This is a genomic window from Burkholderia orbicola (assembly GCF_900100915.1).
Classification (GTDB): Bacteria; Pseudomonadota; Gammaproteobacteria; order Burkholderiales; family Burkholderiaceae; genus Burkholderia; species Burkholderia orbicola.
This window is the reverse complement of the sequence record NZ_FNKW01000002.1, coordinates 229,695-343,638: the sequence shown is the minus strand read 5'-3', so window position 1 is coordinate 343,638 and position 113,944 is coordinate 229,695. Positions and strand designations below refer to the sequence as shown.

Sequence of the window (113,944 nt, the reverse complement as noted above, 5' to 3'; positions counted from 1 at the left end):
TATAAGATGGCAGATTCCGTTCATCGAACGATACCGCCATGACCGCCTCTTCCTCTCCCCGCAATCCCATTCACTGCGAAATCGATCTCGACGCGCAAGGCAAGCACGCGGGCTACCTGCGCCTGCCGCACTCCGTGCACCGCTCCGCCTACGGCTGGCTGCCGATCCCGATCGTGTCGATCCGCCACGGCGACGGCCCGGTGGCGCTCGTGATGGCCGGCAACCACGGCGACGAGTACGAAGGCCAGATCATCGTGTCGCAACTGATGCGCGAGATCGAACCCGACATGGTCAGCGGGCAATTGATCCTGTTGCCGATGGCGAATTTCCCGGCGGCGGATGCGGGCCAGCGCGTGTCGCCGCTCGACGAAGGCAACCTGAACCGCAGCTTTCCCGGCGACCCGACCGGCACGCCGACGCAAATGATCGCCCACTACATCGAGCATGTGCTGCTGTCGCGCGCGCAGTACCTGGTCGACCTGCATTCGGGCGGCAGCTCGCTGCTGTACCAGGGCGGCAACATGCTCGCGATCGATCCGCTCGACGCCGAAGAAGCCGCGAAGCTCAACGGGCTGCTGGTCGCGTTCGGCTTGCACAACGCGCTGCTGCACGCACCGAATCCCGTGCATTCGGCGTCGGCCGCGCGCCGGCAAGGCGCGATCTCGATCGTCACCGAGCTCGGCGGCGCCGGCATGGCCGATCCGTCGCTGATCCGGCTCGGCCGCCAAGGGCTGCTGCATTACCTCGGCTACATCGGGCTGCTGCACGGCGCGCTCGTGCCCGACGCGCCGCCGACCGTGCCGCGTTTCATGCGCGTCGACGGCGATCGCCATTTCGTCTATGCGTACGAGCGTGGGCTGTATGAACCGCTCGTCGAACTCGGCGATCAGGTGAAGGCCGGGCAGCCGGCCGCGTGGGTGCATTTCCCCGATACGCCGTTGCGCGAACCGGTGCTGCACCGGTTCAACGGCGATGGCGAGGTGGTGTGCAAGCGGGTGCCCGCGCAGGTGCGGCGCGGGGATTGTCTGTTTCAGCTGGCGGAGTTGTCGACGCCGCCGCGTGTCATCGAGTGAGGCACCCGGCTGACGCGTTCACGACCATCGTACGCCGCCAGTGCGGACACGCTGACCGTCAGTCGGACGACACCGGCGACTCATTCCCCTGCGCAACGCCGCATTGATGGCAATGCGGGAAGAAGAAGAAATTCCGGCCACCGCATTCGCAAACATTGAAAAGCCTCAACCCGCAATGGACGCAAAACGTGGAGTCGTTGCCGCCGAGACTCCATTGCTTGTCGCATGACGGGCAGCGCTTTTTCTCGAGCGACCGGACGGCTTTTTCATATCCGATCGTGCGCGCGCGTTCGCCCTGATCCTGCTGCAATTCGAGCCGTTTGCGTTCGGCATAGCGCTGAAATGCCTTCATCATGTAAAGACCGGCGAATACCGTGAGCACGATGCCGACCAGGACGCGGACGTAGCCGCCGAAATTCGGCAGGTACGGCACCAGTTCAATGAAAAACGCGCTCAGTGCAAACAGGCCGAAACCGTACACGAACGGCCAGTAGCGCGCCTTGCGGTAGCGGATGAACAGCCAGGTCGCGACCAGCAGAATCGGCAACGTCAGCGCAAGCCGCAGCCCGAACACCTGCATCTCGTAGTGCCGGGTCGCCGCGTCGAAGCGCCGTTCGGCTGCTGCATCCGCTTCGGCGATTTGCGTGTCGACTTGCGTCTGCCGCGATGCCAGCGCCCGTTGCTGATCGCCGATCGCATCGATCTGATGCTGCCAGTTGACGACCACGGCCTGGAGCGTATCCAGCTTGCGCGTTCTCGCCACGATGTCCGGGTCCCGCGCACCGTCTCCCGTCACCGCGCGGGTGGCCAGCCAGTTGCGGAAACTTTCCTTCTCGGCCGCGTACTCCTTCGCGGCGCGGCCGCGCGCCACTTCCATCGTGTCGGCCTTCTCGGCAAGCGCATCGCGCTGCGCCTGCAGCTGACGCCGCGCCGCATCCAGCCGCGCTTTTAACGGAGCGTCGGCGAATTGCTCGATGACCGGCGGGCCACCGCTCGGGGCGAACGCCATGTCGCGAATCACGAGACTGCCGAGCATGTTCAGAAAGACGGCGAAGATGATCGCGATCACCCATGAAGCGAGTCGCAGGAGCCGCGCCGGGCTGGTCAGGCCGTCGCCGGAAGTCATCATTGTTTTTGCCCCGTTGTCGGAATGGGTTCCATTGTCATCAATCTTGAGGCAACCGTCGATTGTCTCGTTCTCGATGGCGAACAGTCACCTCGACATTCGCCGGGGAACGTGTGGGTTTAGCGCTATGAGTTTCGCGTTTATGGCGCAATCAAAATCCCCGTCACGGCGGCCGTGTCGTCGACTTTCATGCAGGTGCGCCAGTCACGGTTTGCGCGTGATGCCTGCGATAGCGGCATCGCGGGCCGCTTCGAGCGTGATGCACGCTTTTTCGCGGCGGCGTCGTGCGAGACGTTCAACGCCCGCGCCGCGTTCGGACTCTCCCGCCAGCAGCGCATGAATGGCGGGCAACGTCCAGATCGCGCCGCGCGTGCCCCAGGCGCCGTCCGGGATTTCGGTCGGGAAGACCCACACACGCGGCGCGACGTCGTCGAACGGCCGGTTCTCCGCGCGTGCCACCGCCTCCGTGACCTGCCTGACGAGCCAGCAGCGCGATTCGTCCGTGTATTGCCCTTCGGGTACGGACGGAATGATCCGGTAGCGGATCGTGTCCGTGCGTTCCCCGCCGATGTAAATCGCGGCAGGTCGATGAAGATGCAGCACGGTGACGCGCTGTGCGATCGGACTGGCGGGGTCATAGCCTTCCGCCTCGATGAGAATGTCGGTCAGTTCCTTGACGAGGCGTGCCTCGGCCTCGGGCGTCAACGCGTTTTCGGGCCACAGTGCATCGATCATCGGCATGGTGCTACTCCTGTTTTCGGTTCGTCGGATGTGCCCATAATCGAGGTTTACCGGTGCGGCCATAAGTGGCAGGATCGCCATTATTCAGGGAATTTCAGACACGCAAATGGCGATCGTCCGCATCTGGGTCTATGACGGCATCCTCGCGTCCGGCGTCGCGGGCCCGGTTGACGTTTTCAGCGCAGCCAATCAGTTCCATATGCGCGGGCCCACACTGGCCGGCACCCCACCGGCCCCGCTGCTCGCATGGCGGGTGGAATCGCTCGACGGTCGCCCCGTCACTGCTGCGTCGGGCCAGACCATTCAGGTCGACGGAAAGATCGATCCGCGCAAGCGGGCGGACGCCGTTCTGCTGACCGCCCCATTCTTCTCGAACATCGACGAGTTCATCGGGCGGCGCGAGCAGTTGAACGCGTTGTCTTCCGCGTTGAGGCGCCAACGCAAGGCCGGCGCCGTGCTGGCAGCCTATTGCACCGCCAATTACCTGCTCGCCGAGGCCGGCCTGCTGGATGGCCGCGCCGCGACCACGCACTGGGCGAAAGCCGCGGACTTCGCACGCCGCTATCCGCGCGTCGAAGTTCGCGCGCAGGAGCTGATGATCGCGCAAGACGGCATCATCTCGGGCGGTTCCGTGACGTCGTATCTGAATCTCGCGGTGCAGCTCGTTGAAACACTCGCCGGCGAGGCGCTCGCGACGATGACCGCGAAGGCGCTGTTGATCGACATGAATCGGACTTCGCAGGCTTCCTTTGCCACGCTCGTCGAGGAACATGGACATACCGACACGCTCGTCGCCCGTGCCCAGCGGCAGATGGAGGCAACGTTGCAGCAGGGATTCCGGTTGAGCGAGCTGGCCGCATCGCTTGCCGTGAGCGAACGCACGCTCAATCGCCGCTTCAAGGAAGCCGTCGGGCTCGCGCCGCTCACGTATCTGCAGAATCTGCGTGTCGAAGTCGCGAAACGCTTGCTGGAAACCCGGCCCATTGGGTTGGAGGCGCTGAGTCAACGTGTCGGTTATGGCGATATCAGCACGTTCCGGCAATTGTTCAAGCGCAAAACCGGACTGTCCCCAAGTGAATATCAAGTGCGGTTTGCGCGTGCGGCGGCAAAGAGTCGGGACGACGAACCACGCAGCCAGGGCTGAGACCTTGCGACGTCACGCGAGCGCCCCGCTGGCGAAAGCGCCCATGTGATCGAGCGGTATCGTTCAAGGATGCGGCGCACGTTTTCAGCCTCCGCGCAGCGGATTGCGGTGCGGGGACGACGCCCGAACGTCCCGATGACTGCCCCGGTGAACGACGCTTCATGGCCGGGAGCCGCCCCGTCAGCTAGAATGACGCGCTTTGCCCGTACGCCTATGTGGTTCAAGAATCTCCAGCTTCACCGTCTTCCCGCACCCTGGGCCGTCACCCCCGACCAGATGGAAAAATGGCTGGCGCCTCACGCGTTCCAGCCGGGCAGCAGCGTCGAGATGCAGCGCGCCGGCTGGGCGTCGCCGCGTGACGACGGCGCACTCGTGTATTCGAACAACCGGCAGATGCTGCTGCTGTTTCGTGCCGAAAAGAAGCTGCTCCCGGCATCGGTCGTCAATCAGGTCACCAAGGCACGCGCGCTCGAAGTCGAGGAACAGCAGGGCTTCAAGGTCGGCCGGAAACAACTGCGCGAACTCAAGGAGCAGGTGACCGACGAACTGCTGCCGCGCGCGTTCAGCATTCGCCGCGATACCCGCGTATGGATCGACACGGCGAATGGCTGGCTCGTCATCGACGCGGCGGCACAGGCGCTTGCCGACGACGTCCGCAGCCTGCTCGTCAAATCGATCGACCCGTTGCCGCTCGCCGGCGTTCATGTCGCGCGCTCGCCGGTCGCCGCGATGACGGACTGGCTGCTGTCCGGCGAGGCGCCGGGCGGCTTCACCGTCGATCAGGACGCCGAGTTGCGCTCGAGCGGCGAAGGCGGCGCCACGGTGCGATACGTCGGCCACGCACTGGAAGCGAACGACATGCGCCGGCACATCGAAGCCGGCAAGCAATGCATGCGCCTCGCGATGACGTGGAATGACCGGATCTCGTTCGTGCTGACGCCGTCGCTGACGATCAAGCGTGTCACGCCGCTCGACGTGATCAAGGAAGCGGCGGACCCCACCGCGCAGAACGATGATGAACGCTTCGACTCGGATTTCACGCTGATGACGGGTGAACTGGCACGGATGCTGACCAGTCTCGTCGATATCCTGGGTGGCGATCAGCAGGACGCGATTCAGCAGGCGGCAGCAGCCTGAACGCTGTCGTCGTCGGTCATCGCCCCGCGCTGACGCGACGAATCGAGGAGAACCCGTCGCCACCATGGCGGCGGGCCCTCGCGAGCGTGAAGAGTCAGCCCGAATCGGCATCACCGGTCGGCAATCGAAACGACAACACCCCGCCGATCGTCCAGGCCGTACATCCATCAAACGGGCACGGCTCCCACCACGCCCGTTCGCCGCACCCCCCTCCCCCTGCAAGCCTTCTTCCACCTTCCGCGAAATCCTTATCGAAATTGCTTCGTTCGCCTTTGCCGGCCGCGCCGCTAACGTGTTCAAAACGGCGGCGGCGCGCCGGATGCATCGCACGAAGCACGACAGCCGCCGCCATCACGACAACTGCGTCGCGATAACGGAACAGACCGGACGGGCCGCGTGCCCGCACCCCGCCAGGAACGTCCGCATCGCGCGCCATTCGCGATGCCCATGGCCACGAACGACCGCATCATCGACACGACGCCGCTCGACGTCCGCGCGCAGCCGCTGATCGACGCGCTGATCGACGAGTATTCGACCCGTTACAACGCGTACCGCCCCGACAGCCGTGCGTCGGCCCGCGACGAACTCGCGCGCTATCCGGCCGAACTGTTCGCGCCGCCCGAAGGCGCGTTCGTGCTGCTGCTGCGCGACGGCGAGACGATCGGCGGCGGCGCGTTCAAGCGCTACGACGCCCAGACCGCCGAACTGAAACGCATCTGGACGCGCACCGACCTGCGCCGCCAGGGCCTCGCGCGACTCATCGTCGAAGCGCTCGAACTGCGTGCCGTGCAACAGGGCTACCGCCGCCTCTACCTGACCACCGGCTTTCGCCAGCCCGAAGCGTGGGCGCTGTACGACCGCACCGGCTATACGCGGCTGTTCGATTCGTCGATCGACCCGGAAGCGTATTTCCACTTGCGTTTCGGCAAGGATCTCGTCGATCCGTCGCGCACGTCGACGCTGGCCGACCTATGGGCGCCCGTGCCCGAACCGGTGCTGCCGCGCTGAGCGCGCGACATCCCGCCTTTCATCTCGCCCTTCCCGCTTTCCACGATTCCACGCTGCCACGACAGGACGTTTTCATGCATCGAGCCGTACCGCTTTCTTTCCGTGCCGTGCGCACGCTGGCCACCGCACTGATCGGCCTGAGCGCCATCGCGGCCGCGATGGCCGCGACCGCCGCGACGTTCGACCTGAGCCCCGAGCAGCGCGGCCGCCCGCGTGGCGCGGCCGATGCGGCGGTCGAGCGCGCGGTGCCCGCGTCGTTCAAGTTCGCCGAGCCCGGCACGCTGACGATCGGCATCGCACCGAGCCTGCCGCCGATCAGCTCGTATGCGACCGACGCGCGCACGGTGATCGGCTTCGATGCCGACGTCGGCCAGCTCGTGTCCGACAGCCTCGGCCGCAAGCTGAAGATCGTCGCGCTCGCGTGGGCCGACTGGCCGCTAGCGCTCGAATCGGGGAAAGTCGACGCGGTGATCTCGAACGTGACCGTTACCGAAGAGCGCAAGCAGAAGTTCGATTTCTCGACCTACCGCAAGGACCAGGTCGGCTTCTACGTGCGCAACGACAGCAAGATCCAGGCGATCCGCGAGCCGAAGGACGTCGCGGGGCTGCGCATCGTGACCGACGCCGGCACCAACCAGGAAAAGATCCTGCTCGCGTGGGACCGCGAGAATGTCGCGCACGGGCTGAAACCCGTGCAGATCCAGTACTACGACGACCAGGCGATGCGCATCGTCGCCGTGCAGTCGGGCCGGGCGGACGCGGTGTTCAGCGTGAATTCGGTGCTCGCGTATCAAAGCGCGCAGCAAGGCAAGACGCGGCTCGTCGGCGCAATCAGCGGCGGCTGGCCGCGCACGGCCGACATCGCGATCGCCACGCGCCGCGGCAGCGGCCTCGCCGAGCCGCTGACCGTCGCGCTGAACGGGCTGATCAAGAGCGGCCGCTACCAGCAGGTGCTCGACCGCTGGAACCTCGCGTCCGAAGCGATCGACCAGTCGCGCACGAATCCGCCCGGGCTGCCGAAGAGCTGAGCGCCGCGCGCCCGCAACCGTCCATCCACGCTCACGCAGGAACGCCGCTCACCATGTCTTATTCGCTCTCGTTGCTTGACAAGAGTCCGATCGCCGACGGCGCGAACGCCGCCGACGCGCTGCGCTTCACCACGACGCTCGCGCGACGCGCCGAACAGCTCGGCTACGCGCGCTTCTGGGTCGCCGAGCATCACGGCACGCCGGGCTTCGCGAGTTCGGCGCCGGAGGTCGTCGTCGCGCACCTGCTCGCGCACACGTCGCGCATCCGCATCGGCTCGGGCGGCGTGATGCTGCAGCACTACAGCCCGTTCAAGGTCGCGGAAACCTTCAAGCTGCTGGCCGCGCTCGCGCCGGGCCGCGTCGATCTCGGCATCGGCAAGGCGCCCGGCGGGCTGCCGCTGACCACGCGCGCGCTGCAGTGGTTCCACGACAAGGCGCGCAAGCCCGATTTCGCGGGACAGCTTGCGGAGCTCGACGCGTTTCTCGGCTGGGGCGTGGCCGAAGATCATCCGCTCGCCGGCGCGGTCGCGATGCCGGTGCCGCCGCAGTTGCCCGAACGCATCCTGCTCGGCGGCTCGCCGGACAGCGGCGCGCTCGCCGCGCGCAACGGCTGGCGCTTCTGCTACGCGGGCCATTTCAACGGCGACGACGCGAATCTCGAACGCTCGCTCGACGCCTACCGCGGCGCAGGCGGCGAGAAACCGCTCGTCGCGCTGTACGCGGTCGCCGCGCCGACGCGCGACGAGGCCGAACAACTGATCGGGCCGCTGAAGATCTTCAAGCTGCAGTTCGCGGGCGGCCAGAGCTTCAATCTCGGCAGCGCGCAGGCGGCCGCGGAATTCGCACGGCAAAGCGGCGCGTCCGACTACCGGATCGACGAGCTGCGCCCGACGGTGCTGGCCGATACGCCCGAGGGCGTGCACCGCGCGCTCGACGCGCTGAGCCGGCGGCTCGACGTCGATGCGTTCGTGATCGATTCGCCGGTATCCGACTACGCGGCGCGGCTCGCGTCTGCCGAATGGCTCGGCGGCGCGCTGTCCACCACGCCATTGCAGACGGCCCTCGCGGCCGACCGCTCCCTCTCCCCTGACCAGAACGCGTGACATTCCCATCATGACGACCCGACGATCGATTCCCTTCGGCCTGATGCTGCAAGGCGCAGGCAGCCACATGAACGCGTGGCGGCATCCGAGCAACCCGCCCGACGCCAGCATCAACCTCGACTTCATGATCGGCGTCGCGCGCAAGGCGGAAGCCGCCGGCATCACCTTCGCGTTCGTCGCGGACGGCCTCTACATCAACGAGAAGTCGATCCCGCACTTCCTGAACCGCTTCGAGCCGCTGACCCTGCTGTCGGCGCTCGCGGTCGCGACGAAGAAGATCGGGCTCGCGGGCACGATCTCGACGTCGTACAGCGAGCCGTTCACGGTCGCGCGCCAGCTCGCGTCGCTCGACGCGATCAGCGGCGGGCGCGCGGGCTGGAACGTCGTGACGACGCCGCTCGAAGGCACCGCGAAGAATTTCGGCAAGACGCACCCGGATCACGAACTGCGCTACGAGATCGCCGACGAATACCTCGAGGTCGTGCAGGGCCTGTGGGACAGCTGGGACGACGATGCATTCGTGCGCGACCGCGCGACCGGCCGCTTCTTCGATCGCGACAAGCTGCATACGCTCGATCACCAGGGCCGCTTTTTCCAGGTCGCTGGCCCGCTGAACATCCAGCGCTCGCCGCAGGGGCAGCCGGTGATCTTCCAGGCCGGCTCGTCCGACACCGGCATCGGCCTCGCGGGCAAATACGCGGACGCCGTGTTCACGCATTCGCCGTCGATCGAGGAAACGGCCGCGTTCACGCAGCGCGTGAAACAGAGCGCGATCGAACACGGGCGGCAGGCCGGCGACGTGAAGATCTTCCCGGGCGTCGGGCCGATCGTCGGTCGCACGGCCGCCGAAGCGGAAGACAAATACCAGGCGATCCGCGACCTGCTGACGATCGACGAGGCGCTCGCGTACCTCGGCCGCTATTTCGATCACCACGACTTCACGCAGTACGCGCTCGACGCGCCGTTCCCGGAACTCGGCGAGCTCGGCCGCAACAGCTTCCGCTCGACCACCGACCGCATCAAGGCCGATGCGAAGCGCAAGGGCCTGTCGCTGCGCGAGACCGCGCTCGCGGTCGCGACGCCGCGGCCGAACTTCATCGGCACCGCCGAGCACGTCGCCGACGAGCTGATCCGCTGGCACGACGCGGGCGCCGGCGACGGCTTCATCCTCGGTTTTCCGGTCCAGGCGCAGGGTGTCGACGATTTCATCGAACTCGTGATTCCGGTGCTCGAGGCGCGCGGCCGCTACAGCCGCGACCTGCCCGGCGCCACGCTGCGCGACCACCTCGGTCTGCCGCGCAAGGCGAGCCGCTACGCGACGCCCGACGCCGCTCGGGAAACGGCTGCCGAAGCGCACGCCTGACGCCGCCGCGCCGCCGCCCATGCACGGCGGCGCTCCCGCCGATCGATCGATTCGAGGATTCCAACGACATGAGCGACACGACCCATCTCGGCGGCGCGCTGCCGCCGCTCTCTTCCCCCGGCACACGCGAGCCCGGCACGCATGTGCGGATCGTGCCCGCGCGCCACCGGTCGCGCACGGCCGGCACCGTGCTCGCGCTCGTGCTGATCGCGCTCACGCTGTATTCGCTCCTCGGCAACCCGCAATGGGGCTGGCCGGTGTTCGCCGAATGGTTTCTGTCGCCGCCGGTGCTGTCGGGGCTCGCGCGCACGCTGGTGCTGACGCTGCTCGGCGCGGTGTTCGGCTTCGTGCTCGGCGCGTTCGTCGCGCTGGCCCGGCTGTCGCGTTCGCGCCTGCTGTCCACCAGCGCGTGGGTCTTCGTGTGGCTGTTCCGCTCGATTCCGCTGATCGTGCTGCTGCTGATCCTGAACAACCTCGGCTACCTGTACGAGCACGTGCGGCTCGGCGTGCCGTTCACCGACATCGTGTGGTTCGACACGCCGACCACCGACCTGATCAGCCCGTTCCTCGCGGCCGTGCTCGGCCTCACGCTGAACCACGCGGCGTTTTCCGCGGAAGTGATTCGCGGCGGCATTCTCGCGGTCGACCAGGGGCAGCTCGAAGCCGCCGCCGCGCTCGGGCTGCCGCGCGGCCGCCAGACGTCGCGGATCGTGCTGCCGCAGGCGATGCGCGCGATCCTGCCGACCGCGTTCAACGACCTGATCTCGCTCGCGAAAGGCACGTCGATGGTGTACGTGCTCGCGATGCCCGAGCTGTTCTACACGGTGCAGGTGATCTATCGCCGCAACCTCGAAGTGATTCCGCTGCTGATGGTCGCGACCGTCTGGTACCTGATCATCCTGACCGTGCTGTCCGCGATCCAGGTGCAGGTCGAGCGGCACTATGCACGCGGCGCGCTGCGCAATCCGCCGCCGTCGGTGGTCACGTTCGCGCTTGCGCGCCTCGGCGGGCTGTGGCAGCGTGTCGCGTCACGCCGTGCGGCGTCGAATGCGCAGGCCGCAGACGACACGCGCACCGATACCGCGGCCGCCGTGTCGCGCACCGGCGGCGAAGTGGCCGTGCATGGCGTGTCGAAGCAGTTCGGCATGCAGCGCGTGCTCGACAACGTGTCGTTCGTCGCGCCGCGCGGCAGCGTGACCGTGATCGTCGGGCCGTCCGGCTCCGGCAAGTCGACGCTGCTGCGCACGATCAACCATCTCGAACGCGTCGACGACGGTTTCATCGACATCGACGGCGAACTGATCGGCTATCGCCGCGACGGCGACGTGCTGCACGAACTGAGCGAACGCGACGTGCTGAAGCGGCGCACGGCCGTCGGCATGGTGTTCCAGAACTTCAATCTGTTCCCGCACCTGACGGTGCTCGAGAACCTGATCGAAGCGCCGATCGCCGTCGCCGGCGTGACGCGCGATGCGGCCGAGCACACCGCGCGCACGCTGCTCGCGCGGGTCGGCCTCGCGGATAAAGCCGATGCGTACCCGCGCCAGTTGTCCGGCGGCCAGCAGCAACGCGTCGCGATCGCGCGGGCGCTCGCGTTGCGTCCGAAGGTGCTGCTGTTCGACGAGCCGACCTCGGCGCTCGATCCGGAACTCGTCAACGAAGTGCTCGACGTGATCAAGGAGCTCGCGCGCTCGGGTACGACGCTCGTGATCGTCACGCATGAAATCGGCTTCGCACGCGAAGTGGCGGACAACGTGCTGTTCATGGAACGCGGGCGCATCGTCGAGGCCGGGCCGCCCGCCGTCGTGCTCGACGCGCCGTCGCATTCGCGCACCCGCGCGTTCCTGTCGCGGGTGCTGTGATGCGCGCCGCTTCCCACCTGCGAGGTGCCGCGCGATGACCGATCGACGCCAGTTCATCACGGCCGCGCTGGTCGCGGCATCGGGCCTGCCGTGGCACGCGGCGCGCGCGGCGGCCGCCACCGCCGACCTCGACCCGCGTCAGGCCGGCCGCCTGCGCGCAAGCCCCGACGACGCGGCCATCCGCGCGGCCAGCGGCTACCACTGGGTGCGCGACGGCGCGTTCACGGTCGCGATTTCGCCGCACGCGCCGCCCGTGTCGACCTATGCGACCGACGCGCGCACCGTGGTCGGCGCCGATCCCGACTATGCGCAATTGGTTGCGGACGCACTCGGCCGCACGCTCGTGCTACTGCCGATCGCGTGGGCCGACTGGCCGCTCGGGCTGACGTCCGGCAAGTACGACGCGGTGATCTCGAACATCGGCGTGACCGAGAAGCGCAAGGAGAAATACGATTTCACGACCTACCGGCTCGGGCTGCATGGCTTCTACGTGCGCACCGCCAGCCCGATCGCGAAGATCGCGGAGCCGAAGGACATCGCGGGCCTGCGGATCATCACCGGCGCCGGCACGAGCCAGGAGCGCATCCTGCTCGAATGGAGCAAGCGCAACGTCGCGCAAGGGCTGAAGCCGGCCGAACTGCTCTATTTCGACGACGATGCGACCGCGCGCGTCGCGCTGCTGTCGGGCCGCGCGGATGCGGAGCTGAACCCGAACGCGTCGCTCGCGTACGAGGCCGCGCGCAGCGGCAAGATCCGCCGCGTCGGCGTCGTCAATGCGGGCTGGCCGGCGAATGCGGACGTCGCGATCGCGACGCGCCGCGGCAGCGGGCTCGCGCCCGCGCTGACGCTCGCCACCAATGCGCTGATCGGCAACGGCCGCTATGGGCAGGCGCTGGCGCGCTGGGGTTTGCAGAGCGAGGCGATCGTGCGGGCGGAGACCAATCCGCCGGGGTTGCCGTCGTTCTGAGCGTGTCGCTCAAGACAATCGCGCCGGCATGTCGTGACAGACATGCCGGCGCGATTCGATCGGTCGGTCGTTCGTCTACGCCGGCACCGCCGCCTGATAGCGGTCGAGTTCCGCAATATGCACGTGAATCGCCGGGATCAGGTCGCGCCCGTAGGCCAGTGCATCGTCGAGCGGATCGAAACCGCGAATCAGGAACGTCGATACGCCGAGCCGGTAATACGCGCCCAGCGCTCGCGCGACCTGCTCGGGCGTGCCGACCAGCGCGGTCGAATTCCAGCGCGCGCCGGTCAGGTTCGCGACGCCCATCCACAGCCGCTCGTCGAGCACATCGCCCTGCGCGGCGGCGGCCATCAGGCGCTGCGAGCCCGCATTCTGCGGCGCGTGACCGGCGATCGGCTGGCCGTTCGCGAGCCGCGCCGCCCGCACGCGCTCGCGGATCGCCTCGGCCTTCTCCCACGCGGCCGCCTCGGTATCGGCGACGATCGGCCGAAACGACACGCTGATACGCGGCGCGCGCCCGAACGGCGCGGCGGCGGCCCGCACGCGCGCGATCTGCTCGCGCACCGCGTCGAGCGGCTCGCCCCACGTCATGTAGACATCCGCATGCTCGCCCGCAACGGCAAGCGCGGCCGGCGACGAGCCGCCGAAATAGATCGGCACGTGCGGCCGCTGCGCGCCCTTCACGAGCGGCGATGCGCCGCGCAGCCGGTAGAACGCGCCGTCGTGATCGACCGGCGCATCGGCCAGCCAGATCCGTTTCAGCACGTCGAGATATTCGCCGGTGCGGCGGTAGCGCGCATCGTGCGGCACGAAATCGCCGTCACGCTGCAAGTCGGCGTCGTCGCCGCCGGACACCACGTTCAGCGCCAGCCTGCCGCCGCTGAACACGTCGAGCGTCGCGATCTGCCGTGCGGCGGCCGACGGCACGATCACGCCCGGCCGGTGCGCGAGCAGCAGGCGAATGCGTTCGGTCGCGGCGGCCGCGAACGACGCGACGATGAAGCCGTCCGCCGCGTTGCTGAAATGGCCAATCAGGATCTGGTCGAAGCCGGCGGCCTCGTGCGCCTGCGCGAAGCGGCGCACGTAGTCGGGCTGGACGGCCGCGCCGCCCGGTACGTCGACCTCCGCGCCGGGTGTCGCGGTGATCATGCCGATGATGTCGACTGGCATGTCGGGATGTCCTCGGGTATGTCGATCGGGAATCGCGGGAATCGCTGAAATTGCGAAGCGAGCCGCACGATCACTGCGCGGCGGCGGTCTTTTGCGCGGGCGCCGCGAACGCGCCCGCATACGAGCGGTCGAGCAGCTTCGACGTGTCGTACGCAGCCGGAATCACGCCGGACTTGTGCAGGAAGTCGGCCGTATTCTGCGCATCCTTCGCGGCCGTCTCGTCGACCGGGCCGACGCGCTGCCTGGCATTGTTGAGCCAGCGGTACGCGACGTCGGGTTCGAGATTCGCGCGTTTCGCCCACAGGTCCGCATACTCGCGCGGATGGCTGTCGACCCACTCGCGCGCGACCACCACGCGCCGCAGGAAATCGGTGATTTCGGCGCGCTTGCCTGTCGCGGCCTGCTCGTTCGCGGCGACGAAGCTCAGCGCCGGCATCAGCCCCTGCGCGGTCGTCACGGGGCGCGCCCCCTGCCGCAATGCGAGCGTGCTGACGAACGGCTCCCACAGCGACACCGCGTCGACCGAGCCGTTCGCGAGCGCATTGGTCGCGTCGATCGGCATCAGGTACGCGTACTTCACCGAATCGGCGCGCAACCCCGCGTGTTCGAGCGCACGCAGCACGAGCTGCTGGCTCCACGCGCCGCGCCATACCGCGATGGTCTTGCCCTGCAGGTCGGCCACGGTGCGCACCGGCGAGTTCTTCGGCACGAGGATCGCGACGCCGTCGAGGCTCTGCCGCGACACCGCGACGACCTTGACCGGCGCGCCGCGCGCGGCCAGCGTGAGCAGCGCGGAATCGCCGAGGAAGCCGAGGTCGATCGCGTTGCCGTTCAGGCTTTCGGCCACCGGCGCGGCGGCCTGGAAGTGCTTCCACTCGATCGTGTAAGGCAGGTCCTTCAGCGCGCCGGACGCCTCCATCGACGCCTGGATGTTGAAGTAGTTCTGTTCACCGACACGCAACGTGACGGTGTCTTTGGCGATGCCCGGCTGCGCGGCGAGCGCCAGCAAGAGCGCCGTGACGATTCGGCTCAGCAACATGATCTCCCGGAAGGTTTGTCCGCCGTGCGAAACCGCCGGCGCAACGGATGGAACCGGTGAAGATACGTCGATCCATTTCATGACACAAACGCAATATTCTTCTATGCAAAGATGCAAATATTTTATGACTCGCTCGCGTGCATGCGCGGCTCGTCGCCCGCCGACGCCTCTTGAAGTTCGAACGATTCCTCGACATATATTTCGCGCACGAAATAAATTCCGAACTATATTTCGCATACGAAATAACTACCCGAGCGAGGACGCCCATGAGCTCCGAACCCATCGAGTTTTCCGCCGCCGACGGCTACGTGTTGCACGGCACGCTGTGGTCGCCGGACGCGGCGCCGCGCGCGCTGGTCCTGATCCATCCGGCGACGGCCGTGCCCGAGCGGCTGTATGCGGGCTTCGCGCGCTTCCTGACCGAACGCGGTTTCGCGGCGTTGACCTACAACTATCGCGGCATCGGCGCCTCGCGGCCGGCGCGTTTGGGCGCGCTGCAGGCCCGCATGCGCGACTGGATGGAGCTCGACGTGGGCGCCGCGACCGCGTGGGCCCGGCACGCGTATGAAGGGCTGCCGTTGCTGGCCGTCGGCCACAGCGTCGGCGGTCACGCGATCGGGCTGTCCGGCGCGACGACGCATCTGCGCGCGGCCGTGCTGGTCGCCGCGCATGCGGGCAGCACGCGGCTGATCGCGCAGGCGGCCGAACGCCTGAAGGTGCGGCTGATCCTGCGCGTGCTCGGCCCGCTGACGTCCGCGTTGCTCGGCTACGTGCCCGGCAAGCGACTCGGGCTCGGCGAGGATCTGCCGGCCGGCGTGTTCCGCGAATGGAGCCGCTGGACGACGCTGCCTCACTATTTCTTCGACGACCCGACGCTCGGCGCGGCCGAGCGCTTCTCGAAGCAGCAGTTGCCGATCCTCGCGCTCGGCTTCGACGACGATCCGTGGGCGAACCCGGCCGCAATCGGCCTGCTGGTAAGCTATCTGACCCGCGCGAAGGTCGAACGCCGCCAGATCGATCCGCGCGCGGCGGGCAGCGGCCCGGTCGGGCACATGGGCTTCTTTCGGAGCCGGCCCGGCACCGTGCTGTGGCCCGACGTCGCCGACTGGCTCGCGCAGGCGCTCGACACGCCGCGCACCGCGGGCCGTCCCTCCCTTTCCATTGCAGCCGGGAACCCAGCTTGAGCGAAGACCGACGACTGTTTTTCATGTTGAACATCGGCCAGCGACGCGTGCAGCGCTGGATCGATCGCAAGGCCGAAACCGAAACGCGCGCGAGCGCCGCTCAGGCCGGCGTGCTGTTCTGTCTCGCGAAGCAGGACGGCGCGCTGATCGGCGAAGTCGGCGCCGCATTGCAACTGGCGCCGTCCGCGATGACGGGGCTCGCCGACCGGATGGCGAAGGCCGGCCTCATCACGCGTCATGCCGATTCGGACGACGGCCGCGCGACACGGCTGTACCTGACCCAAGCCGGCCACGCGGCGCTCAAGCGTGCGCGTGTGCTGCTGCGCGAACTCAACGGCAAGCTGTGCGACGGGTTTTCCGACGCCGAACTCGACGTCGTCGCGCGCTGGCTGCACGCGTTGCAGGAGCGCTTTCCGGCGGAGCGCTGAGCAGCGCATCACGTGCTCACAGTCAGCGCGTGCCGACATCAATCGCAAGCGATTGCGATTCGCGTTTTCGATTCGATTTTCAAGCCGCCGCAACGGCAAATCTTGCATGACGGATGCCGGCTTCCGGCAACGCTTTCCGGCTACGTCCTGTTACAAAAAACCGCCTGTTGCGCGGCATTCGAATCGCCTACATTGCAATCCACTTCGACACATTCGTCGCATGCCCGGACTGGCGTTCCCGTCGGGTCGACATCGCAGACACACCCGACAAGCATTGAAAACGAAGAGGAGTCTTAACCGAAGCGCTGGCGGCATCCAGCGCACGCGGATCGCGATGACTGAAGCGGCATGCTGAACGGCACGTCACGACGTGCGCGGCACGATTCGCCGCGCCCCGGCTCGCGTCGTCTCGTCGTGCCCCGCCATCGCATCCGCCCCTCACCGAGGAGTCGTCCATGCGACGCATGATCGTGTCCCATCCGCTTGTCACCCGCCTGTCCGCCGCGATGGCGCTGGCCGCCGCTGCCGTGGCGCACGCCGAACCCGTCGTCGTGTCGGGCCCGAGCCCGTTCGCCGCGTGCACCATCGGCGGCCCGGGCACCAACTACGTGAATGCAGAAGTCGAACCGTGGCTCGCGGTCAACCCGGCGAACCCGAACAACATGATCGGCGTGTGGCAGCAGGATCGCTGGTCGAACGGCGGCGCCCACGGGCTCGTCGCCGGCTACACGTTCGATGCGGGCGCAACCTGGGCGCGCACGCCGCAGCCGTTCAGCGCGTGCGCGCCGGGCGGGCTGAAATACGAGCGCGCGTCCGATCCGTGGGTCTCGTTCGGGCCGGACGGCACCGCGTACTCGGTATCGATCTCGTTCAACCAGTCGAACAACGCCAACGCGGTCGGCGCGTCGGTCTCGACCGACGGTGGGCAAACGTGGAGCAGCCCGGCCGTGCTGATCGCGAACGACGAACCGACGACGCAGTTCTTCAACGACAAGGAATCGGTGACCGCCAACCCGGTGAAAGCCGGCACCGCCTACGCGGTATGGGACCGTCTCGAGCTGCCGAACGGCAACCCGTACGCGAACCTGCACACGAAGGCGTACCGCGGGCCGACGCTGTTCTCGAAGACGACCGACAGCGGCAAGACGTGGAGCGCCGCGAAGGTGATCGTCGACGTGCCGTCGCGCCAGCAGACGATCGGCAACCAGATCGTCGTCGATCCGAAGAGCGGCACGCTCTACGATTTCTTCGACCTGATCCAGCCGCCGTTCAGCAAGGCGGCCGGCAAGGTCGCCTTCATCAAGTCGATCGACGACGGCGCGACGTGGACCAAGCCGCAAGTCATCGCGGGGCTGCAGACGGTCGGCGTCACGGACCCGAACACCGGCGAACCCGTGCGCACCGGCGACATCATTCCGGAACCCGCGATCGATCCCGCATCCGGGCAGCTCTACGTCGTGTGGCAGGACAGCCGCTTCAACGGCGGCGCGTACGACGAGATCGCGCTATCGACGTCGAAGGATGGCGGCGCGACCTGGAGCGCGCCGCAACAGGTGAACACGCCGACCGGGCGCCCCGCGTTCAATCCGTCGGTGCGCGTCGACAACACGGGCGCGGTGATGGTCACGCACTACGACTTTCGCGACCTGCAGGCCGGCAACACGACGACGCTGCCGACCGGCTTCTGGCGCAAGATCTCGCATGACGGCGGCGCCACGTTCGCCGACGAGCGACGCGTCGGCGGCCCGTTCGACATGAAGCTCGCGCCCAACGCCGAAGGGTTCTTCATCGGCGACTACCAGGGGCTCGACGTGCTCCCGTCGTCCTCGTTCCATCCGTTCTTCGTGCAGACCAACGCGGGCAACCTGACGAACCGCACCGACGTGTTCTTCGCGCCGTAACGCGCGCCTGGCCACCTCGCCGCCGCTCCGACGCCATGCGTCGCGCGGCGGCGGGCGCGGGTTCAGCGCATCAATGCATGTCGGTCAGCACGATGCGCCCGTCGACCTTCCCTTCCCGCAGCTTCGCGAAGATGTCGTTAATGTTGCCGAGCCGGTCGCGGTGGATGTGCGCGCGCACCAGACCGTCCGCCGCGAAATCGAGCGATTCCTGCAGATCGCGCCGCGTGCCGACGATCGACCCGCGCACGGTGATGCCGTTCAGCACGGTCGAGAAGATCGGCAGCGGGAAATCGCCCGGCGGCAAACCGTTGAGCGCCACCGTGCCGCCGCGCCGGACCATCCCGAGCGCCTGCGCGAACGCGCTGCGCGATACGGCCGTGACGAGCACGCCGTGCGCGCCGCCGATTTCCTTCTGGATCACTTTCGCGGGGTCGTCGATCGACGCATCGATCGTCAGATGGGCGCCCAGTTGCCGCGCCAGCGCGAGCTTGTCGGGGGAAATGTCGATGGCCGCGACGTGCAGGCCCATCGCACGCGCATACTGCACGGCCACGTGCCCGAGGCCGCCGATGCCGGAAATCGCGAGCCACTGCCCCGGGCGCGTGTCGGTGACCCGAATGCCCTTGTAGACCGTGACGCCCGCGCACAGGATCGGCGCGATTTCGTCGAACGCGACCTGCGCGGGCAACTGGCCGACGTAATCGGGATCGGCCAGCACGTATTCCGCGTAGCTGCCGTTCACCGAATAGCCGGTGTTCTGCTGCCCATGGCACAGCGTTTCCCAGCCCGTGCAGCAGTACTCGCAATGGCCGCAGGCCGTATAGAGCCACGGCACGCCGACGCGATCGCCCTCGCGCACGTGCGTGACACCCGCGCCGACCGCCGCGACGATCCCCACGCCTTCGTGGCCCGGGATGAACGGCAGCGACGGCTTGACGGGCCAGTCGCCGTCGGCCGCGTGCAGATCGGTATGGCAAACGCCCGACGCCTTGATGTTGACGAGAATCTGGCCGGGCCCCGGTGCGGGGACCGGGACTTCCTCGATGCGCAACGGCTCGCCGAACGCGTGTACCACGGCCGCTTTCATGGTCTGGGTCATGCGTTGCTCCTGTCTGGTCGATGAGCGACCCAGTATCCGGTTTCGGCATCGGAGCACGTTGATACGCGTCAACGCATCGGAACCGATGCAGCAATCGACACGCCGCCCCGCCGCTCGCGCCACCCTTTCACCGTTGCGACAGAAACCCGACGAGATCCTGTCGTCCGGCTTGGATTTTGACATGATATAACATATCATTTCGCGTGCTCGTCCACCGGATGCCGTTCCAACCAGGTGGCCGCGCCTTGCCGAGCCATGTTCCAACGGGTCACTGCGCGTCAGAAACGCAACAATATATCGTATCTAATAGTGACCCGCATCGCTCGTTATCCGATCATCCGATTCCAACCGATTCACCGACCATGCGCGACCTCCCTCGCTTACCGCTTCGCCCGCTCTCGTCCCTGTCGCTGATGTTGTGCGCCGCCGTCGCCCACGCGCAGACCGATGCGCCCGCCGCGTCCGGCACGCCTGCCGCCGCACCCGCGCCGCTCGCGCCGATCTTCGTGACCGCGAACCCGCTCGGCGACACCGAACTGATCGCGCCGACCGTCCAGCTTTCCGGCGATGCGCTGACGCGCCGCCAGGCCGATTCGCTCGGCGAAACGCTCAACGGGCTGCCCGGCGTGTCGACCACCACCTACGGGCCGATGGTCGGCCGCCCGATCATCCGCGGGATGGACGGCGACCGGATCCGGCTGCTGCAGAACGGCGTCGCGGCGTATGACGCGTCGTCGCTGTCGTACGATCACGCGGTGCCGCAGGACCCGCTGTCGATCGAGCGCGTCGAGATCGTGCGCGGCCCGGCTGCACTGCTGTACGGCGGCAACGCGGTGGGCGGCGTGGTCAACACGATCGACAACCGGATTCCGCGCGAAGCGATCGAAGGCGTGACGGGCGCGCTCGACGCCCGCTACGGCGGCGCGAATTCCGTGCGCGCCGGCGCCGCGCAGGTCGAGGGCGGCAACGGCCGCTTCGCGTTCCACGTCGACGCCTTCGATCGCGAAACCAGCAAGCTGCGGATTCCCGGCTATGCGCGCAGCAGCCAGCAGCGCGCGATCGACGGCCCCGACACGCCGCAACCGGAAGGCAACGTGCCGAACAGCGACGGGCGCGTGCACGGCGGTGCGGTCGGCGCGTCGTACACGTGGGCGGACGGTTTCGCGGGCCTGTCGTACAGCGGCTACGAATCGAACTACGGCTCCGTCGCGGAAAGCGACGTACGGCTGCGGATGCGCCAGGAACGCCTCGCGTTCGCGTCCGAGGTGCGCAACCTGAGCGGGCCGTTCACGAAGCTGAAATTCGATTTCGCGTACACCGACTACCGCCACAAGGAAGTGGACAACGGCGAGACGGCGACCACCTTCCGCAATCGCGGTTACGAGGCGCGCATCGAGGCACGCCATCGCAAGATCGGGCCGTTCGAAGGCGCGATCGGCGTGCAGTTCGGCCAGAACACGTTCTCGGCGCTCGGCGACGAAATGCTCGTGCCGTCCACCCGCACCAACAGCGTCGCGCTGTTCGGCCTCGAGGAATGGCAGGTCGTCCCGGCGCTGAAGCTGAGCCTCGGCGGCCGCTTCGAGCACGTGAAGGTCGATCCCGATCCGGCGGGCGTCGAGAAATTCGCGGGCGCGCAGCCGCGCGACTTCAATGCGGGCAGCCTGTCGGCCGGCGCGCTGTTCTCGCTGACGCCGGTATGGTCGATCGCAGCGAACGTCGCCTACACCGAACGCGCGCCGACCTTCTACGAGCTGTATTCGAACGGCCCGCACGATGCGACCGGCCAGTTCCTGATCGGCAACCCGAACGCGTCGAAGGAAAAGGCCGTATCGACCGACCTGTCGCTGCGCTATGCGAGCGGGCCGAACCGCGGCAGCGTCGGCGTGTTCTACAACCGCTTCTCGAACTATCTGACCGAGTACAACACCGGCCGCGTGGTGGACGACGACGGCGAGCCCGTCGCGCCCGGCACCGACGGCTCGCTCAACGAGGCGATCTACCGCGGCGTGCGCGCCGAGTTCTACGGCGTCGAGCTGGACGGCAAGTGGCGTGCGTTCTCGCGGCGCGGCCACACGGTCGATCTCGAACTGACGGCCGACTACACGCACGCGCGCAACGTCGACACGGGCCAGCCGCTGCCGCGCATCGCGCCGCTGCGCGCGACGCTCGCGGCCGACTACGGTTACGGCCCGTTCGGTGCGCGCGCACAGGTCACGCACGCGTGGTCGCAGCATCGCGTGCCCGACGACGACTTCTCGACGGACGGCTATACGTCGCTCGGCGTGATGCTGACGTACAAATTCCGCGTCGGCCCGACGCACTGGCTCGCCTACCTGCGCGGCGACAACCTGACGAACCAGGAGATCCGCTACTCGACGTCGGTCGTGCGCGGCTTCGCCCCGCAAGGCGGGCGCAGCGTGATGGCCGGATTGCGCACCACGTTCTGACCCTCGCGTGGCTCGCGGCGCCCGCCGCGGGCCGCTTTCCGGCGCGAACCCGACGCGCGCCCCCTTTCCGTTTGTCCATCAGACAGTCGCGTCATTCACGCCGATCGTCGTGAATACGCATATCGGCTTCCATTCCCCATTCCTCCGCAATGAAATTCCGGTATTCACCGGTAATTTAGAACAAAATCGTCAGACAATTACTATAAAAATGACGTTTATTGTTTTACCAGTAAATCCTGTTTCAAATACATCGCATAAACAATTCAGTAAATATCGCCCCTCTCCCCTTTTGATCGAGATCAAGAACGCCCGTGCGACAAGGCTTTGTTCGATCGAAAACCGAATGTAAGGGTTTTGACGGGTAAAGAATCATCCCGAATACCCGTTAAAGCCGGCACGATCCCGTATCTGGTCGAACGATAAATTCCATTTGCCAACCACACGCACAGGGGCACAACGTGAAAATCGCCAGAATGAGCATCAAAACGAAACTCCTCGGCGGCTTCGGCCTGCTCGCCGCGGTCGTCGTGATCGTGTCGGGCGTGGCCCTCAAGGCACTGTCCGATACGAACGCCGAGTTTTCCCGCTACATGAACGGCATCAACGCGCGGGCGAACCTGTCCGCGCAAATCCGCACCGCGGTCGACCGGCGCGCGATCGCCGCGCGCAACCTCGTGCTCGTCACCCGGCCGGCCGACGTCGAGGCCGAACTGGCCGAGGTGAACCACGCGCACAAGGACGTGCAGGATCATCTCGCGAAGCTCAAGGAACTCATGGCGAACGCGACCGACACCTCCGATCGCGCACGCGAACTGGTGGCCGACATCGTGCGCATCGAGGCCGGCTACGGGCCCGTTGCGCTGCGCATCGTCGGACTCGCGCAGGCCGGCAAGAAGGACGACGCAATCGCCGACATCGAGGACAACTGCCGCCCGTTGCTCGCGCAACTGGTGCGTGCGACCGACGCCTACGCGACCTTCACGCATGAACGCGAACTCGAAATCGCGCAGGCCTTCGCGGATCGCTACACGGCGGAGCGCAACCTGCTGGCCGGCATCTGCCTGATCGCCGTCGCGATCGCGGCCTGCGGCGGCCTGTGGCTCACACGCAAGATCACGGTGCCGATCGGCGCGGCCGTGGACGTCGCGCGCACGGTGGCGAACGGCGATCTCGGCAGCCGTATCGAGGTGCGCGGCAACGACGAAACGCGCGACCTGCTCGACGCGCTGCGCACGATGAACGAACGGCTGATCGGCATCGTCGGCCGCGTGCGCGACTCGTCGAACAGCATCGCGCACGCGGTGAGCGAGATCGCCTCGGGCAACCTCGACCTGAGCCAGCGCACCGAGGAACAGGCCGCGTCGCTGCAGGAAACCGCGGCGACGATGGAGGAATTCACATCGACGGTGCGCCTGAACGCGGAAAACGCGCAACAGGCCAGCACGCTCGCCGCGAATGCATCGGACGTCGCGCACCGCGGCAGCTCGGTGGTCGGCCGCGTGGTCGACACGATGACGGAGATCGGCCACAGCTCGTCGAAGATCGCCGACATCACGGGCATCATCGAAGGCATCGCGTTCCAGACCAACATCCTCGCGCTCAACGCGGCGGTCGAAGCCGCCCGCGCGGGCGAACAGGGCCGCGGCTTCGCGGTCGTCGCGAGCGAGGTCCGCAATCTCGCGCAGCGCTCGTCGACCGCGGCCAAGGAAATCAAGGAACTGATCACCGCGTCGGTGCAGACGATCCGCGACGGCTCGGCGCTCGCGGGCGAAGCCGGCAAGACGATGTCCGACGTGACGCAAGCCGTGGCGCGCGTGACGGACATCATGGGCGAGATCGCGGCCGCGTCGGCCGAGCAGAGCCGCGGCATCGATCAGGTGAATCTGACGATCACGCAGATGGACGAGACGACGCAGCAGAACGCCGCGCTCGTCGAGCAGGCGGCAGCCGCATCGAAGTCGCTCGAGGCGCAGGGCCGCGAGTTGTCCGAAACGGTCGCCGCGTTCCGGATGCCGTCCGGCTCACATGGGGCGTCGCCGGGCGCGCTTGTGCAGGAAACGGACATGCGTCACTGGCAGCCGGCTGCCGCGTAACGGCATGCGCGAACCAGACGACGATGCGCACGCCGTTACGCTCGTCCGTCTGGGTCACGCTGGCACGCACCGCATAACCGCCGCATCCCGCATCGAAAATCGTTGCAGTCGATTGCGCATGCCGCCATGCGCGTCCTTCGCGCAACTCTCCGCATGGCCTTGCACACTGCTTCCGCAGCGACGCGCAAATTTCGGTCCCGCTCGAGCCTCGCGCGTTGCAGCACCCTCGTCATGGATAGCGCCCGACATGCGCGCCCGCATCGTGCATCGATACAGACTTTTAAAACGCACGAATGACGAGTATCCTAAAAAAGTACTTTTCGACCGGACGGCGAATCGCGTTCCCTGACTCCCGTCCGATCGCCATGCGGCCCCATCGTCTCGCGCACCGCGCACCGATGGCGGCGTCTGTCTCTCGCGCCTGGCCGCACACCCCTTCCCCAACAATCGTCAGGAGAGCTGGTGAGCCGACTCGTCGTCGTATCCAATCGCATCGCAGATCCCCGTAAAGCCGCGGCCGGCGGTCTCGCCGTCGCCGTGAAGGACAGCCTGCAGGAAACCGGCGGCGTCTGGTTCGGCTGGAGCGGCCGGCTACGCGGCGGCGACGATCAGGCCACGCATGGCGACGACGTGCAGATCCAGAACGTCGGCGGCATCCAGCTCGCGACGGTCGACCTCGATCCGCAGGATTACGACGCTTACTATCTCGGCTACTCGAACAACGTGCTGTGGCCGGTGTTTCACTACCGGCTCGATCTCGCGCAGTTCGACCGGCGCTTCGCCGACGGCTACCGACGCGTGAACCAGCTGTTCGCGCGCAAGCTGCGCACGCTGCTGCGCCCCGACGACGTCATCTGGGTGCACGACTATCAGCTGATTCCGCTCGCGGCCGAGCTGCGCGCGATGGGCTGCACGAATCCGATCGGCTTCTTCCTGCACATCCCGATGCCGCCGCCGCCGATCATGGCCGCGATCCCGGAACACGAATGGCTGATGCGCTCGCTGTTCGCGTACGACCTCGTCGGCTTCCAGACCGAATCGGATCTGCTCCACTTCGAGCATTACGTCGAGGCCGAAGCCGGCGCGGCGCGGCTGCCCGACGGCCGGCTGCGCGCGTTCGGCCGCACGCTGTCGGCCGGTGCGTTCCCGATCGGCATCAACGTCGACGAATTCGAAGCACTCGCGCGCGATCGCGACGGCCTCGACATGTTCGAGCGCATGCGCGACGAATATTCGCGCCGTCAGCTGCTGGTCGGGGTCGACCGGCTCGATTACACGAAAGGGCTGCCGCAGCGCGTGCATGCGTTCCGCGAGTTGCTCGAACACTATCCGGAGAACCGCGACCGCGCGACGCTGATCCAGATCGCCGCGCCGAGCCGCGAGGATCTCGGCGCCTACGACGACCTGCGGCGCGAGATGGACAGTCTGTGCGGCGCGATCAACGGCGACTACGGCGAGCTCGAATGGATGCCGATGCGCTACATTCACCGCACCGTCGCGCGCAAGCGCCTGCCGGGCCTCTACCGTGCAAGCCGGGTCGCCCTCGTCACGCCGCTGCGCGACGGGATGAACCTCGTCGCGAAAGAGTTCCTCGCCGCGCAGGACGCGGCCGACCCGGGCGTGCTCGTGCTGTCGCGTTTCGCGGGTGCGGCCGAGCAACTGAAGTCGGCGCTGCTCGTCAATCCGTACGACACGCAAGGCACCGCGCAGGCGATCCAGCGCGCGCTCACGATGCCGCTCGAAGAGCGCCGCCAGCGTCACGCGGCGCTGATGGCGATCATGCGCAAGACCGACGTGCACTGGTGGCGCACGCGATTTCTCGAAGCGCTCACCGAAGCGGCCGAAGTCGCGGCCGCGACCGAATCCTGACGCGCTGGCGCGCGTTCACGCGTCCGTCGTCTCGGCGGGCATTCGAGCACGACCCACGACGTTCGACCGATACGTGTGCGTCGCTCATGGCGACGCCGTGGCGGGAGAGAAGGAAAAGAAAACGCGCAGTGTCGGCAGATCGACACGCGACGCTCGCCGGTCCGCGCAGCGCGCGTCAATGATCGGGTTCGTGCGGCCGTCGGTACGCGATGAAATCGCGCTCGACTGCAGACGCCTGCTCCGTTTCGATCGCGCCGCCGCGCGCGCTCGTTTCGTCGCCGGGTAATGACGCCGTCGCCGACGGCAGTTCGCTACGCCCCTCGATCAGCGCCTGCAACACGTCTCGTTCGAGCACCTCGCATTGCAGCAGCCGTCGCGCGATACGTTCGAGCGCGTCGCGTCGTTCTCCGAGCGTCGCCGCGACGCGCGCATGTGCATCGGCCAGCAGCGTGCGCACCTCGTCGTCGATCATGCGCGCGGTGTGCTCGCTGCAGCGGCCGTCGCCCGCATGCCACGCGCCGGGCATGCCCTGGCGTGCGTCGCCGTCGTCGAACGTCGCAAGCCCGATCTTCTCGCTCATTCCGTATTGCATGACCATGTGGCGCGCCATCGCGGTCGCGCGTTCGAGGTCGTTCTGCGCGCCGGTCGACACATCGCCGAACACGAGTTCTTCCGCCACGCGCCCGCCGAGCAGCGCGTCGATCCGGTCGAGCAACTCGCTGCGACGCAGGACGTAGCGATCCTCGGTCGGCACCTGCTGCGTGTAGCCGAGCGCCGCGACGCCGCGCGGAATGATCGACACCTTCTTCACCGGGTCGCAATGCGCGCGGCTTTCCGCGACGAGCGCATGGCCGGCTTCGTGATACGCGATCGTCAGCTTCTCCTGCTCGTTCATCACGCGGCTCTTGCGCTCGAGGCCCGTCAACGCGCGGTCGATCGCCTCGTCGAAGTCGGCCATGCCGACCGCCGGCTTGCCGAGTTCGGCCGCGTGCAGCGCGGCCTCGTTGACGACGTTCGCGAGATCCGCGCCGACGAAGCCCGGCGTGCGCGATGCAAGCTCGCCGAGATCGACGTCGGCCGCGAGCTTCACGCGCTTCACGTGCACATCGAGGATCTGGCGGCGGCCGTTCACGTCGGGCCGGTCGATCGCGATATGACGATCGAAGCGGCCCGGCCGCAGCAGTGCGGGATCGAGAATCTCGGGCCGGTTCGTCGCGGCCATGATGATCACGCCGGAGCCGGCCTGGAAGCCGTCCATCTCGACCAGCAACTGGTTGAGCGTCTGTTCGCGTTCGTCGTTGCCCGACATCGGACCGACGCCGCGCACCTTGCCGAGCGCATCGAGCTCGTCGACGAACACGATGCACGGCGCCTTCTGCTGCGCCTGCTCGAACAGGTCGCGCACGCGCGCGGCGCCCACGCCGACGAACATCTCGACGAACGCCGAGCCGCTGATCGAGAAGAACGGCACGGCCGCCTCGCCGGCCACCGCACGCGCGAGCAGCGTCTTGCCCGTGCCCGGCGCGCCGACGACGAGCACGCCTTTCGGAATCTTGCCGCCGAGCCGCTGGTAGCGATCGGGATTGCGCAGGAACGCGACGAGCTGCTGCAGTTCGGCCTTCGCTTCGTCGATGCCCGCGATGTCGTCGAACGTGATGCCGGTTTCCTGCTGCACGTACACGCGTGCGCGGCTCTTGCCCATCCCGGTGAAGTCCTGCAGCCCGCCGCGCTTGCGCAGCATCATGTTCCACACGAACACGAGCAGCACGAGCGGTAGCAGCCACGACGCGAGCGACGCGATCCAGCCGGTATCCGGCGTGCCGTGATAGCGGATGCCGGCGGCGGTCAGCGTGTCGATCAGGTGTTCGTCGGTCACGCGGCTGGTCGTGAAGCGCCACGGCGTGCCGGCTTGCCGCACGCCCGCGGCGTCGGACGCCGGCAGCATCGCGCCGGCCTGAGGCATCTTCAGCGTGCCCGAGATCGACGCCGGGCCGACCTCGAGATCGTCGACGAGCCGCGCGGCGACGAGCCGGTGAAAATCGCTGTACGCAATCGGCGTCGACGTCGGGTGCAGCATCAGCAACTGCGCGGCGAACAGCACGAAAAAGCCCGCCGCGATCAGCAATCCCGGGTAGTCGAATTTCCTGTCCATGGCATCGGGCCGGCCGTATCTGCCGCGCGGCGGAGGCTCACGCCGGCACGCGCGCGCAACCCGCGCAACCGGTACGCGGCTGCGGCCGCGGCGACCAGCCGAAAACGGCATGCATCCACGCCATCGTCGCCTCGCTGTCTCGCGTCGTTCGTCGCATCGATACCGCCTCGGCAACATCGTCGGCCGACGTCGCCGGGGCGATCCTCGCCCGGGCGGCACGCCGTGACGCGCCGCTCCTGATTTCAGTCTAGTTCGCGTGCGGGCGTCGCGCACCGCTCGCCGTGCACGCGTCGAATCGTCCGACGAACGGCTTTCATCCGCCCCCTTGCCGCGTTATAGTCGCGTTCATGACATTTTCGTGACAGTCGTATCGCGCCGCCGCGCGCGATAGCGGCCGTTGCATTCCGCCCTGCCGCGGCTGCCCGCGCGGCGCCGGCGCACATCGAACGACAACGCCCACCCGCCCATTCGAGGAGCCCCCGACGTGAACGACACCCCCGATCGCCCCGACGACCTTCCCGCCGATCCCGACCGCCGCCGTGTGCTCGGCGGCCTCGCCGCGCTCGGTGCCGGTGTCGCGCTCGCCGGCTGCGAAACCACCGCGGGCAACGCGCCGCGCTCGGCCGCCGACTTGCGCGTCGACGAAGCGTTGCGCCAGCGCGTGCGCCACATCGTCGTGATCTATGCGGAAAACCGCAGCTTCGCGAACCTGTACGGCGATTTCCCGGGGGTGCTTCATCCGCTGAGCGAAGTGCGCCCCGAACATGCGCAGCAGCTCGATCGCGACGGCAAGACGCCGCTGCCGGTGCTGCCGAAGATCTGGGGCGGGCTCGTGCCGCAGGCGCAGGAAGTGGACGGCAAGCGCTACGCGATCGCCGAGCGCGACATCGACAAGCTGCCGAATGCGCCGTTCCGGATTACCGACGCGCAGGGCCAGCCGCTGCCGAACGGCGTGATCACGCGCGACCTGTGGCACCGTTTCTACCAGAACCAGATGCAGATCGCGGGCGGCCGCAACAACCAGTTCGCCGCATGGGCCGATTCGGGCGGCCTCGTGATGGGCCATTACCGCAATTCGGCCGACACGCTGCGGCTGTGGAATCTCGCGCGGCAATACACGCTGTGCGACAACTTCTTCATGGCGGCCTTCGGCGGTTCGTGGATGAACCACATGTTCCTGATCTCCGCGCAGCCGCCGCTGTATCCGGACGCGCACAAGCATCCGCATGCGGCGAAGCTGCTGTCGAAGGTCGAAGGTGACGACCCGACCGGCACGCGCCTGAAGCTCTCCGACGATTCGCCCGCGTCCGCGCTGGACGGCCCGCCGAAGTTCGCGGTCGACGGTCCGCTGACGCCGGACGGCTACGGCGTCAACACGATGGCGCCGCCGTACCAGCCGAGCTACGTGCCGCCGCCCGATCCGGGCAACGCCGCGTATGCGGACCCGGCCGACCATCGCGTGATGCCGCCGCAGGGCTACGCGACGATCGGCGACCGCCTGTCGGAAAAGAACATCGACTGGGCGTGGTACAGCGGTGCGTGGCAGTACGCGCTCGAGCATCGCGACACCGGCACCGTGCCCGATTTCCAGTACCACCACCAGCCGTTCAACTACTTCGTGAACTACGCGCCGGGCACCGAAGCCCGCCGCAAGCACCTGCGCGACGCGGGGCTCGGCGACGAGCCGTCGACCAACCATTTCATCGCCGACATCGACGCGGGCCGCCTGCCAGCCGTCACGTTCTACAAGCCGCAAGGCAACCTGAACATGCACGCGGGTTATGCGGACATCGAATCGGGCGACCGTCACATCGCGACCGTGATCGACCATATCCGGCGCGGGCCGCAATGGGAGAACACCGTGATCGTGATGACCCACGACGAGAACGGCGGCTGGTGGGATCACGTCGCGCCGCCGGTCGGCGACCGCTGGGGCCCCGGCTCGCGGATTCCGGCACTCGTGATCTCGCCGTTCGCGAAAAAGGGCTTCGTTGATCACACGCTGTACGACACGAACTCGATCCTGCGCTTCATCAGCCGCGTGCACGGCCTCGCGCCGCTCGACGGCGTGGTGCTGCGCAACAACGCGTTCGCCGCGCGTGGCGAGACGCCGCCGGGCGATTTGACAAACGCGCTCGAGCTCGGCTGACCGCCGTCGATCCCCGGAAACGACGACGTCCCGGGCCATGCGATCGATGGCTCGGGGCGTCGTTCGTTTCAGGGCCGACGAGGCTACACGGCGCTACGCAATGCGTCGCGCAGCATTGCGGTGCTCAGTGAGTGAATAGCGGCGCGCGCGACGCCCAAATGAAAACGTCCCGCCGCCAGCAAGCAATACCGGCGACGGGACGTCAAAGACGATGACGCTGCGTACCGTCAGCCGCCGATACGCTGCTCGATCTTCTTCATCGTGCCGGTCATTTCAGCCGGCAAGCGCAGCTTCAGCGTATCGAACAACGCCGCGTGCAGCTTCAGCTCCTCGCGCCACTCGTCCGCGTTCATCGACGTCACCGCATCGAACTGATCGCGAGTGAAATCGAGGCCGTCCCAGTGCAGGTCTTCATACGCAGGCGACACGCCGAACGCATGCTCGCCGCCACCGCCCCTGCCTTCCAGCCGATCGAGCATCCACTTCAGCACGCGCATGTTCTCACCGAAGCCCGGCCACACGAACTTGCCGTTCGCATCCTTGCGGAACCAGTTCACGCAGTAGATCTTCGGCAGCGTCGCGCCGGCGGCTTCAAGTTGCTTGCCGATGTCGAGCCAGTGCGCGAAATAATCGCTGACGTTGTAGCCGCAGAACGGCAGCATCGCGAACGGATCGCGGCGCACGACGCCCTGCTGGCCGACGGCTGCCGCGGTCGTCTCGGAGCCCATCGTCGCGGCCATGTACACGCCTTCGACCCAGTCGCGCGCCTCGGTCACGAGCGGCACCGTCGTCGAGCGGCGGCCACCGAAGATGAACGCGTCGATCGGCACGCCTGCCGAGTTCTCCCAGTCGTCGTCGATCGACGGACACTGCGCGGCCGGCGCGGTGAAGCGCGAGTTCGGATGCGCGGCCTTGCGGCCGGTTTCCTTGCCGATCTCGGGCGTCCACGGGTTGCCCTGCCAGTCGGTCAGCTTCGCGGGCGGCGTGTCGGTCAGCCCTTCCCACCACACGTCGCCGTCTTCCGTCAGCGCGACGTTCGTGAAGATCACGTTTTCCTTCAGCGTGGCGATCGCGTTCGGGTTGGTCTTCACGCCCGTGCCCGGCGCGACGCCGAAGAAACCGGCTTCCGGGTTGATCGCATACAGGCGGCCGTCGCGGCCGGGCTTCAGCCACGCGATGTCGTCGCCGATCGTCGTGACCTTCCAGCCGTCGAAGCCCTGCGGCGGAATCAGCATCGCGAAGTTGGTCTTGCCGCACGCGGACGGGAACGCGGCCGCGACGTGATACTTCTTGCCGGCCGGCGACGTCACGCCGAGGATCAGCATGTGTTCGGCGAGCCAGCCCTGATCGCGGCCCATCGTCGACGCGATGCGCAGTGCGAAGCACTTCTTGCCGAGCAGCGCGTTGCCGCCATAGCCCGAGCCGAAGCTCCAGATCTCGCGCGTTTCCGGAAAGTGCACGATGTACTTGACCGGATTGCACGGCCACGGCACGTCCTGCTGGCCGGCTTCGAGCGGATGGCCGACGCTGTGCACGCACGGCACGAAGTCGCCATCCTCGCCGAGCACGTCGTACACGTCGCGCCCCATGCGCGTCATGATCCGCATGTTCACCGCGACGTACGGGCTGTCGGACAACTCGACGCCGACGTGCGCGATCGGCGAGCCGAGCGGGCCCATCGAGAACGGCACGACGTACAGCGTGCGGCCGCGCATCGAGCCGCGGAACAGCCCGTTCAACGTCTCGCGCATTTCGGCCGGTTCGATCCAGTTGTTGGTCGGGCCGACGTCGTCGCGCGAGGCCGCGCAGATGAACGTGCGATCCTCGACGCGCGCGACGTCCGACGGATCGGATTGCGCGAGATACGAGTTCGGACGCTTCGCCGGATTCAGGCGCGTGAGCGTGCCCTGATCGACCATCGCCTGGCACAGCGCATCGTATTCTTCCTGCGAACCGTCACACCACACGACGCGCTCGGGCTCCGTCAGTGCCGCGATGCGCGACACCCAGTCGATCAGCTTGCGATGTTTGACGAAAGCCGGCGGAGCGATCAGCGGGCCGTGCGTTGCTTCGGCCAAAGTGTTTTGCGACATGGGAATGTCTCCAGATTTATTGGGCGGGGATGGGGATGCGGGGCGAGCCCGCGAGATGGGGAATGCGTGCGGAGCGCAGGAAGATGCGGCGCGAGGACGGGACGCGCGAGCGGAGCGCGCGTCGATGCCGCGATGCGTGCGAGAGAAGGTGAAGTCTCGTTAGAGGGTGCGAACGCGAGTTTCGCCATGCAAGCAACCTGCCATACAACTCCATGCCGGCCAGCATACCATCGCCGTTATTGGGCGGGCGTTGCGTTGCAACAAGAAACAACTGTGACTGCGCGCCGGCATGCGCGTTGCAGACAGGTGCTTTTTACGGCGACGTTGTGCCCGCTTTGGGGACGAAACGAGCGCGACGACCGCCCCGCAAGGGTTTCACTCGAGCGGCAATTTCAACCTGCCACTCGTCCGTATGCACAACGCTAACGCGAGTCGCACGAATTCGCGTTTTCGCTACTCAGGCAAACCCTGAATTAGGTTGTGTACACAAACATCCTGTCCGAATGCCAATACGTCGTGAAAGTCGTGCGCGGATAACGTGCCAGGTTCGAGCAGACAAAAAAAACGCCAGCCCCGCGGGGCTGGCGTCGTGCTTCGGGTCCGACGACGATCAGAACTGATTCATCGTGTTGTCCTTGCCCGCTGCCTTCAGCGCCGCTTCGCCGCTGAAGTATTCCTTGTGGTCGTCGCCGATGTCCGAACCCGACATGTTCTGGTGCTTCACGCACGCGATGCCCTGGCGGATTTCCTTGCGCTGCACGCCCGCCACGTAGCCGAGCATGCCCTGGTCGCCGAAGTATTCCTTGGCCAGGTTGTCGGTCGACAGCGCAGCCGTGTGGTACGTCGGCAGCGTGATCAGGTGGTGGAAGATGCCTGCTTCACGCGATGCATCGGCCTGGAACGTACGGATCTTCTCGTCGGCGAGCTTGGCCAGTTCGGTTTCGTCGTATTCGACGCTCATCAGCTGTGCACGGTCGTAAGCCGACACGTCCTTGCCTTCGGCCTTCATCGCGTCGTACGCCTGCTGGCGGAAGTTCAGCGTCCAGTTGAACGACGGGCTGTTGTTGTACACCAGCTTCGCGTTCGGGATCACCTTGCGGATCTCGCTGACCATGCCGCCGATCTGTGCGATATGCGGTTTTTCGGTTTCGATCCACAGCAGGTCGGCGCCGTTCTGCAGCGACGTGATGCAGTCGAGCACGCAACGCGCTTCGCCCGTGCCGGCGCGGAACTGGAACAGGTTGCTCGGCAGGCGCTTCGGACGCAGCAGCTTGCCGTCGCGTTTGATGACGACGTCACCGTTGCCCAGTTGGTCGGCCGACAGTTCTTCGCAATCGAGGAACGCGTTGTATTGATCGCCCAGGTCGCCCGGCTGGTTCGTCACGGCGATCTGCTTGGTCAGGCCGGCGCCGAGCGAATCGGTACGGGCGACGATGATGCCGTCGTCCACGCCCAGCTCCAGGAATGCATAGCGGATCGCGCGGATCTTCGCGAGGAAGTCCTCGTGCGGCACCGTGACCTTGCCGTCCTGGTGGCCGCACTGCTTCTCGTCCGACACCTGGTTTTCGATCTGGATGCAGCACGCGCCCGCTTCAATGAACTGCTTGGCCAGCAGGTAGGTCGCTTCCGCGTTGCCGAAGCCGGCGTCGATGTCGGCGATGATCGGCACGACGTGCGTGACGTGGTTGTCGATCTTTTGCTGGATCGCGGCCTTGGCGGTCGCGTCCTTCGCGGCATCCAGCTCGCGGAACAGGCCGCCCAGCTCACGGGCGTCGGCCTGGCGCAGGAACGTGTACAGCTCGCGGATCAGCGCGCTGACCGAGGTCTTTTCGTGCATCGACTGATCCGGCAGCGGGCCGAATTCCGAACGCAGCGCGGCGACCATCCAGCCCGACAGGTACAGGTAGCGGCGTTCGGTGCTGTTGAAGTGCTTCTTGATGGAAATCATCTTCTGCTGGCCGATGAAGCCGTGCCAGCAACCCAGTGACTGCGTGTACTTGGACGGATCGGCATCGTACGCGGCCATGTCGGCGCGCATGATCTTCGCGGTGTACTTCGCGATGTCCAGGCCGGTCTTGAACTTGTTCTGGGCACGCATGCGGGCCGCATACTCGGGGCTGATGGCGTTCCACGCGCTGCCGTGGTTTTCCTTCAAGCCTGCCACTGCCTTGATGTCGTCTTGATATTGGGACATGTCTATCTCCTGGGAACGAAGCGCATTTGAGTAAAGGTTTCAGCGTGCCCGCCGCGTGTGACGAAGCGAACTGCATGGACTCAATAGTAATCCCGCCCAGCGAAATTTCGATCAAGTCTTATATAAGACATAAGATATAAATTTTCGTTATTTTTCAATGAGATAGTCACACGTTTTTGCGATGCAAAACACGGTTTCAAGCGGCGGTAAAACGTGGCGGCAGGAATTTCGCGTGACTTCCGCAATATGAAATGCCCTTTCGGCTGCTGAAGAATGGGCATGCGTCGACAAGGCCGGACGACGACGGCCACTCCCCTTTGTCATAGTTATGACAAAACGTCTATACTTGGACGATTCTTTGAGCCGCGTATATCGACGCATTGGCCTGCCTGCCCCGGAGCGACATGAACGACTCTTCCGTTTTCGACACGCTGTGCGAACTGCTGAATACATCCGGCGCGCGTTTCCGCGTGCTCGAGCATCCGGCGGAAGGAAAATCCGACGCGATCGCCGCGTTGCGCGGCACCCGCCCCGAACAGGGCGCGAAGGCGATGCTCTGCACGTTCAAGGATGGCGGCGACACCACCGCGCTCGCGGTGATTCCCGGCCACCTGAAGATCGACTTCCACAAGGTCGCCGATGCGGTGGGCCGGCGCAAGGCGACGCTCGCGTCCCCCGACGTCGCGGCCGCCGTCACGCGCTGCGTGATGGGCGCCGTGCCGCCGTTCGCATTCGATGCGAACGTGACGCTCGTGGTCGATCCCGCGCTGGTCGAGCGCAACGCCGAGATCGCATTCAACGCCGGCCGCCTCGACCGCTCGGTCGTGCTCGACGCGGCCGACTATGTCCGGATCGCGCGCCCGCTGCTGGTCGACATCACGCGGCCCGAGACGACCGACACACCCGCCCCCCAGGACCACGCATGAGCACGAACCGCAAACCGCTACCGTCGGAGCAGGCGTCGCTGATCGAACAGGTACAGCGCATCGCCGAAGGACTCGGCGAGATGTTCGCGCCGTTCACCGAGGTCGTCGTGCACGACCTGCGCACGCCGGAGCACGCGATCCTCGCGATCCACAACAACCTGTCCGGCCGCGCGGTCGGCGATCCCGCGACCGAACTCGGCCTCGCCCGCATCGCCGACGACGATTTCCCGCAGGTGCTCGCGAACTACCCGAACCGCTTCGCCGACGGCCGCACCGCGAAAAGCACGTCGATCGGCATCAAGGATTCGACCGGGCGCTACGTCGCCGCGCTGTGCCTGAATGCCGACGTCACGCTGTTCCGGGGCTTCCAGGGCATGCTGAACCAGTTCTGCCGCACGGACGGCGAGACCGTCGTCGAAACACTCGACCCGGCCGGCGCGGACGCGATCCGGCAGCGCATCGACGCATTCGCGACGCGTCTCGCGACGACGCCGCGCGAGCTGAAGACCGACCAGCGCCGCGAACTGATGCAGACGCTGAAGGCCGACGGCTTCCTCGAGGTGCGCCGCGCGATGGAGATCGTGTCGCAGCATCTCGGCGTGTCGCGCGCGACCGTCTACAACGACGCAAAGTGACGCCGCGCGTCCGGCGTTGCCGTTTTGAGTTTCCCGTTGACTGACCTTTCCGACTCTCGAGCGACCATGAATTCTCCGACTCTCCCTACGTACGACGACGTCGCCACCGCCGCGGCCCGCCTCGAAGGCCACGCGCACCGCACGCCGGTGATGACGTCGCGGACGATCGACGACGCGCTCGGCGCGCAGGTGTTCTTCAAGTGCGAGAACCTGCAGCGCATGGGCGCCTTCAAGTTCCGCGGCGCGTTCAACGCACTGTCGCGCTTCGACGCGGAACAGCGCCGCCACGGCGTCGTCGCGTTCTCGTCGGGCAACCATGCGCAGGCGGTCGCGCTGTCGGCGCGCATTCTCGGCATTCCCGCGACGATCGTGATGCCGCAGGACGCGCCGGCCGCGAAGATGGCCGCGACGCGCGGCTACGGCGGCAACGTCGTGACCTACGACCGCTATACCGAGGATCGCGAGCAGATCGGGCGCGAGCTCGCAGAGAAGCATGGGCTCACGCTGGTCCCGCCCTACGATCACCCTGACGTGATCGCCGGCCAGGGCACCGCGGCCAAGGAACTGTTCGACGAAGTCGGTCCGCTCGACGCGGTGTTCACGCCGCTCGGCGGTGGCGGGTTGCTGTCGGGCACCGCGCTCGCCACGCGCGCGCTGTCGCCGCACGCGAAGCTGTACGGCGTCGAGCCGGAAGCCGGCAACGACGCCCAGCAATCGTTCCGGTCCGGCACGATCGTGCATATCGACACACCGCGCACGATCGCCGACGGCGCGCAGACGCAGCACCTCGGCAACCTGACGTTCCCGATCCTGCGCCGCGACGTCGACGACATCCTGACCGCGACGGACGCAGAACTGGTCGACTGCATGCGTTTCTTCGCCACGCGGATGAAGATCGTCGTCGAGCCGACCGGCTGCCTGTCGTTCGCCGCCGTGCGGCGGATGAAGGATGCGCTGCAGGGCAAGCGCGTCGGCGTGGTGATCAGCGGCGGCAACGTCGATCTCGAGAACTTCTGCGCGCTGGTGTCGGCGCCCGCCTGACCGTCGCGGCGCGCATGAAGATCATCTCATGCGCGCCGCGCCCCTTCACGGCGCGTTAAGTTTCGCGCCCTAGACTGATTACGTCATCCTGAATTCAGTCGTGAAGGAGTCGCCATGAATACGCACGCGATCGTCGCCGCCGCCCTCGCGGCCGCTTCCCTGTCGGCGTTCGCTCAACCGGGCGTGACGTCATCCGGTTTTCCCGCCGCCGCGCCTCACCCCGCAGCCGGGCAAGCAGTGCACCGTTCGCCCGCCGCGTTGCCGCCCGCCGGCTTCGTGCTCGCGAAGATCGATCAGAACAATACGCCGCCCGATCGCGGTGGCGACCCGGCCGGCCGCGCGCATGGCGGCACGCATATGTAACGATACGCGCCGGCCATCGATATTCGGAACGACGGCCGCGACGGATCGCGGGCGGCGAGGATAGCGTCGGTGCGCCGCTGCAACGCAGCCGTCGACCGTCTCCGGTTGCGGAATCAGCCAGTCGCGCCCGGCGCGAAGTCACGCGCTCGCCCCCGCCGGTTTCATCAGACGTGAAACGCGGTACCGTCGGGAGAGCGCGAGCGAATCCGGCACTCCGCCGCCGGACAATGACGTTTTTTTGCATCCCCACCCGGCCGCACGATTGACGCGCCGGAGGGCGCGCCATTACCCTTGCGCGCTGATGGTTCCCAGGGATGGGATCAAAAGGGAACGCAGGCGAGGCAACGCCTCGAAGCTGCGGCTGCCCCCGCAACTGTGAGCGGCGAATCCGTGCCACCGCATGCCACTGGGAAACCGGGAAGGCCCGCACGGACGACGACCCGCGAGCCAGGAGACCTGCCATCGACCCGAGGTCCAGCAGCCGCACCGGGCGGGGTGTCCCGATGCGCCAGGCGCCGCCCCCGGCGGCGGCCCGTTGCATGGACGACCCGACCTCAGGATCCGTCAGATGTCCATCATTCCCGAATCCGCTTCCCGACCGGAAGCGTCGCACCGACACGCCGTCGGCATGCGTTCCTCGTCCGCCTTCGGCTCACGATCGCCGTACACGCCACACGCTTGGTCCCGCTGTCTCATGAATATTCGTCACCTGCTTGCCACGTCCGCCGCCACCGCGCTGCTTTCCCCGCTCGCTCATGCGGCCGGCGATACGGCGCAGGCGCAGCCCGCCGCGCCCGCGTCAGGCGCGGACCTGCCGACGATCAGCGTGACCGACACGCGGCACCTGCCCGAATCGTTCGACCGTCGCTATGCGTCGACGCAGGTGCTCACGCGCGAGGATCTCGACCGGCTGTCGCCCGCCGACCCGAGCATCACGCAGGCGCTCGCGACGCTACCGGGCGTGACCGTCGCGCAGAACGGCGGGCCCGGCTCATCCGCGTCGGTCAGCATCCGCGGGTCGTCGGCGAGCCAGGTCGCCGTGTTCATCGACGGCATCCGGATCGGCTCGCCGACCACCGGCATCGCGCCGTGGGCCGACCTGCCGACCGAAGCGTTCGAGCGCGTCGAAGTGATCTCCGGGCCGGCCGCCGCGTCGTTCGGCAACAACGCGATGGGGGGCGTCGTGCAGCTCTTCACGCGCCGCGCCGCCCACCAGCCGAACCAGACCACCGTGTCGTTCGGCGGCGGCTCGAACAAGACGTTCGACACGCAGTTCCGCACGTCGGGCACGGTGCCGTCGACGGGGCCGCTGGCCGCGCTCGGCGGGCTCACCTACTCGCTCGGGCTGCACGACTACAACACGGCCGGCATCGATGCGACGCGGCCGTTCTTCTACGGCCACGAAGACGGCCGCAATCCGTATCACGCGCAGGATCTCGACGCACGGCTCGGCTACGCGCGCGACAACTGGTCGATCTCGACGTTCGCGCTGTACCACCGCTCCGATCTGTCCTACGACAACAGCGGCTACGCGAATCGCGAGCTCGATCACCAGTTGACGACCGGCGTCGCGTTCCATCTCGACATCACGCCCGATACGCAGTTCGACCAGTCGTTCGGCTATGCGAACGACCGCCAGTTCATCTACGCGGCCAACCCGGCGCTCGCGACGGATCAGATCAATTCGCAGCGCATCAGCACGTCGACGTCGCTGACCCATCAGGAGCACGGGTTTCACCTGTTCGGCCTGCCGCTGTCGGGCGAATCGAAGCTCGCGTACGACTTCACGCGCGAGCAGGCGTTCCTGCCGGTCGACATTCCCGGCGGCGTGCCGACGCGCAACGATTCCGCGTTCTCGCTGCACCAGTCGGCGACGCTCGGCCGCGTGACGATGTTCGTCGCGGGCCGTCACGAGATCATCGCCGGGCAAGCGGTGAACACCGGCAACGCCGCGCTGTCGTGGGCGATCACGCCGGTCTACACGGCGCGCGTGTCGTACGGCAACGCGTTCCGCCTGCCGACCTTCAACGACCTGTACTACCCCGGCTACGGCAATCCGAACCTCAGCCCGGAACGCAGCACGTCGGTCGAGGCCGCAATCGACGCGAACACGGCGTACGGCACGTTCACCGCGGCGATCTACGACACGCGCGTCAGCAACCTGATCGCGTACAACCCGGCAACGTTCTCGCCGATGAACATCGGCCGTTCGCACATTCGCGGCATCGACCTGTCGTACAAGGGGACGATCGGCCGGTCGACGCCGGTGAGCGTCGCGGTCGGCGTCCTGAATCCGCAGGACGAAACCAACCAGACCTGGCTCAGCCGCCGGCCGCGCCAGACGGTCAGCCTGAACGTCGACCACACGTGGGACGAACTGAAGCTGCACGCGCTGAGCACGGGCGCGTCGCTGCTATACGGCGGCTCGACGTTCGACGATCCGGCCAACCGGCAGTACCTGGCGTCGTACCTGACGGTGAACCTGCGCGCGTCGTACCGGATCAATGCGCACCTGACCGTGTCGGCGTCGCTGTCGAACCTGTTCGACCGGCAGTACATGACCGCGTACGGCTACAACACGCTCGGGCGCACCGCGTTCGGCAAGGTCAGCTATACGTTCTGACGGCCACGCACATCGCGCAAGGAACCCCACCGGCACGCGCGAAAAATTGACATCGCGGCAAAAGCTAATAGAATTAGTTTTTTGACTAAACCGCATAGCATTCGTCATGGCGCGTGCCGGCATCACTCTGGACAAGCTGGTCGAAGCCGGCGCGCAGCTCGCCGATGAAACCGGCTTCGAGCAACTCACCGGCGCAGCGCTCGCGCGGCATTTCGACGTCAAGCTGGCGAGCCTGTATTCCCATATCCCGAGCTTCGACGATCTCAAGAGCCGCATCGCACTGTTCGCGCTGCAGGAGCTGGCCGATCGCGCCACCGATGCGCTGGCCGGCCGCACCGGCAAGGACGCGCTGGCCGCGCTCGCGAACGTCTATCGCGACTACGCGCGTGCGCATCCCGGCCGCTTTGCGGCCGCGCGCCATCCGGTAAGCCCCGAGCGCGCCGCCGCGAGCGCGGGCGGCCAGCTCGTCAGGATGACGGCGGCGGTGCTGCGCGGCTACGACCTGCCGGATACCGAGCACGCGCATGCAATTCGCCTGCTCGGCGGCTTCTTCATGGGCTACGTGACGCTCGAAAGCGCCGGCGGCTTCTCGCACAGCGCGCCGGATTCCGACGCGTCGTGGTCGCGCAGCCTCGATGCGCTCGACGTGATGCTGCGCCACTGGCCGTCGCCCGCATGACGCATCGAACGGAGTCCGAACGATGAAAGACAAACCCGACGGCGTCGTGCTGCCGAGCCGTGTCGTTCCCTTCCCGACCTCGATCAGCGACGAAGCGCGGGCCGCGCTGCAACGCCTGACCGGTGACGACGGCGTGCCGCTGAACGCGTTGCACGTGATGCCGGCGCCCGACGATATCGACGCGTGGATGCGCGTGAAGGCCAGCGCCGACGCGCATTACGCGGCCGCGGTCGAGCAGTTGGCCGGCCATTTGCGTTCGCGCGTCGAGACGATCCGTGTCGGCGCTGCGGACGTGCATGTCGCGACACCGGAGGCTGAGGCTTCCAGCGCCTATGCGACCATCGACCTGCACGGCGGCGCGCTGGTCGTCGGCGGCGCCGCCGCGTGCCGCGCCGGCGCGCAGATGCAGGCCGACCGGCTCGGCATCCGCTGCTACGGTGTCGACTACCGGATGCCGCCCGAGCATCCGTATCCGGCCGCGCTGGACGACTGCATCGCGACCTATGCCTACGTGCTCGAGCGTTACGCACCGGAAAACATCGTCATCGGCGGCCGTTCGGCCGGCGGCAATCTCGCGGCCGCGATGGTGCTGCGCGCCCGCGACGAGGGCCTGCCGCTGCCGGCCGCGCTCGTGCTGCTGTCGCCGGAAGCCGACCTGACCGAATCCGGCGACAGCTTCGAGACCAACCGGCTCGTCGATGTCGTGTTGCCGGCGCCGCTGATGGCGAACAATCTGCTCTACGCAAACGGCGCCGATCTCGCGCATCCGTACCTGTCGCCGCTGTTCGGCGATTTCACCGCCGGCTTCCCGCCGACCTTCATCCAGAGCGGCACGCGTGATTTGTTCCTGTCGAACGCCGTGCGCCTGCATCGCGCGTTGCGACGCGCGCAGGTGCCGACCGAGCTGCACGTGTTCGAGGGGATGCCGCATGGCGGCTTCATGGGCGCGCCGGAGGATCTCGAGCTGAGCCAGGAAATCGCGCGCTTCGTGCACGCGCACCTGCACGCATCGAATCGAGCCGGCGATGAATAGAAACGCACACAAGAACGACATCGGCATCGGTCAGGATCGCTAGATCGAATGCGGAGATCTGCCGGCCGATCTCCGCGATGCGATCGACGTCGACCCGCATCTGGCGGCCGTCATGCCGTTGGTCGACGCACTGGAGATCCACTGTGTCGCGGAATGCTGCGGCATCGACGCATTCGGCTTCTGGCCCGACGAAATCGCCGTTGCGCTCGACACGCAGGATTCCGACGCGCTGACACGGCTCATCGACGATCTGCTGTCGATTCGGCATGCGATCGAAGCGTTGCCGTCCGATATCGTCGTCAGCAAGCGAATCAACCAGTACTTTCGTAAAACGGCGATGCTCGAGCTGCTCGCCCATCTCCGGACGACGATCGACGCGATCCGGTCGGCCCGCGCCGCCCCGCGCGCCTAGATCAGCCCGCGCACGCCCGCCACCAGCTGGATCGCGCCGAATACCGCGACGACGGCCGCCGACCCGCGCGACAGCGCGTGCATGAACGCGAACGACAGCTTCGTGCGCAGCGCGGCGGTCGCGCTGCTCAGGCAGAGCCACCACGTGGCCGAACCGATGAACACGCCGGCCACCATCCACGCGACGGTCGCCCACATCGCGCCTTCCTGCGCCCCCGGCAACGGGCCGAGCGCCGCGAAGATCCCGACGAACGACACGATCGTCATCGGGTTCGACAGCGTGAGGCCGAACGTCGTCAGGAAATCGCGCAGGACGGTCGACCGCGGCAGGTCGCGTTGCCCCGCCGGCGCGGCCGGCGCGGCCGGCGCCTGGCGTGCGATGGTCCATGCGAGCCAGACGAGAAACGCGCCGCCGCCGATTTTCAGGCCGACGGTCAGCATCGGGAACGCGGTGAAGATGCCCGCGACGCCCAGCGCGCCGAGCAGGCCGTAAATCGCATCCGCGCACGCGGCGCCGATGCCCGTCGCGAAGCCCGCCTGGAAGCCGCGGCTCAGGCTGCGCTGAATGCACAGCATGCCGATCGGGCCGACCGGCACCGCGATCGACAGCCCCATCACGACGGATTTGATGAACAACATCGCCCGCTCCTTGCAACATCCAGTGGCTCGAACAGGCATCGTAGGGAAAGTCCGGCCCCCGCTGAATGCGGTTTTTAAGGAAAAATGGCGGCTCTCCCTTAAAAACTCCAACCGCAATGGACGATCTGGACTGGAAGGTGCTGGCGCTGTTGCAGGACAACGGGCGCATCAGCTATACGGAGCTCGCGCGCCAGGTTCACCTGTCGGTGCCGGCGGTGACGGAGCGCGTGAAGCGTCTTGAAGCGGCCGGTGTGATCGACGGCTACACCGCCCGGATCAATCCGTCCGCGGCCGGCTATCCGGTGAGCGCGCTGATCGGCATCACGGTGCCGCAACCGGCGAAAGCGAAGTTCCTCAAGCTGCTGGAGACGATTCCCGAAGTCGTCGAATGCCATCACGTGACGGGCGCGGATTCGTACGTGATGCGGTTCGTCGCCGTCAGCATGGCCCATCTCGAACAACTGATCGAACGGGTCAACCTTTACGGCGAGACGCGCACGTCGATCGTGATGTCGACGCCGTTGCCGGCGCGCGGGATGGCGCGGCCGCCGTCGAAGCCCGGCGACACGCGTCGGTAGCGGGCCGCGGTTTCGGGACCGTCCGACGCGACCGGCCGAACCGGCGACGACCGATGGTCGCCGGCCCCCGTCATGCATCGCGTTCCCCTCGCATGACGATCGGTACGGGCTGGCTATTTGCCGACCGCACCGCCGAGCAGGCCACCCACCAGCGACGTCACCGGCGCCAGCGGATTGGCGAGACCGCCCAGCGGCGAGCCGCCACCGCTCGTACCGGTCGCCGAGCCATCGTGCACGGTCGCCGGGATGCCGCCGACCACGCTCGTCACCAGACCGGCAACCGGCACCGCGCCGTTCGGGCCGCTCGGGTTCACGAGGCCGCCCGCATTGGTCACCGTGTTGCCGACTGCCCGAACGAGGCCGCCGACCGCGCCGACGATCGGCTGCGGCGACGTGGACGTCACCTTCCATCCGGCCGACGTGATCGCGCCGCCGACCTGCCCGAGCAGGCCCGCGACCGGCTGCCCGAGGCCGGTTGCGGTGCCGACCTGCTGCGTGAGCTGGCCCGCCGTCGTCACGAGCGGCGTGATCGCGGTGCTGATCGCCTGCGTCGCCTGCTGGACCGGGGCCGACGCGAGAGTCGCGCCGAGCATGGTGCCGCCCGACTTCAGGCCGCCGGCCACCGTGTCGAGCAGGCCACCGACGGGCGCCGTGATCGGCGCGAGCGGCGACAGCGGGCCAGAGCCGAGCGCCTTCACCGTTTCGCTAAGGCCGTTGACCGGGTTGCCGGCCGAGCCGACGAGGGTGCCAAGGCCTGTTACCGTCCTGCCGACCGGGTTCGGCGTAAAGCCGATCTGACCGATACCGTTGCTCACGGCGTTCGTCGTATCGCGGATGATCGTGCCGACGCCGGTGACCGTGTCGGCCGGCCCGGCCGTCACCGCCTTGCCGACGCCCGGCAGCGTCACGTCGCCGAGCGTCGCGCCCGCAGCCAGCACGACTGCGCCGACGGAACTGATGATGCCGTTGGTGCCGGGTGTGCCGCTGGTTCCGCTCGTGCCACTGGTCCCGCTCGTGCCGCTGGTCCCGCTCGTACTCGTCCCGATGTTGTTACCGGCTAGCGTCGGTGCCGTAATGTCGCTGCCGCCGCACGCTGCGAGCGCGCACGCCGCGGCAATGGCGGCGAACGCAACGTTCGCCTTGATGAAGTGATCTTGCATGGAAGCCCCCGTTCGCTATTCAGCGCGATCACCCCAACAAGCATCTACCGTGCCATTTCCATCGGCCTCCTTCACAATTTCACAATCACCCTGCGACAGCCGTCCGCGCCGCACTGCGCGGCATGGCGCATCACGTGCAGATCGTGCCTCGAGGCGCGGTCCACTCTGGCATTCCGATAACGCCGACGTAACACCGGCCCTGCGTTACGTAGCACGAACCAGGAAAAACCGACGTCGTCCATCCGTACACGGGCCACATAGTCGTCACGGTCGCTTCACCAGTTTCACGATCGTCAGTGTGCCGTTGACGTTTTCCACTCGAACCCGGACCCTGTCGCCCACATGCAGCGACGGGATCATCGCCGCGTCGCCGGCCTTGAACGCCATCGTCATCGGCGGCATTCCGATGTTGTCGAGGGCACCGTGCGTCAGTGTCACGAACTGGCGGCCGGCGTCGATTTCCTTGACTTCGGCATCGGTCAGCTTCGTATCCGGCACCGACATGGTCGTGTCGGCTGACTTCATGCCGGACATGTCGCCACTCGCGAGCGCCGACGTCGCAACGATCGCCATCGCGCACGACACGACGACGGCGCGAAAACAGGTTTTCATCGAGCGTCTCCCGTCGGGCCCGGCGCGTTTCCCCCGCCAGTCGGCGCTACGCATCACACGATCAACGTCACACCGGCCCATGCGATCAGCACGGCCCCCAGCACACGGCCGATACGATCGCCGCCGGGCAGCACCTTTTCCACGAACACGAACAGCGACAACGCGACGATCCATACGACGTTCATCACGCCGCCGACGAACAGCAGCGCCATCAGCAACCAGCAGCAGCCCACGCAAACCATGCCGTGCCGCGCACCCAGCAGGAAACTGCCGACAACGCCCGGACGCCAGTGCGCGACCAGGAATGCCGCCGGCGCACGGCATTGCCGCAGGCACGCACGTTTCAGCGGCGAGAATTGGTAGAGTCCGGCCAGCGCCAGCACGATCGCGGAAAGCAGCGCACTTTTCGACCACAGCATCATCGCGGAAATCAGCCCGGCCGGCTGCAGCAGCGCCTGAAGCAACGCCGCGCCGATCGAGAACGCCAGCCATGTCGTCAGATAGCCGGCCAGCAGCGCGACCGACGTGAACGCCGATCCCGCCGCCCCGTCGCCGTGCTGCCGCAGCACGCGCCGGTACAGCATCACGAGCGGCGCCGCGCCGGGCGTCATCATCGCGATCATCATCACCCACCACATCGCGATCACGGTCGGCAGAGACGGGTCCATGCTGCCCATGCCGTCCGCCAGCCGATGCGGAAACAGCGCGACGGTCGTCATCTCCCGCGCCGACATGCCGGTTCCCGCGCCGGTCCACAGATAGAACCAGCACAGCCCCACGAGCGCGGCCATGCCGAGCAGCGTGACGGCCCGCTCGCGCGCGAACCAGGTGTCGAACGGCGTCATGCCGCGGCGCGATGCCGGATCAGCCCGTGATTGTTCAGATGCAGCCGCGCGAACTGCGCATAGGTTCCGTCGAGATTCAGCGCGATGTTGCCCTGCGAGCGCCCCGTGCCCGAACCGATCTCGGCCAGCTCGTATTCGAAACCGTGCGGCAGGTCGATGCGCACGCGATGCTCGGCCCCCGTCACCGGATTGCGGATGGGTTCGCCGGCCGCATCGAACACACCATCCACGTGAATCCGGCCGCGCCGCGCATCGACATCGACGTCGAAATCGATCTTCGTGAAGATCGGATCGAACGCGTGCTCGAGCGTCGACGCATACACCGAGAACATCGTCGCGAATGGATCGGTGTCCTGACCGGTCATGATCTTCAGCACGGCATCGCGCTGCGCCGGACTGGCACGCTCGTCGACGATCGGCTGGCACTGGCCCTTGCCTTCGTGCACGGCGCCCGGCCACTGGAACACCACCGCGATCCTGACGCCGTCGAGCACCACGTCGCCGTAGTGGCCGCTGTCGATCGAAATCGCCCCCATCGCTTCGCAGTTGCCGTTGGTCGGCAGCGCATTGAACTGACAAGGGCAACCGTATGAGCAATTGCAACTGATCATTTCGGTTCCCTGAATTTCCCACGGCGTCATGGCTCCACCTCGCGCGCTGAAACGGACGAACGCTTCGAATCTAGTGCACGGGATGAGGGAAAGCAAAGCGGGAATGGCGGCGCGAAAACCGCGCGTTGCGGCCTCACGTAAGACGTTTCGGGATGCGTTCGCGGGGCTGTTCCTGAAACCGTCCCGCCAGCCTGTTCTCATACGATCAGCGATGCGACGATCGCACACCACACCGCGCCTGCGCCGCACAGAAACACGCGCCGCGCGACGAACATTCGCGACTCGTCGTCGGGTGTTTTCATCGGCGACGTCGCGAGAAACGGCACGCTGGCCAGGCACGCGAACCCCGCCAGCGCAGGCACGATCACGACGTAGTCGCCGAATCGCCAAGGCAGCGCCTCGTGCAACCCCCAGTAGCCGAGAAACAGCATGCCCATCGAGAACATCGTCGCCGCAGCCGAACTGAGCGCGACCACCGATCCTGTCGGAAATTGCACGGGAACCTCCCTTCGCGCGGCGCGCGATGCAACGCCTCTCGCCGGAGATCAACATCATCTCGTCCGCCGGCAACGAAGTCGGGCATTCGGGCGCGAATGCATCGAGCGCATCGTCTCCGCTCCTCAGCGAATGCGCGTTGTCACGGATTGACAGAGTCAGCCTGATCGAGCGGTCATGTCGTACTCGTCCAAGAGGACGCGCGTGACGCCGTCAACCCGGCTTTTTCGTGCCCTGCGCAACGGAAATCCACCCGACCACCGCCGCGGCGACCCAGCAACAGGTGATCATCAGGTCCAGATCCATCAGTCCCTGGAAATTCGTACTGTTTTCGAAACTGCAGCGCTGATGGCCCCTGACCCACATGCAGCCGCTGATCAGCTGCTGGATATGCATGTAGACGCTGTACACGGCAACGGCCGAAGCGATGACGGCGACCCGCAGGCTTATGCTCTTTTTCATTGACGCTGAAGGCGTGGGATGATCTCCCGGCGATCTTAAGCCAATGGCGATGCGTGACGCAATCGATCCGGTATGGACCCGATCGACCGGCACGCGTAAAAGGACATCGATCTCGCAGCGGCAACGCGGACCACCATGACGAAACAAGACACGATCGCACTGATCGTCGATCCCGACAGCGGCGAGCGGATTCGCGACATCGCCGCGCACGCACGGCATACTTCGCGTCGCTCGGTTGCCTCACGACACGTGCCGGCATGCCCGCGCAAGCAGCACGCCGCGCGGTACGTCGGTGTCGGTGCTGATCGCCGCACGCGCCGCCGGCCTGCGCGTTCGCCGGCGCGGCTGTTCAATTGACGGGCGCGGCGGTATCGGCAGTCAGCGTGCAATGGGCGGCATGACGCGTCCCATGCGTGCCCGGCATGCACGGCGCCCCTTCATTCAGCGATGCTTCCCGCCATGCTTGCGCGCCCGATGCTCGGCGCGCTTGTGCAACAGCACCGGCATCAGTTCCTCGATGTACTGCCGCGCCTGCCCGCGTGTGACGATCTCGCTGAAGCGCTGATGCGCCCTGTCCTGGCCGACGAGCGCCGCATGCGCTTTCCTCAGGATGTGCAGATAAGCGATCAGGCTCGTGCCGTCGCGTACGGGCAGCGCATCTCGCGGGTCCGGAGTCGGGGCGGTACTCATGTTCCAATCCTTTGCGGACAATCCGTCCGGCACGTCGCCGTGACGAGCCGGAGCAGGTCGTTGGCGAGACGATCGCGGTCAGTCAGCGGTGCGAGGCCGAACAGCCGCTCGAGCGTCGCGGCCACCGACGCGTGGTCATACGGCGTGTGATCGACCTGCCCGCCCGCGACCCACGGCGAAATCACGATCGCCGGCACGCGCACGCCGTACACGTCGAAGCCGAAGCCGCTCGCGTTCAGCGTCGCGGGTGCGCCATCGTTGGGCGGCGGCGCGATGCCCGGCCCGACCGAATCGTAGAAGCCGCCGTGCTCGTCGTAGAGGATCACGAACAGGCTGCTGTTCCATACCGGCGAGTTGCGGATCGCGTTGTACACGCGCGCGGCGAGCTGGTCGCCGCCGGCCAGCCCGTCCATCGGGTGCTGCGAGCTGCCGTTCCGGTAAGTGCCATGCACGATGTCGCCATAACCAGGCTCGATGAACGTGTAGCGCGCGGTGTAGCCGGCCGCGAGATCGGCTTCGAAATGCGCGAGATCATCGACGTCGAAGAAACTGATGCCCTTCAGCGATGCGACCTGCGGCACGTGGCCGAGCGGGTCGCCGGACTGGTCCTGGTAGATGCGCCAGTTGTCGTCGCCGAGCGAATCGAAGATCGAAGCCTTCGGATAGTGGAAGCCGTCGAGCGTATCCCATCCGGCCATTTCCTCCTTGGTCGGCGAATGGTCGAGCCCGGCCGACGACGCGCCATGCAGGAAGAAACGGTTCGGCCAGGTCGGCCCCGGCATCGACGCATGCCACGCGTCGCACAGCGCGAACGCATTCGCGAGCGCGTACAACGACGGGACTTGCGCCGCGGCATCAACGCCCTGCATGATCTTGGCCGCGTCGGCCGGCTGCGGCGGTGCGCCCTCGGAATGCGACGTCGCGTAGTTCGACACGAACCCCGAGTTGTCGATGTTCGGATAAGGCTGCCCTTTCACGAACGGCCTGCCCGGGCCGCAGAGCTGTTCGAGCACGTCGGCGAATTCGTGACACGGATCGGTCGGCATCCGGTCAGGCGCGCCGCCGCCGAACGGATAGGCCGTGCCGCCGTACGCGTTGCTGTTGCCGGGCGACGCGGCGACGATGTCGGCGATGCCCGACAGGGCGAACAGGTGATCGAACGAACGGTTCTCGAGCATCAGCACGAACACGTGCTGGATGCGATCCTGAACCGGCGAGGATGCGGGGGCTGCGTCTGCACTCATGGCGCCTCCTGGCGTCGCGCGACGAACGTCGGGCTGGCACGACCGTTGGCCCGCTGAAAGCACTGAATGGATTGAAAACCACGCACGGGCCGCGAATTGCCGACGAGTGTACGGCCGCGCCAGCTCGTGCGTAAAGCCGCAGGTGGACAGCGTCGTAGCGCATGCGCTCAGTCGCTGGCCGGTGCGGACGACGATGCGCTTCGCCGCGTGTGCGGCTCGTGACGGGGCCTGTCGGCGCGCTGGGCCAATGCCAAGTTGCGGCAAAACCGCGAGCGCACGACATCCGAACGCGCGGCTCGTGACGATACCGAATTGCGGGCATTACCCGACGCAGGAATATCCGCCGTATTTCGCGATGGTGATCGAGGATTTTCTGCAGGACGCGGCCGCCTGAGCGTGGTACACGCGCGGCGCCGGTAAAGGCGGGAGAAGCAGAAGAAGCCGCCGCGACGCAATGGCGCCGCCGGCGACCGACGAACGGCACACCGTGCGCCGCTCATCCGGTTCGTCCGGCCATGGGCCGGACAGGTGTCGATCGGTACGCGTCGAGGCGCCCCGGTCGTGGCCGCTTAGCGGCGCGGCTGCCCGCTTCGCGGCGGACGCGGGGAATTCGCGTCCTTGTGCCGGAAGTTGATGCGGCCCTTGGTGAGGTCGTACACCGACAGTTCCAGCGTCACGCGATCGCCCGCGAGAATGCGGATGTGGTTCTTGCGCATGCGGCCCGACGCGTACGCGCCAACCACAACGCCGTTTTCCAGCGTGACACGATATTTGCTGTCCGGCAGCACTTCGTCGACGATTCCGTCCAGTTCCAGCAGTTCTTCTTTTGCCAAACCAATTCCTCCAGACAAGGTGATTGACCGCGGCCGCGGCGACTGCCCGGCGCCGGCTCCCGCAAACGGGACGGCGGCCGGCAGGCAGCCGGGATCGGTTCGTTCAGACGGGCCTCGGGCCTGTCTTGCGATCGGAGCCCGGCGCGTTGCGGCGTTCGGGCGGTCAGTGGCTGCGACGCCAGCAGCGCCGCGCAAGTCGGGACCGCGCCAGCTGAGGCATGGCGGCGGTCTGCTCGGGTTGATGCGTTGAAGCGGTGATGCGCTCGCGACACGGCGTGCGTGTCACGAGGGCGTTGCGTCGCATGCTGTTCAGGCATGCGATGAGGGAGGCGTCACGACCGATGCATCGTGAATGTCGCGATGCATCGGTCGTGCGCATCGGAACGCGCCGGCCGCCGTCAAGCGGCGCCCCGCGCGATACTCCATCCGGCAGCGGCCGCCGCTTGGCGACCGATGCCGATGCGGCTTACTGCGGCGTGATGTTCGACGCTTGCAGACCCTTCGGGCCACGCTTCACTTCGAAGCTGACCTTCTGGCCTTCGGCCAGGGTCTTGAAGCCCGTGCCGCGAATTTCCGAGAAATGGGCGAACAGATCGTCGCCGCCGTTGTCCGGGGAAATGAAACCAAAGCCCTTGGTTTCGTTGAACCACTTGACGGTACCGGTATCCACAAATACTTCCTTAATACAAATAATTGAACATGCGCCCGCGACGGGCACAGAAAGAATCAAAGAGGGAGAGACCAACGACTGCCGCACGGTGTGCGGCCAATGATGAGCAATCGAACTTCTTGACGACTTCGGTCTCGGACACTACGCGGTAGCGGCCGTTTCGTCAAGTTATTTTGATGCGGCGCACAAGCGCAAATGCTCCTGCGCCTTCTGCGGCAAGTGTTGCCGGCCAATGGAGCCCGTCTCGATATGTCCCTGATTTTCCGCCGGCTTGCGCGTTTTTACTGCGGCTCTGATGCATTCGGTACCGAGCATGAATGGTGGCGGTCGCGCCGAACTACCTACGGGAGCCATACGTCGCTCGCCAGCCTGCCTCCCCTGACCTCGCGCGATGGCCAGCCGCTGCCGCGCCGCTAGTCGAACGGATTCAGCAACCGGACGCCCGTGCGAGCGAAATCGTCGACGTTGCGCGTGACGACCGTCAGATCGTTGATCAGCGCGGTGGCCGCGATCAGCTTGTCGAGTTCGTGCGTCGGATCGGGCACCCGCAAATGCCCCCACATCTGGCTGGTCTCGATATCGACCGGCAGGATATTCGGCGCATAGCCGGACAGGATCATCGCGATCCAGGCCTCGAGCGCCGACGCCTGGCTATGATCGCCGCGATGACGGATCAGGTCGACGCCGCGCCGCAACTCGGCCACCGTCACGACGGACAGGTAAAGCGGGCTCGCGTCGGCTTCGGCCTGCCTGAAGAACGCCCGCACGCCGCGATTGGTTCGCTTGCCCTTCCTGATTTCGCTGATGACGTTCGTATCAATCAAAAACACGCCTGACCTCGCCTGAATCCTGAACACGTTGGAAATCCGCGTCCTCGCCCACCTCCGGCATGCTCATCAGCACTTGAGCAAATGTCCGCCGCTTCGGCCGGCCGAGCGCTTCGGCCAGAATGGCTCGATGTTCGGCCTCGGCGCTCCTGCCATTGGCCGCCGCCTGCTCGCGCAGGCTTTGAACGATAGTGTCATCCACGTTACGCACCAGAAGATTTGCCATGAGTACCTCCATCCAGATTTGCTATCAATGATAGCGCCACGAAGGTAAATTGCAAGCATTGCTATCACCTTCGTGACCGGACGGACCCTGGAGTCGGCGTAAGCCAGCCGCCGCGGACGGCATGAAGCCATCCACGTTCCGCCACTGGCCCGACGCATCGAACTGCTGTCGCTCAAGGTAAGCCGGAGCGGGACGATGGGGAAGCCGGCCGAATGGCCATCAAGCGCATCGCTCACGACGCATGTTCGGCCGGCAAGGAACAGGATTTGCGGCCCGAGCGCCGTTGACGACATGACCAGCGAGCACGGACATCGCACCGATTCACGCTGAAACATCGTGTTGCACACCGGGCCGCGGCGGTCGCGATCGTTTGATACCATCGGATCACAAGACCGGCGATCGAACGCCGTGCGAAGCGCGCAGAAGACCTTGCATCGACGCGGACCATCCGTGCCTGAAATCCCGATCCAAGACACGAGACGCTCTTCAGTGGACTTTGTTACGCCAGCCCTGCAAACCCTGTTCTCCCCGACACCCGACAAACTCTACTTCCCGGCATGCCTTGCGGCCGTGGCGATCATCGCGTGGCTCGTCGCCCGACACGTGCCGTTCTATCGGTCGGCCGTCGACAAGTCGCTGTCGATGCGCTATCGCAATCTCGACGGTTTCCGCGGCATCCTGGCCACCTCCGTGGTCTTCCATCACTTCGCGTGCAACCAGGCGTTGCTGTCGACCGGCGTCTGGGGGGCCGGCACCGATTTCCTGCGCAATCTCGGGACGATTCCGGTCGCGATGTTCTTCATGGTCACCGGCTTGCTGTTCTGGGAACGCGCATGCAGAGGCACGCTCGACGTGCGGACCTTTTTCGTCGGGCGCGTGCGACGCCTCGCGCCGCTCTATCTGTTCTACGCGGCCGTCATCGTCGCCTGCACGCTTTACTGGTTTCCCGGCAACGCCGTCGGCGCACCGACGCGGTTGCTGGCAGACCTGCTCAAGGCCGTTTCGCTCGGCTGGTTCGGCGCGTTCCCGATCAACGGAGCGGAGCGAACACCCTATCTGAGCGGCGTCTGGTGGACCCTCGCGTACGAATGGCGGTTCTACGTCGCCGTTCCGTTTCTCGCGTGGTTCGTCGCCACACGTGCGTGGCGCAAACTGCTCGCGCTCGCGATCGTCTCGGCCTGTGCGGCGCTGTTCGGACCGCCCGGCGGCATGGCGCTGCTGTTCGCGTTCGGCGCCGTGGCCTACGAGGTGTCGCGGCACCCCGCGATCTGCGCGCGGCTCGCCACGAAACCGGCGGCGACCGTCGCGCTGCTGATTCTCGCGCTGTCTCCGTCCCCGACCGAACGCTATTCGATCGAAGGCGCGCTGCCGCTGCTTCCGGTGTTTCTCTGCATTGCATGCGGGAATACGTTCTACGGTGTACTGAGGACCCGGCCGCTCGCGTTGCTCGGCACCGCCAGCTTCAGCATCTACATGATCCACATGGTGATCGTGTACATGATCGTCCACGCAGTCGACAAGTTCGTTTTCCCGATCAATTCCGCCGGCGATTCAGGCATCTGGGCGCTCGCGCTGGCATGCGCGCTGGTTGCCGTCTTGTGCGCGCTGCTGACTTACCGCTACGTCGAGCATCCGTTCATCGCAAGACGCAACGACGCACGCCCGGCACGCCGAGCGGCCGAGCCCGTTCGCGAGCGCCAAACCGTCACGCTGTGACCCACCTCGGTTCAAGGCTCAGAAGCGATACGAGATGCCGATCTGCAGGACCGGATACCACCGATAGCGCGACATCATTTGCCGCAGCGAATCGAGCCCGCTCGCGACCAGCACCTGGCTCTTCGCCGGTCCGGCCGCCGCGGCAAGTTCCGGCGACAGCGTGTACGAACATTTCGGTATCCCGTATGCGACGCCGATATCGGCGACGAACCCGAGCCCTTTCGACGCCGGTCGATGCCCGTAACCGATTCCGACATACGGCATCACGGTCGGATAGCGCGCTTGCGCGACCGCGTACATACCCGGCAGCGCCGGATAGCGCTTGCCGCCGAACACGTAGGTTCCGTTGGTCGGCACCGACACGCCGTGAAGTTCGTCGTCGTTGAAGCGCAGCCCCAGCGTCGCGCGGAAGCCGCTGCCTCGCCACGGGAAGATGTCGGCATAGATGCCGCCCTGGCGCAACTTCAGGTCGTCCTGATAGCGGTTGCCGGCCACCGTGAAGTCATGCGTCAGATTGATCGCGTTGAAATCCGCGTGCGCGCCCAGCATCGAATTGAAGCTCACGGCCGCTCCGATGCCGACGCCCTGCGTGCCGCCCTGCAGGTAGATTTCCTGCGCGTGCGCGCTCGCGGCGAACACCACCGCGACCGCTGCCCATTGATTCACTATCGTTTTCACGGGCGCCTCCCCCGACATGTGCCGGGCGCGACGCGACGTACATGCGACCTTCGTCGCGATGCGCGATGCGAACCCCGGCACGACACCTTGCAAGCACGCTTGCTGTTCGACGGACCGGGGACGCGTTGCGCCGTGCGCATGACCGATACGACATGCGCTGCGCATGCACCGTGGCACACGGCGCGCGCGACCCGATCCGATTCCCCGTTTGTTTCGATGTCGTTACATGCCGCGGAGGCGCGGATCGTTCTGGCGAAATCCGTCTGCGCCGGCGGCATCGGGTGAACCGCAAAGCGCGTGCCATGCGGCGCTGACCGAGGCGGAAAAAGCGCCATCCGTCGGGACGGGTCGTGGCGGGAATCGCAATTGACGGGAAATGTTTCAGGAACGTATCCGTATTCGGCGCGCGACGCCGAAACACGCGATCGTCGGCATCGGGCGTCGATCGCACCATGCAGGCGGAAAGAGGCTGGACGGCCGTCAGCGCACGCCGGTCGCCGTTGCGATCAAGCGTGCGCCGATGGATACGTTGAAAAAGCGTTGCAAAAGTGCGACCTCGTACCGGTCGCACGCGACGCCGATGCGCTATCCCGCGTAACGAGACAGGGTGAATACCGATGCGTGCGCAAGCATCTTGTCGGGGGCACGCACGCCCACCCGCGCAGCCGGTCCGATTAGCGGATGCGCGGCGAACAGCCGCTCGATCTCTGTCGTGGGGCGGTTGAAACCACCGACGATGAACATGTCCTCGATGCGCTCCGTGATACCCCTTCCCGATGACCACCGGAATCGGTACCATCGAGCGCTCGAAGTCCGGCACGCGCCGGGCTTTTCGCACCACCCATTTCGCCATGTCCCGGGAACCCACACATTCCGTGCTGCTCTGGATCGTCGCCGCTGCGTTCTTCATGCAGTCGCTCGATACGACGATCGTCAACACCGCGCTGCCTTCCATCGCCCAAAGCCTGCATGCGTCGCCGCTCGCGATGCAGCCCGTCGTGGTCGTCTACACGCTGACGATGGCGATGCTCACGCCGGCCTCCGGCTGGCTCGCCGACCGGTTCGGCACGCGCCGCGTGTTCTCGGTCGCGATCCTCGTGTTCGTGCTCGCGTCGATCGGCTGCGCGGCGTCGCATACGCTCGGCCAGCTCGTCGTCGCACGCGCCGTGCAGGGTATCGGCGGCTCGATGCTGCTGCCGATCGGGCGGCTCGCCGTGCTGCGCCGCGTGCCGGGCGAACAGTACGTCGCGGCGATCGCGTTCGTGTCGATCGCCGGCCAGCTCGGCCCGATCGTCGGGCCGACGCTCGGCGGCTGGCTCACCCAGGCGATCTCGTGGCACTGGGTGTTCATCGTCAACGTGCCGGTCGGCGTAGTCGGCTTCATCGCCGTGCAGCGCTACCTGCCGCACGACCAGGCGACGCAACCGCCGCCGTTCGACTTCGTCGGCTGCGCGTTGCTTTCGGCCGCGATGATCGCGCTGTCGCTCGCGATCGACCCGCCGATGTCCACGCACCGCGCCGCGTGGTCGGCCGCGCTCGCCGGGCTCGGCCTGGCGAGCGCGCTCGCGTACCTGCCCCATGCGCGGCGACGCACGCAGCCGCTGTTCCGGCTCGGGTTGTTCCGCGAGCCGAACTTCGGCTCGGGGCTGCTCGGCAACCTGCTGTGCCGGATCGGCACGAGCTCGGTGCCGTTCATGCTGCCGCTGCTGATGCAGGTGCAGCTCGGCTATACGCCGCTGCAATCGGGGTTGATGATGCTGCCGGCCGCGATCGCGGGCGTCATCGCGAAACGGTGGATCGCGCCGCTCGTGAAGCGCTTCGGCTATGCGGCGTTTCTGGTCGTGAATACGGGAATCGTCGGCTGCGCGATCGCGGGGTTCGCGCTGGTGTCGGCGCGGCCCGCGCCGGTGCTGGAAGGTGTGCTGCTGATCGTGTTCGGCGCGGCGAATTCGATGCAGTTCGCGGCGATGAACGGCGTGACGCTCAAGGGGCTGTCGCATGCCGACGCCGGCAGCGGCAACAGCCTGTTCACGATGATGCAGATGCTGGCGATGGGGCTGGGCGTCTCGATCGGCGGCGGGCTCGTCAACCTGTTCGCCGCCTATCGGGGCTCGATGGCGCACGGGTTCATGCTGTCGTTCGCGTGCATGGGCGTGGTGACGCTGCTGTCGTCCGTCGTGTTCCGGCGGATCGATACGGCCGCGCCGCCGGTCAAGGCGACGGCGCGGCCTTCCGCGTGATCGCGCCCGTCAGTTCACCTGCCGGCGCTCGACGACGCGCTTGAGCACCCAGCGGATCGACGAACCGTCGGCCGGCGGCTGCGCGACGCGGTACTCGTCGACTTCGAGCGTGTACAGGTAGCCGGGCTGGTACGCAAACCCTTCGATGCCCGCATACCACAGGCTCCACGGCTCGCCCGGGCTGCTGCGTACCTGCAGGCACTCCATCGGCGCGACGCCCGTGCAGCGCGCGGACTGCGGCGCGACGTAGACGGTTTTGGTCACGGGCTTGCCGTCGGCCGGACGCGTGGCATTCGGCGCGGTGGCCGCCGCATCGGTCTGGCATCCGGCGACGAGCATGCTGCCGGCAATGACGGCCGCGCCGAGCAGCGTTCTGGAGTGACGAATCATCTGTTGTTCCTCTGGGAGCGTTGGAGGGCCGATTAGACGAACTGCCCGGCGAGAAAGTTCACAAACACCTTACAGGATGCGTTCGACCACTCTCACTCAAGTGATGTCGCGAGCGAGCCGATACGTTAGCGTGTTCCAGTTCCGCCGCGCGCTTCGTCATCGGCCAGCCGATCGCCATCGACGGCGGCATCACCATGTGGCGATCGTGTACCATCGGCGCTTCCCGTTACGCTTCGACGCACTGCCTTCGTTCGCCGGCCACGCCCGCGCGGTTCGCGCAGCACATTTCCTTCGCATGACCTCATCCGCCTCGTCCGACACCGCGCTGCGCCCGCTGCCGATCGATACGCTCGTCGTGCCGGCCGCGCTCGACGGACGTACGGGCACCAACCGCTCGGGCAGTGCGCATCCGCAGATCGCCGCGACCAACGACCTCGACGCGGTGCGCGCGTGGCTCGCGCGCTTCGTCGATACGCCGACCACGTTCCAGAACTACCGCAAGGAAGCCGAGCGCCTGCTGCTCTGGGCCGTGATCGCGTGCGGCAAGCCGCTGTCGTCGCTCACGCACGAGGATCTCGTCGTCTACCGGCAATTCCTGCTCGCGCCCACGCCGGCCGAGCTGTGGTGCGCGAACGGCGGCCGCAAGCATCCGCGCGACGATCCGCGCTGGCGACCGTTCTACGGGCCGCTGTCGGCAGCCAGCCAGCGGCAGGCGCTGGTGATCCTGAACGTGATGTTCTCGTGGCTCGTACAGGCCGGCTATCTGGCCGGCAACCCGCTCGCGTTGTCGCGACAGCGGCAGCGCCGGCCCGCGCCGCGCGTCACGCGCCATCTCGGGCAGCCGTTGTGGCAATCGGTGAAGGACGCGATCGCCGCGATGCCGCGCGACGATGCGCGCGCGTGCTTCCATGCTGATCGCGCGCGCTGGCTCTTCACGCTGCTGTATCTCGGCGGGCTGCGCATCACCGAGGCGGCCGATACGACGATGGGGCAATTCTTCTGCCGGCGCGATGCGAACGGGCACGAACGCTGGTGGCTCGACGTGACGGGCAAAGGCGGCCGGCAGCGGCTCGTGCCGGCCACCGACGAGATGATGGCCGAGCTGGCGCGCTACCGGCGCACGCACGGCCTGCCCGCGCTACCGCTCGACGGCGAGCCGACGCCGCTCGTGCTGCCGTTCGGTCAGGCGCGCAAGCCGCTCACGCGCGCAGCGCTGCACCGCATCGTGAAGCAGGTGTTCCGGCACGCGGCCGGCCGGCTGCGCGCGAACGGCGAAACCGGCGAGCAGGCGGCGCGCGTGCTCGAACAGGCGTCCGCGCACTGGCTGCGCCACAGCGCGGGCTCGCACATGGCCGACGGCCGCGTCGACCTGCGGCTCGTGCGCGACAACCTCGGCCATGTATCGCTCACGACGACGAGTCAGTATCTTCATGCGGACGATGACTGGCGCCATCGCGAGACGGAGGAGAAGCACCGGATCGGGTGGGACTAGGCTGCGTTGCGCCGCTCAGCGTGCGAGGTAGAGGCCGCCGTTGCTGCGGCATTTAGCACGGTCGCTTGCCACCGGCAGGTTGATTTAGCCGCATAGCAGCACGTCGGTACGCTTGCCGTGTCAGTACACGCCAACCCAGTGCCCCGGCACCCACGCCCAGTGATTGCCGGCCCACCGGTAATGCCCCTTCGCCCAGCGATAGCCGGGAGCGGGCGGTGGCGGCGCCACCTCGACGACGGGCGCCGGCTGCGGCGGCCGCACGGGCTCGACCACGCAGGCGGACATCAGCACGGCACTCGCGCTCACCAATACGGCGAGCGAAACGGATCGGATCTTCATTGTCGATTCTCCCTGTTGTGTAATGAGTTGAGCGGGCCGAGCGCGGGCTTGCGCCGCATCACGCGACCCCATGAATCAGACCGCTCATCGGCCGCGCCGGGCCGCTTTCCTCGAACAATGCGGACGCGGTGCGGCGCGGATCGAGCCGCAGGCTGTCGGCGGCCGCGCCCGCGATCAGCGCGTCGAGCGATGCGGTCGGCTTCAAGTCGCGCCCTTCGTACAGATCGCCGGGGCGCAGCCCCGGCCAGTCGGCGATCACGCGCCCGCCCGAGACCGCGCCGCCCGCCAGCATCGCGACCGATGCCTGCCCGTGATCGGTGCCGCCCGTGCCGTTCACCGCGGCCGTGCGGCCGAACTCGGTCGCGACCAGCACCGTGGTCTGCTGCCACGCGGGCCCGAGGCCGTCGCGCAGCGCGGCGAGCATCGTGTCGAGCGCCTTCAACTGATTCGCGAGCCGCGCGTTCTGCGCGCTATGGGTATCCCAGCCGCCCGTCTCGATCATCGCGATCCGCGGGCCGTCGTCACGCGCGAGAAACGTCGCGGCGAGCTTGCCGACGCCGGCCGGGTCCTGCCGTGCATGCGCATCGCCGGCGAGACCGCGTGCTTCTATCGCGGATTGCCACAACGGGCCGAGCTGCGCGTCGGCTTCGTAGAGCGCCGACACGCGCGTGAGCAGATCGTCCGGCGCGGCGGGCAAGCCGGACGGCGCATACGACGCGGCCTGCACCGTGCCGCGCAGCGCGAGCGGCACGGTCGGCGCGAATGCGATCGCGTTGTCGCGCGTCGCCGGCAGCAGCGCGGCGAGCCGGTTCAGCCAGCCGTCCTTCACCTGGTACGGCGCACGGCCGCCCGTTTCGAGCACGTTCTGGCCGTCGAAATGCGAGCGGTCGCGATACGGCGACGCGATCGCATGGACGAACAGCGCCTGACCGTCGCGGTACAGCTGCGCGGTCTGCGCGAGCGACGGATGCAGCGCGAACGTGCCGTCGAGCCGCGTTGCCGCCGCCGTGTCGATCGCGAGCGGGCCACGCAGCGACGCATACGCGGGCTCCGCATACGGGACGACGATGTTCAGGCCGTCGGCCGCGCCGCGCTGGATCACGAACACGAAGCGCCGGTCGGTCTCGACGTTCGCGAATACGATGCGCGGCGCGACGAGGATCGCGCCCGCGCCGGCGGCGGTGACGCTGAGGAATTGTCGGCGGGACAGTGCCATGATCATCTCCGTTGGAAATCGGGCGAGACAAGCAGCAGCGCGAGCGACGTCGTCGCGCTTTCGGCGCGCGCGAGCGCGGTCGCGGTCGGCGCGCTCAGCGAACCGGCGAGCAGCGTGTTGCCGAGCGTGCGCGGGTCGAGCCGGTCGCCCGTGCGCGCGGCCAGACGCTGCGCAATCTCGACGCGGCGTACGAGCGCGTCGGGCGCCGCCCAGCTCGCGGCGACGTCGTCATAGCCGGCCGGCGAGCCCGGCCGCCACACCGGCTGGCCGAGCTGCGCGAGCAGCGGCGCGGCCTTGAGATCACCTGTGTCCCGCCAGCCGAGCCCGCGCAGCGACGATACGGCCCACTCCCACGGTGTCTTGAACTTGCGGTCGACCGGCGACCACGCGTCCGGCGCGTCGACGAGCGCGCGATAGACGGTCGGCAGATCGCCACCGCTCGTGTCGAATGCGCGCGCGAGCCGGTCGGTCAGCGCGGGCGGCGGGTTGTCGGCGACGAAATGACGGGCGAGCTGAAACGCGATGTGCCGGCCCGTCGCCTCCGATCGCGCGAGGTCGTGCAGGATTGCGTGCGCCTGCGCTTCGCCCGGTTGATCGTAGGTGCGGCCCATTACCGTGCGCGTGCCGGGTTCGTGCAGGTTCGGGCGGAACACGAATGCGCCGGGTGCCGCATCGCCCGGTTGCGGCCCGCGCCCGCCGGCGATGCTCCAGCCAGTCAATGCGCGGGCGAATTCCGTCACGTCGGCTTGCGTGTAGCCGGTGCGCACGCCGAGCGTATGCAGTTCCGTGATTTCGCGCGCGAGGTTCTCGTTGAGCCCGCGCTTCGCCGCCGGATTGCGTGCCTGCGCACGCAGCGCGGCCGGACTGTCGGGGCCGACCGAGCGCGCCTGGTCGAGGAACACCTGCATCGCGGGATGCTGCTCGACGGCGACGAGCATGTCCTCGAAACGGCCGAGCACGTGCGGGCGGATCGCGTCGCGTTCGAATGCGCCCGCGTACGCAGCCACCTGCCCCTTGTCGACCGATACCGCGAAATGGTTCGCCCAGAAATGCACGAGACGTTCGACGAACGGCGCGGGCGTGGTCAGTGCGCTGTTCATGCGCGCGGCGACGGCGCTGCGATACGCGTCGTAGCCGTCGCGCCGGATCGATTGCTCGGTCGCGCGCTTCGCGGCCGGGTCGTCGCCCTTCATCGCGTTGCGTGCATCGGCAAAGCGCGTGGCGAGCGTGATTGCGTCCGGTTCGCCGGCCCATGCGGCGGGTCGTGCGTCGTAACGGTCGAATTGCGCGACGAGTGCCGCTTTCGGATCGGCGGGCGGGACTTCGTCGGCGCGTGCGCCGAGACCGAAGCGGTTCAGCGCGATCGCGGCCGGCGTGGCGTCGTTCGGGTGGTCCATGACGGGCTCTCTTGCGGTGCGTACTCACGTTCAACGCAAGCACATCGGGAAATCCGTCGCGGGAAAGGAAAATATTCTTTTTGATCGCGGGAACGCCGGGCGGAAGGTTCTCGCCGCGCGGCGGCAGGCATCGTCAATGGAGAACGACCGCGCGATTCACCGGAACCGGCACACGCATGACGCGCGAGCGACATGCGGATCGCATGCCGCCCGCGTGGTTTAGTCGGCTTACTCGCTCGCCGATGCGTCCGGCTTCTTCTGCAGCTTCGGCGGCAAACGCCAGTTGCCGCTGCGCTGCAACCCGTCGACGAACTTCGCGCGCTCGTCGGGTGTCAGCGTCGCCGCGAAATCGACGACGCTGCGCTCGACCTGTGCCCGCATCGCGGTGTCGGCCGCGCGCGTGCGGTCGAGCGCCGCATCGATCGCCGCGCGATCGAGTTGCGGCGCGGCGAGCAGGTCGAGCACGGTGATCCGGCCGTCGCGCCCTTCCCGCGCGAAATCGCGGCCGCTCTTGCGCGCCGCCTTCAACGCGGCGGCGAACTCGCGCTGCCGCGCATCGGGCAATTCGTCGGCGGCGAAACGCAACGCGGTGCGCGATGCGGGCGTGCCCGCCGCATGCAGGTCGCGGTGAGTCGAGAACCACTGATACGCGCCGCCGCCGATCGCGCCGAGCATGAACACATTCAACACGACCGAGCCGACGAGAATGAATTTCCAGCTGCGTTCGCTCATTCGTCGGCTCCGTCGATGCTCGGGCCGCCGAAGGTCGTCGTCAGGTAGCCCGGTTCGTGTTGCGCGATCGGCGCGCTGCCGAGCATCAGCATCGACACGGCGACCGCACCGGCAAGCGCGCCGGCCAGCCCGACGCCCGCGAACGCGGCGCCCGACCACCACACTCTGCCGCGGCTTCGCGCGCGTTGCGGCGCGGGCGCCGTGGCGACGATACGTTCGACCAGCGCCGGCGCGGGCGGCGCGACCGTGTCCTGCATCAGCCACGCATCGAGTTCGGCCGCCTCGTCGAGTGCTTCCAATGCGTCGCGCGGATGTGCTTGCGCCCACGCTTCGGCCGCCGCGCGCTCGGCTTGCGGCCAGCGCCGCGCGTCCGAGCCGTACGCGGCGACGATGGTACGGAATCGTTCGGGTGTCATCGCTTGTCCTCGCTAGGTGGGTCGCCGGCCAGTTGCGCGCGCAGGTTGCGCCGCGCACGGGCGAGCAGGCTTTCCAGCGCATCGACGGTGATGCCCATCAGGTTGGCCGCTTCCACGTTCGACATTTCCTGATAGTACTGGAGCACCAGCGCTTCCCGCTGCCTCGGCGGCAATGCGGCCAGCGCCTGTCGCACGCGTGCGTCGCGCGAACGCAGTTCCGCATGCGCGGCCGGCTCCGGCTGCGTATCCGGCACGTCGGGCAGCGTTTCGACGAGCTCCTCGCGGCGGCCGCGCAACCGGTCGTAGCACAGGTTCAGCACGACGCGATGCAACCACGTGTCGAAGCGGGCTTCGCCTTCGCGCCAGCGCGGCGCCTGGTTCCAGATTCGCAAGAACGTCTCCTGCGCGACGTCCTCGGCTTCGTTCCGGTCGCCGAGCATGCGCGTCGCCAATGCGAGCAGCCGCGGCAGCTTGCGCGCGACGAGCACGCGCACCGCCGATGCATCGCGCGCGCCGACGCGCGCGACGAGTTCCGCGTCCGGATCGCGGTCGCCGCGATCGTTCAACGCCGCCTGCTCCGTCGCGCGGCGCGCGGGCGCCGCCTTCTCACGGCAGGTATCCCCACCGCCCGGCTGAAGCTCATCGTCGTGCTCTCCTTGCATGCGTCGGGCCATCGCCGGACGGCGCCATGCCGGCAGTTCCGACGGTTCGGCATCGCCGCGTGCGTCGCGCCCGGCATCGCACACGGTGTCGGCCGTGTCGGTTTCATCGACATCCGGTCCGCGCCGCATGTCGACCCTGTCTGCCGGCCGCGCGACCGTCGGCCGGCGCGCTCAATATACGACGACCGGCGCGGGCCGGTAATACACCGGACGGGCCGGCACCACGACGCAGCCGGCCAGCACGATGGCTGCGGCCGCCAGTATCACGATGGTTCGAAAGGGCATCGCTTCGACTCATGATGTTGCGTGAAAAATCCGCTGCGCCGGCCTCGCGTGCCGCGCGGCGGCGTGCACGTCAGGCCCAGTGGCCCGGAACCCAGCGCCAGGCCGGGCCGCGCGCGTCCCAATGCCCGGGCACCCAGTGGTAACCGACGCGCACGACCTGCCAGTGGCCCGGAATCCATACGTAACGGCCTTGCCGCCAGTGCCAGTGCCCCTGATCCCATACGTAACCCGCACGGGCCGCCGGCATCACTTCGACGCGCGGCGGCGGCGGTGCATAAGGCGCGACGATCACGGCCTGCGCGAATACGGCGGACGTCGCGAGCGCAGCCATGCCTGCGGCGGCCCATCGCAATGGAACAGAAAGTTTCATGAAAGACTCCGAAATAACTGGCATCGACCGGTGGCGGTCATTCATGCATTAAACGGAGCAGGCAGAAGAAATCCGTCGCGATATCGGCGAATAAATTTCGGGGGCCGCCGCGGCGTCGATGCCGACTGGCGGCGCGCGACGCGCGATCGTACGTATCGGCCGCCACGCATGCGGGGTTGCGGTACTGTCACAACGCGGCAAAACTGCCCTTCGACAATGCAGGCGACCGGGATCCCGCTCGTTTCCGGCCCACGCCCCGGCCGTGCTTGCGCATGGCCCCGCGGTTCCCCCTCGCGCCCCATCAAACGAACACACCGACCATGTCGAACCAGGACACTTTCCCTGACCAGCCGAACGAGCCGGCCGCCTCCGTGTCGCGTCGCGGCTTCCTGAAACTCGCCGGCGTCTCCGGCCTCGCCACCGCTGCCGGCGGGCTCGCGGCCGCCCGCGCCGCCGCGTCGAATCCGGACGGCACGCCCGAGCAGGTTCACCTGACGTGGGGCAACGACCCGACGTCCGAAGTCGTGATCTCGTGGGCGTCGCTCGCCCCGGCCGTCAATCCGCGCGCGCGCATCGTCGCCGACGGCGAGCCGGCGCGCACCTTGCACGGCGTCCAGCGCCTGTACACCGACGGCCTGAACGGCGAGACCGTGTTCGCGTACCACGCCCGCGTGCACGGGCTGAAACCTGATACGCGCTACCGCTACGAGATCACGGCCGACAACGACAGCAACGCCGCGCAGCCGTTCTCCGCGAATTTCTCGACCGCCCCACGCGGCCGGGCGCCGTTCCGTTTCACGAGCTACGGCGATCTCGCGACGCCGAACGGCGCGTGGGTGCTGTCGTCGCCGCAGAGCCGCTTCGCGGTGCAGGCCGTCGAGCAGTTCCAGCCGCTGTTCCACCTGCTGAACGGCGACCTCTGCTATGCGAACCTGAACCCGGCGCACCAGCCCGAGGTGTGGCGCGATTTCGGCAACAACAACCAGACGTCGGCCGCGAACCGCCCGTGGATGCCGTGCCCCGGCAATCACGAGATCGAATTCAACAACGGTCCGCAGGGGCTCGACTCGTACCTCGCACGCTATACGCTGCCGGAGAACGGCACGCACTTCCCGGGCCGCTGGTACAGCTTCCGCGTAAGCTCCGTGCTGTTCGTGTCGCTCGACGCCGACGACGTCGTGTACCAGGATGCCGCCGCGTTCGTCGGCGGCCCGGCGCCGCTCGTGCCGGCCGCGAGCACCGGCCGCCCGCCGATCGAGCCCGGCACGTCGTTCTACGTGCGCGGCTACAGCAACGGCGAGCAGACGCGCTGGCTCGAACGCACCCTGCGTCATGCCGCGCATGACGACGACATCGACTGGATCGTCGTGCAGATGCATCAGGACGCGCTCAGTTCGTCGAAAACGGGCAACGGCTCCGACAAGGGCATTCGCGAAGCGTGGCTGCCGCTGTTCGACCGTTACGGCGTCGACCTCGTGCTGTGCGGCCACGATCACGACTACGAGCGCAGCTACCCGGTCCGCGGCTGCAATCACCGCGCGGGCGTCGATGCGAAGACCGGCGAAGTGGTCGAGACGCTGCAGCCGCGCCCGGTCGGCTCGAACGACCCGGACCGCACGAAGTTCGACACGAGCCACGGCACGATCCACCTGATCCTCGGTGGCGGCGGCACCAGCGCGCCGCTCGACGTGTACGGCGAAAACCCGTCGACCGGCTTTGCGCAGGCGAAGGTGTTCACGAAGCCGAACCGGCCGGTGCCGGGCACCGCGCCGAACACGTTCGTGCGTCAGCCGGCCGATGCGCTCGAGGACGCGATCTGGTCCGCGCGCCGCGATACGGGCACCGGCTACGGGATCGCGGTGTTCGACCACGACCCGGGCAAGCCGGGCGGCCACACGACGATCACGATGCGCTACTACCACGCGCCGGGCGCCGACCAGCATCCGACCGCGCAGTACGAGCTGTTCGAGACGATCGAGTTGAGCAAGAAGCGGCGCGAGCGGTGATTGGGCGGGCGCCCTGCAGCGGGCGCCTGCCGCTTCGATCACCCGGCTCGTTGCGCATGCAACGTTACGGGGCGATCAGGATGCCGCGGTTCGCGAAGTACCGGTCGAACGTCGCACGCGGCATCGCCACGTTTTGCTGCGTGCGCACGTCGAACCCGGACGGGTTGTGGAACAGCCAGTCGCCCGTGTTGCGGTTCGCACCGAACACAAGGACCAGATGCCCACCGCGCGACGGCGGCTCGAAGCCGTCGTGCCGGATACCCGGGTGCACAGACGCCATCAGCATGTGCCCGTCATGCAGCTTCGGTTCGAGCTCAGCCGAATCGATGCCCTCCACGACATCGCCGGCGATACCGTATCGCTCGCCCACCCAGCGTACGAACGGGCGGTAGTGCAAACGCTTGCCGGTGTCGCCGAGCTCCGGCCGGTAGACGCCGAACCCGATGGCTTCGCGGACCAGTTCGAGCAACGGCACGATCCTGTTCGAACGGTGCGCGAGCAGCATCTTCAGGCACGCGATGCCGCAGATGTTCGGACTCCACTGCGCATACTCTTCCGGGCTGCTGGCGCCCGATCGATGCCACAACGGGTCATCTTCCGAGCGCAGTTCCCTGGACACGAACCGGGAAACCAGGTGCCTGGATTCCCACTGCGAGAAATACGGCACTTCCTTCATGGCGTCATTCTCCAAGGCGCACGTCGTCGTCGGCGGCGGCGGTGACGTACGGCGCGTCGGCATGCGCGATGACTGCAAATGATGCGGAAAATAGGCACATTGGACGATACAAGGCGGCCTCTCGCTCGGTGGTTTGATGAAGTTCGATGCCTGCGACAACAGCCTCGCGACTATACCCGGTCGCCGGTCGACATGATCGAGCGTGTTCCCCGCTCCGTATCCGCCGAACCCGCACCGGCACGTGAGCCCTGACCGCACGTTCCTCGAGCACTCGGCCGACTCCAACCTGAAGCGCATCGTGCTAGAGTGCGGCGGCAAGAATCCGGCAGTCGCGCAGTACATCGTCAACGGCGCGCTCTGAAACGCGGGCGATAACCCCTCGGCGTCGGCCGGCTGAGCGTCCATGCGGACGCCAAGGACGACTTGCTGCAGCGTATCGGCATGCACATACGCGAACGGAGATCACCCTCTCGGTCCCGAGCACCGTATCGATACGATGGTCAGCAAGGTCCCCTTCGAGAAAGCGTGCTCGTACCTCGTGCAGCCGAGCCGAATCATCCGAAATCAAACTGGCATATTGAAACAGGCAGCAAGCATGAAACGCAAGAACAAGGCAACGCTCGTCGGGCTCGGCGCGGTGCTGTTATGGGCGTCGGTGGTCGCGCTCGTGCGCGGCGTCAGCGAAAGCCTCGGCGCGACCGGCGGCGCGGCGATGATCTATACGGTAGCGTCCGTGCTGCTGCTGTTCTCGATCGGCTTCCCCGACCTGAGCCGCTTCCCGAAAAACTATTTGCTCTGGGGCGGGCTGCTGTTCGTGTCGTACGAGCTGTGCCTGGCGCTGTCGATCGGCTATGCAAGCAACGGTCGGCAAGCGATCGAAGTCGCGATGGTCAACTATCTGTGGCCGAGCCTTACGCTGATCGCCGCCATCGTATTCAACCGGCAGCGCGCAAACCTGCTGGTCGTGCCGGGCGTCCTGCTGTCGATGCTCGGCATCTGCTGGGTGCTCGGCGGCGACCAGGGGCTCGATCCCGCCGGCATGCTGCGCAACGTCGCGGACAATCCGCTGAGCTACGGCCTGGCATTGTTCGGCGCGCTGATCTGGGCCGCCTATTGCACGGTGACCGCGCGCATCGCCAACGGCAAGAACGGCGTCACGCCGTTCTTCATGCTGGTCGCCGCGGTGCTCTGGATCAAGTTCGCGATCGAAGGCGGCGGCGGCATGACGTTCAGTTTTCGCGCGATCGTGTATCTCGTGCTGGCGGCGTCGGCACTCGGCTTCGGCTACGCAGCCTGGAACACCGGCATCATGCACGGCAACGTGACGGTCATCGTCGGCGCATCGTACTTCACGCCGGTGCTCGCCGCCGCCCTCGCCGCCACGCTGCTGCATGCGCCGCTGTCGATCGAATTCTGGCAAGGCGCATCGATGGTGTGCGGCGGCTCGATCCTGTGCTGGCTCGCGACGCGCAGCCGGCGTCGTGACGAGGCCGCGCCCGTGCCGATCGGTAAGGCAACCGAAGGTAACTGCCACGGATAACGATGCCCGGCGCCGTCGACGGAAGGCCCGAACGCAGCGGTCGGCCATGCCCCGAACCGCGGCCGGCGGGCTACCTCTGCGATTCCAGCGCGATCCGCACGGCCAGCCCGGCCAGCACCGTCCCCATCAACCAGCGCTGAACCGCCGCCCACAGCGGCCGCCCCGCGAGAAAGCCCGCGATCGAACCGGCCGCGCAGGCGATCAGCGCGTTGACGCTGACGCTCACCGCGATCTGCACGCAGCCGAGCGCCAGCGATTGCGCGAGCACGCTGCCGTGCCCCGGCACGATGAACTGCGGCAGCAACGACAGATACATCACCGCGATCTTCGGGTTCGCGAGGTTCGTGACGAAGCCCATCGTGAACAGCCTGACGCGGCTGTCGTGCGGCAACTGCCGGACCTGGAACGCGGAGCGCCCGCCCGGCTTCAGCGCCTGCCACGCCAGGTACGCCAGATACAGCGCGCCGGCAAAGCGCAGCGCATCGTATGCGTACGGCACGGTCATCACCAGCGCGGTGATGCCCACTGCCGCACACACCATGTAGAACACGAATCCCAGTGCGACGCCGCCGAGCGATATCAGCCCGGCGCGGCGGCCCTGGCAGATCGAGCGCGAAACCAGATAAATCATGTTCGGTCCAGGCGTCAGCACCATGCCGAGCGACACGAGTCCGAACGCAAACAGGGTGGGCAAGGCCGGCACGGAACACTCCTTCAGGGCAACGACAACGATGTCCGAACAATATATTGCATCGCGATCATCGTCGGCATGAATAAACTGCAAGCGCCCCATGAGCGTCGTGCATCGTGCCTACCGGTTGCTACCGGCCTTTTTTCGCGCGCGTCCGGGTCGTCTTTCCCGCCTTCGCACGTTGCGCATCGACGAGCCGCACGAACTCGTCGGTGACCGCATTGCCCGCGGTGTTCCACGCCAGTCGCACGGAGCGATGCAGCCGCGGCGACAGTTCCAGCACACGGCCGCCGAACGGCGTGTACGTAAGCGTGATGCGCGGCACGATCGACACGCCCATGCCAGCCTCCGCCATCGACAGGATGGTGCGCATCTCGACGACGTTGAATGCCGCGCGAAGCGGCACGCCGCCGCGCGCGAAGTAATCCGTAATCACCGGCCCGCATCCCGCCTTCGAGAAGATGAACGGCGCCGCGGCCAACTGCCTGGCCGACACGCTCTTGCGACCGACGAACATGTCGTCGGCCGCTACCGCGACGAAATCCTCATCGAGTAGCGGCAGGTTGTGCGCGAACGTCTTCGTGCCGGCGACCACACCGACGTCGGCCGTCCCGTCGTCGATCCACCCTTCGACTTCGCTGTCCGTGCCTTCGAGCAGCACCGCCGACACGCCCTGGTGCATCTCCTTCAACGCCTCGAGCGCGGGAACGACGAACGCCAGCGACACGCTCGGCAGCGACGCGACCACCAGCCTCCCTTCAAGCTTGCCGCGCGACAGGCTGAACTGCTGGCGCAGCATCTGCGCTTCCCGCACCACGCTCTGGACATACGGCCACAGGCGTTCGCCGGCAGCCGTCAGGACGACCGGCTGCCGGTCGCGCCAGAGCAGCTTGACCTGCGTGAGGTCTTCCAGCTCCGTGAGCGCATGGCTGATCGCGGATTGACTGCGGCTGAGCCGGTCTGCCGCGGCCGTGAGCGAGCCGAGTTCGACCACGGCGGCCAGGGCCTGCAACTGCGCAAGCGTCATCAAGTTTCCTTGTTCGGGGGTATGTATGCCACGCATGAAGCGGCTAATCGACTTGAATTATATTGAACTGCCGGCGAATGCCGGCATGGGGCTGATTCGCCCGCTGCAGGACAAGATATCGCCCAGGATGGTCGCTCTGCAGTTCGTGCTCATCGCAGCGTCGCGGATGATCTGGAAGTCGGACGCATTTCGGCACGGCGGATCGTCTGCCGCCTGCACGGGCATGCACGCAATCAAGCCGTCGATCGCGCATGCGTTCTGAAAGCTGCAACGCGTAGTATTCGCAGACCCGGCGTATCGTTCCGACCCGCTCCGACCGACAGCGCGGACGATATGCGACCGGCTTTGCTGCGCGTACGCTGATACCGACGTCGGCGTTGCCACGTTTTCAGAGGCACGAAATGGAAACCTATGTGTTGCTGGGCTGCGGATTGGGCCTCGGCTTGTTGATCGCGATCTGGGGCATCTGGTCGCTCCGATGACGCGCACCGGGCCCCGTCCGCGCGCAAGGATTCCGTATGGAGACGGACGGGAAACCGTAGTGTCGGTAAACGGTTCCATTCGACTTGATTCGCAGTCCGATTCAGCCTGACATCGCCCGCCCCTGAACGGTCGGTCGCCGCTGCCGCCCGGCACGCGACATGTCCGGCACCGCGCCTCCTCCATTCCCGAAGACGCGTTAGACTATTCGGATGGAACAATGCCGTTATTGCCAGAGAATCCGCGATGAATGGGATTGCCACGGCGACGAATGCCGCCGGGCAATCGCCAAGGCACTGCGCCGCCAGCGTGCGGGCCTGCCGATGGTGCCCGATCGCATCCGCAACGAGTTACCGTCCGGCGCGCCGACCCAGCAGGTGATCGCGGTCCTGTCGCGCCAGCGTCTGCGCGCGCGTCGCGGCAACGAGGAACGCCGCGAGCGCAAGGAAATTGACGACGACGGGGTCTGATCCAGCCACCCTGCCATCTCGCGGTCGATCCGGTGCACGATGTTCAGCGGTCCTTCCCGCAGGGCATGGCCCGTGCGCGCCTCCCCTTCTGTTCACGCCTCCCCGCTGTCCCTTGCAATCCCGGCAACACCGCATGGGGACGGAAGACGTTTGTCTTGAAATTATTACCTGGAGAGCAACGATCTTTCACTCAAACTCACGTTTACCCTAGATCACGCGACGCCTACGATGTAATCAACCGCTTACGACATGGTGTCGAACGCGGAAAGCCAAATAAACATCGGAGGTCATCATGAAATCGCTCGTTTCCGCAGTCGCCGCCGCCGTCGCCCTGTCCGCCTCGTTCGGCGCATTCGCCCAAAGCACCGTGACCCGCGCCCAGGTGCGCAATGAATTGGTCCAGCTCGAAAACGCCGGCTACAAGCCCAGCCAGTCGAGCCCGCATTACCCCGCCGACATCCAGGCTGCGCAAGCCCGCGTGCACGGCATCGACAACAGCGGCTCCGGCTCGCAACCGGCCGCGACCGTCGAGAGCGGCGCACCGGTCGTGCGGGCCCAGAGCCCGCGCGACTCGGTCTACTTCGGCCACTAAGCCCGCCGCTGCACGCCCCGCGCGTGCGGCCCGCGGATGCAACGAGCCCGTCCCGCGACGGGCTCGTTGCGTTTCGGCCCGCCGTCAGCGCCTGCCGCCCGAGGCGACGCGACCGGTCTCGTCCGGCGCGCCGCCGCGGACCAGATCCTGATAGCGCACGCACACGCACTGCGCGGACGCCTTCGCCGCGTACATCGCCGCATCGGCCTTGACGAGCAACTCCTCGGCCGACGCGCCATCCGCCGGAAACTCGCTGACGCCGATGCTCGCGCCGACGGCCATGCGCCCTTCGTCGAACTCGAGCTCCTCGGCCATCACGATCTGGATGCGCGATGCGACATCGCCGATCACCGCGGGTGAACTCACGTCTGAAATCAGCACGATGAATTCGTCGCCGCCGAGCCGTGCCGCCATGTCGCCGCTGCGCAGCACCTGGCTTAGCCGCTTCGCGACCGCGACGAGCGTACGGTCGCCCGCCGAGTGTCCGTGCTGGTCATTGATCTGCTTGAAGCGGTCGAGATCCACGAACATCACCGCCAACCCTTCGCGCACCGCGGCCGCATGCCGGATCGCGGCCTCGAGATGCTCCATGAACAGCAGGCGGTTCGGCAGGCCGGTCAGCGGGTCGTGACCGGCGAGGTGCGTCAGCTCCAGCTGCTTCGCGCGCAGCATCGCCATCTGCGTGCGGATCTCCACGCGCATGCTGTCGAAACAGCGGGCGAGCACGCCGATCTCGTCGGCCCGCGCGACCGGCAGCCGTTCGGTGGCCGGGTCGTCGAATACGTGTGTCGCGGCGCGCGCGAGGGCCTGCAACGGCCGCGTGATCGCACGGGCGAACAGGATCGCGAGAATCACCGCCAGCACGCTCGATACGAGCACCATCCTGACGATCCGTCCGCCCAGCATGCCGGCCGGCGCGAGCACGTCGGCCAGCGGGCGCGCCATCCCGAGCACGACGAAGCGGTTGCCCTCGTCCTGCCCGAACGGCGTGCGCACGAATGCGAACATCTGGCCCGGTGCTTCGTCGGGCTGCGCGAGTCCATTGAGCGTCACGTTCGTGCGCGCGCTGTCGAACAGCGCGCGCGTGACGGCAAAGCGGTCCTGCATCAGCACGCGCCGGCCGCGATCGAAGCCGAACGTCTGCGCCGGATCGGGATGCACGAGAAAATCGCCCCACTCGTTCGCGAGATAGACCGCATAGTCGTCCGGAAGATCGCGTTCGAGCCGCTCGAACACGCGCGACAGCTCGACGTCGACGACGAGCGCGCCGACCGTCTGGCCGGACGCGTCGACCACCGGCGTGCCCACGCGCAGGATCGGCAGCCCTTCCGCCGCATGCGATCCCGTCTCGTGATTGATCACGATCGGCGACAGATAGATATGGCCGGGCGCCGTCGCGAGCGTATCGAATACATAGGAGAACTGCCCTTTCTCCTGGAACGCGCTTTCGGGCAGCACGACGATGCCGCGCGCATCGCGATCGAGGCGAATGCGTTCGATCCCGAAATGCCCGCTCGCGATCAGGCGAACCTGCAGGTATTCCGCATGATTGCGCATGAAGCTGTAGTACACCTGCTCGAGCCGCATGCGTCGTGTGTTGTCCGGGTTGTCGTCGCCCGCGACGGACGCGGACGACGGCAACTGCGCGAGCACGAGCGCATCGTCGGCCACGTCGGCAAGCGCGGTGGTGAAGCGCTGCCCGAGCAATTGCGTCGACATCAGCAGGCTGTGCTGCGCTTCCTGCACGAGCATCGCGCGGTTGGCGCGATACGCGTAGTAGCCGGTCGTGCCGGCCGCGATCACGCCGATGCACGCGAACAGCACCGACAGCTTCGACGTGAGGCCGAGCCGGATCATTTTCCGAATCGCTCCGGCCGGTCGCCCGACACGATGCGGCTCCACAGCGATTCGCGGCGCGCGATGTCCTCCACGGGCTGAAGCCACACGAGATGCTGGTGCCCGGTATCCAGGCCGCGCGGCGGCTCGAGCGTGTTCGCGAGCCCCTGACGCTCGGTCAGCAGCGCGCCGATCGCCGGTTCGAGCATGTAGTTGATCCATGCGAATGCCAGCTCGGGACGGTGCGCGCCGCGCGTGACGGCCCAGCAGTCGAGCCACGCGAGCGCGCCTTCGTCCGGGATCACGTACCCGACGTCCGCGCCGGCGCGACGCAGCTGCTCGACCTGCTGCGTGCCGTAGTTGCCGAACATCAGCGCCGCGCGATGCTGGACGAACAGCGCGGTCGCTTCTTCGGGAAGCGTGTAGTACGTCAGCAGGTTGCGGCGCAGGTCGATCAGCTTGCGAGCCACGGCAAGCGTCTGCGCGGGCGACAGGCGGAACGGATCAGGATAGCCGAGCGCCAGCGCCGTGAACGAGAAGTTGTGCTGCGCGCTGTTGAAGTCGAGCACCTTGCCGCGATAGCGCGGATTCCACAGCTCGCGCATCGAGCGCGGCGCGGCCGGCACCTGCTTGCGGTCGTAGATCAGCCCCATCGACGAATACGTGAACGGGATCGCGTAGGACGCGCCGTCCTGCACGAGTCCGCCGATCGTCGCGAGTTGCTGGAAATTCGGCAATTGCCGCCGCCGGTTCGCGATGCGCGACAGGTCGATCGGCGCAAGCAAGTGTTCATGCGCATAGCGCTGGATCTCGGCCGTGTTCGCGGCCAGCACGTCGTACGGCGGCGGCGACGCGCTGTGCAACCGCGTCCACAGCGCTTCGTCGGAATCGACCAGCGTCACCTCGACACGTACATGAAACTGCGCCTCGAATGCGCTGACGATATCGCTGTCCGCATAACCGGGCCAGGCCAGCACGCGCAGCACGTTGTCGTTGACGGTTTCGGGAGAGGCCGTGAAGGCCGGCGGAACGGGCGCCAGTAAGCCAAGCGTCAAGATGACAAGCAGCGTGCGCACGGCGCCGCGGGCGCGCGCGCGTGCACCGATTCCCCTGATCAATCGCACCCCGCGTGAATCGCCCGGCTGCATTCGACTGTCCTTTTTCGAGTCGATGCGATATCCCGCAACGAGACCATAAAACGCAGGGTCACGCAATCGGAACAAGCCGCACGTCGCTCATATTCGCGGGCCTCACGGCTGAATGCGACCCATTACACGAGCCCGCTTCGGGCCGCGAACACACGAACACGCGAACACGCGGGGACGCGAATACGAACGTCAGCGCCAGGCCTGCGTGAATTCGGCGATCACGCGCGACAGGTGGGCGCGCATCGCGTCGCGCGCACCATCCGCGTCGCGCGCCATGATCGCCGCGAAGATCCGCTGGTGATCCTCCTGCGACGCCTCGCGCAGCGCGGGCGAGTGAAAGTGCTCCTCGATCTTGTCCCACAGCGGATCGGCGCGCGCGCAGTCCCACATCGCCGTGACCATGTGCAGCAGCACCGTGTTGCCGGTCGATTCCGCGATGCGCAGGTGGAACTGGCGATCGGCCGCGTCGTATGCGGCCTTGTCGTTCATCTGTTCGCGCATCGTCGTCAGCGCGAAAAACAGGCGGTCGAGATCGGCATCCTTGCGTTCGGTCGCCGCGAGCGCCGCGACTTCCGCCTCGATCAGCCCGCGCGCGCGCAGCGTCTCGATCGGCCCGGGGCCGCGCGGTACTTCGAACGTGACCGGCCGCGCGGCGTCGGCCGCCGACACGTAGATGCCCGAGCCGATCCGCACCTCGACGACCCCCTGCACCTCGAGCGCGATGATCGCCTCGCGCACTTGCGTACGGCTCACGCCGAACTGGTCGGCCAGACTGCGCTCCGACGGCAGCCGCGCGCCGGCTTCGAACGCGCCGGCGGCCACCATCGCGTGAATCTGCCGCGCAAGGCCGATATAGGAGCGGTCCGCGGCATCGGTGTCGCGGCTGGCGGGCAGGCTGGAAAGGTCGGTCATCGAAAGGCTCGCAACAGGCTGGCCGGCGCCGCTGCGGCGTCGGATCGACAAAATGGTACACCAATTTGGCTGCGCCGCCGGTTCGACCGATCGGCCAGTGTTGCCTGCCGCTTCCGGAAACGCCTCATGGCTCATCGTTTGCCCGATCAACTGGTAAACCACTATCCTGCACAACTGGTATACCAATCATAATCCGCACACCGACGACGGCCCGGCACGCCGCCGCCCCGCTCGTCCGACGCATGAACCGACAGCCAGGAGCCTTTCCAGTGAAGATGTCTTTCCGTTGGTACGGCGAGTCCGATCCGGTCTCGCTGCAATACATCCGCCAGATCCCCGGCGTCACGCATATCGTGTCCGCGATCTACGACGAACTCGTGGGCGAGGTCTGGCCCGCGCACAAGATCGACGCGCTGAAGGCGACGATCGAGCGCGCCGGCCTGCAGTTCGACGTCGTCGAATCGGTACCGGTGCACGAGGACATCAAGCTCGGCAAGCCAACCCGCGACCGCCTGATCGACCACTACCGGCAGACGATCCGCCATCTCGGCGCGGCCGGCATCCGCGTCGTCTGCTACAACTTCATGCCCGTGTTCGACTGGACCCGCACCGAGCTGTCGAAGACGCTCGACGACGGCTCGACCTGCCTCGCGTTCAGCACCGACGCGGTCGACCGGATCGATCCGAACGACGGCATCGCGCTGCCCGGCTGGGATTCGAGCTACCGGCCCGAACAGTTGCAGGCGCTGCTCGCCGACTACCGCGACGTCGACGAGAACGCGCTGTGGGCCAATCTCGAATACTTCCTGAAGGCGATCATTCCGGTCGCCGAGGAAGCCGGCGTGAAGATGGCGATCCATCCCGACGATCCGCCGCGCCCGATCTTCGGGCTGCCGCGCATCGTGAAGAACCGCGACGATCTCGCGCGGATCGTGCGCCTCGTCGACTCGCCCGCGAACGGGCTGACGCTGTGTTCGGGCTCGCTCGGTGCGGGCCCCGAGAACGACGTCGAAGCGCTCGTGCGCGAGTTCGGCGCGATGGGCCGCATCCATTTCGCGCACATCCGCAACGTGAAGGTCGACGCGAACGGCGATTTCGAGGAAACCGCGCATCTGTCGAGCTGCGGCTCGCTCGACATCGCCGCGATCGTGAAGGCGTACCACGACACGGGCTTCACCGGCTACGTGCGCCCCGACCACGGCCGCATGATCTGGGGCGAGACGGGCAAGCCCGGCTACGGCCTCTACGACCGCGCGCTCGGCGCCGTCTACCTGAACGGCCTGTGGGAAGCGCTGGCGAAGTTCGACCGCACCCCGCAAGCGTCGCGGTAATCCGCCCTTCGAGGCGGCCGGCGCAGCGGATCGCCGGTCGCCCGCCACGACATTCCGCGCGGAGACACCGCCATGCCACGCATTCGATGGGCCATGATCCTGATGTGCTTCCTGGCCAACGTCATCAACTTCATCGATCGCGCGAATCTCGCGATCGCGGCGCCCAGCATCCGTGCCGACCTCGGGCTCGACGCGGTCGGCATGGGGCTCGTGCTGAGCGCGTTCTTCTGGACCTATGCGTTCCTGCAATTACCGGCCGGCTGGTTCATCGACAAGGTCGGCGTACGCGTGAGCCTCGCGCTGGCCGTCGGCTGGTGGTCGGTGTTCACCGTCGCGACGGGCGCCGCGCGCGGCCTCGCGCAACTCGTCGGCGTGCGGCTGATGCTCGGCGTCGGCGAAGCGGCCGCGATCCCGTCGTTCGCGAAGGTCGCGTTCAACTGGTTTCCGCGCAGCGAGCGCGGCCTGGCCAGCAGCATCTTCGACAGCGGCTCGCGCGTCGGCTCCGCGCTGTCGCTGCCGCTCGTCGCGTGGCTGATCTCGCTCGTCGGCTGGCGCGGGTCGTTCGTGATCACGGGCGGCATCGGCATCGTCTGGGCGCTCGCGTGGTGGTTCGTCTATCGCGACCCGGAACGCTATCGCGCGATCGCGCCGGACGCCGTCGATGCGCTGCTCGCGCAACGCGGTGCACCGACGGTTGCGGCCGCAACCGACGGCCCGAAGGTGTCGTGGCTGGACCTGTTCCGCTATCGCACCGTGTGGGGGATGATGATCGGCCTGTTCTGCCTGAACTTCGCGATCTACTTCTTCATCACGTGGTTCCCGAGCTACCTGCTGCAGTCGCGCGGCTTCTCGCTCGCGTCGCTCGGCACGTGGGGCATGCTGCCCGCGCTGCTCGCAATTCCCGGCGGCTGGCTCGGCGGCTACGTGTCGGACAGCCTGTTCCGCCGGGGCTGGAGCGCCACCGCCGCGCGCAAGACCTGTCTCGTGCTCGGCATGCTGCTGTCGTCGTCGATCGCGCTGTCCGCGTTCGTCGAAAACGTGTGGGCCTGCCTCGGCCTGTTCGCGCTCGCGTATGCCAGCCTGTCGTTCGCCGGCGCCAACGTGTGGACGCTGGTCGGCGAAGTCGCGCCGACGCCCGCGCACGTCGCCTCGCTCGGCGGCATCCAGAACTTCGCGGGCAATCTCGCGGGCATCTTCATCACGACCTTCACCGGTGTGATGCTGTCGCTCACGAAAGGCTCGTTCGTGGTGCCGCTCGCGGTGGCCGGCGCGCTGTGCGTGGTCGGTGCGCTGTCGTACCTGTTCGTCGTCGGCAAGGTTGAACCGTTGCCGCCGCTGCGGCGCGGCAGCAGCGCACGGAATGTCGAGCCGAACGCGGCCTGACGCAGCGGGACGGCGCGACCGAAACGCCCACGCTTTCCTTTTCGGGCCACGCATCGGACAATGAGCCGCGCCCGCCGGGCGCGGTGCCGCCCCGGCCCGCGCGCGGCGGCGACGCGCCCCGCCCACGCCGATGAAACGCTACGAAACCCTCGCCCATACGATCGCCGACGACATCCGCAACGGCAACCTCGCCGTCGGTACACGTCTGCCGTCGCTGCGGCAGATCATCGCGCAACATGGCGTGAGCCAGTCGACGGTGTTTCGCGCGTACTACCTGCTCGAACAGTGGGGGTTGATCCGCGCGCGCGAACGCTCGGGCTACTACGTCGCGCCGGGCGCGCAGCCGGCCACGAGCCCGGCGACGAAACGCCGTACGAGCCGCGCGGGTGCAACGCGCAAGGTCGACATCAGCAACCTCGTGTTCTCCGTGCTCGATGCGGCCACGCAGCCCGGCATCGTGCCGCTCGGTTCCGCGTTCCCGGCGCCGCAGCTGTTTCCGCTGCCGCGCCTGGCGAAGTCGCTCGCGCAGGCCACGCGACTCGTGAGCCCGTGGAGCACGGTGGTCGACCTGCCACCCGGCAACGAAGCGCTGCGCCAGCAGATCGCGCGGCGCTATCTCGCCACCGGCATCTCGCAGCCGATCGACGAAATCGTCGTCACGAACGGCGCACTCGAAGCGCTGAACCTGTGCCTGATGGCGGTGACGCGGCCCGGCGACGTCGTCGCCGTCGAAGCACCGGGCTTCTATGCGGCGCTGCAGGCGATCGAGCGGCTCGACCTGCGCGCGGTCGAGATTCCCGTCGATCCGCGCACCGGCCTCGATCTCGATGCGCTCGCGAACGCGCTCGACCGGCACGACATCCGCGCGTGCTGGTTCATGACCAATTTCCAGAATCCGACCGGCGTCACGCTGACCGCCGAAAAGAAGCGCGCGCTCGTCGAATTGCTCGCGGCACGCAACGTGCCGCTGATCGAGGACGACGTGTACGGCGAACTGCATTTCGGCCCGGACTATCCGCTGCCCGCGCGCGCGTTCGACCGTCACGGCCTCGTGATGCACTGCAGTTCGTTCTCGAAGACGCTCGCGCCCGGCTACCGGATCGGCTGGGCCGCCGCCGGCCGGTTCGCGGAGAAGGTGCAGCGGCTCAAGCTGATGACGACGCTGTCGGCCAGCATTCCCGCGCAGGCCGGCATCGCGAACTATCTCGAGCACGGCGGCTACGACCGGCACCTGCGCAAGCTGCGCGGCGCGTTGCACGCGCAGCTCGACCGGATGGACGACGCGCTGCGGCGCTGGCTGCCGGCCGGTGTCGAATGGGTACGGCCCGACGGCGGGTATTTCCTGTGGCTCGCGTTTCCCGATGCGATCGACGCGATGGAACTGCATCGCCAGGCGATCGAACGCGGCATCAGCTTCGCGCCGGGGCCGCTGTTTTCGGCCGCGCACGGCTTCGAGCGCTGCGTGCGCGTGAACTTCGGCCATCCGTGGAGCCGCGACATCGAGCGCGCGATCCGCGTGCTCGGCGAACTGGTCGCGCAGCCGTCGGTCCGCAAGGCAGGCTGATCGCGTACTGGGCGAGCGCACCGCGCCATGCTGCGTGCGTCACGATCATGCAGCCGCTCAGCATGCGGGTTACATTGCAGGTCCTGCCGCCCTCTCCCGACTGCCCATGAGCCCATTGCCCTACCTCGATCACGACGCGCTGCTGACACTGACGGCCGAAGCGGCGCAAGTCACTCAGCCGTGCACGTGCACGAAGACCTCGCTCGCCGGCTGGACGACCCTGCCGCTGTCGCTGCCGGACACGCAACTGATCGAAGTGGCCACGCTCGCGCCGCCGGGCGAACCCGAGCCGACCTACGCGGAATATCATCCGGCCGGCACGCGCTATGCATCGGACGACGCGCCGATCGCGCCGCGCCATTTCCCGTACAACCGCTGCACCGTCAGCCGCTGCCGCACGTGCGGCCGCCTGTTCCTGCGCTACCAGGAAGGCGGCGGCTACTTCATCGACCAGCGCATCCGCGCGCTCGATCCGGCGCTCGTCATCGACGCGTGATCGCGCAACGCACGGGGTTTTCGAGCGCGGTGCTCGGCGACGACACCGATCTCGCGGCCGCGCGGCGGCAGCTCGTTCGGTTTCCGGGCTTCCATCAGCGCGACGCGGGAACGACCCTGCCGCCGCAAGACGCCGCAGCGCAGCCCGGAAAATGAAACGGGCGGCTCGCTGGCCGCCCGTACGATGAACCGGAAGCAAACCGGCCGGCGCCCGCCATCATGCGGGCGCCCCCGGCATTCAGCGCGCCGCCACCGGCTTGCCGAACCCGCCGAGGATCTTCTTCTCGAGCGCGATGTAATCGCGGCCGAAGTGGTGATCGCCCTGCGTCTTGATCACGTCGGCGCCCGTGTTCGCGAGCGCCGGGCACATCGTGTCCGTCTCTTCCGCGCCATAGAAGCACTGCACGAGCGTCGGCGGCACCTTCGCGATTTCCGGCGCGACCTTCAGCGCCTTGTCGCTCGCGGGCATCCCAAGCCAGCCCGTCACGCGGATCTGGAAATCGGCCGACGGCGCGAAGCCGAGCAGCGACATCACCGCGACCTTGTCGCGCAGGTCGGCCGGCAGCCGGTTGTACGCGAACGGCATCACGTCGGCGCCGAACGAGTAGCCGACCAGCGCCACGCGGCTCGCATGCCAGCGCGCCATGTAGGTGCGCATCACGCGGGCCAGGTCGCGGCTCACCTGGGCGGGCGGCTTCTCGCTCCAGAAATAACGCAGGCTGTCGATGCCGACCACCGACACGCCGTCGCGCTGCAGCGCCTCGGCGATCGTCTTGTCGAGATCGCGCCAGCCGCCGTCGCCCGAGATCACGATCGCGAGCCGGTCGCTGCCGCCCTTGGCCGGCAGCTCGACGAGCGGCAGGTCGGACACGTCGAGCTCGTCGCTGCTGCCGCTGGTGTCGCGCAGGTGCGACGTGACGAGCGACACGAGCTTCGCGGTGTCGCCCGCGGCCGCCGTCTCGACGAAGCCCGGCATCGCGCGGCGCACGATCGTCGGATCGGGCGGGCACGGCTTGAAGCGCGGATCGAGCTTCGCGGCCGGACCGACCGCGACGACGCCGGCGATCGTGTTCTCCGGCGCCATCGCGAGAATCTGCTTCGCGATCGCGCCGCCCTGGCCCACGCCCGCGACGATCGGCGTGAAATAGCGCGACGACTGCGCGAGACGTTCGAGCTGATGGCTGACCGCCTCGGCGTCGCCGTCGAGGTGATGGCAGGTCTCCTGCTTCGCGGCGAGATTCGCCGCGTAACGCCCGGAATCGACGCCGACCGTCATCGCACCGGCTTTCGCGAGCGCGTCGGCCGCCTGCTGATCGGCGACATGCCAGCCGGCCTCACGCGAGAACAGCACGACGAAACCGCGCAGCGGCCCGCTCGGCTTGGTCACGGTCACGGGCCCGTAGCGGCCGCCGGACACGGTTTCGGCTTTCACGTCGGCCGGCTGCGCGGCGCACGCGGCGCCGGCCAGCATCATTCCCGCGCAGGCGGCTGCCGCCCGCGCGCTTACCTTCTTCAACATCATGAACGCCGACCTCCAGCCAGCAATGACAGATCCGCCAGCGTGACGAACACGCCGACCGAGCCCGAGGCCGCGAGATAACGCGGCTCCCAGTGCGGTTCGAACTTGCTCTTGAAAGCGCGCAAGCCGCGGAAGTTGTAGAAGCGGCCGCCGAAGCGCCAGACCATCAGGCCGAGCCGGTGGAACGGCGACGGCATCTTCGCCGCCCCCATTCCCGAGAACGGCGCGATGCCCAGGCTCAGCTTGCGGAACCCCGCTTCCTTCAGATGCAGCGCGAGCTGCGTAAACAGATACTCCATCGCATACGGCGATGCGTCCGGCAGATGGCGCATCACGCCGACCGTCGCCTCGGTGTTGAGGTCGGTCGTCATGAACGTGACGAACGCGATCGGCTTGTCGGCCTGCCGCACCAACATCACCGACTGCGTCGACAGATAGCCGTCGTGGAACGCGGCCACCGAGAAACTTTTCTCGCGCGCATCGCGGCTGTCGAGCCAGCCGTCGGAGATGTCGCGCAGCGCCGGCAGCGCGGCGGGCACGTCGCCCGGCGCGATCACCTCGACCGTCAGCGCATCCTTGTCGCCGCGACGCAGCGCGTAGCGCAGGTGCGAACGGTTCGAACCCTTCAGGTCGAACTGGTCGAGCGCGATATGCGCTTCCTCGCCGAGCTTCATCAGCGTGAGCCCCGCGTCGAGATACAGCGGCAACGCGTTCGCGCGCACCTGGTAGAACGCCGCGCGGCCGCTGTGCGCGTGCGCAAGCGCGATGAACTTGCTGATCAGCGCCGGCCACTCTTCACGCGGCCCGACCGGGTCGTGCAGCGCGGCCCACGTGCGGCCGTTCTTCGCGTACATCAGGAACGCACGGCGCGATTCGGAAAACAGGAACGACTTGTCGCCCATCAGCGCGAGGCCCGCGTCGCTGCATTCCTGCGCGCGGATGATCTGCTCCGCGTCGATGAGGTCCTGCTGCGCGGGCTTCACGAAACGACCGGGCGCCGGGCGCAGCAATTGCCACAGCGCGAACAGCGCGACGAATACGCCGGCGGCGAGCGTCGCGCGCAGCGCTCGCGGCGCGCGCGCATCGAACGAGAAATGCGACCACAGATCGCGCGTGTAAGGCACGTCGCGGAACGCGAAGAACAGCACCCACACGGCCAGCATCAGCACCATCGCCACCGACACGAACCAGCTCACGGTAAAGCGCTCGGCAAGCAGCGACGAATGACGGTTGAACCGGCGGCGGCTGACGAGCAGCAGCACGAGCAGCGTGCCGAGCACGCCTGCCTCGACGAATGCGAGGCCCTTGGCCAGCGACAGCGCGAGGCTCGCGAGCGTCAAGGCGAACGTCATCCACCACGCGCCGTCGAGCCGGCGCAGCAGCCCGCGCGCGACGAACAGCAGCGCGACGCCGAGCACGCTGCAGATCACCTGCGAGCCTTCGAGCACCCACAGCGGCACGATGTGGCGCAGGATCGCGATCCGGTGCCAGAACGCGGGCGTCGCACTCGAGATCACCAGCATCCCGCCGACCGCGAAGGTCACGAGGCTCAGGAACACCGGCGCCAGTTGCGACACGCGCACGGCCTGCCGCGTCACGAGCCGGCGCCGCAGCGCGCGGCCCTCGAAGCCGGCCAGCAGGCCGGCCGACAGCACGAGCGGCACGCCGAAATAGATCGCGCGATACGCGATCAGCGCGGCGACCATCGCATGCGCGGGCACTTCGCGGCCCAGCGTGAAGACCATCGCCGCTTCGAACACGCCGATCCCGCCCGGCGTATGGCCGATCATCCCGAGCAGCAACGCGGCTGCGTAAACGGTGATGAAGGTCGGGAAGCCGACGGGCGCCGCCGGCAGCAACACCCACAGCGTGAGGCCCGCGGCAACGACGTCGAGCACCGCATAGACGACCTGTGCAACGAGATCGCGCCGCGCCGGCACGTCGAACGACAGCCATTTGAAGCGCGTGACGACCGGGCGCGCGGTGTTGCCGCACAGCGCGACCAGCGCGGCGAGCGCGACGAGCAGTGCCGCGCCCGTCCACGTGAGCACGCCGGGCACGACGTGCAGCATCGCGGCGAGCGCCTCCGGCACGCAGACCATGCCGACCGCCGTCATCAGCACCATCGCCAGCGCCAGCGTGCCGCTCGTGAATACGGTCATCCGGCCGATCTGGGCGGGCGTGACGCCCGACACGCCGTACACGCGAGCACGCACCGCGCCGCCCGTCAGCGCGCCGAAGCCGGTCGCGTTGCCGAGCGCGGAACCGGCAATCGCACCGATCCACAGCGCGACGCGCGGCACCCTGGCCGCGACATAACGCAGGCCGACCGCATCGCGGGCGACGAGCGCGAGATAGCTGAGGGCCGTCGCGGCCAGCGACGCGCCCCACTCGCCGACGGACATGTGACGCAACTGGCGAATCACCGACCGGTAGTCGACGGATTCCGACAGATGCTGGAAAACCACGATCAGCAGCAGGCCGATGCCGAGCGCGAGCAGCGGCGACAGCACGCGCTCGTTGCGGATCAGCGCCCGGGCACGGGCGATCACCGCCTCGGCACGGCCGGGCGAACCAGGGTGGCGGGAAGACATAACGTGTTCAGTGGTGGTGCATAGCGTGTCGCGGCGCGGGCTGGCCGGGCGGCGACGTATCTGGTTGTTCTGCATGGGCGGCCGGCCGAAGACGGGCTCGAGGCGCCTGGATCAGAACTTACGAGTATACGGAACTTATATTACAGAATCTTTCACGTCGCCTTTGTGCGGATTTGTGGTTTCTCGCACATCGAAACGCATAAAGAAACCGGGCGTCCTACGAACGCAAGGTGCGCATCATACCGGGAACCGGGGCGGTTTTTTCATCGGATGAATGACTTGTGATGCATTTGGGCGGAATCTGCCGCGCCGGGCCCGGCGGGTGAGGACGAAAACGCGACGGCGCGGCGCATTTCGGAATGGCGGCGGGTTGATTCGGCGCGTTCATTCCGGCGCGCCACCGGTACGGAAATACGCCACTGCGCGTCACTTCGCCCGCTCATGCTCCCCCAAACCGATCGCCTTGTAGTCGTAAGTCGGATAGAACTCGGTCCGGTACGCGCCCCACGCCGTATCCTCGAGCACGCGATTGACTTCGCGCAGCCGCGACGCCGGCAGTCGCAACACGACGATCTGCCCGATCCCCATCGTCACGGTCCAGCTCACGACCTCGACGCCCGGCGGCGGAAACGCCTTGTAGAAACCCTGCTTCGCGAGTTGCGCGTTCAGCTCGGCGAGCGGGCGGGATTGGTCGTGTTTCAGGAAAACCGTCAGCAGTATCGCGTTGTCGGGGGTCGCCGCCGCCGAGCCGGCCGGCACGGTCGACGTCGACGTCTGGCCGACGGCGGGCACGCTACCGATCGCGACAGCAGCCAGCGCCGTGGCAATCAAAAGGGTTCGAATCGGGAAATACGGGAATGCCGTCATCACGCGACTCCATGGCTTCGTGGCTGGAGCCGCCATCATGCACCGCCCAATCCATTGCTGCAGTGACCGGGGCCGATGCGATTACGCGACGTCCGCGCCCGCGCCTTCCCGCTCGCGCAGCACGTCGATGAACGCGCGCAGCTTGGCCGGCACGTGCTTGCGGTTCACGTAATACAGCCACATCGGCGGCAAGGTCCGGCACGCGCCGGGCAGCACCTCGACGAGCGTGCCGTCGCGCAGGTCCTGCTCGATCCGCTCGCGCACGAACGCGAACGCGATGCCGACACCGACGCGCGCCGCGTCGATCACCGCATCGTCGTCGTTCGTCACGAACACGCCGTCCGGATCGAGATCGACGTCGCGGCGCCCGTCCTGCAGCAGCCACTTGTGCAGGCGTCCGCTCTCCGAAAACCGGAAACGGATGCACGCATGCCGCCCGAGCGCGGCGATCGACTCGGGCGTGCCGTGCCGCGCAAGATAGGCCGGCGACGCGACCAGCGCACACGTCAGCGCCGGCGCGATCCGCACGCCGATCATGCCCGGCTGCAGCCGGTCGGCCAGGCGAATCCCCGCGTCGAAGCCATCCTTCGCGATGTCGACGAGTTCGTTGTCGTAGCGGATTTCGAGCCGGACTTTCGGATAGCGCTCGCGGAACGTGGCGAGCACCGGCGCGATCACGAGCAAGCGCGCGAGCGGCAGCGCGGTCACGCGCAGCAGCCCGTTCGGCTCGCTGCGCGCATCCTTCAGTTCGTCGCGTGCCTGCATGACCTGCCGGTAAGCGGGTTCGGTCTGCCGCCAGTAGCGCTGGCCGGCCTCGGTGAGGCTCACGCCGCGCGTGCTGCGATTGAACAGCTTCACGTTGAGTTCGCCCTCGAGTTGCCCGATCGCCAGGCTGACGGCCGCCGGCGTCAGGCCCAGCGCGGCCGCGGCCCGCGTGAAGTTGCCGGCCGTCGCGACGGTCATGAACACGTGCAGCCCGGCCATCGGATCGCGTCTGCTCATCGTCTGTCCATCATTAAAAAAACTTGAAACTGCTTCGAGAGAAATGCGGATTCTCCCATATACCGCAACTGCCTACACTGGCGCTGTCGTCCCCTCGGAGCCTCGCATGAACCCGCTCACCGCCGCACTCCCGCTGCCGCTCGCCGTCGCCCGCCGCACGGTCGACGCGGCGCTCGCGCAGGCCGTATCGCTGCAGGTGGCCGGCGTCGCGATCGCCGTCGTCGATGCCGGCGCGAACCTGCTCGCGTTCGTGCGCACCGACGACTGTTTTCTCGGCGCGATCGATCTCGCGCAGCGCAAGGCGCTGACGGCAGTCCGCTTTCGCGCGTCGACCGGTGCGCTCGGCGCGATGTCGGGCGACGGTCCGCTGCGCGGCATCGAACACAGTCACGGCGGCCTCGTCACGTTCGGCGGCGGCGAGCCGCTCGTCGACGGCGACGGGCGCTGCGTCGGCGCGATCGGCGTCTCGGGCGGCAGCGTCGACGAAGACACCGCGATCGCGCGGCACTGCCGCGACCTTTTTCAGGCAACCCTTCACTCCACAAGGTAAGCACATGACACGGAAACGCATCCTCATCACCGGCGCGGGCACCGGCTTCGGCCGCGAAGTCGCGCTGCGGCTCGCCGAACGCGGCCACGACGTGACGGCCGGCGTACGCACGGCCGTCGAGATCGACGCACTGACGGACGCCGCCGCGCAGCGCGGCACCGCGTTGCGCGCGGTGAAGCTCGACGTCACGTCGGCCTACGATCGCGCGCGCGCCGCCGAATTCGACGTCGACGTGCTCGTGAACAACGCGGGCGTCGGCGAAGCCGGCGCGCTCGTGGACCTGCCGGTCGAGATCGTCCGCGAGCTGTTCGACGTGAACGTGTTCGGGCCGCTCGAACTCACGCAGCAGATCGCACGCGGGATGCTCGCGCGCAAGCACGGCAAGATCGTGTTCGTGTCGTCGATCGCGGGGTTGATCACGGGGCCGTTCACCGGCGCGTACTGCGCGTCGAAGCACGCAATCGAATCGGTGGCCGAGGCGATGCATGCGGAACTGGCGCCGCACGGCATCCGCGTCGCGGTCGTGAACCCGGGCCCGTACCGCACCGGCTTCAACGACCGGATGATGGAAACGACGCGGCGCTGGCACGATCCGGCCGTGCATACCGTGACGCCCGAGCGACTGGCGTTCCCGCTCGAACAGCACGACCCGAAGGAAATGATCGCGAAGATGGTCGACGTGATCGACAGCGACGGCGGCGCGTTCCGCAACCTGCTGCCGGCTTCATCGGAAGCGTTCGTGCGCGCCGAGCAGGCGCGTGCGTGGGAGCGGCAACAGTAAGCCGCCGGCGAAGCAGCGGGCCAACGCAACGGCCCGCCGCTCACGCGATTCAGTACACGTCCCGCATGTAGCGCCGCGCCTTCGAAAGCCGCGCGACGTAATCGTTCGCGGCTTCGTCCGACATGCCGCCGTGCCGGGCGACGATCGCCTTCAGCGCCGCATCGACGTCCTTGGCCATCCGCGCGGCGTCGCCGCACACGTAGAAGTGCGCGCCCTCTTCCAGCCACGCGAACAGCTCGGCGCCCTGCTCGCGCATCCGGTCCTGCACGTAGACCTTGTCGGCCTGGTCGCGCGAGAACGCGAGGTCGAGCCGCGTCAGGAAACCGCTGTCACGCATCTCGCTCAACTCGTCGCCGTAGTAGAAGTCGGTCTGCGCGTGCTGCTCGCCGAAGAACAGCCAGTTGCGCCCCCTTGCGCCACGCGCCCGCCGCTCGTGCAGGAAGCCGCGGAACGGCGCGACGCCGGTGCCCGGACCGACCATCACGATCGGCACGTCGCCGTTCACCGGCGGCCGGAAATGCGCGGACTTCTGCACGAACACGGGCACACGGCCGTCGTCCGCGCGATCGGCGAGGAACGTCGACGCGACGCCTTTGCGCGCGCGCCGGCCGTTGTGATAGCGCACGGCCGACACGGTCAGGTGAATCTCGCCCTCGTGCGCGCTCGGGCTCGACGCGATCGAATAGAGGCGCGGCTGCATGCGCTTGAGCATGCCGACCAGCTCCGCGCCCGACAGCTCGACCGGGTATTCGTGCAGCACGTCCGCCAGTTGCTGCCCCCACAGCCATTGCTTGAGGTCACCCTTGCGATCCTCGCCGAGCAGCGACTTCAGCGCGCCGTTCGCGCTGCGCGACGCGATGAAGGCCAGCGTGTCGGGATGTGGTCGCGTGATGTCGAAATGGCGCGCGAGTGCATCGCCGAGCCGGATCTCGCCGACACCCGCGACCGACACGGGCGCATCGGCCTTCAGCGCGGTGACGGACAGCAGTTCGTCGACCAGTTCCGGGCAGTTGGTCGGCCATACGCCGAGCGCGTCGCCGGTTTCGTATTCGAGGTTCGCGCCCTGGGTCGACAGCGATACGTAGCGTGTGTCTTTTGCCGCGCCCGGCCGGTTCAGCCGCAGGTTCGCGACGAGCTTCGACGGCGCCGGATGCGCTTTCGTCGGCAACAGCCCCGACGGGCTCAATCCGCCGGACGGCACCGCGTGCAGCGCGGCATCGGCCTCCTTGATCCGCGCGACGACGCGTTCGAGCCACTGATCGGCATCGTGCTGGAATTCGACGTCGCAATCGACGCGTGCGCACAGGCGCGCCGCGCCGAGTTCCGCGAGCCGTGCGTCGAGCCGGCGGCCGTGGCCGCAGAACTGGTCGTAGTTGCGGTCGCCGAACGCGAGCACCGCGAAATGCACGCCGTCGAGGCGCGCGGCGCTGCTGGCCTGCAACGCATCCCAGAATTCGCTGCCGTTGTCCGGCGCATCGCCGTCGCCGAACGTGCTCGTCATCAGCAGCACGTATTGCGCGCCGGCCAGCGACGCGACCGGATAGTCGGACATGCACGCGGTGCGGATCTCGAAGCCCGCGTTCATCAGCTTCGTCGCGTAATCCTCGGTCAACGATTCGATGTTGCCGGTCTGCGACGCCCACAACAACGTGACCTTCGGGCGCGGGCGCACGATGCGCACGCTGCCGGCCGCGGCGGCGTCGGCCGGCAGCGCGGGCGCGGCGGCGGTCTGCGCACCGGCAGGCAAAGAACGGCTGAACAGGCCCGCGAGCATGCCGTCGAGCCAGAACCGCACGGGCGGCGTCAACGGCGCGCCGGCCGGCAGCACGGGCACACTACCGTCGCGACGGCCGGCGCTCGCCTTCAGGCCGCTGACGAGGCCGGCCACGTACAGCCGCTCGGTGTCGGTCAGCGGCGGCGGCGCGAGATCGGCGACGCCGAGCGCGGCCGCGAAAGTGTCGATGTCTGCCATGTCGGATTCCTGTGAAGCCGTGATCGGCGAGATCGCGGGCGCGGGCGGTGCATCGTCCGCGCGTGCGTCGGCGCGCGCCGTGTCGTCGTCGGTCGACGCGAACGCGTCCGTGTCGACCCGCGTCAGCGCGACCGCGCAGTATTTCAGTTCGGGTTGCTGCGATTCCGGGTCGATCGCGTCGTTCGTCACCGCGTTGATGCACAGATCGTCGCCGTATACGTCGTTCCAGTGCATCGGCGCGAAGCAGTTGCCGCGCCGCACGCGCTCGGTCACGACGGCCGGCAGCACCGCGCGGCCGCGCGCCGAACGGATCTCGACGCTGTCCTTCGCGGCGATGCCCAGCGCGCTCGCATCGTCCGGGTGCAGTTCGACGAACGGGCGCGGGTTGAGCTTGTTCAGCATCGCGACCTTGCCGGTCTTCGTCATCGTGTGCCACTGATGCTGCAACCGCCCGGTGTTCAGCACGATCGGGAACGTGTCGTCGGGCAGCTCGGCCGGATCGACGTGCGGCCGCGCGAAAAAGCGCGCCTTGCCCGACGGCGTCGGGAACGCGATGCGCGGCGCGGCACCGCCGTCGGCTGCCGTGCGCAGCGGCTGGCTCACGCCGTCGTTCAGGTAGCGGATCGGGTGCCGCTCGCGCGCGGCGCCCGGCGCGACGGGCCACTGCACGGGCCCGTCGCGCAGCGCCGCGTGGCTCGCGCCGCGCAGGTCGTAGCCGGTCGCCGGATTCGAGAAACGGACGATCTCGTCGAACACGTCGGCCGCCGACGCATAGTCGAACGCGTCGCCGAACCCCATCGCACGCGCGACTTCCGCGACGATGCGCCAGTCGGGCAGCGCGTCGCCGGGCGGCGCGACCGCCGCGCGCATCAGCGTCATGTTGCGCTCGGAGTTGATCATCACGCCGTCGCCCTCGGCCCATAGCGCGCCGGGCAGCAGGATGTCGGCGTAGCGGTTGGTCTCGGTGTCGAGGAACGCGTCCTGCGCGATCACGAGTTCCGCCGCCTGCAGCCCGGCGATCACGTTGCGCCGGTTCGGCACGGTCGCGACCGGGTTCGTGCAGACGATCCAGCATGCCTTGATGTCGCCGGCCGCCATCCGCTCGAACAGGTCGACCGTGCCGTTGCCGGTGTCCTGGCGCAGCGTGCCGGCCGGCACGCGCCACAGGTTCTCGACGAAGCGGCGGTCGTCATCGGACGCCACCGAGCGCTGACCCGGCAGCCCCGGCCCCATGTAGCCCATCTCGCGCCCGCCCATCGCGTTCGGCTGGCCGGTCAGCGAGAACGGCCCGCTGCCCGGGCGGCAGATCTTGCCGGTCGCGAGATGCAGGTTGCAGATCGCGTTGGTATTCCATACGCCGTGCGTGCTCTGGTTGAGCCCCATCGTCCAGCAGCTCATCCATTCCTGCGCGTCGCCGATCCATTGCGCGGCGGTGCGGATGTCGGCTTCCGCGAGCCCCGTGATGTCGGCGACGCGCTCCGGCGTGTAGTCGGCGAGAAACGCGGGCATCGCGTCCCAGCCTTCGGTGTACCCATCGATGAACGCGGCATCGGTGCGCCCGTTCGCGTGCAGCAGATGCAGCAGCCCGTTGGTCAGCGCGAGATCGGTGCCCGGCCGGATCTGCAGGAACAGGTCGGCCTTGTCGGCGGTGCCGGTGCGGCGTGGATCGACGACGATCAGCTTCGCGCCGGCCTTCACGCGATCCATCATCCGCAGGAACAGGATCGGGTGACAGTCGGCCATGTTCGCGCCGATCACGAAGAACAGGTTCGCGCGATCGAAGTCCTGGTACGACCCGGGCGGCCCGTCCGCGCCGAGCGACTGCTTGTAGCCGGTGCTCGCGCTCGCCATGCACAGCCGCGAGTTCGACTCGATGTTGTTGGTGCCGACGAAACCCTTCGCGAGCTTATTGACGAGGTACTGCGCCTCGATCGACATCTGCCCCGACACGTAGAACGACAACGCATCGGGCCCGTGCGTATCGAGCACCGCGCGCAGTCGCCGCGCGGTCTCGGCGATCGCGTCGCGCGCCGGCAGCGGCACGAGGTCGTCCTCGCGCGCGCGGCGCACGAACGCGCGGTCGAGCCGCCCCGAGCGGCGCAGCGCAACGTGCGCCGACGCCCCCTTCGTGCACAGCCGCCCGAAGTTGGCCGGATGGTCGGCGTCGCCGGATACCTTGACGACTTCGCCGTCCTCGACGTGCAGCACCATCCCGCAGCCGACGCCGCAGTACGGGCACACGCTCTTGACGGGGGTGGCGGTCATGCGTGCTCCCGGGCGCTCAGGCCGCGATCCACACGAAGCCGTCCTCGACCCGCGACGGATACGCGTTCACCGATTGCTCGGGCGCTTCCAGGCATTCGCCGGTCCGCAGGTCGAAGTGCTGCTTGTACAGCGGCGACGCAACGACGACGCGCTCGCCGAGGCTGCCGATCAGCCCGCGCGACATCACCGCGGCCTGCGACACGGGATCGACGTTGTCGATCGCGAACACGCCGCCGTCGGCATGCGCGACGTGAAACACGGCGACCTGCTCGCCGTTGACGAGCGCGCACACGCCGGTGTTCGGCACGATGTCGTCGAGCGGGCACACGCGGGTCCAGGACAGCGGAAGACGATCGTTCACGATGGGCTCCTTTGAAAGACGGGGGTGTCGGTCGGGGGTCAAACGGTCGCGGGTTCGGCGACGACCGGAATCGCCACGGGCTTGCCGCCCGCGCGCTCGGCGGGCGTCGCCGGCCGGATCTGGCCGCGCGTCTCGACGAATTCGATGGTCGTGTCCGGCGCGTCGCTGTTCACGAAGTGGCGGAAGCGCTTGCGCGTTTCCGGATCGGTGACGGCGCGCTTCCATTCGCACTCGTAGGTGTCGACCACGTGCTGCATGTCGGCTTCGAGCTCGGCCGCGATCGCGAGCTTGTCGTGCACGACGACGTCGATCAGGTAGTCGAGGCCGCCTTCGAGGTTGTCGCGCCACACGCTGGTGCGTTGCAGCCGGTCGGCCGTGCGCACGTAGAACATCAGGAAGCGGTCGATATAGCGGATCAGCGTGTCGCGATCGAGATCGGACGCGAGCAGTTCCGCGTGGCGCGGCTTCATCCCGCCGTTGCCGCACACGTACAGGTTCCAGCCCTTCTCGGTCGCGATGATGCCGACGTCCTTGCCTTGCGCTTCCGCGCACTCGCGCGCGCAGCCGGACACGCCGAACTTGATCTTGTGCGGCGCGCGCAGCCCCTTGTAGCGGTTCTCCAGGTCGATCGCGAGACCGACCGAATCGTCGACGCCGTAGCGGCACCACGTCGACCCGACGCACGACTTCACGGTGCGCAGCGCCTTGCCGTACGCGTGCCCCGATTCGAAGCCGGCCGCGATCAGTTCCTCCCAGATCGACGGCAGCTGCTCGACGCGCGCACCGAACAGGTCGACGCGCTGGCCGCCCGTGATCTTCGTGTACAGGCCGTATTTTTTCGCGACCTGGCCGACCGCGATCAGCCCTTCCGGCGTGACTTCGCCGCCCGGCATGCGCGGCACGACCGAATACGTGCCGTCGCGCTGGATGTTCGCGAGGTAGTAGTCGTTCGAATCCTGCAGCCCCGCGTGCTCCTTCTTCAGCACGAACTCGTTGAAACACGACGCGAGGATGCCCGCGACGGCCGGCTTGCACACGTCGCAGCCGAGGCCGCGGCCGTGCTTGTGCAGCAGTGCGTCGAACGTCGTGATGCGCTCGACGCGGATCAGGTGAAACAGCTCCTGGCGCGAATACGGGAAGTGCTCGCACAGATGGTTGTTGACCGCGAGGCCCTGCTTCTTCATCTCGGCCTTCATGATCTGCGTGACGAGCGGCACGCAGCCGCCGCACGACGTGCCGGCGCCCGTGCACGTCTTCAGCGCGCCGAGGCTCGTCGCGCCGTCGGCCACGGCCGCGCAGATCTGCGACTTCGACACGTTGTTGCACGAGCAGATTTGCGCGCCTTCCGGCAGCGCGTCGACGCCGATCGCCGGCTTCGCGGCGCCGTCCGACGACGGCAGGATCAGGAATTCCGGCGACTCGGGCAGCTCGATGCGGTTCAGCATCATCTGCAGCAGCGTGCCGTACTCGGCGGCATCGCCGACCATCACCGCGCCGTGCAGGAACTTGCCGCAGTCGGACACCACGAGCTTCTTGTAGACCTGGAGGCGCTCGTCCGCGTACTGGTAGGTGCGGCTGCCGGCCGTCGTGCCGTGCGCGTCGCCGATGCTCGCGACGTCGACGCCCATCAGCTTCAGCTTCGTGCTCATGTCGGCGCCGGCGAACGCGGCGGCGTCGGCGTCGCCCGCGAGCTGCTTCGCGACCACGCGCGCCATGTCGTAGCCGGGCGCGACGAGGCCGTACACCATGCCGTTCCACGCCGCGCATTCGCCGATCGCATAGATGTCGGCGTCGCTCGTGCGGCACGCGTCGTCGATCGCCACGCCGCCGCGCGGGCCGATGTCGAGCCCGCACGCGCGGGCCAGTTCGTCGCGCGCGCGGATGCCGGCCGAGAACACGATCATGTCCGTGTCGAGATGCGAGCCGTCGGCGAACGCCATCCGGTGCGCGCCTTCGTCGCCGTCGACGATTTCGAGCGTGTTCTTGCCGGTATGCACGGTCACGCCGAGCGCCTCGATCTTCGAACGCAGCATCCGGCCGCCACCGTCGTCGACCTGCACGGCCATCAGGCGCGGCGCGAATTCGACCACGTGCGTGTCGAGCCCCATGTCGCGCAGCGCCTTCGCGCATTCGAGGCCGAGCAGCCCGCCGCCGATCACGACGCCGCGCTTCGCATGCGCGCCGCACGCCTGCATCGCCTCGAGATCCTCGATCGTCCGGTACACGAAGCAGCCCGCGCGATCGCGGCCCGGCACCGGCGGCACGAACGGCCGCGAGCCGGTGGCGAGCACCAGCTTGTCGTACGCGAGCGTTTCGCCCGATGCGAGCGTGACCGTATGCGCGGCGCGGTCGATCGACGCGACCTGCGCGTTCAGGCGCAGGTCGAACTGCGGATGACGCTCGAAGAAGCCCGGTTCGACCAGCGACAGGTCGTCCGCCGACTTGCCCGCGAAGAATTCCGACAGGTGCACGCGATCGTAGGCCGGGCGCGGTTCCTCGCCGAGCACGGTGACCTCCAACGCGCCGGCCTCGCCGGCTTGCGCCGCGACGCATTCGAGGAGCTTGTGGCCGACCATGCCGTGGCCGATGACGATGAGTTTCATGATGACGATTCCTTCGGTCGATCAGTTCGCGGCGCCGGCGGCGGCCAGCGCGCGATCGCGCAGTTCGGCTTCGCGCGCCTTGTGTTCTTCGCTGAAGCGCACGGCCATCGCGCACAACGCGGTCGCGGTCACCACGAGGCCGAGCAGGCTCAGCGTCTGCTGCACGTCGCCGACACCCTTCAGCAGGAAAGCCGCGGCCACCGCGCCGACGTTGCCGCCCGCGCCGACGATCCCCGCGACGCCGCCGAGCGCCTTGCGGTCGATGAACGGCACGAGCGCGTAGGTCGCGCCGCACGCCATGTGCGTGAACAGGCCGAAGGCCAGCATCGCGACGAGGGCCATGCCGATGCCTTGCGCGTGCGAGAACCAGATCAGCCCGAGCCCTTCGCCGATGATCAGTGCGCACAGCAGCGTCGCGCGCACGTCGAGGCTGCGGCGGGCGGCGATCTTGTCGGACAGCCAGCCGCCGAGCGCGCGGGCGAACAGGGCGAGCAGCCCGAACATCCCGACCGCGAAACCGGCGTCCTTCAGCGACAGCTTGAAGTGATCGACGTAGTACAGCGCGGCGATGTTATGGATGAACACCTCGACGCCGAAGCACGCGCCGTACGTGACGAACAGCATCCATACGCGGTAGTTGCCGCAGGCCGTGAAGAAGCTCGCCCAGCCGCCCTTCTTGCCGCTGTCGACCGTCACGCCCTGCTTGCGCAGCGCGACGAAATCGCCTTGCGGGCAGTCCTGCGTGAAGCGCCAGTAGGCCCATGCCATCACGAGCATCGCCACGCCCGGCACGACCAGCGCGATGCGCCACGACGAATCCTCGCCGAAGCCGAGCATCAGCCCGGCGGCGACGAGCAGCGGCATCAGCGCCTGCGTCGCGCCCGCGCCGGCATTGCCCCAGCCGGCCGTCGTCGCGTTCGCGGTGCCGACCACGTTCGGCGCGAACATCACCGACGTGTGGTACTGCGTGATCACGAAGCCCGCACCGATCGCGCCGATGCCGAGCCGGCAGATCAGGAACCACAGGTAGTCGTGCGTGAACGACACGGCGAACACGGGGATCGCGCCGAGCAGCAGCAGGCCCGCATACACGCGGCGCGGGCCGAAGCGGTCGCACAGCGGGCCGACCAGCAGCCGCACGGCGATCGTCGCGGCCACCGCGGCGATGTTGATGTTGGCGACTTGCGCCGCCGTGAGATGGAATTCGCGCGCGATCAGCGGCATCAGCGGCGCGCACGCGAACCACGCGAAGAAGCAGATGAAGAACGCCATCCACGTCAGATGGAACGCGCGCATCGGCGCGGTGCGGAGGCTGAAGAGATCGATACGGGTAGCTTTGTCGGTCATGTCATCCGCCAAACGAAAAACGGCGTCCTGCGCACCCGGTCTCGTCGAGACCTGATACGTAGGACGCCGTTGCCCATGAAGCCCGTTGCCGGGCGCGTCGGTATTCGGTACTGCGGACGGATCGCCATTGACCCGTCCGAACGAGCTAACGCAAGCGACGTGCCATGTCGACGTCGATCGCGCCGCGAGCCCCACCGCACAAGGCGCAGCGGGCAGCGGGCACGTCACCGCGGCGCGCGGCGCACTCTCCGTCGCGATGCACCGGGGCACAGATGTGGTGCGCTGCAGCACTGTCGTCGTGCGGCATCGTAGTGCGCGCGCACGGGGCACGATGCACACCGATGCGGCATGGCGACTGCTCCCGCGTGGCGAGCACATGCGCGCTCGCGCCATCGCACGGTGTGCGGCATCGCGCGAAGGCCGCCTCGTCGCGCCGGTTGGCCCGGATATTGCTGAACCTTCGTCACACCGGCAACGGCGCCGGTGGGCAGTCCCCGCAAACCGCTCGCCCTTCACCGCGAGCCCTTCAGGACAACGGCGTCCCTCCGTGCACGGCACGGCCGGATGCCGGTGCGTTTCGACCGCCCGCCGCCGCCGAGCAACAACGCGACATCAGACCGCCGCAGCGATGCGATGCGGCACAGGAACACGACATGACGACAGGCAAAGTCACGCTGCTGGGCGCCGGCCCCGGCGATCCCGATCTCCTCACGCTGAAGGCGGTGAAGGCGCTGGCCGCCGCCGACGTGCTGCTGCTCGACGATCTCGTCGCGCCCGGCATCGTCGAACTCGCGCCGCAGGCGCGCGTGATCCGCGTCGGCAAGCGCGGCGGCTGCCGCTCCACGCCGCAGGCGTTCATCGAGAAACTGATGCGCCGCTACGCGCTGCGCGGCGCGCACGTGGTGCGCGTGAAAGGCGGCGACGCGCTGCTGTTCGGGCGCGCCGGCGAGGAACTCGCGACGCTGCGCGCGGCCGCGATTCCGGTCGAGATCGTCAACGGCATCTCGTCGGGATTCGCCGCCGCCGCGAGCCTCGGCATCTCGCTCACGCACCGCGAGCACTGCCAGGGCGTCACGTTCGTCACCGCGCACCGCCAGGACCATGGCGAACCCGACTGGGCACGGCTCGCGGCAACCGGCACCACGCTCGCGATCTACATGGGGATGAGCCGCGTCGACAGCATCGCGGCGGGCCTGCTCGCCGCGCTGCCCGCGTCGACGCCGGCGGCGGCCGTGCAATGGGCCGGCACGCCCGACGAACGCCGCTGGACCGGCACGCTGGGCACGCTAGCGCGCGGCATCGAAGCCGAGCGGCTGGGCAGCCCGGCCGTGATCCTCGTCGGCGGCGCGATCGGCGCAGCAGCCGCGCAAGGCGCGAGCACGGCAACCGGCGCGGCGCTTGCGCGGGCCGCCTGACATGCGCGGTATCGCACGGCTTCGGCCGCTTCCCGGTTCCTGCACATCCGGCCGCACATGCGGCCTGCCTGCATCGTCCGCCCGTTGCATCGACGCGTCACTGCCCCTGTTGCCCGCCTCATGAGTTCGTCCGCCCTGCCCGCCCGCCTGCGCGTGCTGCTCGTCACCGACACCGACAAGCCGATCGGCGAACTCGGCGACGCGCTCGCGCGCCTCGGCTACGAGATGCTGAACGACGTCGCGACGCCCGCGCGCCTGCCGGCGGCCGTCGAGGAGCAACGCCCCGACGTCGTGATCATCGATACCGATTCACCGTCGCGCGACACGCTGGAGCAGCTCGCCGTCATGCATGCGACCGCCCCGCGCCCCGTGCTGATGTTCAGCCACGACGCCGACCAGGAACTGATCCGCGCGGCGGTCGGCGCGGGTGTCAGTGCGTATCTTGTCGAAGGGTTGTCGGCCGAGCGCCTCGCGCCGATTCTCGAAGTCGCGCTCGCGCGCTTCTCGCACGACGATGCGCTGCGCCGCCGGCTCGCCGACGTCGAGCGCGAACTCGCGGAACGCAAGCTGATCGACCGCGCGAAACGCGTGCTGATGGACCAGCGCAAGCTGTCCGAACACGATGCGTATGCGGCGCTGCGCAAGCGCGCGATGGATCAGGGCCTGCGCATCGTCGACGTCGCGCGACAATTGCTCGACGCGTCACCCCAGTCATGAGTGCCATGCATACCTCTCCTCCCGCCGCGCCGGAACGCGCGCATCTTCGCCTCGGGTTCGTCGCGCTCAGCGACGCGGCCCCGCTGATCGTCGCGCAGCGCCTGAATCTCGGCGCGCGTCATGGCCTCACGCTCGAATTGAGTCGCCAGCCGTCGTGGGCGGCCGTGCGCGACAAGCTGCTCAGCGGCGAGCTCGATGCCGCGCACGCGCTGTACGGGCTCGTCTGCGGGCTGCAGCTCGGCATCGGCGGCCCGCGGGCCGACATGGCCGCGCTGATGGTGCTGAACCGCAACGGCCAGGCGATCACGCTGTCGCGCGGCCTCGCCGACGCGTACCGCGAAACCGCCAGCGTGCGCGCGGCGCTCGCGACGCTCGGCCGCAAGCCGCTGCTCGCGCAGACCTTCCCGACCGGCACGCACGCGATGTGGCTGAACGCGTGGCTCGCGTCGCACGACGTCGATCCGCTGCGCGACGTGCGCAGCGTCGTGATTCCGCCGCCCGAGATGGTCGCCGCGCTCGCGGGCGGCGAACTCGACGGCTTCTGCGCGGGCGAGCCGTGGCACGCGGTGGCCGAAGCGTGCGGCGCCGGCCGCACCGTCGCCGTCACGAGCGAGGTCTGGCCCGATCATCCGGAGAAGGTGCTCGCGACCCGGCGCGATTTCGTCGCGCTGTATCCGGCCACCGCGCGTGCGCTGGTCCGCACGCTCGTCGATGCGTGCGCGTGGCTGGACAGCCCCGCGCACCGTCGCGAGGCGGCCGACTGGCTCGCGTCGCCCGACGCGCTCGGCGTGCCGGCCCGGCTGATCGCGCCGCGCCTGCTCGGCGACTACGGCGCGGGGCCGTTCGCGACGCCGCCGCTGCCGATCCGCTTTCACGACGGCGGCGCGGTGAACCGGCCCGATCCGCGCGAGGGCCTGTGGTTCCTGTCGCAATACAGGCGCTGGGGCATGCTCGACGGCTCGCACGACGACGCGGGCATCGCCGCGGCGATCGCGCAGACCGCGTTGTATGATGCTGCGGTCGCCGAAGGCGGCGCAGCGGGCTCGTCGCGGGCGTAGGGCGTCGAGCGCACTGCGTCGTGCAGCCGGCCCGCGCCGGCGCCACGCCGAGCCGGCGGCCCCGCCGCAAGCCTCCGGCCGCTGGCCGCCTGCGCCGCTCGCACGGCACCACCTTGCCACTCCGCCCCCGCTCCGAATCGATGCCGAAACGAACGCGCGCGCCGCTCGACGTGCTGCTCACCGAAATCCGCGCGTGCCGTGCATGCGAAGCCGATCTGCCGCTCGGCCCGCGCCCGGTCGTGCGCGCCCATCGCGACGCCCGCATCCTGATTGTCGGGCAGGCGCCGGGCGCACGCGTCCATGCCAGCGGCATCCCGTGGGACGACGCGAGCGGCAAGCGGCTGCGCGACTGGCTCGGCGTCGACGCCGACACCTTCTACGACGAGACGCGCTTCGCGATCGTGCCGATGGGCTTCTGCTACCCGGGCCGCGGCGCGAGCGGCGACAACCCGCCGCGCCCCGAATGCGCGCCACTGTGGATGGACCGGCTGCTGGCCGAACTGCCGTCGATCCGGCTCACGCTGCTGATCGGCCAGTACGCGCAGCGGCATTTCCTGCGCGGCGCGCGCAAGGCGACGCTGACCGACACCGTGCAGGCCTGGCGCGACTACGGCCCCGCGATCCTGCCGTTGCCGCATCCGTCGCCGCGCAACCAGGCATGGTTCAAGCACCATCCGTGGTTCGACGCCGAGGTCGTGCCCGAGCTGCGGCGCCGGATCGCGCCGCTCGCGGCAGGCTGACCGGGCGGGCGCGGGTCGCCCCCGTCCCCGTCGCGCCCGGTTCGCTGTACCATCGCGGCTCAACCGCGTCACGAACAACACGATCCTTCATGCCCTCCACCGCCCCGCCGCGCCTGTACGGGATGCCCGAACGCAGCGACCGGCTCGATTTCTACATCCGCGACCAGGCGTCGCGCCAGGCGATCACCGAGCCGCACCGGCACGCGTATTTCCAGATCCAGTTCAACCTCGGCGGCGACACCGAGCAGCGCATCGGCGGCGTCACGCGGCCGTTTCCGCGCGGCGCGCTCGCGTTCGTGCTGCCGCACCGCGAGCACCTGATCCCGCATCCGGAAGGCGCGCACTTCATCGTGATCAACTTCAGCCAGGCGTTCCTGCGCGCCGATCTCGACGTCGATCCGCTCGATCTCGAGGACGTGCCCGCGCACCGTTTCCCCGAGCTGACGCCGTTCCGCTTCCAGGAGCACCTCGATTTCATCCTGACCGGCGATACGTACGACGAAGCGCGCCGCCTCGCGCTGTGCATGCTCGACGTCGATCGCGTGCGCACGTTCGGCTCGACCACGCTGCTGCGCGGCTACCTGCTGCAGCTGATCGGGCTCGTCTGCACCCAGTACGCGGGCGCGCTCGACAAGCTCGCGCAGCGCGGCGCCCAGCGCGCCGGCCGGCGCGACGCGCTGGCCCGCGTGCTGCGCCACGTGCGGGCGAATCTGACCCGCGAGGACCTGACGCTCGCCGCGACCGCCGAAGCTGCGTTTCTGTCGCCGAACTACCTCGCGCACCTGGTGCGCAAGGAAACCGGCAGCACCTTCACCGATCTCGTCACCGAGCGGCGGATCGCGCTCGCGCAGTCGCTGCTGGCCCACACCAGTCGGCGCATCGCGGACATCGCCCGCTCGGTCGGCTTCCGCGACGAAGGGTATTTCGCGCGGCGCTTCCGCGCGCGGGTCGGCGTGTCGCCGAAGGCGTACCGCGACGCGAACGCCGCATTGCCCGCCGCCGACGACACGCAAGCTGCCGCCGACGCGTAGTTTTGTCCCGGTAAAACGCAGTTGCGTCGCATCCCGGCGCACGCGCGTCGGGTATCGTTGCACGCATGCCGGCCGATGCGCCGGCCATCCGTCTTCCTACCGAACGAGGCCCATCCGATGTCCGCCTATGTCATCGACGCCGCCGAGCGTCCTTCCGTCGAAGTCGAACAGTCGTCCGCGCGCTTTCCGGTGCGCCGCGTCTTCTGCGTCGGCCGCAACTACGCCGACCACGCCCGTGAAATGGGCGCCGACCCCGACCGCGAACCGCCGTTCTTCTTCACGAAGCCGGCCGACGCGATCGTCCCGGCCAGCGGCACGGTCGCCTATCCGCCGCTGACGAACGATCTCCACCATGAAATCGAGCTGGTCGTCGCGATCGGCAAGGACGGCCGGTCGATCGACCCGGCCGACGCGCTGTCGCACGTGTGGGGCTACGGCGTCGGCGTCGACCTCACGCGCCGCGACCTGCAGGCCGAAGCGAAGAAGCTGAGCCGGCCGTGGGACTGGGCGAAGGGTTTCGACGCGTCGGGCCCCGTGACCGCGCTGCGCCCGGCGACGGCCACCGGCCATCCGGCCGCCGGCCGCATCTGGCTCGCGGTCAACGGCGACACGCGCCAGCAAGGCGACCTGGCCGACATGATCTGGCCCGTGCCCGACGTCATCGCATACGTGTCGCGCTCGGTCGAGCTGAAGGCCGGCGACCTGATCTTCACCGGCACGCCGGCCGGCGTCGGCGCGCTGCAGCCGGGCGACCGCGTGACGGGCGGCGTCGACGGCGTCGCGACGTTCGAATTCGTGGTCGGCGCGAAGCCGTAACATGCCATGCAGGGCGGCCGCCTGCCCGGGCCGCCCAGGCGATACCGCGTTGCCGGTCAGTCGTAGCGGCGCAGGAAGGCGTCGGCGACGGCCGGCGGATTCAGCGCTTTCGCCGACGCGTTTTCCAGCGCCTCGGCCGCGTCGTCGTCGCTGATCGACACGAACAGCGTGATGGCCGCCCGGTCATCGCCCGTGCCGAACACGCCGTCTCGATCGAGCAGCCGCAAGGCCTCGATCATGTCGGTATGCAGTTGCCGGGAAAATTCCCCGAAGCGCGACCGGACGAACTGCGGGCTCAGCACCTCGTCGGCCAGCCGGCCGCAGATCGCGTTGAACGGCGAGGCCTCGGCCGCCGCGTACGCCCACTCGGGCACGCCCCACACGAACCACGGATCGTCGTCCGCCACCGCCTGTTGCGCGCGGACCCGGCGCAGCCCTTCGACCGAATTGGCGGCCGGCACCACCGTCATCGCGCCGCTGTCGGTGTACAACGCGAACGCATAGAAATGCTCGTCCGGGTGCAGCGCCCGCAGCGCCCTGAAGGTCGCCCTCGCGGCATCGGCAATATCCCGCTGGAAATCAGAAAAGTCGCTCATCGCATCCTCGTCCAGTCGCCCTGCGCGCTCGTCGGGGCACGCGGCGCGCGAATCGTGCGTCGTGTCCCGGCATGCGGCGGATTGTCCGTCATTCGGCCGCGCGCCGGTACCGGGGCGCACCCGCGCTCACCGTCCGGCATCCCGGCCGTCGAACGCCCGCACGCACCCGGCGGCCGCCAGCGCGATCGCCGCCGACAGCAGCATCATCGCGAGCGGCAGGTAGCCTGCGTTGCGCGGGGTCAGCAGCGCGCCCGTCAGCGACGACAGCGCGGCGCCGCCGCCGATCGTCATCGCGCCGGCCAGCCCCGATGCGCTGCCAGCCAGTTCCGGGCGTACGGACACCGCGCCCGCATGGGCGCCGGGATTGCTCAGCCCGTTGCCGATGCCGACCAGCACGCACGGCCCGAACCACGCGAGCGCATGGGTCACGCCGCCGAACAGCAGCGCAAGCCCGATCAATGGCCCCGCACACGCGACGATCCGCCCGCACAGGATCGTCGTGGCCAGCGCATGGCGGCGCGCGACCCGCGCGGCCAGAAAGCTGCCGCAGACGAAACCGGTCGTGATCGTCCCCATGTAGAAGCCGATCTCCGCGGGCGGGATGCCGAACAGCGTTGTCGCGGCGAGCGGCGCGCCGGCCAGGAACGCATAGAACGCGCCCGTCGAGAACGCCATGCACAGCGCATAGGCCCAGAAACGGCGCGCACGCAGCAGCGCCGGATACGCGCGAAGCTGCTGCCCGAAGCTCGACGGCCGACGCGTATGGGTTTCGGCGAGATCGCGCACGCACCAGGCAAACAGCGCGGCGCCGACTACGGCCAGCAGCCAGAAACTCGCGCGCCAGCCGACCGTCTGGTCGAGCGCGCCGCCGAGTGTCGGGCCGAGCATCGGCGCGAACGCGGCCGCCATCGCCGCATAGCCGATCCGGCTCGCCGCGCGCTCGCCGCCGCCGCTGTCGCGGATCGCCGCCATCGACACCGGATAGACCGACGTGATCGCCGCCTGCATCAGCCGGCAGCCGAGAAACACGCGGATATCAGTCGCCATCGCACAACCGAACGAACCGAGCGCGAATAGCGCGACGCTCGTCAGCACGATCGGCCGCCGCCCGAACCAGTCGGACAGCGGCCCCGTCACGCATTCGAGCGACGCGGCCAACGCCGCATAGCCGCCGAGCGACAGCGCGACGAGCGCATAGTCGGTGTGCAGGTCGCGCACGATCGCCGGCAGCGACGGCAGGAACAGGCTCAGCGGCAGCACCGACAACGCGCACAGCACGATCAGCGTGGCGTGCCGGGGCGACGCCGGGTCGGAAGTGGTCGACAGGTTCGATCGCAAGCGGATGCCCTCCCGCGCACAGGCCGAGCGGCCGTGCGCAACACAAAAAAACCCCCGAACGAGTCGGGGGCGCATGGGTGCCGGCGCGGTGCCGCTACCGGACCCTGCGCCTGTGGACGACTACGATGAAGCAAGTGGTTTTCATGCTGAATGGCTCTGCCGAATGGCTCCTGAATACGTGGCGGACCGCCCGCGGTACCCGACGATGTTAGGCGGACGGCAGCCGCCGCGTCAACGCGCTACCGCGTGCGCACCGACACGAACTTCCGCGCGTTGTTGCGCTGGATCAGCACGGCGATCACGTTGCCGCCGCTCGCTTCGAGCATCGGCACGTCGTCCGGCGTCTCGAGCAGCGTGTCGTTGAGTTCCAGCACGACGTCGCCCGGCTGGATGCCGGCGCGCGCGGCCGGGCCGTGCACCGCGTCCACCATCATCCCGACCGCGAGCCCCGTCGACCGGCGCTCGGCGTCGCTCAGCGCATGCATCGTCAGGCCGAGGCGATCGCCGTGGTCGCCTGCATCGCCGGTGCCCGGCCCCGGCTGCGCGGCGGCCTTCGGCGCGGCCATGCCGACCGTCGCGGCCGTACCGCCGCCCGCGTCGTCGGCGCCGGTGATCGTCAGCGTTACCGGCGCACGGTTGCGGATCACCCGCAGCGGCGCCTTGCCGCCGGGCGGCAGCGCGGCGGCAAGGTCGTTCAGTTCGGCCGAACGGCCGATCGCCTTGCCGCCCATCTTCACGATCACGTCGCCGGGCTTCAGGCCGGCCGCGGCGGCCGGCGAGCCAGGCGCGACGCCGTTGACGAGCGCGCCTGCCGGACGCGGCAGCCCGAACGCCGCAGCCAGACCGACGCCGACGTCCTGCACGTCGACGCCGAACGCATTGCCCGACGGCGCGTCCGGCGCGGGCGCCTGAGCCTGCTGCGCCTGCATCTGCGCCTGCTGTTGCGCGCGCAACTGGGCACGCACCTTGGCCGCGAATGCGATCGGGATGGCGAACGTCGTGCTCGCGTAGCGGTCGGCGCCCGGATAGACCTGCACCGCGATGCCGATCACGTCGCCCGCGCGATTGAACACGGGGCCGCCGGAGTTGTCCGGGTTCGGTGCGATGTCGGTCTCGAAGAACGGGAATGCGCTGCCGTCCGGCAACCGGCGCGACGTTGCGCTGACGATACCGGCCGTGACCGTGTTGCCCGATCCGTCCGGCGCGCCGATCGTCATCACCGGTTCGCCCGCGCGGACTTTCGACGAATCGCCGATGCGCACGAACGGCAGCTTCGTCGCGTCGACGCGCAGCACGGCGACATCGCTTTGCGGATCGACGGCCAGCACCGTCGCCTTGAATTCGCGGCGGTCGGTGAGCCGCACCGTCACGTCGGTCGCCTCGTCGACCACATGGGCGGACGTGAGGATCAGGCCATCGGCGCTGACGATGAAGCCCGAACCGCTGCCGGACACCGCACGCGGCGCCGCCGTATCGGGCGCCGGCGCCTGCGGCCCCTGCGCGGGCGGCGGCGCGCCGTGCCGGAAGAACGCGGCGAGCGGATCGTCGGGATCGAGCGCGGCAAAGGCCGGCCCGCCGGTTTGCGGATCGGGTGTGGCAGCCAGAATGGTCACGACCGCCGGACCGTAACGTTCGACGATTGCCGGGAAGTCGACCGGCATCGCGTAAGGCGCGGCGGGTGGCCGCGCCTTCATCGCCGGCGGGGCGGCGTGTGGCGCGAGGGTGCCGGCAACGGCGGCGGGCAGCGGCAAACATCCGGCAAACACGCCCCCGATCAACGCGGTGCGAAGCACGGCGCGAGCAAGCGTCTGGCAAACCACGGTGCCACCTCCCCCGGCAGCCGCGACGCCCCCCTGCGCGAGACGCGCAGGCGCCCGACAAGCACCGGTACACCCCACCATTTATAGCCCACGCGCCGGTCGGAACATACGAATCGAAACCCGTATGCCGGGAGGCGTCGTGGCGGCTGAACCGCGAGGGCATTCGTTTCGAACAAAGTGCGCGGTTCGTCAATCCGAATATCCACCACGCAGCGGGACGGGTGCCGGCGGAGAATCGTGGCCGGTCGCCGTGAGCGTCATCGTCGCGGTCCGCGGCAAACCGGTCGCCTGTCGCGCATCGCGGACAACCGACGCGCAAGCCGCAAACCGTCGTCCTCGGCCGCCGTTCGTCCTCCGTCAACGAGTCGATACCGACCCGGTCACTGGCACGACAACATCGCCCTCCTTGCGTGTTCGGCAACGCAGCCGTCTAACCGACGGTCATCAGCGACATGCATGCACCGGCAACGAACAGGAATGACGGGCGGCGCGCAATCACGATCGGCGAGCGGGCGGTTGAAAGCACGCGCAACCATCCCGTCACGCATCCCCCGCGCCCACCCGCTCCGCGATCGCCGACACCATCCGCAACATCGGCTCGAACGCATCGGCCGACGTATTGCCGAAACCGAGCACGAGCCCGTTGCCGGCCCGCGCCGCATCGATCGCGAAACCCGACAGCGGAAACGGCCCGATGCCATGCGCGCGCGCCGCTTCGACGATCGCGCGATCGCGATACCGCGCCGGCAACCGCAGCGCGAGATGCAGCCCGCACGGCCCCCCCTCGACCTGGTGCGGCACGCTCAGGCTGCGCTCGAGCGCGGCGAGCAGCAACCGCCGCCGGTCGCGATACAGCCGGCGCATCCGCCCTAGATGCCGGCCGTACTCGCCCGTCTCGATGAAGTCGGCGAGCGCGAGCTGCACGTGGCGCGTCCCGCCGCGCAGCATCTCCGGCAGCACCGGCCGCACGGCAGCCAGCAACGCGTCGGGCAGCACGAGAAAACCGATCCGCAGCGCCGGAAACATCGTCTTGCTGAACGAGCCGAGATAGACGACCGGCGAATCGGGCGCGAGCCCGTGCATCGCGCCGATCGGCTCGCCGGTGTGACGGAACTCGCTGTCGTAGTCGTCCTCGATGATCCACGCGCGATGGCGGCGCGCCGCGTCGATCAGCGCGAGCCGGCGCGAGATCGACAGCACGGCGCCGGTCGGGAACTGGTTCGACGGCGTCGTATAGACGAGGCGCGGCGTCCGCTCGCGCCAGTCGTCCGGTTCCGCGCGCAGCCCTTCGGCGTCGACCGGCATCGGCACGACGTCGAGGTCGGCGGCCTGCATCGCGGTGCGCGCGCCGCGATAGCCGGGCTCCTCGACCCACACCGTATCGCCCGGATTCGTCAGCAGTTGCGCGCACAGTGCGATCGCCCCTTGTGCGCCTTCGGTGATCACGATCTGCTCGGGATCGCAGCGCACGCCGCGCGTGACGGCCAGATGGCGCGCGATCGATTCGCGCAACGCGGGCTCGCCGAGCGGATCGCCGTACGCCAGCAGCTCGCGGCCGGCGCGACGCAACGCGCGGTCGATCGCATGCCGCCAAGCGTCCACCGGGAAATGCGACAGCGCCGGCACGCCCGGACGAAAGCCCTCCGATTCGCCGGTGCCGACGAGGCTCGGGCGAATCCGGCCGAGCCGCTGTGCGACGGCCGGCGGCGCGGCACGCCGGCGCGGTGGCGTGGGCCGCGACAGCCCGACGACCCGCGTGCCGCGACGATCCGATTGCAGGAAGCCTTCGGCGACGAGCTGCTCGTACACGGCGGCCGTCGTATTGCGCGACACGCCGAGCGTTTCGGCCAGCGCGCGCGTGCCGGGCAGCCGCGTGCCGGCCGGCATCGCGCCGCCGAGAATCGCGTCGCGCACACGGCGCAGCAACTGGCGCTGGAGCGACGGTGCGCCGGGCGTGCGCGCCAGCGGCGCATCGAGCGGCAGCAACGGTGCGTCGCCGGCAGGAAAGGCAGTCGTCATCGGAACATCGCAGCGTGAAAAAGTCGGAATGTGACGCACGGGCGAGCGGCTGGCGGCCCGGATCGTGGCACCATAAATTTACCGCTCACTGGCGCTTCTCATGGTACCTCGGCGGGACTACGATCGTCTGCATGCCGGCATGTCGCCGGCCGCCAACCGAAGCGAGATCGACCTTGCCCACGCTCACCAACGCTTTCCAGCAGCCCATCGGCCACCCCGTTCCCGACTGGTCCGCGCGTCCGCGCCCGGAGCGCATCGTGCTCGAAGGCCGCTACTGCCGGCTCGAGCCGCTCGACGCCGAACGCCACGCCGCCGATCTGTATGCCGCCTACGCGCAGGCGCCCGACGGCAGCGACTGGACCTATCTCGCACACGGCCCGTACGCCGACGAATCCAGCTACCGCGACTACGCGCGCGGCGCGCAGGCGAGCACCGATCCGCTGCACTACACGGTGATCGACCGCGCCACGGGCCGCGCGGTCGGCACGCTCGCGCTGATGCGCATCGATCCGGCCAACGGCGTGATCGAGGTCGGCTCGGTCACGTTCTCGCCGCTGCTCAAGCGCACGCCGGTGTCGACCGAAGCGCAGTTCCTGCTGATGAAGTACGCGTTCGACACGCTCGGCTACCGGCGCTACGAATGGAAGTGCGACGACCTGAACGCGCCGTCGCGCAAGGCGGCTGCCCGCCTCGGCTTCCGCTACGAAGGCACGTTCCGGCAGGCGATCATCTACCGCGGCCGCAATCGCGATACCGCGTGGTTCTCGATCGTCGACGGCGAATGGCCGGATGTGCGTGCCGCGTTCGAAGCCTGGCTCGCACCGGAGAACTTCGACGCGCAAGGCAACCAACGCCAGTCGCTCACCGCGATCCGCCACGCGCAGGCCAGTGCGCGCGATGCCGCCGGCCGCGCGAACGACGCCACGCGCGTCACGGTGCGCCCGCTCGTCGCCGCCGACGAAGCCGCGTGGCGTCCGCTGTGGCAGGGTTACCAGAAGTTCTATGACACCGAGCTGAGCGACGCGGTGTTCGCGACGACCTGGGCGCGCCTGATGGACCCGGCCGAGCCGATGTTCGTGCTCGGCGCGTTCGACGCGTCGGGTGCGCTGGTCGGGATCGTCCATGCGATCTACCACCGCTCGTGCTGGACCGAAGGGCCGTACTGCTACCTGCAGGATCTGTACACGGCGCCGGACGCGCGCGGGCAAGGCGCGGGCGGCGCGCTGATCGAGGCCGTGTACGAACGAGCGCGCGAAGCCGGTGCGAGCCGCGTGTACTGGCTCACGCACGAGACCAACACGACCGCGCGGGCGCTGTACGACAAGCTCGCGAACAATGCCGGTTTCATCCAGTACCGGCACGATCTGAAGAAGTAATGTCGCGCCGCCGCCGGCCGACGTTCAGCCGTGAACCTCGGCCGGATGGCATGCGTCGCCGTCCTCCGGCGTGGCGTCGCACGCCGCACCGTCCATCCCCGGCAGCGCTGCCGGGCGGATCATCTCGTCGCCATTGGCCGGCACGGGCCGCCGTACCGGCCGGAACACCGGTTCGCCCGGCTCGATCGGCTGCCCCGAGAGCGCGCAACGGCCGGGCTGCAACGCGACGCGCAGGCGCCAGCGTTGCTCGCCGTAATGACACCGGCCGCTCTCGACCCAGCGCACCAGCAGTGCGTCGTCGCCCGCCTCCAGCACCGTGACGAACAGTTGCGGACGCAACGGCGATGCCGCGGCCGTCGCGTGCTCCGGAATCGGCGCACGGCCGATCGTCACGAGCGGATGCGCGACCACGCTGCCGCGCGACGGCATCGCATCGCCTTCGTCGAGCGTGGACACGTCGCACGACAGGTCTTCTTCGCAGATCAGGCTTTCCATGGTGTTGGGCATGCTTGACGGATTTCCGTGCAGGTTGAACGACGCCGGCGTCGCGTAGCGCCGGCCCATCGGTTCGCGCAGCAGGGACAGGCCGCTCGCCGCGCCGGCGACGGTGGCCGCGAGCATCGGCCCGATGCCGCCCGGCCAGCCGAACACACCGACGATCGCGCCGATCGGCAGCGGCCCGATCACCTGATCGAGAGAGTTGCCCTGCACGACCCAGGCGATGCTGAGCAGCGCCAGCGACGGTGCGGCACCGGGCACGCACGCAAGAATCGTCGTGGCCAGCATCCTGCCTGGCCGAGAGCGCGAACCCGACCGCAATCCGACTGACGCACATGATACAAATTGAAGTTAACTTCAAGTAAAGGGGTAGCGGACGCAACGATCCGTTTCGGCGATGGTGACAATGGCCGCGCAGCAAGCGACGGCATCCTGATCTAAGCTGTCGGCTTCCCCCGACAACGCCGCGCCCCTACGCATGCCGACCGCCTCCCCCGCACCGGCCACGCTGTTCCCGCTCGACGAAGCATGGTCCGACTTCCCCCGCCGCAAGGCGGCCGTGCGCACCTTCATCGCCGGATACTGCGCCGCGCGCGACCGGCGCGACGCGCCGCTGCACGACGGCCCGGACGGCCATGTCGTACAGTTCGACGGCGCGATGGGCCGGCCTTTCGAGCATTTCATGATCGAGGGGGCGCCCGTGTCCGCCGCCGGCCCGTTTGCCGTCGGCGCGTGGATCACGCGCTACGGCGCGGCCCCGCTGCCGCCCGCGCTGCACGGCAGGACGCGCCGGCTGACCGACGAGCATTTCATGGCCGCGGATATCGACGGGCTGTCCGGTGACGGCGCACTCGCGCAAGCACTCGCCTGCGACACGCCGGACGCGATCGGCGCGTTCAACGCCAGCGGCGCCTTCCCGCCGTTCCAGCCGAATCCGGCCGCGTTCCTGTTCGCGCATCGGCTCGACGGGCAGATCGCAGCCACCGCGCGCTACGGCTTCGCGTCGCCGCGCGATATCGTCGTCGACCGCGTCGGAACGGCGGATGCCTACCGGCGTCGCGGCCTTGCGACGCAACTGCTCGCCGCGATCGTCGCGCACGCGCGGCACCGCGGCGCGCGCCGCGTATGGCTCATCTCGACCGAAGCCGGCCAGCCGCTGTACCGTGCCGCCGGATTCACATCGCTCGCCGCGGTTGCCGTGGACGAAGTGCTCGCCTGAACGCGGATCGAGCAATGCCACCCGTTGCGGTTCGTCTCGCGATTCGTCTCATTGCGCTGAGACGAACGTCCCGGCGTCTCACTTGCCTCGCTGTTTCGCTGTCGCAGCAAATTCGGCACCCCATTCGTTTCGAACCCGTTCCGGTCGGCAAAAAGTGAAATGGTGCACCGCACTCCACGCGCACCGTCGACCGCCACGCACCACCGCACTTCACGCTGGCCCCGATCCTGCATACCGTCGATCGCGCAATCGCGCGACGGGCGCACCGGCAGCATTGCCGCGCGCCCGACGACAACCTGACGGAGACAGCAACGTGAGTACACCGGCACCCGACATCACATCCAGCATGAAGGCCGCCGTCTGGCATGGCCGCCACGACATTCGCGTCGAAGAGGTTCCCGTTCCGGAGCGCCCACCTGCCGGCTGGGTCACGATCCGCGTGCACTGGTGCGGCATCTGCGGCTCCGATCTGCACGAATACGTCGCCGGGCCGGTGTTCATCCCGGTCGACGCGCCGCATCCGCTGACCGGCCTGAAGGGCCAGTGCATCCTCGGCCACGAGTTCAGCGGCGAGATCGCCGAGCTCGGCGCGGGCGTGTCGGGCTACGCGGTCGGCGACCGCGTGACGGCCGACGCGTGCCAGCATTGCGGCACCTGCTGGTATTGCCGGCACGGGCTGTACAACATCTGCGAGAACCTCGCGTTCACCGGGCTGATGAACAACGGTGCGTTCGCCGAATACGTGAACGTGCCGGCCGAACTGCTGTACAAGCTGCCGGACAATTTCCCGACCGAGGCCGGCGCGCTGATCGAACCGCTCGCGGTCGGGCTGCACGCGGTGAAGAAGGCCGGCAACATCGTCGGGCAGACCGTCGTCGTGGTCGGCGCGGGCACGATCGGCCTGTGCACGATCATGTGCGCGAAGGCGGCGGGCGCGGGGCGCGTGATCGCGCTGGAGATGTCGGCCGCGCGCAAGCAGAAGGCGCTGGAGGTGGGCGCGAGCGTCGTCATCGACCCGAAGACGTCCGACGCGATCGCCGAAGTCAGGGCGCTGACCGGGGGCTACGGCGCCGACGTGTCGTTCGAATGCATCGGGCACACGGCCACCGCGAAGCTCGCGATCGACGTGATCCGCAAGGCCGGCAAGGCGGTGATGGTCGGCATCTTCGAGGAACCGGCGCCGTTCAACTTCTTCGACATCGTGTCGACCGAGAAGGAAGTGATCGGCTCGCTCGCGTACAACGGCGAATTCGCGGACGTGATCCGCTTCATCGCCGACGGCCGCATCGACGTGCAGCCGCTCATCACCGGGCGCATCGCGCTCGGCGACATCGTCGCGCACGGCTTCGAGGAACTGGTCAACCACAAGGACCGCAACGTGAAGATCATCGTCCAGCCGGCCATCGCCTGACCGCCCGCGCGCGGCCGCGGCTTCGATTCACGCCGCGCCGCGCAGGCTCGCGCACCGCAAACGCGACCACAAACGCATTGCGATCGGCGACTTGCCGCGACGCGACGACGCGATCATGCAGCGCGCCCCGGCCCAGCAGCGGTCGCGTGCGCCGGTCCCTCTGGCGGACCATGCACTCGCGTACCGGCGACGGCCGATCGCCGTCGCGGCAGGCGACACCGCAACCCCGCACGATTCTTCGATATACTGAATCGAACCCTTTTCGGGACAACCCGGGGCAACCACGCCTTTCGCGCGCTCGCCCCGACCTGCGTGGAATGGCGCATCGTGAAACCGCGAGCCGGACTGATTCTCGAACTCTTCGTCAACCTCGTGCTGCCCTGGGTGGCCTATCGGGTCGCGCATCCGTATTTCGGCGAAACCGGCGCGCTGTACGCGTCGGCGGTTCCGCCGATCATCTGGTCGATCGTCGAATTCATCCGCTCGCGCCGCGTCGACGCGGTAGCGGCCATCGTGCTGCTCGGCATCACGCTGTCGATCGTCGGCATGGCGTTCGGCGGCAGTCCGCGCACGCTGCTGATGCGCGAATCGATCGGCTCGGGCACGATCGGCATCGTGTTCCTGCTGTCGCTGTTCCGCGAACGCCCGCTGATCTACTATCTGGCCCGCGCGACCGTGGCCCGCGAGATGGACGGCGGCGCCGCGCACTTCGAAGCCGTCTGGGACGCGCAGCCGGGCCTGCGGCAGATGCTGCGGCTGATGACGTTCGTGTGGGGCGCCATCATGACGGTCGAGATGCTGCTGCGCTGGTGGATGGTCGTCAACTGGCCGGTCGAACGCGTGCTGGTCGTGTCGCCGGTCATGGGCTACACGGTGTTTGCCTGCCTGCTGCTGTGGACGTTCTGGTACCGGCGGCGGATGCGCGTGCGCAACAGCGTCGACATCCCGGGCCGCGGCGGCGTCACCGAAACCGCCGGCCGCTGACGCGCGGCGCGCCGGCTGTCCGGCGGCGGGTCACCGCACCTGCTGTATGATGCGCGGCGTCTCGTCCGCCCATCCGTTTTTCGTCATGTCCCTTTCGCTCCTTCCGTGTGCCACGATCTGGCTCGCCCTGTTCGCGGCCGCCGCCTTCGCGTGGCATCGCCCGCTGCACGGCCTGAGCATCGGCCTCGCCGCGCTCGGCTACGGGGGCGCGCTGGCGTTCGGCCAGCTTGCGCCGATCACGCTGGCGCCGCTCGCGCTGCTGATCGCGGCCGGCTGGGGCGTGCTGCCCGAGCGCCCGCTCGCGGTGCGCATCGTCGCGCACCTCGTCTTTGCCGCGCTCGCGATCGCGCTGAGCCTGCATCTGATTCCCGGCTTCCACAATCCGCGCGTGATCGGGCCGATCCGCTTCACGCCGGACGCCGTGCCGTTCACGATGTACCTGAATTTCGACAAGCCGCTCGTCGGCCTGTGGCTGTTGTGGGCACTGCCGTGGGTCGCGCCCGACGTCGCGCTGTCGCGCGCGCTGCGCACCGGCGCGGTGGCGGCCGTCGCAACGGCTATCGCGTGCCTGGCCGGCGCGCTCGCGTTCGGGATGGTCGGCTGGGCCCCCAAATGGCCGCCGTCGGGCTGGCTGTGGCTCGTGAACAACGTGTTGCTGGTGACGCTCGCCGAGGAAGCGCTGTTCCGCGGCTACGTGCAAGGCGGGCTGACCCGCGCGTTCGGCGCCTGCTCATGGGGCCCGTGGGTCGCGCTCGCGGCCGGCGCGCTGCTGTTCGGCGCCGCGCACGCCGCGGGCGGCTGGCCATGGATCGTGCTCGGTACGGTGGCCGGCGTCGGCTACGGGCTCGCGTGGCGGCGCGGCGGCCTGCTCGCCGCCGCGCTCGCGCATGCGGGGCTGAACGTCGTCCACTTCGGCCTGTTCACCTACCCGATGCTCGCCGCCGCGCGCTGAGCGCGGCGACGGCGCCGACGCCTGTGCCGCCCGCGC

General features: G+C 68.0%; 103 protein-coding genes, 1 pseudogene and 1 riboswitch. Of the genes and pseudogenes, 54 read left to right on the top strand and 50 right to left on the bottom strand.

The features are described 5' to 3' along the window. Positions 1-38 precede the first annotated feature (38 nt). Entirely contained in the window at positions 39-1,073 is a 1,035-nt protein-coding gene (locus BLS50_RS18450) for a succinylglutamate desuccinylase/aspartoacylase family protein (RefSeq protein WP_074803277.1), read from the top strand. 58 nt (positions 1,074-1,131) lie between these two features. Here the strand turns inward: BLS50_RS18450 and BLS50_RS18445 are convergent, their stop codons facing one another. Together BLS50_RS18445 and BLS50_RS18440 are read right to left on the bottom strand one after the other, a co-directional pair. Next, positions 1,132-2,202 (bottom strand): hypothetical protein, encoded by a 1,071-nt coding sequence (locus BLS50_RS18445; RefSeq protein ID WP_080486887.1) that lies wholly within the window; start codon positions 2,200-2,202, stop codon positions 1,132-1,134. 201 nt (positions 2,203-2,403) lie between these two features. Next, on the bottom strand, positions 2,404-2,940 hold the full coding sequence (locus BLS50_RS18440; RefSeq protein WP_027810426.1) for a Tautomerase enzyme: 537 nt from the start codon (positions 2,938-2,940) through the stop codon (positions 2,404-2,406). Positions 2,941-3,046: 106 nt separating this feature from the next. On the opposite strand from BLS50_RS18440, the gene BLS50_RS18435 reads away from it, so the two are divergent. From BLS50_RS18435 to BLS50_RS18400, 8 genes are all read left to right on the top strand, one after another. Further along, positions 3,047-4,084, top strand: coding sequence for a GlxA family transcriptional regulator (locus BLS50_RS18435; protein WP_074803271.1), 1,038 nt, complete (start codon positions 3,047-3,049; stop codon positions 4,082-4,084). Between the two features lie 213 nt (positions 4,085-4,297). Continuing rightward, complete coding sequence (locus tag BLS50_RS18430) at positions 4,298-5,221, top strand: recombination-associated protein RdgC (protein ID WP_011547673.1); 924 nt, start codon at positions 4,298-4,300, stop codon at positions 5,219-5,221. Between the two features lie 447 nt (positions 5,222-5,668). After that, positions 5,669-6,229 carry a GNAT family N-acetyltransferase gene (locus tag BLS50_RS18425; protein ID WP_041492194.1) on the top strand — a complete coding sequence of 187 codons (561 nt, stop codon included), beginning with the start codon at positions 5,669-5,671 and terminating at the stop codon, positions 6,227-6,229. A gap of 74 nt (positions 6,230-6,303) precedes the next feature. After that, entirely contained in the window at positions 6,304-7,257 is a 954-nt protein-coding gene (locus BLS50_RS18420; protein ID WP_074803269.1) for an ABC transporter substrate-binding protein, read from the top strand. 53 nt (positions 7,258-7,310) lie between these two features. Further along, the gene (locus BLS50_RS18415) at positions 7,311-8,360 is read left to right on the top strand and encodes an LLM class flavin-dependent oxidoreductase (RefSeq protein WP_074803266.1); all 1,050 of its coding nucleotides are present in this window, start codon (positions 7,311-7,313) and stop codon (positions 8,358-8,360) included. 10 nt (positions 8,361-8,370) lie between these two features. Further along, a complete protein-coding gene (locus BLS50_RS18410; protein ID WP_074803261.1) occupies positions 8,371-9,723 on the top strand; it encodes an LLM class flavin-dependent oxidoreductase in 1,353 nt (450 codons plus the stop codon). Positions 9,724-9,791: 68 nt separating this feature from the next. Further along, a complete protein-coding gene (locus tag BLS50_RS18405) occupies positions 9,792-11,585 on the top strand; it encodes an amino acid ABC transporter permease/ATP-binding protein (RefSeq protein WP_074803259.1) in 1,794 nt (597 codons plus the stop codon). A 34-nt stretch (positions 11,586-11,619) separates the two neighbouring features. Beyond that, positions 11,620-12,552: an ABC transporter substrate-binding protein gene (locus BLS50_RS18400; RefSeq protein WP_074803256.1), complete on the top strand. Its 933-nt coding sequence runs from the start codon at positions 11,620-11,622 to the stop codon at positions 12,550-12,552. 75 nt (positions 12,553-12,627) lie between these two features. Here BLS50_RS18400 and BLS50_RS18395 read toward each other — a convergent pair whose 3' ends face one another. Beyond that, positions 12,628-13,722 carry an LLM class flavin-dependent oxidoreductase gene (locus BLS50_RS18395; RefSeq protein ID WP_074803252.1) on the bottom strand — a complete coding sequence of 365 codons (1,095 nt, stop codon included), beginning with the start codon at positions 13,720-13,722 and terminating at the stop codon, positions 12,628-12,630. A gap of 70 nt (positions 13,723-13,792) precedes the next feature. After that, on the bottom strand, positions 13,793-14,761 hold the full coding sequence (locus BLS50_RS18390) for an ABC transporter substrate-binding protein (RefSeq protein ID WP_074803249.1): 969 nt from the start codon (positions 14,759-14,761) through the stop codon (positions 13,793-13,795). A gap of 266 nt (positions 14,762-15,027) precedes the next feature. Between BLS50_RS18390 and BLS50_RS18385 the strand changes: the two genes are divergently transcribed. The 3 genes from BLS50_RS18385 to BLS50_RS18375 all read left to right on the top strand — a co-directional run bounded on the left by BLS50_RS18385 (position 15,028) and on the right by BLS50_RS18375 (position 18,274). Continuing rightward, entirely contained in the window at positions 15,028-15,945 is a 918-nt protein-coding gene (locus BLS50_RS18385; protein ID WP_027807329.1) for an alpha/beta hydrolase family protein, read from the top strand. Next, a complete protein-coding gene (locus tag BLS50_RS18380; protein ID WP_074803246.1) occupies positions 15,942-16,373 on the top strand; it encodes a MarR family winged helix-turn-helix transcriptional regulator in 432 nt (143 codons plus the stop codon). The genes BLS50_RS18385 and BLS50_RS18380 overlap by 4 nt, the downstream gene beginning before the upstream one ends. 455 nt (positions 16,374-16,828) lie before the next feature. Further along, positions 16,829-18,274 carry a sialidase family protein gene (locus BLS50_RS18375; RefSeq protein WP_074803241.1) on the top strand — a complete coding sequence of 482 codons (1,446 nt, stop codon included), beginning with the start codon at positions 16,829-16,831 and terminating at the stop codon, positions 18,272-18,274. A gap of 70 nt (positions 18,275-18,344) precedes the next feature. On the opposite strand, the gene adhP is transcribed toward BLS50_RS18375, so the two are convergent. Next, the gene (gene adhP, locus BLS50_RS18370; protein ID WP_012339935.1) at positions 18,345-19,373 is read right to left on the bottom strand and encodes an alcohol dehydrogenase AdhP; all 1,029 of its coding nucleotides are present in this window, start codon (positions 19,371-19,373) and stop codon (positions 18,345-18,347) included. Positions 19,374-19,735: 362 nt separating this feature from the next. On the opposite strand from adhP, the gene BLS50_RS18365 reads away from it, so the two are divergent. The 4 genes from BLS50_RS18365 to otsA all read left to right on the top strand — a co-directional run bounded on the left by BLS50_RS18365 (position 19,736) and on the right by otsA (position 25,782). Beyond that, the gene (locus BLS50_RS18365; RefSeq protein WP_226247678.1) at positions 19,736-21,820 is read left to right on the top strand and encodes a TonB-dependent receptor; all 2,085 of its coding nucleotides are present in this window, start codon (positions 19,736-19,738) and stop codon (positions 21,818-21,820) included. 7 nt (positions 21,821-21,827) lie between these two features. Then, a complete protein-coding gene (locus tag BLS50_RS35415; protein ID WP_124620252.1) occupies positions 21,828-22,169 on the top strand; it encodes a hypothetical protein in 342 nt (113 codons plus the stop codon). Between the two features lie 124 nt (positions 22,170-22,293). After that, the gene (locus BLS50_RS18360; protein WP_080486886.1) at positions 22,294-23,913 is read left to right on the top strand and encodes a methyl-accepting chemotaxis protein; all 1,620 of its coding nucleotides are present in this window, start codon (positions 22,294-22,296) and stop codon (positions 23,911-23,913) included. A gap of 462 nt (positions 23,914-24,375) precedes the next feature. After that, on the top strand, positions 24,376-25,782 hold the full coding sequence (gene otsA / locus BLS50_RS18355; RefSeq protein WP_006478986.1) for an alpha,alpha-trehalose-phosphate synthase (UDP-forming): 1,407 nt from the start codon (positions 24,376-24,378) through the stop codon (positions 25,780-25,782). Positions 25,783-25,957: 175 nt separating this feature from the next. Here otsA and ftsH read toward each other — a convergent pair whose 3' ends face one another. Continuing rightward, entirely contained in the window at positions 25,958-27,934 is a 1,977-nt protein-coding gene (ftsH, locus tag BLS50_RS18350) for an ATP-dependent zinc metalloprotease FtsH (RefSeq protein WP_074806501.1), read from the bottom strand. A 484-nt stretch (positions 27,935-28,418) separates the two neighbouring features. Here ftsH and BLS50_RS18340 point away from each other — a divergent pair, with 484 nt between their 5' ends. Next, a complete protein-coding gene (locus BLS50_RS18340; protein ID WP_074803232.1) occupies positions 28,419-30,083 on the top strand; it encodes an acid phosphatase in 1,665 nt (554 codons plus the stop codon). 227 nt (positions 30,084-30,310) lie between these two features. Here the strand turns inward: BLS50_RS18340 and BLS50_RS18335 are convergent, their stop codons facing one another. Together BLS50_RS18335 and BLS50_RS18325 are read right to left on the bottom strand one after the other, a co-directional pair. Next, positions 30,311-32,176 carry a phosphoenolpyruvate carboxykinase (GTP) gene (locus BLS50_RS18335; protein ID WP_074803228.1) on the bottom strand — a complete coding sequence of 622 codons (1,866 nt, stop codon included), beginning with the start codon at positions 32,174-32,176 and terminating at the stop codon, positions 30,311-30,313. Positions 32,177-32,786: 610 nt separating this feature from the next. Beyond that, positions 32,787-34,370 (bottom strand): isocitrate lyase, encoded by a 1,584-nt coding sequence (locus tag BLS50_RS18325; RefSeq protein ID WP_011547654.1) that lies wholly within the window; start codon positions 34,368-34,370, stop codon positions 32,787-32,789. Positions 34,371-34,774: 404 nt separating this feature from the next. Here BLS50_RS18325 and BLS50_RS18320 point away from each other — a divergent pair, with 404 nt between their 5' ends. From BLS50_RS18320 to BLS50_RS18285, 8 genes are all read left to right on the top strand, one after another. Next, on the top strand, positions 34,775-35,296 hold the full coding sequence (locus tag BLS50_RS18320; protein ID WP_074803225.1) for a YbaK/prolyl-tRNA synthetase associated domain-containing protein: 522 nt from the start codon (positions 34,775-34,777) through the stop codon (positions 35,294-35,296). Further along, positions 35,293-35,931 carry a helix-turn-helix transcriptional regulator gene (locus BLS50_RS18315; protein WP_011547652.1) on the top strand — a complete coding sequence of 213 codons (639 nt, stop codon included), beginning with the start codon at positions 35,293-35,295 and terminating at the stop codon, positions 35,929-35,931. The genes BLS50_RS18320 and BLS50_RS18315 overlap by 4 nt, the downstream gene beginning before the upstream one ends. 66 nt (positions 35,932-35,997) lie before the next feature. After that, positions 35,998-36,972, top strand: coding sequence for a threo-3-hydroxy-L-aspartate ammonia-lyase (locus BLS50_RS18310; protein ID WP_074803222.1), 975 nt, complete (start codon positions 35,998-36,000; stop codon positions 36,970-36,972). 114 nt (positions 36,973-37,086) lie between these two features. Next, a complete protein-coding gene (locus tag BLS50_RS18305; protein WP_074803220.1) occupies positions 37,087-37,335 on the top strand; it encodes a hypothetical protein in 249 nt (82 codons plus the stop codon). A 285-nt stretch (positions 37,336-37,620) separates the two neighbouring features. After that, positions 37,621-37,813, top strand: a riboswitch (cobalamin riboswitch). Positions 37,814-38,029: 216 nt separating this feature from the next. Further along, positions 38,030-39,958, top strand: a complete 1,929-nt coding sequence (locus BLS50_RS18300) for a TonB-dependent receptor domain-containing protein (RefSeq protein WP_074803217.1) — start codon at positions 38,030-38,032, stop codon at positions 39,956-39,958. Between the two features lie 106 nt (positions 39,959-40,064). Further along, complete coding sequence (locus tag BLS50_RS18295; RefSeq protein WP_012339925.1) at positions 40,065-40,637, top strand: TetR/AcrR family transcriptional regulator; 573 nt, start codon at positions 40,065-40,067, stop codon at positions 40,635-40,637. A 22-nt stretch (positions 40,638-40,659) separates the two neighbouring features. Continuing rightward, positions 40,660-41,670, top strand: coding sequence for an alpha/beta hydrolase (locus BLS50_RS18290; protein WP_074803214.1), 1,011 nt, complete (start codon positions 40,660-40,662; stop codon positions 41,668-41,670). 43 nt (positions 41,671-41,713) lie between these two features. Next, complete coding sequence (locus tag BLS50_RS18285; RefSeq protein ID WP_412668068.1) at positions 41,714-42,082, top strand: DUF6331 family protein; 369 nt, start codon at positions 41,714-41,716, stop codon at positions 42,080-42,082. Here BLS50_RS18285 and BLS50_RS18280 read toward each other — a convergent pair. After that, positions 42,079-42,720 carry a LysE family translocator gene (locus BLS50_RS18280; protein ID WP_074803212.1) on the bottom strand — a complete coding sequence of 214 codons (642 nt, stop codon included), beginning with the start codon at positions 42,718-42,720 and terminating at the stop codon, positions 42,079-42,081. The genes BLS50_RS18285 and BLS50_RS18280 overlap by 4 nt on opposite strands. A gap of 116 nt (positions 42,721-42,836) precedes the next feature. Between BLS50_RS18280 and BLS50_RS18275 the strand changes: the two genes are divergently transcribed. After that, positions 42,837-43,298: an Lrp/AsnC family transcriptional regulator gene (locus BLS50_RS18275; RefSeq protein ID WP_012339921.1), complete on the top strand. Its 462-nt coding sequence runs from the start codon at positions 42,837-42,839 to the stop codon at positions 43,296-43,298. A gap of 113 nt (positions 43,299-43,411) precedes the next feature. Here the strand turns inward: BLS50_RS18275 and BLS50_RS18270 are convergent, their stop codons facing one another. The 12 genes from BLS50_RS18270 to BLS50_RS18205 all read right to left on the bottom strand — a co-directional run bounded on the left by BLS50_RS18270 (position 43,412) and on the right by BLS50_RS18205 (position 51,973). Next, positions 43,412-44,458 carry a collagen-like triple helix repeat-containing protein gene (locus tag BLS50_RS18270; RefSeq protein ID WP_176934256.1) on the bottom strand — a complete coding sequence of 349 codons (1,047 nt, stop codon included), beginning with the start codon at positions 44,456-44,458 and terminating at the stop codon, positions 43,412-43,414. Positions 44,459-44,722: 264 nt separating this feature from the next. Further along, the gene (locus BLS50_RS18265) at positions 44,723-45,070 is read right to left on the bottom strand and encodes a copper-binding protein (protein ID WP_074803209.1); all 348 of its coding nucleotides are present in this window, start codon (positions 45,068-45,070) and stop codon (positions 44,723-44,725) included. A 53-nt stretch (positions 45,071-45,123) separates the two neighbouring features. Then, entirely contained in the window at positions 45,124-45,915 is a 792-nt protein-coding gene (locus BLS50_RS18260) for a DUF2182 domain-containing protein (protein ID WP_074803206.1), read from the bottom strand. After that, positions 45,912-46,556: a DUF1326 domain-containing protein gene (locus tag BLS50_RS18255; protein ID WP_074803203.1), complete on the bottom strand. Its 645-nt coding sequence runs from the start codon at positions 46,554-46,556 to the stop codon at positions 45,912-45,914. The genes BLS50_RS18260 and BLS50_RS18255 overlap by 4 nt, the downstream gene beginning before the upstream one ends. Positions 46,557-46,723: 167 nt before the next feature. After that, positions 46,724-47,023 (bottom strand): hypothetical protein, encoded by a 300-nt coding sequence (locus BLS50_RS18250; protein WP_011547642.1) that lies wholly within the window; start codon positions 47,021-47,023, stop codon positions 46,724-46,726. Positions 47,024-47,234: 211 nt separating this feature from the next. Beyond that, complete coding sequence (locus tag BLS50_RS18245) at positions 47,235-47,483, bottom strand: hypothetical protein (RefSeq protein ID WP_006478971.1); 249 nt, start codon at positions 47,481-47,483, stop codon at positions 47,235-47,237. Between the two features lie 441 nt (positions 47,484-47,924). Beyond that, a complete protein-coding gene (locus BLS50_RS18235; RefSeq protein WP_011547641.1) occupies positions 47,925-48,173 on the bottom strand; it encodes a hypothetical protein in 249 nt (82 codons plus the stop codon). Beyond that, entirely contained in the window at positions 48,170-49,417 is a 1,248-nt protein-coding gene (locus BLS50_RS18230) for an alkaline phosphatase family protein (protein WP_074803201.1), read from the bottom strand. Before BLS50_RS18230 ends, BLS50_RS18235 begins: the two co-directional genes overlap by 4 nt. A 569-nt stretch (positions 49,418-49,986) precedes the next feature. Continuing rightward, positions 49,987-50,250, bottom strand: coding sequence for a translation initiation factor IF-1 (infA, locus tag BLS50_RS18225; protein ID WP_006483034.1), 264 nt, complete (start codon positions 50,248-50,250; stop codon positions 49,987-49,989). A 466-nt stretch (positions 50,251-50,716) separates the two neighbouring features. Beyond that, the gene (locus BLS50_RS18215) at positions 50,717-50,920 is read right to left on the bottom strand and encodes a cold-shock protein (protein ID WP_006483056.1); all 204 of its coding nucleotides are present in this window, start codon (positions 50,918-50,920) and stop codon (positions 50,717-50,719) included. Positions 50,921-51,333: 413 nt separating this feature from the next. Beyond that, a complete protein-coding gene (locus BLS50_RS18210) occupies positions 51,334-51,750 on the bottom strand; it encodes a type II toxin-antitoxin system VapC family toxin (protein ID WP_175833721.1) in 417 nt (138 codons plus the stop codon). Continuing rightward, positions 51,737-51,973 (bottom strand): FitA-like ribbon-helix-helix domain-containing protein, encoded by a 237-nt coding sequence (locus BLS50_RS18205; protein ID WP_069618041.1) that lies wholly within the window; start codon positions 51,971-51,973, stop codon positions 51,737-51,739. Before BLS50_RS18205 ends, BLS50_RS18210 begins: the two co-directional genes overlap by 14 nt. 489 nt (positions 51,974-52,462) lie before the next feature. Here BLS50_RS18205 and BLS50_RS18200 point away from each other — a divergent pair, with 489 nt between their 5' ends. Next, entirely contained in the window at positions 52,463-53,689 is a 1,227-nt protein-coding gene (locus tag BLS50_RS18200; protein ID WP_027807309.1) for an acyltransferase family protein, read from the top strand. Between the two features lie 18 nt (positions 53,690-53,707). On the opposite strand, the gene BLS50_RS18195 is transcribed toward BLS50_RS18200, so the two are convergent. Further along, positions 53,708-54,385: a hypothetical protein gene (locus BLS50_RS18195; RefSeq protein WP_080486939.1), complete on the bottom strand. Its 678-nt coding sequence runs from the start codon at positions 54,383-54,385 to the stop codon at positions 53,708-53,710. 358 nt (positions 54,386-54,743) lie between these two features. Between BLS50_RS18195 and BLS50_RS35980 the strand changes: the two genes are divergently transcribed. After that, positions 54,744-54,965 carry a hypothetical protein gene (locus BLS50_RS35980; protein WP_176934254.1) on the top strand — a complete coding sequence of 74 codons (222 nt, stop codon included), beginning with the start codon at positions 54,744-54,746 and terminating at the stop codon, positions 54,963-54,965. On the opposite strand, the gene BLS50_RS35975 is transcribed toward BLS50_RS35980, so the two are convergent. Next, complete coding sequence (locus tag BLS50_RS35975) at positions 54,953-55,111, bottom strand: hypothetical protein (protein WP_176934229.1); 159 nt, start codon at positions 55,109-55,111, stop codon at positions 54,953-54,955. The two genes, BLS50_RS35980 and BLS50_RS35975, sit on opposite strands and share 13 nt — an antisense overlap. A 107-nt stretch (positions 55,112-55,218) precedes the next feature. Between BLS50_RS35975 and BLS50_RS18185 the strand changes: the two genes are divergently transcribed. Then, positions 55,219-56,607, top strand: coding sequence for a DHA2 family efflux MFS transporter permease subunit (locus BLS50_RS18185; RefSeq protein WP_074803189.1), 1,389 nt, complete (start codon positions 55,219-55,221; stop codon positions 56,605-56,607). 9 nt (positions 56,608-56,616) lie between these two features. On the opposite strand, the gene BLS50_RS18180 is transcribed toward BLS50_RS18185, so the two are convergent. After that, positions 56,617-56,997 (bottom strand): DUF4377 domain-containing protein, encoded by a 381-nt coding sequence (locus tag BLS50_RS18180; RefSeq protein ID WP_011547632.1) that lies wholly within the window; start codon positions 56,995-56,997, stop codon positions 56,617-56,619. Positions 56,998-57,292: 295 nt separating this feature from the next. On the opposite strand from BLS50_RS18180, the gene BLS50_RS18175 reads away from it, so the two are divergent. Next, entirely contained in the window at positions 57,293-58,489 is a 1,197-nt protein-coding gene (locus tag BLS50_RS18175) for a tyrosine-type recombinase/integrase (protein WP_074806490.1), read from the top strand. 120 nt (positions 58,490-58,609) lie between these two features. Here BLS50_RS18175 and BLS50_RS18170 read toward each other — a convergent pair whose 3' ends face one another. From BLS50_RS18170 to BLS50_RS18140, 7 genes are all read right to left on the bottom strand, one after another. Continuing rightward, positions 58,610-58,828: a YXWGXW repeat-containing protein gene (locus tag BLS50_RS18170; RefSeq protein WP_011547630.1), complete on the bottom strand. Its 219-nt coding sequence runs from the start codon at positions 58,826-58,828 to the stop codon at positions 58,610-58,612. A gap of 58 nt (positions 58,829-58,886) precedes the next feature. Beyond that, on the bottom strand, positions 58,887-60,044 hold the full coding sequence (locus BLS50_RS18165) for a DUF1501 domain-containing protein (RefSeq protein WP_074803186.1): 1,158 nt from the start codon (positions 60,042-60,044) through the stop codon (positions 58,887-58,889). A 2-nt stretch (positions 60,045-60,046) separates the two neighbouring features. Further along, positions 60,047-61,441 carry a DUF1800 domain-containing protein gene (locus BLS50_RS18160; protein WP_074803183.1) on the bottom strand — a complete coding sequence of 465 codons (1,395 nt, stop codon included), beginning with the start codon at positions 61,439-61,441 and terminating at the stop codon, positions 60,047-60,049. Positions 61,442-61,669: 228 nt separating this feature from the next. Further along, positions 61,670-62,173 carry a periplasmic heavy metal sensor gene (locus BLS50_RS18155; RefSeq protein WP_011547627.1) on the bottom strand — a complete coding sequence of 168 codons (504 nt, stop codon included), beginning with the start codon at positions 62,171-62,173 and terminating at the stop codon, positions 61,670-61,672. Then, on the bottom strand, positions 62,170-62,589 hold the full coding sequence (locus BLS50_RS18150; protein WP_011547626.1) for a hypothetical protein: 420 nt from the start codon (positions 62,587-62,589) through the stop codon (positions 62,170-62,172). Before BLS50_RS18150 ends, BLS50_RS18155 begins: the two co-directional genes overlap by 4 nt. Continuing rightward, entirely contained in the window at positions 62,586-63,380 is a 795-nt protein-coding gene (locus tag BLS50_RS18145; protein ID WP_074803180.1) for an RNA polymerase sigma factor, read from the bottom strand. The genes BLS50_RS18150 and BLS50_RS18145 overlap by 4 nt, the downstream gene beginning before the upstream one ends. Positions 63,381-63,606: 226 nt before the next feature. Next, the gene (locus BLS50_RS18140; RefSeq protein WP_023477095.1) at positions 63,607-63,906 is read right to left on the bottom strand and encodes a YXWGXW repeat-containing protein; all 300 of its coding nucleotides are present in this window, start codon (positions 63,904-63,906) and stop codon (positions 63,607-63,609) included. Positions 63,907-64,226: 320 nt separating this feature from the next. On the opposite strand from BLS50_RS18140, the gene BLS50_RS18135 reads away from it, so the two are divergent. Next, on the top strand, positions 64,227-65,912 hold the full coding sequence (locus tag BLS50_RS18135; RefSeq protein WP_074803176.1) for a purple acid phosphatase family protein: 1,686 nt from the start codon (positions 64,227-64,229) through the stop codon (positions 65,910-65,912). Between the two features lie 64 nt (positions 65,913-65,976). Here BLS50_RS18135 and BLS50_RS18130 read toward each other — a convergent pair whose 3' ends face one another. After that, a complete protein-coding gene (locus BLS50_RS18130; RefSeq protein WP_218133159.1) occupies positions 65,977-66,651 on the bottom strand; it encodes a C39 family peptidase in 675 nt (224 codons plus the stop codon). A gap of 139 nt (positions 66,652-66,790) precedes the next feature. Here BLS50_RS18130 and BLS50_RS36555 point away from each other — a divergent pair, with 139 nt between their 5' ends. Next, positions 66,791-66,949 (top strand): hypothetical protein, encoded by a 159-nt coding sequence (locus BLS50_RS36555; RefSeq protein WP_154585745.1) that lies wholly within the window; start codon positions 66,791-66,793, stop codon positions 66,947-66,949. Positions 66,950-67,183: 234 nt separating this feature from the next. After that, entirely contained in the window at positions 67,184-68,128 is a 945-nt protein-coding gene (gene yddG / locus BLS50_RS18125) for an aromatic amino acid DMT transporter YddG (protein ID WP_143028353.1), read from the top strand. A gap of 70 nt (positions 68,129-68,198) precedes the next feature. Here the strand turns inward: yddG and BLS50_RS18120 are convergent, their stop codons facing one another. Together BLS50_RS18120 and BLS50_RS18115 are read right to left on the bottom strand one after the other, a co-directional pair. Beyond that, positions 68,199-68,831, bottom strand: coding sequence for a LysE family translocator (locus BLS50_RS18120; RefSeq protein WP_006478951.1), 633 nt, complete (start codon positions 68,829-68,831; stop codon positions 68,199-68,201). Between the two features lie 118 nt (positions 68,832-68,949). After that, on the bottom strand, positions 68,950-69,846 hold the full coding sequence (locus BLS50_RS18115; RefSeq protein WP_074803169.1) for a LysR family transcriptional regulator: 897 nt from the start codon (positions 69,844-69,846) through the stop codon (positions 68,950-68,952). A 25-nt stretch (positions 69,847-69,871) separates the two neighbouring features. Between BLS50_RS18115 and BLS50_RS18110 the strand changes: the two genes are divergently transcribed. From BLS50_RS18110 to BLS50_RS18100, 3 genes are all read left to right on the top strand, one after another. Next, positions 69,872-70,108: a hypothetical protein gene (locus BLS50_RS18110; RefSeq protein WP_412668063.1), complete on the top strand. Its 237-nt coding sequence runs from the start codon at positions 69,872-69,874 to the stop codon at positions 70,106-70,108. Between the two features lie 430 nt (positions 70,109-70,538). Continuing rightward, entirely contained in the window at positions 70,539-70,796 is a 258-nt protein-coding gene (locus BLS50_RS18105) for a hypothetical protein (protein ID WP_006478949.1), read from the top strand. 292 nt (positions 70,797-71,088) lie between these two features. Next, positions 71,089-71,388, top strand: a complete 300-nt coding sequence (locus tag BLS50_RS18100) for a DUF4148 domain-containing protein (protein ID WP_074803162.1) — start codon at positions 71,089-71,091, stop codon at positions 71,386-71,388. Between the two features lie 84 nt (positions 71,389-71,472). Here BLS50_RS18100 and BLS50_RS18095 read toward each other — a convergent pair whose 3' ends face one another. The 3 genes from BLS50_RS18095 to BLS50_RS18085 form a co-directional block, all read right to left on the bottom strand. Next, positions 71,473-73,245 carry a diguanylate cyclase domain-containing protein gene (locus BLS50_RS18095; protein WP_074803158.1) on the bottom strand — a complete coding sequence of 591 codons (1,773 nt, stop codon included), beginning with the start codon at positions 73,243-73,245 and terminating at the stop codon, positions 71,473-71,475. Further along, positions 73,242-74,372 (bottom strand): ABC transporter substrate-binding protein, encoded by a 1,131-nt coding sequence (locus BLS50_RS18090; RefSeq protein WP_074803155.1) that lies wholly within the window; start codon positions 74,370-74,372, stop codon positions 73,242-73,244. Before BLS50_RS18090 ends, BLS50_RS18095 begins: the two co-directional genes overlap by 4 nt. 189 nt (positions 74,373-74,561) lie before the next feature. Continuing rightward, positions 74,562-75,284: a FadR/GntR family transcriptional regulator gene (locus BLS50_RS18085; protein ID WP_074803152.1), complete on the bottom strand. Its 723-nt coding sequence runs from the start codon at positions 75,282-75,284 to the stop codon at positions 74,562-74,564. A 269-nt stretch (positions 75,285-75,553) separates the two neighbouring features. Here BLS50_RS18085 and uxuA point away from each other — a divergent pair, with 269 nt between their 5' ends. The 5 genes and pseudogenes from uxuA to BLS50_RS36550 form a co-directional block, all read left to right on the top strand. Continuing rightward, a complete protein-coding gene (gene uxuA, locus BLS50_RS18080) occupies positions 75,554-76,615 on the top strand; it encodes a mannonate dehydratase (RefSeq protein WP_176934250.1) in 1,062 nt (353 codons plus the stop codon). Positions 76,616-76,687: 72 nt separating this feature from the next. Then, positions 76,688-77,998: an MFS transporter gene (locus BLS50_RS18075; protein WP_011547615.1), complete on the top strand. Its 1,311-nt coding sequence runs from the start codon at positions 76,688-76,690 to the stop codon at positions 77,996-77,998. Positions 77,999-78,128: 130 nt separating this feature from the next. Then, positions 78,129-79,562 (top strand): aminotransferase-like domain-containing protein, encoded by a 1,434-nt coding sequence (locus tag BLS50_RS18070; RefSeq protein WP_027805289.1) that lies wholly within the window; start codon positions 78,129-78,131, stop codon positions 79,560-79,562. Positions 79,563-79,668: 106 nt separating this feature from the next. Then, complete coding sequence (locus tag BLS50_RS18065; protein WP_074803146.1) at positions 79,669-80,058, top strand: hypothetical protein; 390 nt, start codon at positions 79,669-79,671, stop codon at positions 80,056-80,058. Next, positions 80,055-80,213, top strand: a pseudogene (locus tag BLS50_RS36550) (DUF934 domain-containing protein); the annotation flags it as partial. The gene BLS50_RS18065 and the pseudogene BLS50_RS36550, both read left to right, overlap by 4 nt. Before the next feature lie 82 nt (positions 80,214-80,295). Here BLS50_RS36550 and BLS50_RS18055 read toward each other — a convergent pair. The 4 genes from BLS50_RS18055 to BLS50_RS18035 all read right to left on the bottom strand — a co-directional run bounded on the left by BLS50_RS18055 (position 80,296) and on the right by BLS50_RS18035 (position 86,039). Continuing rightward, on the bottom strand, positions 80,296-81,579 hold the full coding sequence (locus BLS50_RS18055) for a virulence factor family protein (RefSeq protein WP_011547612.1): 1,284 nt from the start codon (positions 81,577-81,579) through the stop codon (positions 80,296-80,298). Beyond that, positions 81,576-84,170: a bifunctional lysylphosphatidylglycerol flippase/synthetase MprF gene (gene mprF, locus BLS50_RS18050; protein ID WP_074803142.1), complete on the bottom strand. Its 2,595-nt coding sequence runs from the start codon at positions 84,168-84,170 to the stop codon at positions 81,576-81,578. The genes BLS50_RS18055 and mprF overlap by 4 nt, the downstream gene beginning before the upstream one ends. Positions 84,171-84,596: 426 nt before the next feature. Beyond that, entirely contained in the window at positions 84,597-85,037 is a 441-nt protein-coding gene (locus BLS50_RS18040; protein ID WP_023477082.1) for a hypothetical protein, read from the bottom strand. Between the two features lie 81 nt (positions 85,038-85,118). Beyond that, positions 85,119-86,039, bottom strand: a complete 921-nt coding sequence (locus tag BLS50_RS18035) for a LysR family transcriptional regulator (protein WP_074803138.1) — start codon at positions 86,037-86,039, stop codon at positions 85,119-85,121. Positions 86,040-86,145: 106 nt separating this feature from the next. On the opposite strand from BLS50_RS18035, the gene BLS50_RS18030 reads away from it, so the two are divergent. After that, positions 86,146-86,589 carry a GlcG/HbpS family heme-binding protein gene (locus BLS50_RS18030; RefSeq protein ID WP_074803135.1) on the top strand — a complete coding sequence of 148 codons (444 nt, stop codon included), beginning with the start codon at positions 86,146-86,148 and terminating at the stop codon, positions 86,587-86,589. Positions 86,590-86,593: 4 nt separating this feature from the next. After that, the gene (locus BLS50_RS18025) at positions 86,594-87,370 is read left to right on the top strand and encodes an SDR family oxidoreductase (protein ID WP_074803132.1); all 777 of its coding nucleotides are present in this window, start codon (positions 86,594-86,596) and stop codon (positions 87,368-87,370) included. Between the two features lie 49 nt (positions 87,371-87,419). On the opposite strand, the gene BLS50_RS18020 is transcribed toward BLS50_RS18025, so the two are convergent. The 4 genes from BLS50_RS18020 to BLS50_RS18005 are packed head-to-tail and all read right to left on the bottom strand — an operon-like array spanning position 87,420 to position 95,918. Continuing rightward, on the bottom strand, positions 87,420-91,607 hold the full coding sequence (locus BLS50_RS18020) for a bifunctional nitrate reductase/sulfite reductase flavoprotein subunit alpha (RefSeq protein WP_074803129.1): 4,188 nt from the start codon (positions 91,605-91,607) through the stop codon (positions 87,420-87,422). Between the two features lie 16 nt (positions 91,608-91,623). After that, positions 91,624-91,968 carry a nitrite reductase small subunit NirD gene (nirD, locus tag BLS50_RS18015; protein WP_006478931.1) on the bottom strand — a complete coding sequence of 115 codons (345 nt, stop codon included), beginning with the start codon at positions 91,966-91,968 and terminating at the stop codon, positions 91,624-91,626. Between the two features lie 38 nt (positions 91,969-92,006). Then, entirely contained in the window at positions 92,007-94,571 is a 2,565-nt protein-coding gene (gene nirB, locus BLS50_RS18010; RefSeq protein WP_074803128.1) for a nitrite reductase large subunit NirB, read from the bottom strand. A 21-nt stretch (positions 94,572-94,592) separates the two neighbouring features. After that, positions 94,593-95,918: an MFS transporter gene (locus tag BLS50_RS18005; protein ID WP_074803126.1), complete on the bottom strand. Its 1,326-nt coding sequence runs from the start codon at positions 95,916-95,918 to the stop codon at positions 94,593-94,595. A gap of 653 nt (positions 95,919-96,571) precedes the next feature. On the opposite strand from BLS50_RS18005, the gene cobA reads away from it, so the two are divergent. From cobA to BLS50_RS17970, 6 genes are all read left to right on the top strand, one after another. Continuing rightward, positions 96,572-97,333 carry a uroporphyrinogen-III C-methyltransferase gene (cobA, locus tag BLS50_RS17995; protein WP_053526610.1) on the top strand — a complete coding sequence of 254 codons (762 nt, stop codon included), beginning with the start codon at positions 96,572-96,574 and terminating at the stop codon, positions 97,331-97,333. A 120-nt stretch (positions 97,334-97,453) separates the two neighbouring features. After that, complete coding sequence (locus BLS50_RS17990) at positions 97,454-98,050, top strand: ANTAR domain-containing response regulator (protein ID WP_027812380.1); 597 nt, start codon at positions 97,454-97,456, stop codon at positions 98,048-98,050. A 5-nt stretch (positions 98,051-98,055) separates the two neighbouring features. Beyond that, complete coding sequence (locus BLS50_RS17985; protein ID WP_074803123.1) at positions 98,056-99,108, top strand: CmpA/NrtA family ABC transporter substrate-binding protein; 1,053 nt, start codon at positions 98,056-98,058, stop codon at positions 99,106-99,108. Between the two features lie 140 nt (positions 99,109-99,248). Next, entirely contained in the window at positions 99,249-99,848 is a 600-nt protein-coding gene (locus tag BLS50_RS17980) for a uracil-DNA glycosylase family protein (protein WP_069231200.1), read from the top strand. An 89-nt stretch (positions 99,849-99,937) separates the two neighbouring features. After that, a complete protein-coding gene (locus BLS50_RS17975; RefSeq protein WP_011547600.1) occupies positions 99,938-100,879 on the top strand; it encodes a helix-turn-helix transcriptional regulator in 942 nt (313 codons plus the stop codon). A gap of 117 nt (positions 100,880-100,996) precedes the next feature. Beyond that, the gene (locus BLS50_RS17970; protein ID WP_011547599.1) at positions 100,997-101,695 is read left to right on the top strand and encodes a fumarylacetoacetate hydrolase family protein; all 699 of its coding nucleotides are present in this window, start codon (positions 100,997-100,999) and stop codon (positions 101,693-101,695) included. Between the two features lie 56 nt (positions 101,696-101,751). Here BLS50_RS17970 and BLS50_RS17965 read toward each other — a convergent pair whose 3' ends face one another. The 4 genes from BLS50_RS17965 to pdxR form a co-directional block, all read right to left on the bottom strand. Next, on the bottom strand, positions 101,752-102,291 hold the full coding sequence (locus BLS50_RS17965) for a DUF4303 domain-containing protein (protein ID WP_074806484.1): 540 nt from the start codon (positions 102,289-102,291) through the stop codon (positions 101,752-101,754). Between the two features lie 126 nt (positions 102,292-102,417). After that, complete coding sequence (locus BLS50_RS17960) at positions 102,418-103,629, bottom strand: MFS transporter (RefSeq protein WP_074803120.1); 1,212 nt, start codon at positions 103,627-103,629, stop codon at positions 102,418-102,420. A 239-nt stretch (positions 103,630-103,868) separates the two neighbouring features. Beyond that, entirely contained in the window at positions 103,869-105,449 is a 1,581-nt protein-coding gene (locus tag BLS50_RS17955; RefSeq protein WP_176934248.1) for a trypsin-like peptidase domain-containing protein, read from the bottom strand. Positions 105,450-105,989: 540 nt separating this feature from the next. Then, complete coding sequence (gene pdxR, locus BLS50_RS17950) at positions 105,990-107,468, bottom strand: MocR-like pyridoxine biosynthesis transcription factor PdxR (RefSeq protein ID WP_074803114.1); 1,479 nt, start codon at positions 107,466-107,468, stop codon at positions 105,990-105,992. Positions 107,469-107,641: 173 nt separating this feature from the next. Between pdxR and BLS50_RS17945 the strand changes: the two genes are divergently transcribed. Next, a complete protein-coding gene (locus BLS50_RS17945) occupies positions 107,642-108,844 on the top strand; it encodes a GNAT family N-acetyltransferase (protein WP_074803112.1) in 1,203 nt (400 codons plus the stop codon). A 24-nt stretch (positions 108,845-108,868) separates the two neighbouring features. On the opposite strand, the gene BLS50_RS17940 is transcribed toward BLS50_RS17945, so the two are convergent. Beyond that, a complete protein-coding gene (locus BLS50_RS17940) occupies positions 108,869-109,351 on the bottom strand; it encodes a DUF3331 domain-containing protein (protein WP_074806482.1) in 483 nt (160 codons plus the stop codon). Positions 109,352-109,820: 469 nt separating this feature from the next. Here BLS50_RS17940 and BLS50_RS17935 point away from each other — a divergent pair, with 469 nt between their 5' ends. The 4 genes from BLS50_RS17935 (at position 109,821) to BLS50_RS17910 (ending at position 113,908) form a co-directional block, all read left to right on the top strand. Then, positions 109,821-110,561, top strand: a complete 741-nt coding sequence (locus BLS50_RS17935) for a GNAT family N-acetyltransferase (protein WP_074803109.1) — start codon at positions 109,821-109,823, stop codon at positions 110,559-110,561. Positions 110,562-110,907: 346 nt separating this feature from the next. After that, the gene (locus BLS50_RS17925) at positions 110,908-111,972 is read left to right on the top strand and encodes a 2,3-butanediol dehydrogenase (protein WP_006478912.1); all 1,065 of its coding nucleotides are present in this window, start codon (positions 110,908-110,910) and stop codon (positions 111,970-111,972) included. A gap of 327 nt (positions 111,973-112,299) precedes the next feature. Next, on the top strand, positions 112,300-112,956 hold the full coding sequence (locus BLS50_RS17915; RefSeq protein ID WP_011547589.1) for a VC0807 family protein: 657 nt from the start codon (positions 112,300-112,302) through the stop codon (positions 112,954-112,956). Between the two features lie 85 nt (positions 112,957-113,041). Beyond that, positions 113,042-113,908, top strand: coding sequence for a CPBP family glutamic-type intramembrane protease (locus BLS50_RS17910; protein ID WP_074806479.1), 867 nt, complete (start codon positions 113,042-113,044; stop codon positions 113,906-113,908). Positions 113,909-113,944 lie beyond the last annotated feature (36 nt).

What these genes read in the sequence shown, in the direction of transcription:
- BLS50_RS18445 (WP_080486887.1), bottom strand. Translation starts at nt 2,202, where the DNA reads ATGATGACTTCCGGCGACGGCCTGACCAGCCCGGCGCGGCTCCTGCGA.
- BLS50_RS18030 (WP_074803135.1), top strand. Translation starts at nt 86,146, where the DNA reads ATGAACCCGCTCACCGCCGCACTCCCGCTGCCGCTCGCCGTCGCCCGC.
- mprF (WP_074803142.1), bottom strand. Translation starts at nt 84,170, where the DNA reads ATGTCTTCCCGCCACCCTGGTTCGCCCGGCCGTGCCGAGGCGGTGATC.
- BLS50_RS18415 (WP_074803266.1), top strand. Translation starts at nt 7,311, where the DNA reads ATGTCTTATTCGCTCTCGTTGCTTGACAAGAGTCCGATCGCCGACGGC.
- BLS50_RS18435 (WP_074803271.1), top strand. Translation starts at nt 3,047, where the DNA reads ATGGCGATCGTCCGCATCTGGGTCTATGACGGCATCCTCGCGTCCGGC.
- BLS50_RS18150 (WP_011547626.1), bottom strand. Translation starts at nt 62,589, where the DNA reads ATGACACCCGAACGATTCCGTACCATCGTCGCCGCGTACGGCTCGGAC.
- BLS50_RS18180 (WP_011547632.1), bottom strand. Translation starts at nt 56,997, where the DNA reads ATGATTCGTCACTCCAGAACGCTGCTCGGCGCGGCCGTCATTGCCGGC.
- BLS50_RS35980 (WP_176934254.1), top strand. Translation starts at nt 54,744, where the DNA reads ATGTTTCAGGAACGTATCCGTATTCGGCGCGCGACGCCGAAACACGCG.
- BLS50_RS18140 (WP_023477095.1), bottom strand. Translation starts at nt 63,906, where the DNA reads ATGAAACTTTCTGTTCCATTGCGATGGGCCGCCGCAGGCATGGCTGCG.
- BLS50_RS17925 (WP_006478912.1), top strand. Translation starts at nt 110,908, where the DNA reads ATGAAGGCCGCCGTCTGGCATGGCCGCCACGACATTCGCGTCGAAGAG.
- BLS50_RS17985 (WP_074803123.1), top strand. Translation starts at nt 98,056, where the DNA reads ATGCATACCTCTCCTCCCGCCGCGCCGGAACGCGCGCATCTTCGCCTC.
- BLS50_RS18070 (WP_027805289.1), top strand. Translation starts at nt 78,129, where the DNA reads ATGAAACGCTACGAAACCCTCGCCCATACGATCGCCGACGACATCCGC.
- BLS50_RS18405 (WP_074803259.1), top strand. Translation starts at nt 9,792, where the DNA reads ATGAGCGACACGACCCATCTCGGCGGCGCGCTGCCGCCGCTCTCTTCC.
- BLS50_RS18145 (WP_074803180.1), bottom strand. Translation starts at nt 63,380, where the DNA reads ATGCGGCGCGGACCGGATGTCGATGAAACCGACACGGCCGACACCGTG.
- BLS50_RS17970 (WP_011547599.1), top strand. Translation starts at nt 100,997, where the DNA reads ATGTCCGCCTATGTCATCGACGCCGCCGAGCGTCCTTCCGTCGAAGTC.
- BLS50_RS18450 (WP_074803277.1), top strand. Translation starts at nt 39, where the DNA reads ATGACCGCCTCTTCCTCTCCCCGCAATCCCATTCACTGCGAAATCGAT.
- adhP (WP_012339935.1), bottom strand. Translation starts at nt 19,373, where the DNA reads ATGACCCAGACCATGAAAGCGGCCGTGGTACACGCGTTCGGCGAGCCG.
- BLS50_RS18185 (WP_074803189.1), top strand. Translation starts at nt 55,219, where the DNA reads ATGTCCCGGGAACCCACACATTCCGTGCTGCTCTGGATCGTCGCCGCT.
- BLS50_RS18325 (WP_011547654.1), bottom strand. Translation starts at nt 34,370, where the DNA reads ATGTCCCAATATCAAGACGACATCAAGGCAGTGGCAGGCTTGAAGGAA.
- BLS50_RS18395 (WP_074803252.1), bottom strand. Translation starts at nt 13,722, where the DNA reads ATGCCAGTCGACATCATCGGCATGATCACCGCGACACCCGGCGCGGAG.
- BLS50_RS18110 (WP_412668063.1), top strand. Translation starts at nt 69,872, where the DNA reads ATGCCACGCATGAAGCGGCTAATCGACTTGAATTATATTGAACTGCCG.
- BLS50_RS17965 (WP_074806484.1), bottom strand. Translation starts at nt 102,291, where the DNA reads ATGAGCGACTTTTCTGATTTCCAGCGGGATATTGCCGATGCCGCGAGG.
- BLS50_RS18270 (WP_176934256.1), bottom strand. Translation starts at nt 44,458, where the DNA reads ATGCAAGATCACTTCATCAAGGCGAACGTTGCGTTCGCCGCCATTGCC.
- BLS50_RS18320 (WP_074803225.1), top strand. Translation starts at nt 34,775, where the DNA reads ATGAACGACTCTTCCGTTTTCGACACGCTGTGCGAACTGCTGAATACA.
- BLS50_RS18085 (WP_074803152.1), bottom strand. Translation starts at nt 75,284, where the DNA reads ATGACCGACCTTTCCAGCCTGCCCGCCAGCCGCGACACCGATGCCGCG.
- BLS50_RS18265 (WP_074803209.1), bottom strand. Translation starts at nt 45,070, where the DNA reads ATGAAAACCTGTTTTCGCGCCGTCGTCGTGTCGTGCGCGATGGCGATC.
- BLS50_RS17935 (WP_074803109.1), top strand. Translation starts at nt 109,821, where the DNA reads ATGCCGACCGCCTCCCCCGCACCGGCCACGCTGTTCCCGCTCGACGAA.
- BLS50_RS18365 (WP_226247678.1), top strand. Translation starts at nt 19,736, where the DNA reads ATGCGCGACCTCCCTCGCTTACCGCTTCGCCCGCTCTCGTCCCTGTCG.
- BLS50_RS18385 (WP_027807329.1), top strand. Translation starts at nt 15,028, where the DNA reads ATGAGCTCCGAACCCATCGAGTTTTCCGCCGCCGACGGCTACGTGTTG.
- BLS50_RS18090 (WP_074803155.1), bottom strand. Translation starts at nt 74,372, where the DNA reads ATGCAGCCGGGCGATTCACGCGGGGTGCGATTGATCAGGGGAATCGGT.
- BLS50_RS18260 (WP_074803206.1), bottom strand. Translation starts at nt 45,915, where the DNA reads ATGACGCCGTTCGACACCTGGTTCGCGCGCGAGCGGGCCGTCACGCTG.
- BLS50_RS18280 (WP_074803212.1), bottom strand. Translation starts at nt 42,720, where the DNA reads ATGTTGTTCATCAAATCCGTCGTGATGGGGCTGTCGATCGCGGTGCCG.
- BLS50_RS18075 (WP_011547615.1), top strand. Translation starts at nt 76,688, where the DNA reads ATGCCACGCATTCGATGGGCCATGATCCTGATGTGCTTCCTGGCCAAC.
- BLS50_RS18005 (WP_074803126.1), bottom strand. Translation starts at nt 95,918, where the DNA reads ATGACCGACAAAGCTACCCGTATCGATCTCTTCAGCCTCCGCACCGCG.
- BLS50_RS18230 (WP_074803201.1), bottom strand. Translation starts at nt 49,417, where the DNA reads ATGAGTGCAGACGCAGCCCCCGCATCCTCGCCGGTTCAGGATCGCATC.
- BLS50_RS18290 (WP_074803214.1), top strand. Translation starts at nt 40,660, where the DNA reads ATGAAAGACAAACCCGACGGCGTCGTGCTGCCGAGCCGTGTCGTTCCC.
- BLS50_RS18315 (WP_011547652.1), top strand. Translation starts at nt 35,293, where the DNA reads ATGAGCACGAACCGCAAACCGCTACCGTCGGAGCAGGCGTCGCTGATC.
- BLS50_RS17910 (WP_074806479.1), top strand. Translation starts at nt 113,042, where the DNA reads ATGTCCCTTTCGCTCCTTCCGTGTGCCACGATCTGGCTCGCCCTGTTC.
- BLS50_RS18020 (WP_074803129.1), bottom strand. Translation starts at nt 91,607, where the DNA reads ATGACCGCCACCCCCGTCAAGAGCGTGTGCCCGTACTGCGGCGTCGGC.
- BLS50_RS17975 (WP_011547600.1), top strand. Translation starts at nt 99,938, where the DNA reads ATGCCCTCCACCGCCCCGCCGCGCCTGTACGGGATGCCCGAACGCAGC.
- BLS50_RS18305 (WP_074803220.1), top strand. Translation starts at nt 37,087, where the DNA reads ATGAATACGCACGCGATCGTCGCCGCCGCCCTCGCGGCCGCTTCCCTG.
- BLS50_RS18165 (WP_074803186.1), bottom strand. Translation starts at nt 60,044, where the DNA reads ATGGCACTGTCCCGCCGACAATTCCTCAGCGTCACCGCCGCCGGCGCG.
- yddG (WP_143028353.1), top strand. Translation starts at nt 67,184, where the DNA reads ATGAAACGCAAGAACAAGGCAACGCTCGTCGGGCTCGGCGCGGTGCTG.
- BLS50_RS18300 (WP_074803217.1), top strand. Translation starts at nt 38,030, where the DNA reads ATGAATATTCGTCACCTGCTTGCCACGTCCGCCGCCACCGCGCTGCTT.
- pdxR (WP_074803114.1), bottom strand. Translation starts at nt 107,468, where the DNA reads ATGACGACTGCCTTTCCTGCCGGCGACGCACCGTTGCTGCCGCTCGAT.
- BLS50_RS18390 (WP_074803249.1), bottom strand. Translation starts at nt 14,761, where the DNA reads ATGTTGCTGAGCCGAATCGTCACGGCGCTCTTGCTGGCGCTCGCCGCG.
- BLS50_RS18095 (WP_074803158.1), bottom strand. Translation starts at nt 73,245, where the DNA reads ATGATCCGGCTCGGCCTCACGTCGAAGCTGTCGGTGCTGTTCGCGTGC.
- BLS50_RS18440 (WP_027810426.1), bottom strand. Translation starts at nt 2,940, where the DNA reads ATGCCGATGATCGATGCACTGTGGCCCGAAAACGCGTTGACGCCCGAG.
- BLS50_RS18170 (WP_011547630.1), bottom strand. Translation starts at nt 58,828, where the DNA reads ATGAAGATCCGATCCGTTTCGCTCGCCGTATTGGTGAGCGCGAGTGCC.
- BLS50_RS18420 (WP_074803269.1), top strand. Translation starts at nt 6,304, where the DNA reads ATGCATCGAGCCGTACCGCTTTCTTTCCGTGCCGTGCGCACGCTGGCC.
- BLS50_RS18040 (WP_023477082.1), bottom strand. Translation starts at nt 85,037, where the DNA reads ATGACGGCATTCCCGTATTTCCCGATTCGAACCCTTTTGATTGCCACG.
- BLS50_RS18115 (WP_074803169.1), bottom strand. Translation starts at nt 69,846, where the DNA reads ATGACGCTTGCGCAGTTGCAGGCCCTGGCCGCCGTGGTCGAACTCGGC.
- ftsH (WP_074806501.1), bottom strand. Translation starts at nt 27,934, where the DNA reads ATGGACAGGAAATTCGACTACCCGGGATTGCTGATCGCGGCGGGCTTT.
- BLS50_RS18335 (WP_074803228.1), bottom strand. Translation starts at nt 32,176, where the DNA reads ATGTCGCAAAACACTTTGGCCGAAGCAACGCACGGCCCGCTGATCGCT.
- BLS50_RS18430 (WP_011547673.1), top strand. Translation starts at nt 4,298, where the DNA reads ATGTGGTTCAAGAATCTCCAGCTTCACCGTCTTCCCGCACCCTGGGCC.
- BLS50_RS18195 (WP_080486939.1), bottom strand. Translation starts at nt 54,385, where the DNA reads ATGTCGGGGGAGGCGCCCGTGAAAACGATAGTGAATCAATGGGCAGCG.
- BLS50_RS18235 (WP_011547641.1), bottom strand. Translation starts at nt 48,173, where the DNA reads ATGAGTACCGCCCCGACTCCGGACCCGCGAGATGCGCTGCCCGTACGC.
- BLS50_RS18130 (WP_218133159.1), bottom strand. Translation starts at nt 66,651, where the DNA reads ATGCCGACGCGCCGTACGTCACCGCCGCCGCCGACGACGACGTGCGCC.
- BLS50_RS18295 (WP_012339925.1), top strand. Translation starts at nt 40,065, where the DNA reads ATGGCGCGTGCCGGCATCACTCTGGACAAGCTGGTCGAAGCCGGCGCG.
- BLS50_RS18035 (WP_074803138.1), bottom strand. Translation starts at nt 86,039, where the DNA reads ATGAGCAGACGCGATCCGATGGCCGGGCTGCACGTGTTCATGACCGTC.
- BLS50_RS18375 (WP_074803241.1), top strand. Translation starts at nt 16,829, where the DNA reads ATGCGACGCATGATCGTGTCCCATCCGCTTGTCACCCGCCTGTCCGCC.
- BLS50_RS18135 (WP_074803176.1), top strand. Translation starts at nt 64,227, where the DNA reads ATGTCGAACCAGGACACTTTCCCTGACCAGCCGAACGAGCCGGCCGCC.
- BLS50_RS18255 (WP_074803203.1), bottom strand. Translation starts at nt 46,556, where the DNA reads ATGACGCCGTGGGAAATTCAGGGAACCGAAATGATCAGTTGCAATTGC.
- BLS50_RS18100 (WP_074803162.1), top strand. Translation starts at nt 71,089, where the DNA reads ATGAAATCGCTCGTTTCCGCAGTCGCCGCCGCCGTCGCCCTGTCCGCC.
- BLS50_RS18055 (WP_011547612.1), bottom strand. Translation starts at nt 81,579, where the DNA reads ATGATGTTGAAGAAGGTAAGCGCGCGGGCGGCAGCCGCCTGCGCGGGA.
- BLS50_RS18425 (WP_041492194.1), top strand. Translation starts at nt 5,669, where the DNA reads ATGGCCACGAACGACCGCATCATCGACACGACGCCGCTCGACGTCCGC.
- nirB (WP_074803128.1), bottom strand. Translation starts at nt 94,571, where the DNA reads ATGAAACTCATCGTCATCGGCCACGGCATGGTCGGCCACAAGCTCCTC.
- BLS50_RS18175 (WP_074806490.1), top strand. Translation starts at nt 57,293, where the DNA reads ATGACCTCATCCGCCTCGTCCGACACCGCGCTGCGCCCGCTGCCGATC.
- BLS50_RS17980 (WP_069231200.1), top strand. Translation starts at nt 99,249, where the DNA reads ATGCCGAAACGAACGCGCGCGCCGCTCGACGTGCTGCTCACCGAAATC.
- BLS50_RS18310 (WP_074803222.1), top strand. Translation starts at nt 35,998, where the DNA reads ATGAATTCTCCGACTCTCCCTACGTACGACGACGTCGCCACCGCCGCG.
- BLS50_RS18360 (WP_080486886.1), top strand. Translation starts at nt 22,294, where the DNA reads ATGAGCATCAAAACGAAACTCCTCGGCGGCTTCGGCCTGCTCGCCGCG.
- BLS50_RS18410 (WP_074803261.1), top strand. Translation starts at nt 8,371, where the DNA reads ATGACGACCCGACGATCGATTCCCTTCGGCCTGATGCTGCAAGGCGCA.
- BLS50_RS18205 (WP_069618041.1), bottom strand. Translation starts at nt 51,973, where the DNA reads ATGGCAAATCTTCTGGTGCGTAACGTGGATGACACTATCGTTCAAAGC.
- BLS50_RS18400 (WP_074803256.1), top strand. Translation starts at nt 11,620, where the DNA reads ATGACCGATCGACGCCAGTTCATCACGGCCGCGCTGGTCGCGGCATCG.
- BLS50_RS18160 (WP_074803183.1), bottom strand. Translation starts at nt 61,441, where the DNA reads ATGGACCACCCGAACGACGCCACGCCGGCCGCGATCGCGCTGAACCGC.
- BLS50_RS18155 (WP_011547627.1), bottom strand. Translation starts at nt 62,173, where the DNA reads ATGAGCGAACGCAGCTGGAAATTCATTCTCGTCGGCTCGGTCGTGTTG.
- BLS50_RS18245 (WP_006478971.1), bottom strand. Translation starts at nt 47,483, where the DNA reads ATGAAAAAGAGCATAAGCCTGCGGGTCGCCGTCATCGCTTCGGCCGTT.
- BLS50_RS18025 (WP_074803132.1), top strand. Translation starts at nt 86,594, where the DNA reads ATGACACGGAAACGCATCCTCATCACCGGCGCGGGCACCGGCTTCGGC.
- cobA (WP_053526610.1), top strand. Translation starts at nt 96,572, where the DNA reads ATGACGACAGGCAAAGTCACGCTGCTGGGCGCCGGCCCCGGCGATCCC.
- BLS50_RS18065 (WP_074803146.1), top strand. Translation starts at nt 79,669, where the DNA reads ATGAGCCCATTGCCCTACCTCGATCACGACGCGCTGCTGACACTGACG.
- BLS50_RS17940 (WP_074806482.1), bottom strand. Translation starts at nt 109,351, where the DNA reads ATGCCCAACACCATGGAAAGCCTGATCTGCGAAGAAGACCTGTCGTGC.
- BLS50_RS18105 (WP_006478949.1), top strand. Translation starts at nt 70,539, where the DNA reads ATGGAACAATGCCGTTATTGCCAGAGAATCCGCGATGAATGGGATTGC.
- BLS50_RS35975 (WP_176934229.1), bottom strand. Translation starts at nt 55,111, where the DNA reads ATGTTCATCGTCGGTGGTTTCAACCGCCCCACGACAGAGATCGAGCGG.
- BLS50_RS17990 (WP_027812380.1), top strand. Translation starts at nt 97,454, where the DNA reads ATGAGTTCGTCCGCCCTGCCCGCCCGCCTGCGCGTGCTGCTCGTCACC.
- BLS50_RS18275 (WP_012339921.1), top strand. Translation starts at nt 42,837, where the DNA reads ATGGACGATCTGGACTGGAAGGTGCTGGCGCTGTTGCAGGACAACGGG.